Annotated in this window: 118 protein-coding genes, 2 tRNA genes and 1 other RNA gene (2 of these 121 cut by a window edge); 65 read left to right on the forward strand and 56 right to left on the reverse strand. The window is 63.2% G+C overall.

What is annotated here, in order from left to right:
* The 9 genes from WJT74_RS06485 to WJT74_RS06525 all read left to right on the forward strand — a co-directional run.
* Positions 1 to 395, forward strand: the 3' portion of a protein-coding gene (locus tag WJT74_RS06485; protein ID WP_343342933.1) for an NAD(P)-dependent oxidoreductase. It extends 310 nt beyond the left edge of the window; 395 of the gene's 705 nt are visible here — the last part of the coding sequence; the start codon falls outside the window, past its left edge; the stop codon is at positions 393 to 395.
* Between the two features lie 120 nt (positions 396 to 515).
* Complete coding sequence (locus WJT74_RS06490; RefSeq protein WP_343342935.1) at positions 516 to 872, forward strand: hypothetical protein; 357 nt, start codon at positions 516 to 518, stop codon at positions 870 to 872.
* A gap of 116 nt (positions 873 to 988) precedes the next feature.
* Positions 989 to 2,224 (forward strand): TolC family protein, encoded by a 1,236-nt coding sequence (locus WJT74_RS06495; RefSeq protein WP_343342937.1) that lies wholly within the window; start codon positions 989 to 991, stop codon positions 2,222 to 2,224.
* Between the two features lie 8 nt (positions 2,225 to 2,232).
* Positions 2,233 to 3,729 (forward strand): efflux RND transporter periplasmic adaptor subunit, encoded by a 1,497-nt coding sequence (locus WJT74_RS06500; protein ID WP_009824001.1) that lies wholly within the window; start codon positions 2,233 to 2,235, stop codon positions 3,727 to 3,729.
* Positions 3,726 to 6,893, forward strand: a complete 3,168-nt coding sequence (locus WJT74_RS06505; protein ID WP_343342939.1) for an efflux RND transporter permease subunit — start codon at positions 3,726 to 3,728, stop codon at positions 6,891 to 6,893. Before WJT74_RS06500 ends, WJT74_RS06505 begins: the two co-directional genes overlap by 4 nt.
* The gene (locus WJT74_RS06510) at positions 6,890 to 7,258 is read left to right on the forward strand and encodes a copper-binding protein (RefSeq protein WP_054522848.1); all 369 of its coding nucleotides are present in this window, start codon (positions 6,890 to 6,892) and stop codon (positions 7,256 to 7,258) included. The genes WJT74_RS06505 and WJT74_RS06510 overlap by 4 nt, the downstream gene beginning before the upstream one ends.
* Positions 7,259 to 7,316: 58 nt before the next feature.
* Positions 7,317 to 8,858 (forward strand): multicopper oxidase family protein, encoded by a 1,542-nt coding sequence (locus WJT74_RS06515; protein WP_010240406.1) that lies wholly within the window; start codon positions 7,317 to 7,319, stop codon positions 8,856 to 8,858.
* A gap of 13 nt (positions 8,859 to 8,871) precedes the next feature.
* The gene (locus tag WJT74_RS06520) at positions 8,872 to 11,211 is read left to right on the forward strand and encodes a heavy metal translocating P-type ATPase (protein WP_343342944.1); all 2,340 of its coding nucleotides are present in this window, start codon (positions 8,872 to 8,874) and stop codon (positions 11,209 to 11,211) included.
* A 44-nt stretch (positions 11,212 to 11,255) separates the two neighbouring features.
* Positions 11,256 to 11,732 carry a hypothetical protein gene (locus WJT74_RS06525; RefSeq protein WP_082834748.1) on the forward strand — a complete coding sequence of 159 codons (477 nt, stop codon included), beginning with the start codon at positions 11,256 to 11,258 and terminating at the stop codon, positions 11,730 to 11,732.
* A gap of 17 nt (positions 11,733 to 11,749) precedes the next feature.
* Here the strand turns inward: WJT74_RS06525 and WJT74_RS06530 are convergent, their stop codons facing one another.
* From WJT74_RS06530 to WJT74_RS06545, 4 genes are all read right to left on the reverse strand, one after another.
* A complete protein-coding gene (locus WJT74_RS06530; protein WP_343342947.1) occupies positions 11,750 to 13,702 on the reverse strand; it encodes a cytochrome c/FTR1 family iron permease in 1,953 nt (650 codons plus the stop codon).
* A gap of 96 nt (positions 13,703 to 13,798) precedes the next feature.
* Positions 13,799 to 14,416: a cation transporter gene (locus WJT74_RS06535; RefSeq protein ID WP_010240550.1), complete on the reverse strand. Its 618-nt coding sequence runs from the start codon at positions 14,414 to 14,416 to the stop codon at positions 13,799 to 13,801.
* Between the two features lie 45 nt (positions 14,417 to 14,461).
* Positions 14,462 to 14,929: a hypothetical protein gene (locus tag WJT74_RS12225; RefSeq protein WP_054522850.1), complete on the reverse strand. Its 468-nt coding sequence runs from the start codon at positions 14,927 to 14,929 to the stop codon at positions 14,462 to 14,464.
* 98 nt (positions 14,930 to 15,027) lie between these two features.
* A complete protein-coding gene (locus tag WJT74_RS06545) occupies positions 15,028 to 15,180 on the reverse strand; it encodes a hypothetical protein (RefSeq protein WP_343342951.1) in 153 nt (50 codons plus the stop codon).
* Positions 15,181 to 15,824: 644 nt separating this feature from the next.
* On the opposite strand from WJT74_RS06545, the gene WJT74_RS06550 reads away from it, so the two are divergent.
* The 4 genes from WJT74_RS06550 (at position 15,825) to WJT74_RS06565 (ending at position 18,102) form a co-directional block, all read left to right on the forward strand.
* The gene (locus WJT74_RS06550) at positions 15,825 to 16,349 is read left to right on the forward strand and encodes a hypothetical protein (RefSeq protein ID WP_343342953.1); all 525 of its coding nucleotides are present in this window, start codon (positions 15,825 to 15,827) and stop codon (positions 16,347 to 16,349) included.
* A 102-nt stretch (positions 16,350 to 16,451) separates the two neighbouring features.
* The gene (locus tag WJT74_RS06555; protein WP_343342955.1) at positions 16,452 to 16,976 is read left to right on the forward strand and encodes a hypothetical protein; all 525 of its coding nucleotides are present in this window, start codon (positions 16,452 to 16,454) and stop codon (positions 16,974 to 16,976) included.
* A gap of 2 nt (positions 16,977 to 16,978) precedes the next feature.
* Positions 16,979 to 17,602, forward strand: coding sequence for a hypothetical protein (locus WJT74_RS06560; protein ID WP_343342957.1), 624 nt, complete (start codon positions 16,979 to 16,981; stop codon positions 17,600 to 17,602).
* Positions 17,599 to 18,102, forward strand: a complete 504-nt coding sequence (locus tag WJT74_RS06565) for a hypothetical protein (RefSeq protein WP_343342958.1) — start codon at positions 17,599 to 17,601, stop codon at positions 18,100 to 18,102. Before WJT74_RS06560 ends, WJT74_RS06565 begins: the two co-directional genes overlap by 4 nt.
* A gap of 489 nt (positions 18,103 to 18,591) precedes the next feature.
* On the opposite strand, the gene WJT74_RS06570 is transcribed toward WJT74_RS06565, so the two are convergent.
* Genes WJT74_RS06570 through WJT74_RS06580 form a run of 3 tightly spaced genes read right to left on the reverse strand, consistent with a single transcriptional unit; the run spans position 18,592 to position 21,390 of the window.
* Positions 18,592 to 20,448, reverse strand: a complete 1,857-nt coding sequence (locus tag WJT74_RS06570) for a tyrosine-protein kinase family protein (RefSeq protein ID WP_343342960.1) — start codon at positions 20,446 to 20,448, stop codon at positions 18,592 to 18,594.
* A 2-nt stretch (positions 20,449 to 20,450) separates the two neighbouring features.
* The gene (locus WJT74_RS06575) at positions 20,451 to 21,104 is read right to left on the reverse strand and encodes a hypothetical protein (RefSeq protein WP_343342962.1); all 654 of its coding nucleotides are present in this window, start codon (positions 21,102 to 21,104) and stop codon (positions 20,451 to 20,453) included.
* Entirely contained in the window at positions 21,088 to 21,390 is a 303-nt protein-coding gene (locus tag WJT74_RS06580; protein WP_343342964.1) for a hypothetical protein, read from the reverse strand. The genes WJT74_RS06575 and WJT74_RS06580 overlap by 17 nt, the downstream gene beginning before the upstream one ends.
* Positions 21,391 to 21,539: 149 nt before the next feature.
* Here WJT74_RS06580 and WJT74_RS06585 point away from each other — a divergent pair, with 149 nt between their 5' ends.
* The 3 genes from WJT74_RS06585 to WJT74_RS06595 are packed head-to-tail and all read left to right on the forward strand — an operon-like array spanning position 21,540 to position 24,479.
* Entirely contained in the window at positions 21,540 to 22,904 is a 1,365-nt protein-coding gene (locus tag WJT74_RS06585) for a nucleotidyltransferase domain-containing protein (RefSeq protein ID WP_343342966.1), read from the forward strand.
* Entirely contained in the window at positions 22,901 to 23,371 is a 471-nt protein-coding gene (locus WJT74_RS06590) for a hypothetical protein (protein ID WP_343342968.1), read from the forward strand. The genes WJT74_RS06585 and WJT74_RS06590 overlap by 4 nt, the downstream gene beginning before the upstream one ends.
* On the forward strand, positions 23,361 to 24,479 hold the full coding sequence (locus WJT74_RS06595; protein WP_343342970.1) for a CBASS cGAMP-activated phospholipase: 1,119 nt from the start codon (positions 23,361 to 23,363) through the stop codon (positions 24,477 to 24,479). The genes WJT74_RS06590 and WJT74_RS06595 overlap by 11 nt, the downstream gene beginning before the upstream one ends.
* A gap of 126 nt (positions 24,480 to 24,605) precedes the next feature.
* On the opposite strand, the gene rtcR is transcribed toward WJT74_RS06595, so the two are convergent.
* Positions 24,606 to 26,195 (reverse strand): RNA repair transcriptional activator RtcR, encoded by a 1,590-nt coding sequence (gene rtcR, locus WJT74_RS06600; protein ID WP_343342972.1) that lies wholly within the window; start codon positions 26,193 to 26,195, stop codon positions 24,606 to 24,608.
* Between the two features lie 251 nt (positions 26,196 to 26,446).
* Between rtcR and WJT74_RS06605 the strand changes: the two genes are divergently transcribed.
* The 4 genes from WJT74_RS06605 to WJT74_RS06620 all read left to right on the forward strand — a co-directional run bounded on the left by WJT74_RS06605 (position 26,447) and on the right by WJT74_RS06620 (position 30,472).
* Positions 26,447 to 27,676, forward strand: a complete 1,230-nt coding sequence (locus WJT74_RS06605; RefSeq protein ID WP_343342974.1) for an RtcB family protein — start codon at positions 26,447 to 26,449, stop codon at positions 27,674 to 27,676.
* Positions 27,677 to 27,714: 38 nt separating this feature from the next.
* Positions 27,715 to 28,734, forward strand: coding sequence for an RNA 3'-terminal phosphate cyclase (rtcA, locus tag WJT74_RS06610; protein ID WP_343342976.1), 1,020 nt, complete (start codon positions 27,715 to 27,717; stop codon positions 28,732 to 28,734).
* Between the two features lie 354 nt (positions 28,735 to 29,088).
* Positions 29,089 to 29,277 (forward strand): hypothetical protein, encoded by a 189-nt coding sequence (locus WJT74_RS06615; protein ID WP_343342978.1) that lies wholly within the window; start codon positions 29,089 to 29,091, stop codon positions 29,275 to 29,277.
* A 142-nt stretch (positions 29,278 to 29,419) separates the two neighbouring features.
* Positions 29,420 to 30,472, forward strand: a complete 1,053-nt coding sequence (locus tag WJT74_RS06620; RefSeq protein ID WP_343342980.1) for a type I restriction endonuclease — start codon at positions 29,420 to 29,422, stop codon at positions 30,470 to 30,472.
* Positions 30,473 to 30,965: 493 nt separating this feature from the next.
* Here WJT74_RS06620 and WJT74_RS06625 read toward each other — a convergent pair.
* Positions 30,966 to 31,042, reverse strand: a tRNA-Arg gene (locus WJT74_RS06625).
* Positions 31,043 to 31,413: 371 nt separating this feature from the next.
* On the opposite strand from WJT74_RS06625, the gene WJT74_RS06630 reads away from it, so the two are divergent.
* Positions 31,414 to 33,918: a TonB-dependent receptor gene (locus tag WJT74_RS06630; RefSeq protein WP_343342982.1), complete on the forward strand. Its 2,505-nt coding sequence runs from the start codon at positions 31,414 to 31,416 to the stop codon at positions 33,916 to 33,918.
* 154 nt (positions 33,919 to 34,072) lie between these two features.
* On the opposite strand, the gene WJT74_RS06635 is transcribed toward WJT74_RS06630, so the two are convergent.
* The 6 genes from WJT74_RS06635 to paaB are packed head-to-tail and all read right to left on the reverse strand — an operon-like array spanning position 34,073 to position 40,779.
* Entirely contained in the window at positions 34,073 to 35,287 is a 1,215-nt protein-coding gene (locus WJT74_RS06635; protein WP_343342983.1) for a dihydrolipoamide acetyltransferase family protein, read from the reverse strand.
* The gene (locus WJT74_RS06640) at positions 35,287 to 37,344 is read right to left on the reverse strand and encodes an alpha-ketoacid dehydrogenase subunit alpha/beta (protein WP_343342985.1); all 2,058 of its coding nucleotides are present in this window, start codon (positions 37,342 to 37,344) and stop codon (positions 35,287 to 35,289) included. Before WJT74_RS06640 ends, WJT74_RS06635 begins: the two co-directional genes overlap by 1 nt.
* The gene (locus WJT74_RS06645; protein WP_343342987.1) at positions 37,337 to 38,512 is read right to left on the reverse strand and encodes an amino acid aminotransferase; all 1,176 of its coding nucleotides are present in this window, start codon (positions 38,510 to 38,512) and stop codon (positions 37,337 to 37,339) included. The genes WJT74_RS06640 and WJT74_RS06645 overlap by 8 nt, the downstream gene beginning before the upstream one ends.
* 41 nt (positions 38,513 to 38,553) lie before the next feature.
* The gene (locus WJT74_RS06650; RefSeq protein ID WP_343342989.1) at positions 38,554 to 39,633 is read right to left on the reverse strand and encodes a ferredoxin--NADP reductase; all 1,080 of its coding nucleotides are present in this window, start codon (positions 39,631 to 39,633) and stop codon (positions 38,554 to 38,556) included.
* Between the two features lie 10 nt (positions 39,634 to 39,643).
* The gene (gene paaC, locus WJT74_RS06655; RefSeq protein WP_343342991.1) at positions 39,644 to 40,498 is read right to left on the reverse strand and encodes a 1,2-phenylacetyl-CoA epoxidase subunit PaaC; all 855 of its coding nucleotides are present in this window, start codon (positions 40,496 to 40,498) and stop codon (positions 39,644 to 39,646) included.
* The gene (gene paaB / locus WJT74_RS06660) at positions 40,498 to 40,779 is read right to left on the reverse strand and encodes a 1,2-phenylacetyl-CoA epoxidase subunit PaaB (RefSeq protein WP_432215214.1); all 282 of its coding nucleotides are present in this window, start codon (positions 40,777 to 40,779) and stop codon (positions 40,498 to 40,500) included. The genes paaC and paaB overlap by 1 nt, the downstream gene beginning before the upstream one ends.
* Before the next feature lie 85 nt (positions 40,780 to 40,864).
* Between paaB and lysA the strand changes: the two genes are divergently transcribed.
* Positions 40,865 to 42,136, forward strand: coding sequence for a diaminopimelate decarboxylase (gene lysA, locus WJT74_RS06665; protein WP_343342993.1), 1,272 nt, complete (start codon positions 40,865 to 40,867; stop codon positions 42,134 to 42,136).
* Between the two features lie 4 nt (positions 42,137 to 42,140).
* Here the strand turns inward: lysA and paaA are convergent, their stop codons facing one another.
* Positions 42,141 to 43,148, reverse strand: a complete 1,008-nt coding sequence (paaA, locus tag WJT74_RS06670) for a 1,2-phenylacetyl-CoA epoxidase subunit PaaA (protein ID WP_343342995.1) — start codon at positions 43,146 to 43,148, stop codon at positions 42,141 to 42,143.
* A 73-nt stretch (positions 43,149 to 43,221) separates the two neighbouring features.
* Between paaA and WJT74_RS06675 the strand changes: the two genes are divergently transcribed.
* From WJT74_RS06675 to paaG, 4 genes are all read left to right on the forward strand, one after another.
* Positions 43,222 to 44,331 carry a histidine kinase dimerization/phosphoacceptor domain -containing protein gene (locus tag WJT74_RS06675; protein ID WP_343342997.1) on the forward strand — a complete coding sequence of 370 codons (1,110 nt, stop codon included), beginning with the start codon at positions 43,222 to 43,224 and terminating at the stop codon, positions 44,329 to 44,331.
* Complete coding sequence (locus WJT74_RS06680; protein ID WP_343343000.1) at positions 44,331 to 44,537, forward strand: hypothetical protein; 207 nt, start codon at positions 44,331 to 44,333, stop codon at positions 44,535 to 44,537. The genes WJT74_RS06675 and WJT74_RS06680 overlap by 1 nt, the downstream gene beginning before the upstream one ends.
* A 29-nt stretch (positions 44,538 to 44,566) precedes the next feature.
* Entirely contained in the window at positions 44,567 to 44,977 is a 411-nt protein-coding gene (locus WJT74_RS06685) for a hypothetical protein (RefSeq protein WP_343343002.1), read from the forward strand.
* 68 nt (positions 44,978 to 45,045) lie between these two features.
* Positions 45,046 to 45,822, forward strand: a complete 777-nt coding sequence (gene paaG / locus WJT74_RS06690) for a 2-(1,2-epoxy-1,2-dihydrophenyl)acetyl-CoA isomerase PaaG (protein WP_343343004.1) — start codon at positions 45,046 to 45,048, stop codon at positions 45,820 to 45,822.
* 94 nt (positions 45,823 to 45,916) lie between these two features.
* On the opposite strand, the gene WJT74_RS06695 is transcribed toward paaG, so the two are convergent.
* Positions 45,917 to 46,261 (reverse strand): hypothetical protein, encoded by a 345-nt coding sequence (locus WJT74_RS06695; RefSeq protein WP_343343006.1) that lies wholly within the window; start codon positions 46,259 to 46,261, stop codon positions 45,917 to 45,919.
* Positions 46,262 to 46,390: 129 nt separating this feature from the next.
* Between WJT74_RS06695 and paaZ the strand changes: the two genes are divergently transcribed.
* A complete protein-coding gene (paaZ, locus tag WJT74_RS06700) occupies positions 46,391 to 48,412 on the forward strand; it encodes a phenylacetic acid degradation bifunctional protein PaaZ (protein WP_343343008.1) in 2,022 nt (673 codons plus the stop codon).
* Positions 48,413 to 48,493: 81 nt separating this feature from the next.
* A complete protein-coding gene (locus WJT74_RS06705; protein WP_343343010.1) occupies positions 48,494 to 48,925 on the forward strand; it encodes a CBS domain-containing protein in 432 nt (143 codons plus the stop codon).
* 78 nt (positions 48,926 to 49,003) lie between these two features.
* Here WJT74_RS06705 and WJT74_RS06710 read toward each other — a convergent pair whose 3' ends face one another.
* The 5 genes from WJT74_RS06710 to WJT74_RS06730 are packed head-to-tail and all read right to left on the reverse strand — an operon-like array spanning position 49,004 to position 51,475.
* Positions 49,004 to 49,552 (reverse strand): hypothetical protein, encoded by a 549-nt coding sequence (locus WJT74_RS06710; protein WP_343343011.1) that lies wholly within the window; start codon positions 49,550 to 49,552, stop codon positions 49,004 to 49,006.
* Positions 49,545 to 50,039 (reverse strand): ATPase, encoded by a 495-nt coding sequence (locus WJT74_RS06715; protein ID WP_343343013.1) that lies wholly within the window; start codon positions 50,037 to 50,039, stop codon positions 49,545 to 49,547. Before WJT74_RS06715 ends, WJT74_RS06710 begins: the two co-directional genes overlap by 8 nt.
* Before the next feature lie 40 nt (positions 50,040 to 50,079).
* Complete coding sequence (locus WJT74_RS06720; protein ID WP_343343015.1) at positions 50,080 to 50,307, reverse strand: F0F1 ATP synthase subunit C; 228 nt, start codon at positions 50,305 to 50,307, stop codon at positions 50,080 to 50,082.
* Positions 50,308 to 50,336: 29 nt separating this feature from the next.
* Entirely contained in the window at positions 50,337 to 51,092 is a 756-nt protein-coding gene (locus tag WJT74_RS06725) for a F0F1 ATP synthase subunit A (protein ID WP_343348132.1), read from the reverse strand.
* A 38-nt stretch (positions 51,093 to 51,130) separates the two neighbouring features.
* On the reverse strand, positions 51,131 to 51,475 hold the full coding sequence (locus WJT74_RS06730) for an AtpZ/AtpI family protein (protein WP_343343017.1): 345 nt from the start codon (positions 51,473 to 51,475) through the stop codon (positions 51,131 to 51,133).
* Positions 51,476 to 51,637: 162 nt separating this feature from the next.
* Here WJT74_RS06730 and WJT74_RS06735 point away from each other — a divergent pair, with 162 nt between their 5' ends.
* The 5 genes from WJT74_RS06735 (at position 51,638) to WJT74_RS06755 (ending at position 57,773) form a co-directional block, all read left to right on the forward strand.
* Positions 51,638 to 52,450, forward strand: a complete 813-nt coding sequence (locus WJT74_RS06735; RefSeq protein WP_343343018.1) for a PdaC/SigV domain-containing protein — start codon at positions 51,638 to 51,640, stop codon at positions 52,448 to 52,450.
* An 86-nt stretch (positions 52,451 to 52,536) separates the two neighbouring features.
* Positions 52,537 to 53,220, forward strand: a complete 684-nt coding sequence (gene radC, locus WJT74_RS06740) for a RadC family protein (RefSeq protein ID WP_343343020.1) — start codon at positions 52,537 to 52,539, stop codon at positions 53,218 to 53,220.
* Positions 53,221 to 53,293: 73 nt separating this feature from the next.
* Positions 53,294 to 54,613, forward strand: coding sequence for an adenylosuccinate lyase (gene purB / locus WJT74_RS06745; RefSeq protein ID WP_343343022.1), 1,320 nt, complete (start codon positions 53,294 to 53,296; stop codon positions 54,611 to 54,613).
* Positions 54,610 to 55,146 (forward strand): biliverdin-producing heme oxygenase, encoded by a 537-nt coding sequence (locus WJT74_RS06750; RefSeq protein WP_343343024.1) that lies wholly within the window; start codon positions 54,610 to 54,612, stop codon positions 55,144 to 55,146. Before purB ends, WJT74_RS06750 begins: the two co-directional genes overlap by 4 nt.
* The gene (locus tag WJT74_RS06755; RefSeq protein WP_343343026.1) at positions 55,143 to 57,773 is read left to right on the forward strand and encodes an HWE histidine kinase domain-containing protein; all 2,631 of its coding nucleotides are present in this window, start codon (positions 55,143 to 55,145) and stop codon (positions 57,771 to 57,773) included. Before WJT74_RS06750 ends, WJT74_RS06755 begins: the two co-directional genes overlap by 4 nt.
* Positions 57,774 to 57,785: 12 nt before the next feature.
* Here WJT74_RS06755 and WJT74_RS06760 read toward each other — a convergent pair whose 3' ends face one another.
* The 3 genes from WJT74_RS06760 to dnaK all read right to left on the reverse strand — a co-directional run bounded on the left by WJT74_RS06760 (position 57,786) and on the right by dnaK (position 61,930).
* Positions 57,786 to 58,673, reverse strand: coding sequence for an MBL fold metallo-hydrolase (locus WJT74_RS06760; protein ID WP_343343028.1), 888 nt, complete (start codon positions 58,671 to 58,673; stop codon positions 57,786 to 57,788).
* Positions 58,674 to 58,770: 97 nt separating this feature from the next.
* Complete coding sequence (dnaJ, locus tag WJT74_RS06765) at positions 58,771 to 59,901, reverse strand: molecular chaperone DnaJ (RefSeq protein WP_343343030.1); 1,131 nt, start codon at positions 59,899 to 59,901, stop codon at positions 58,771 to 58,773.
* Between the two features lie 82 nt (positions 59,902 to 59,983).
* Positions 59,984 to 61,930, reverse strand: coding sequence for a molecular chaperone DnaK (gene dnaK, locus WJT74_RS06770; RefSeq protein WP_343343032.1), 1,947 nt, complete (start codon positions 61,928 to 61,930; stop codon positions 59,984 to 59,986).
* A 261-nt stretch (positions 61,931 to 62,191) separates the two neighbouring features.
* Here dnaK and WJT74_RS06775 point away from each other — a divergent pair, with 261 nt between their 5' ends.
* On the forward strand, positions 62,192 to 62,476 hold the full coding sequence (locus WJT74_RS06775) for a hypothetical protein (protein ID WP_343343034.1): 285 nt from the start codon (positions 62,192 to 62,194) through the stop codon (positions 62,474 to 62,476).
* Here the strand turns inward: WJT74_RS06775 and fabG are convergent.
* On the reverse strand, positions 62,473 to 63,210 hold the full coding sequence (fabG, locus tag WJT74_RS06780; RefSeq protein ID WP_343343036.1) for a 3-oxoacyl-[acyl-carrier-protein] reductase: 738 nt from the start codon (positions 63,208 to 63,210) through the stop codon (positions 62,473 to 62,475). The genes WJT74_RS06775 and fabG overlap by 4 nt on opposite strands.
* 17 nt (positions 63,211 to 63,227) lie before the next feature.
* Complete coding sequence (gene fabD / locus WJT74_RS06785; protein WP_343343038.1) at positions 63,228 to 64,154, reverse strand: ACP S-malonyltransferase; 927 nt, start codon at positions 64,152 to 64,154, stop codon at positions 63,228 to 63,230.
* 190 nt (positions 64,155 to 64,344) lie between these two features.
* On the opposite strand from fabD, the gene WJT74_RS06790 reads away from it, so the two are divergent.
* Entirely contained in the window at positions 64,345 to 64,950 is a 606-nt protein-coding gene (locus WJT74_RS06790; RefSeq protein ID WP_343343040.1) for a hypothetical protein, read from the forward strand.
* A 99-nt stretch (positions 64,951 to 65,049) separates the two neighbouring features.
* Here the strand turns inward: WJT74_RS06790 and WJT74_RS06795 are convergent, their stop codons facing one another.
* Both WJT74_RS06795 and WJT74_RS06800 read right to left on the reverse strand, forming a co-directional pair.
* Entirely contained in the window at positions 65,050 to 65,817 is a 768-nt protein-coding gene (locus WJT74_RS06795) for an SDR family oxidoreductase (RefSeq protein WP_343343042.1), read from the reverse strand.
* Between the two features lie 76 nt (positions 65,818 to 65,893).
* Positions 65,894 to 66,514 (reverse strand): hypothetical protein, encoded by a 621-nt coding sequence (locus WJT74_RS06800; RefSeq protein WP_343343044.1) that lies wholly within the window; start codon positions 66,512 to 66,514, stop codon positions 65,894 to 65,896.
* A 168-nt stretch (positions 66,515 to 66,682) separates the two neighbouring features.
* On the opposite strand from WJT74_RS06800, the gene rpsF reads away from it, so the two are divergent.
* The 4 genes from rpsF (at position 66,683) to WJT74_RS06820 (ending at position 68,319) form a co-directional block, all read left to right on the forward strand.
* Positions 66,683 to 67,039: a 30S ribosomal protein S6 gene (gene rpsF, locus WJT74_RS06805; protein WP_343343046.1), complete on the forward strand. Its 357-nt coding sequence runs from the start codon at positions 66,683 to 66,685 to the stop codon at positions 67,037 to 67,039.
* Positions 67,039 to 67,263 carry a 30S ribosomal protein S18 gene (rpsR, locus tag WJT74_RS06810; protein ID WP_343343048.1) on the forward strand — a complete coding sequence of 75 codons (225 nt, stop codon included), beginning with the start codon at positions 67,039 to 67,041 and terminating at the stop codon, positions 67,261 to 67,263. The genes rpsF and rpsR overlap by 1 nt, the downstream gene beginning before the upstream one ends.
* Before the next feature lie 11 nt (positions 67,264 to 67,274).
* Positions 67,275 to 68,027: a 50S ribosomal protein L9 gene (gene rplI, locus WJT74_RS06815; RefSeq protein WP_343343050.1), complete on the forward strand. Its 753-nt coding sequence runs from the start codon at positions 67,275 to 67,277 to the stop codon at positions 68,025 to 68,027.
* A gap of 124 nt (positions 68,028 to 68,151) precedes the next feature.
* Positions 68,152 to 68,319 (forward strand): hypothetical protein, encoded by a 168-nt coding sequence (locus WJT74_RS06820; RefSeq protein WP_343343052.1) that lies wholly within the window; start codon positions 68,152 to 68,154, stop codon positions 68,317 to 68,319.
* Between the two features lie 56 nt (positions 68,320 to 68,375).
* On the opposite strand, the gene WJT74_RS06825 is transcribed toward WJT74_RS06820, so the two are convergent.
* The gene (locus WJT74_RS06825) at positions 68,376 to 69,041 is read right to left on the reverse strand and encodes a glutathione S-transferase family protein (RefSeq protein ID WP_343343053.1); all 666 of its coding nucleotides are present in this window, start codon (positions 69,039 to 69,041) and stop codon (positions 68,376 to 68,378) included.
* Positions 69,042 to 69,060: 19 nt separating this feature from the next.
* Entirely contained in the window at positions 69,061 to 69,576 is a 516-nt protein-coding gene (locus WJT74_RS06830; RefSeq protein WP_343343055.1) for a DUF6456 domain-containing protein, read from the reverse strand.
* Between the two features lie 103 nt (positions 69,577 to 69,679).
* On the opposite strand from WJT74_RS06830, the gene WJT74_RS06835 reads away from it, so the two are divergent.
* From WJT74_RS06835 to WJT74_RS06845, 3 genes are read left to right on the forward strand one after another with little or no spacing between them, the layout of a single operon-like run.
* Positions 69,680 to 70,246, forward strand: a complete 567-nt coding sequence (locus tag WJT74_RS06835) for a helix-turn-helix domain-containing protein (protein ID WP_343343057.1) — start codon at positions 69,680 to 69,682, stop codon at positions 70,244 to 70,246.
* Between the two features lie 19 nt (positions 70,247 to 70,265).
* Positions 70,266 to 70,700, forward strand: a complete 435-nt coding sequence (locus tag WJT74_RS06840) for a membrane protease subunit (protein WP_343343059.1) — start codon at positions 70,266 to 70,268, stop codon at positions 70,698 to 70,700.
* Positions 70,701 to 70,722: 22 nt separating this feature from the next.
* The gene (locus WJT74_RS06845; RefSeq protein ID WP_343343061.1) at positions 70,723 to 72,207 is read left to right on the forward strand and encodes a hypothetical protein; all 1,485 of its coding nucleotides are present in this window, start codon (positions 70,723 to 70,725) and stop codon (positions 72,205 to 72,207) included.
* Positions 72,208 to 72,254: 47 nt separating this feature from the next.
* Here WJT74_RS06845 and WJT74_RS06850 read toward each other — a convergent pair.
* Together WJT74_RS06850 and WJT74_RS06855 are read right to left on the reverse strand one after the other, a co-directional pair.
* Positions 72,255 to 72,330 (reverse strand) — tRNA-Val (locus WJT74_RS06850).
* A gap of 45 nt (positions 72,331 to 72,375) precedes the next feature.
* Positions 72,376 to 73,293 carry a MarR family winged helix-turn-helix transcriptional regulator gene (locus tag WJT74_RS06855; RefSeq protein ID WP_343343063.1) on the reverse strand — a complete coding sequence of 306 codons (918 nt, stop codon included), beginning with the start codon at positions 73,291 to 73,293 and terminating at the stop codon, positions 72,376 to 72,378.
* A 152-nt stretch (positions 73,294 to 73,445) separates the two neighbouring features.
* On the opposite strand from WJT74_RS06855, the gene WJT74_RS06860 reads away from it, so the two are divergent.
* Entirely contained in the window at positions 73,446 to 73,775 is a 330-nt protein-coding gene (locus WJT74_RS06860) for a hypothetical protein (RefSeq protein ID WP_343343065.1), read from the forward strand.
* Here WJT74_RS06860 and cysQ read toward each other — a convergent pair.
* Positions 73,748 to 74,560 carry a 3'(2'),5'-bisphosphate nucleotidase CysQ gene (gene cysQ, locus WJT74_RS06865; protein ID WP_343343067.1) on the reverse strand — a complete coding sequence of 271 codons (813 nt, stop codon included), beginning with the start codon at positions 74,558 to 74,560 and terminating at the stop codon, positions 73,748 to 73,750. The two genes, WJT74_RS06860 and cysQ, sit on opposite strands and share 28 nt — an antisense overlap.
* A gap of 11 nt (positions 74,561 to 74,571) precedes the next feature.
* On the reverse strand, positions 74,572 to 75,351 hold the full coding sequence (locus WJT74_RS06870; RefSeq protein ID WP_343343069.1) for an SDR family oxidoreductase: 780 nt from the start codon (positions 75,349 to 75,351) through the stop codon (positions 74,572 to 74,574).
* A 171-nt stretch (positions 75,352 to 75,522) separates the two neighbouring features.
* Between WJT74_RS06870 and WJT74_RS06875 the strand changes: the two genes are divergently transcribed.
* Positions 75,523 to 76,287, forward strand: coding sequence for a hypothetical protein (locus WJT74_RS06875; RefSeq protein ID WP_343343071.1), 765 nt, complete (start codon positions 75,523 to 75,525; stop codon positions 76,285 to 76,287).
* Here WJT74_RS06875 and WJT74_RS06880 read toward each other — a convergent pair whose 3' ends face one another.
* From WJT74_RS06880 to WJT74_RS06905, 6 genes are all read right to left on the reverse strand, one after another.
* A complete protein-coding gene (locus tag WJT74_RS06880; protein WP_343343073.1) occupies positions 76,288 to 78,168 on the reverse strand; it encodes an acetyl/propionyl/methylcrotonyl-CoA carboxylase subunit alpha in 1,881 nt (626 codons plus the stop codon).
* A gap of 75 nt (positions 78,169 to 78,243) precedes the next feature.
* Positions 78,244 to 79,848, reverse strand: a complete 1,605-nt coding sequence (locus WJT74_RS06885; protein WP_343343075.1) for a carboxyl transferase domain-containing protein — start codon at positions 79,846 to 79,848, stop codon at positions 78,244 to 78,246.
* 38 nt (positions 79,849 to 79,886) lie between these two features.
* Complete coding sequence (locus tag WJT74_RS12230) at positions 79,887 to 80,447, reverse strand: c-type cytochrome (protein WP_432215215.1); 561 nt, start codon at positions 80,445 to 80,447, stop codon at positions 79,887 to 79,889.
* Between the two features lie 378 nt (positions 80,448 to 80,825).
* On the reverse strand, positions 80,826 to 81,986 hold the full coding sequence (locus tag WJT74_RS06895) for an isovaleryl-CoA dehydrogenase (protein WP_343343079.1): 1,161 nt from the start codon (positions 81,984 to 81,986) through the stop codon (positions 80,826 to 80,828).
* A gap of 46 nt (positions 81,987 to 82,032) precedes the next feature.
* Positions 82,033 to 82,449: a c-type cytochrome gene (locus tag WJT74_RS06900; RefSeq protein ID WP_343343081.1), complete on the reverse strand. Its 417-nt coding sequence runs from the start codon at positions 82,447 to 82,449 to the stop codon at positions 82,033 to 82,035.
* 5 nt (positions 82,450 to 82,454) lie between these two features.
* A complete protein-coding gene (locus WJT74_RS06905) occupies positions 82,455 to 82,724 on the reverse strand; it encodes a hypothetical protein (protein ID WP_343343083.1) in 270 nt (89 codons plus the stop codon).
* Positions 82,725 to 82,930: 206 nt separating this feature from the next.
* Between WJT74_RS06905 and WJT74_RS06910 the strand changes: the two genes are divergently transcribed.
* From WJT74_RS06910 to WJT74_RS06940, 7 genes are all read left to right on the forward strand, one after another.
* A complete protein-coding gene (locus WJT74_RS06910; protein ID WP_343343085.1) occupies positions 82,931 to 84,109 on the forward strand; it encodes a thiolase family protein in 1,179 nt (392 codons plus the stop codon).
* Positions 84,110 to 84,246: 137 nt separating this feature from the next.
* Positions 84,247 to 84,669, forward strand: a complete 423-nt coding sequence (locus tag WJT74_RS06915; protein ID WP_343343087.1) for a hypothetical protein — start codon at positions 84,247 to 84,249, stop codon at positions 84,667 to 84,669.
* Positions 84,662 to 85,537, forward strand: coding sequence for a hypothetical protein (locus WJT74_RS06920; protein ID WP_343343089.1), 876 nt, complete (start codon positions 84,662 to 84,664; stop codon positions 85,535 to 85,537). The genes WJT74_RS06915 and WJT74_RS06920 overlap by 8 nt, the downstream gene beginning before the upstream one ends.
* Positions 85,538 to 85,543: 6 nt before the next feature.
* On the forward strand, positions 85,544 to 86,302 hold the full coding sequence (locus tag WJT74_RS06925; protein ID WP_343343091.1) for a MauE/DoxX family redox-associated membrane protein: 759 nt from the start codon (positions 85,544 to 85,546) through the stop codon (positions 86,300 to 86,302).
* 37 nt (positions 86,303 to 86,339) lie between these two features.
* Positions 86,340 to 86,831 carry a hypothetical protein gene (locus tag WJT74_RS06930; protein WP_343343093.1) on the forward strand — a complete coding sequence of 164 codons (492 nt, stop codon included), beginning with the start codon at positions 86,340 to 86,342 and terminating at the stop codon, positions 86,829 to 86,831.
* Between the two features lie 126 nt (positions 86,832 to 86,957).
* Positions 86,958 to 87,308, forward strand: a complete 351-nt coding sequence (locus WJT74_RS06935) for a hypothetical protein (RefSeq protein ID WP_343343095.1) — start codon at positions 86,958 to 86,960, stop codon at positions 87,306 to 87,308.
* Between the two features lie 127 nt (positions 87,309 to 87,435).
* Positions 87,436 to 87,849, forward strand: coding sequence for a hypothetical protein (locus WJT74_RS06940; protein ID WP_343343097.1), 414 nt, complete (start codon positions 87,436 to 87,438; stop codon positions 87,847 to 87,849).
* 10 nt (positions 87,850 to 87,859) lie between these two features.
* Here WJT74_RS06940 and WJT74_RS06945 read toward each other — a convergent pair whose 3' ends face one another.
* The 4 genes from WJT74_RS06945 to WJT74_RS06960 form a co-directional block, all read right to left on the reverse strand.
* Positions 87,860 to 88,366 carry an SH3 domain-containing protein gene (locus WJT74_RS06945; protein WP_343343099.1) on the reverse strand — a complete coding sequence of 169 codons (507 nt, stop codon included), beginning with the start codon at positions 88,364 to 88,366 and terminating at the stop codon, positions 87,860 to 87,862.
* Positions 88,366 to 89,772 (reverse strand): NAD(P)H-dependent flavin oxidoreductase, encoded by a 1,407-nt coding sequence (locus WJT74_RS06950; protein WP_343343101.1) that lies wholly within the window; start codon positions 89,770 to 89,772, stop codon positions 88,366 to 88,368. The genes WJT74_RS06945 and WJT74_RS06950 overlap by 1 nt, the downstream gene beginning before the upstream one ends.
* Before the next feature lie 62 nt (positions 89,773 to 89,834).
* Positions 89,835 to 90,689: a carboxylating nicotinate-nucleotide diphosphorylase gene (nadC, locus tag WJT74_RS06955; RefSeq protein WP_343343103.1), complete on the reverse strand. Its 855-nt coding sequence runs from the start codon at positions 90,687 to 90,689 to the stop codon at positions 89,835 to 89,837.
* Positions 90,686 to 91,573 carry a metallophosphoesterase family protein gene (locus tag WJT74_RS06960; protein ID WP_343343105.1) on the reverse strand — a complete coding sequence of 296 codons (888 nt, stop codon included), beginning with the start codon at positions 91,571 to 91,573 and terminating at the stop codon, positions 90,686 to 90,688. The genes nadC and WJT74_RS06960 overlap by 4 nt, the downstream gene beginning before the upstream one ends.
* Before the next feature lie 56 nt (positions 91,574 to 91,629).
* Between WJT74_RS06960 and WJT74_RS06965 the strand changes: the two genes are divergently transcribed.
* A complete protein-coding gene (locus WJT74_RS06965) occupies positions 91,630 to 92,697 on the forward strand; it encodes a phosphotransferase family protein (RefSeq protein ID WP_343343107.1) in 1,068 nt (355 codons plus the stop codon).
* 6 nt (positions 92,698 to 92,703) lie between these two features.
* Here WJT74_RS06965 and WJT74_RS06970 read toward each other — a convergent pair whose 3' ends face one another.
* The 5 genes from WJT74_RS06970 to WJT74_RS06990 all read right to left on the reverse strand — a co-directional run bounded on the left by WJT74_RS06970 (position 92,704) and on the right by WJT74_RS06990 (position 97,721).
* On the reverse strand, positions 92,704 to 94,884 hold the full coding sequence (locus WJT74_RS06970; protein ID WP_343343109.1) for a M3 family metallopeptidase: 2,181 nt from the start codon (positions 94,882 to 94,884) through the stop codon (positions 92,704 to 92,706).
* A 69-nt stretch (positions 94,885 to 94,953) separates the two neighbouring features.
* Entirely contained in the window at positions 94,954 to 95,478 is a 525-nt protein-coding gene (locus WJT74_RS06975; RefSeq protein WP_343343111.1) for an NUDIX hydrolase, read from the reverse strand.
* Positions 95,479 to 96,150 carry a TPM domain-containing protein gene (locus WJT74_RS06980; protein WP_343343113.1) on the reverse strand — a complete coding sequence of 224 codons (672 nt, stop codon included), beginning with the start codon at positions 96,148 to 96,150 and terminating at the stop codon, positions 95,479 to 95,481.
* Entirely contained in the window at positions 96,151 to 97,122 is a 972-nt protein-coding gene (locus WJT74_RS06985) for a TPM domain-containing protein (RefSeq protein WP_343343115.1), read from the reverse strand.
* Positions 97,123 to 97,124: 2 nt separating this feature from the next.
* Complete coding sequence (locus WJT74_RS06990; protein ID WP_343343117.1) at positions 97,125 to 97,721, reverse strand: LemA family protein; 597 nt, start codon at positions 97,719 to 97,721, stop codon at positions 97,125 to 97,127.
* 122 nt (positions 97,722 to 97,843) lie between these two features.
* On the opposite strand from WJT74_RS06990, the gene mscL reads away from it, so the two are divergent.
* On the forward strand, positions 97,844 to 98,305 hold the full coding sequence (gene mscL, locus WJT74_RS06995; protein ID WP_343343119.1) for a large conductance mechanosensitive channel protein MscL: 462 nt from the start codon (positions 97,844 to 97,846) through the stop codon (positions 98,303 to 98,305).
* Positions 98,306 to 98,358: 53 nt separating this feature from the next.
* Here mscL and ssrA read toward each other — a convergent pair.
* Positions 98,359 to 98,704: a transfer-messenger RNA gene (gene ssrA, locus WJT74_RS07000) on the reverse strand.
* Positions 98,705 to 98,813: 109 nt separating this feature from the next.
* Here ssrA and WJT74_RS07005 point away from each other — a divergent pair.
* From WJT74_RS07005 to WJT74_RS07030, 6 genes are all read left to right on the forward strand, one after another.
* On the forward strand, positions 98,814 to 99,098 hold the full coding sequence (locus WJT74_RS07005; protein WP_343343121.1) for a hypothetical protein: 285 nt from the start codon (positions 98,814 to 98,816) through the stop codon (positions 99,096 to 99,098).
* A gap of 205 nt (positions 99,099 to 99,303) precedes the next feature.
* On the forward strand, positions 99,304 to 99,561 hold the full coding sequence (locus WJT74_RS07010; protein ID WP_343343123.1) for a hypothetical protein: 258 nt from the start codon (positions 99,304 to 99,306) through the stop codon (positions 99,559 to 99,561).
* A gap of 41 nt (positions 99,562 to 99,602) precedes the next feature.
* Positions 99,603 to 99,836 (forward strand): DUF5320 domain-containing protein, encoded by a 234-nt coding sequence (locus WJT74_RS07015; protein WP_343343125.1) that lies wholly within the window; start codon positions 99,603 to 99,605, stop codon positions 99,834 to 99,836.
* 52 nt (positions 99,837 to 99,888) lie between these two features.
* Positions 99,889 to 100,164, forward strand: coding sequence for a hypothetical protein (locus tag WJT74_RS07020; protein WP_343343127.1), 276 nt, complete (start codon positions 99,889 to 99,891; stop codon positions 100,162 to 100,164).
* Positions 100,165 to 100,268: 104 nt separating this feature from the next.
* Positions 100,269 to 101,006, forward strand: a complete 738-nt coding sequence (locus WJT74_RS07025) for an NUDIX domain-containing protein (protein WP_343343129.1) — start codon at positions 100,269 to 100,271, stop codon at positions 101,004 to 101,006.
* Positions 100,993 to 101,727, forward strand: a complete 735-nt coding sequence (locus tag WJT74_RS07030) for an extensin-like domain-containing protein (protein WP_343343130.1) — start codon at positions 100,993 to 100,995, stop codon at positions 101,725 to 101,727. Before WJT74_RS07025 ends, WJT74_RS07030 begins: the two co-directional genes overlap by 14 nt.
* Positions 101,728 to 101,820: 93 nt before the next feature.
* On the opposite strand, the gene WJT74_RS07035 is transcribed toward WJT74_RS07030, so the two are convergent.
* Together WJT74_RS07035 and WJT74_RS07040 are read right to left on the reverse strand one after the other, a co-directional pair.
* Positions 101,821 to 102,096: an SWIB/MDM2 domain-containing protein gene (locus WJT74_RS07035; protein ID WP_343343132.1), complete on the reverse strand. Its 276-nt coding sequence runs from the start codon at positions 102,094 to 102,096 to the stop codon at positions 101,821 to 101,823.
* Positions 102,097 to 102,190: 94 nt separating this feature from the next.
* Positions 102,191 to 102,994: an LD-carboxypeptidase gene (locus WJT74_RS07040; protein WP_343343134.1), complete on the reverse strand. Its 804-nt coding sequence runs from the start codon at positions 102,992 to 102,994 to the stop codon at positions 102,191 to 102,193.
* Positions 102,995 to 103,041: 47 nt separating this feature from the next.
* Between WJT74_RS07040 and WJT74_RS07045 the strand changes: the two genes are divergently transcribed.
* The 3 genes from WJT74_RS07045 to WJT74_RS07055 are packed head-to-tail and all read left to right on the forward strand — an operon-like array spanning position 103,042 to position 105,268.
* On the forward strand, positions 103,042 to 104,430 hold the full coding sequence (locus WJT74_RS07045; protein WP_343343136.1) for a UDP-N-acetylmuramate--L-alanine ligase: 1,389 nt from the start codon (positions 103,042 to 103,044) through the stop codon (positions 104,428 to 104,430).
* Positions 104,430 to 104,798, forward strand: coding sequence for a hypothetical protein (locus tag WJT74_RS07050; protein ID WP_343343137.1), 369 nt, complete (start codon positions 104,430 to 104,432; stop codon positions 104,796 to 104,798). The genes WJT74_RS07045 and WJT74_RS07050 overlap by 1 nt, the downstream gene beginning before the upstream one ends.
* Positions 104,795 to 105,268, forward strand: coding sequence for a 5' nucleotidase, NT5C type (locus tag WJT74_RS07055; RefSeq protein ID WP_343343139.1), 474 nt, complete (start codon positions 104,795 to 104,797; stop codon positions 105,266 to 105,268). The genes WJT74_RS07050 and WJT74_RS07055 overlap by 4 nt, the downstream gene beginning before the upstream one ends.
* Here WJT74_RS07055 and WJT74_RS07060 read toward each other — a convergent pair.
* Entirely contained in the window at positions 105,265 to 105,819 is a 555-nt protein-coding gene (locus WJT74_RS07060) for a hypothetical protein (protein ID WP_343343141.1), read from the reverse strand. The two genes, WJT74_RS07055 and WJT74_RS07060, sit on opposite strands and share 4 nt — an antisense overlap.
* A 227-nt stretch (positions 105,820 to 106,046) precedes the next feature.
* Positions 106,047 to 106,250 carry a hypothetical protein gene (locus WJT74_RS07065; RefSeq protein WP_343343143.1) on the reverse strand — a complete coding sequence of 68 codons (204 nt, stop codon included), beginning with the start codon at positions 106,248 to 106,250 and terminating at the stop codon, positions 106,047 to 106,049.
* Between the two features lie 130 nt (positions 106,251 to 106,380).
* Here WJT74_RS07065 and WJT74_RS07070 point away from each other — a divergent pair, with 130 nt between their 5' ends.
* Both WJT74_RS07070 and WJT74_RS07075 read left to right on the forward strand, forming a co-directional pair.
* Positions 106,381 to 107,604, forward strand: a complete 1,224-nt coding sequence (locus WJT74_RS07070) for a sensor histidine kinase (protein WP_343343144.1) — start codon at positions 106,381 to 106,383, stop codon at positions 107,602 to 107,604.
* On the forward strand, positions 107,601 to 108,341 hold the full coding sequence (locus WJT74_RS07075; protein ID WP_343343146.1) for a LytR/AlgR family response regulator transcription factor: 741 nt from the start codon (positions 107,601 to 107,603) through the stop codon (positions 108,339 to 108,341). Before WJT74_RS07070 ends, WJT74_RS07075 begins: the two co-directional genes overlap by 4 nt.
* Before the next feature lie 42 nt (positions 108,342 to 108,383).
* On the opposite strand, the gene WJT74_RS07080 is transcribed toward WJT74_RS07075, so the two are convergent.
* Positions 108,384 to 108,920 (reverse strand): hypothetical protein, encoded by a 537-nt coding sequence (locus tag WJT74_RS07080; RefSeq protein WP_343343148.1) that lies wholly within the window; start codon positions 108,918 to 108,920, stop codon positions 108,384 to 108,386.
* 883 nt (positions 108,921 to 109,803) lie between these two features.
* Between WJT74_RS07080 and WJT74_RS07085 the strand changes: the two genes are divergently transcribed.
* Positions 109,804 to 111,261: the 5' portion of an ATP-dependent helicase gene (locus tag WJT74_RS07085; RefSeq protein ID WP_432215216.1), read on the forward strand. It continues 936 nt past the right edge of the window; the window shows 1,458 of its 2,394 coding nt (coding positions 1-1,458); it begins with the start codon at positions 109,804 to 109,806; the stop codon falls past the right edge of the window.

The following is a 111,261-nucleotide window of genomic DNA, read 5'->3' on the forward strand; positions in this document are numbered from 1 at the left end:
CCGGCATTTCCCGGATCGTCGTGATATCGGCAGCGTTCGTAGAGGCGCAGCCCAGCGTTCCTGCATGGTTCGAGCTCACAGCAAGACCAGCCTTGCACAAAATTCTCGCACAGATGCGCGCAATGGAAGATCTTCTGGAGCGCGCGAAAGGCCTGGAATGGACGGCTGCGCGACCGGGCTGGCTCCTGGACGAACCCTATACCGGTGAAGCCGTCATTTCCGACGAGCGCCTTGCCGAAGGTTGCTTTCGCTGCCGGCACGCGGATCTTGCGGCATCGATGCTCGAATTCGTCTGCGAGAACACCTGGGTCAACGCCAAGCCCGCAATAGCCCGCCCAGAAGAAGACCGCTTCGAAAGCATGACAGCGCTGAAAGCCGAACTGGGAATCGACTGAGGAGGAGGCGGCATGTTCGAGACACGTACGGCGACAATCGGGAGGGGTCACGATAATTTTGAGACTCTCCGCAGGCTGCATGACCTTGTCTTAAAAGCGGCAAAGCTCTAGGTGAGTGTGATGCGAGCCTTGCGTACCCTAGGACTGTTATTGATCGCCTGCGGGCTATTCGTCCAGTCGGCCGCGCATGCTTCTGCTCTTCCTCAGGTCGTCGACGCAGGCGATCCGGCCTGCGCAGAGATGGAAACGATGGCGGGCGCGACTTCCACGGAAGATGACGGCAGCGCACCTTGCAAGAACCTTCGGCTGGATTGTCTGGTGGCGCTCGGGTGCATTGCGCCGCTCGCTCCCGGCGCTGATGCGACCCTTTCCGAAGACTTACCGGCGCAGGCTGCTCAATTCAGCGGTTTGATCTCCAATTCGCTCGCCGCCCTAAGGCTGGGGCCAGAACCGCCACCTCCGCAATTTCCGGCATGACCCGCGTGCAGGCTTAAGCCTGCGCGCTCCTGCCTCTGGATGAACGGCCTGCGCTCGACGCGGGCCGGTGATCCGGAACGCGTGTTTGACGCGCTCCTTTTGCGGAATGAACAATCATGAAACGAGTATGCTGGACCGCGCTTCCGGTCCTGCTGGCCATTGCGCCGGCAAGTAATGCCCAGTCGGTGGGCTATGAAGAAGCTTTGCGAGCAGCGGCTAGCGACCAGCCGCAGGTTCGAACAAGCGAGCTGCGACTGGACGCCCGGCGCGAGATCGCCGACGCTGCCGATGAACTGCCTGACCCGCGCCTTCGCGCGGGCATCCAGAACCTGCCGGTAAGCGGGCCGGCCGCGTTTGATCTGGGTCGCCAGCTTCCCACGCAGATCCAAGTCGGAATCGAACAGGAGATTCCCAATCTCGCAAAGCGCAGGGCCCGGTCTGGAATGGCGGACGCCGACATCGACTTTGCCGCAGCACAGTTGATTCAAACCCGTTACAGGGTGTGCGTCAACGCAGGAAAGGCATGGATCTCGTTGGCTTACGCCCAACGGGCTCTGACCGTGGCCGACGATGCGCTTGCTGAAATCGGGGGGCTCGTGCCACTCGCGCGCAGTTCTGTAGCCGCCGGTTCGGCCAGACCCGCCGAAAGTCTCGAAATACGCCGTGCCGTGCTCGAGGTCGAAGATATGCGGACCAAGATTGAAGCCGACCGAGAGGCCGCGCAAGCCATGCTGTCGCGCTATACCGCTCTGACGAACGCTATCGCGACCGGAACCACGCCTTCGCCCGATCTCGATCCCGAAGGTTTGCGGGCAAGTTTGCAAAGCAATCCGGAACTTGTCGTGGCGCTTGCGCAGGTTCGTCAAGCGGAAGCGCGAAGTGATCTTGCCCGATCGGAAAGGCGTCCGGATTTCGGCGTCAATGTGAGCTATGGAAGGCGCGATCCCGACTTTGGCGATGTCGTCTCGGTGATGGGTTCGATCACGCTCCCGATTTTCGCCGACCGGCGCCAAAACCCGCGTGTAGCCGCCGCCGACGCCGAGGCGGCGGCGGCGCAGTCGGCCAGAGCAGACCGGCTCCGTGAACTCGAAGCCCAGTTCGAGACCGATCTCGCCGCATGGCGCAGCGCTTATCGACAATGGCAGCGCGCGACGGACGAACTGCTCCCTCTTGCCGAAAGCCGCGTGGACCTCGAACGCGCGAGCTTTGCCGCAGGCCGCGCGGATCTGCTCGACATCATCGACGCCATCAAAACGCTCGCCATGCTGCGGGTGGAAATTCTGCAACGCGAAGAGGCGTCCGTCGAGGCCGCCGCGAACCTGCGACTGACTTATGGGGAGTATGGCCGATGAAACCCGCAATGGGAGCCGCGTGGGACAGGCTGTCGCCGCGCCAGAAATCCTGGATGATGGCAGGCACGGTCGCGCTCATCAGTCTTGCCGCCGGCTATGGTCTCTCGCAGCTCGGCGAAGGCCAAGGTGGTGCAAGCGACGCGGGCGGCAGTGCGACCGAATGCGAGGAGGTCCTTTACTGGTACGACCCGATGGTGCCGGGGCAGCACTTCGACGAGCCGGGCAAGTCGCCCTTCATGGATATGCAGCTGGTGCCCAAGTGCGCGGGCGAGGAGGCCACTGCAGGCGTCAGGATAGATCCCGGCCTGGTGCAGAATTTCGGCATCCGCACCACTGAAGCCGAGTACGGCGTCCTCGAGCCGGAAATAACCGTCACAGGCGTTCTGGCCTACAATGAACGCGACGTCGCGATCGTCCAGCCACGTGCCGGAGGCTATGTACAAAGAACCTACGGCCGCGCGCCCGACGATGTCGTTGGACGGGGCGCGCCGCTCGCGGATATCCTGGTTCCCGAATGGGGCGGAGCGCAGCAGGAGTATCTGGCCGTCCTGAACAGCGGTGATGAAGAACTTGCGCAGGCCATGCGCGAACGCATGCGCCTTTTGGGCATGCCTCCAGGCCTGATCTCATCGGTAGGGCGCAATGGACGTCCGCAGTCCACGATCACCGTTACCGCGCCGATTGGAGGTGCCATCACATCGCTCGGCGTGCGTCCGGGAATGACAGTCATGGCCGGACAGACGCTCGCCGAGATAACCGGTTTCTCACCGATCTGGCTCGAAGCCGCGGTGCCTGAAAGGCAGGCGGCGACTGTCCGCGTCGGGCAACCTGTCAGCGCGACGCTGACCGCATTCCCCGAGGAACGCTTCTCCGGGCCCATCATCGCTATCCTGCCGAGCGCGCAGGATGCAAGCCGTACGATCACCGTTCGTGCGCAACTGCCCAATGCATCCGGGCGCCTCAAGCCGGGCATGTTCGCACAGGTCTCGCTGACCCCGGACACACGCCGCGCGCTGCTGGTACCGTCCGAAGCGGTTATCAGGACCGGACGTCGAACCATCGTGATGGTGAAGCAGGACGAGGGCGGTTTCATGCCCGCCGAGGTCCGGATCGGCCGCGAAGCGGGTGGAAGGACCGAAGTGCTGGCCGGTCTGTCGGCAGGCGACCAGGTCGTGACATCGGGTCAGTTCCTGCTCGATTCCGAAGCAAGCCTCACCGGACTGGACGTCCGTCCGATAGATCAGGCAGATGACGCTTCCACCGGCGGCGAGGACGCACCAGCGACCTTCGGTGCCACCGGCACGATCCAGTCGATCGCCAATGGTTCGGTGACGCTGCGGCATGGTCCTGTGCCCCGGCTCGATTGGCCCGCGATGACCATGACCTTCCGCACGAAGAGCGCGGCGCAAATGCGCGGGCTCGAGACGGGAGACAGGGTGCGCTTCACCTTCACCCAGCAGGATGCCGGCCCCCGGATCGAGTCTATCACGAGGGCCGGACAATGATTGCTCGGATAATCGATGCCTCGATCGCCAACCGCCTGTTTATCGTTCTCGCCGCCGTCGCGGTAACGCTGGCCGGTTTCTGGGCGGTGCGCACGACGCCGGTCGACGCGTTGCCCGATCTGACCGATGTGCAGGTTGTGGTCCGGTCAAACTATCCGGGTCAGGCCCCCCGGATCGTCGAGGAACAGGTCACCTATCCCCTGGCAACGACCATGCTCTCGGTGCCGGGGGCGAAAACCGTCCGTGGCTATTCGATGTTCGGTGACAGCTATGTCTATATCATCTTCGAGGACGGTACCGACCTCTACTGGGCACGCTCGCGCGTGCTCGAATATCTCAACCAGGTGCAGAACCGCCTGCCCGATGGCGTCACGAGCACGCTTGGGCCCGATGCAACCGGTGTGGGGTGGATCTACGAATATGCGCTCGTCGACCGGACCGGCGGGCACGACCTTGCCGGACTGCGCAGCCTGCAGGACTGGTTCCTGCGCTACGAGCTCAAGACGATTCCCGGCATTGCCGAGGTCGCCAGCGTCGGCGGAATGGTCAAGCAATACCAGGTCGTGCTGGAACCTTACCGGATGGCATCGCTCGGCGTGACTCACGCCGAGATCGTGAGCGCAATCCAGGCCGCCAACCAGGAAGCGGGCGGCTCGATCGTCGAGATGGGCGAAGCCGAATATATGGTGCGTGCCTCGGGCTATCTCGGCGACCTCGAGGATTTTCGGCAGATTCCACTACGCACTGCGAGCGGCGGCATTCCGGTCACGCTTGGCGACGTAGCGACAATCCAGGTAGGCCCCGAGCTGCGCCGTGGCATCGCCGAGCTCAATGGCGAAGGCGAGGTTGCCGGGGGCATCATCGTTCTGCGCCAGGGCGCGGATGCGCGAAGCGCGATCCAAGCCGTGGAACTCAAACTCGACGACTTGCAGGCAAGCCTTCCCGAAGGCGTCGAGATCGTCACGACCTACGATCGCTCTCAGCTCATCGATGCGTCTATAGAGAACCTCACCACGAAGCTCATCGAAGAGTTTATCGTCGTGGCGCTCGTATGCGCGCTGTTCCTCTGGCACGCGCGTTCGGCACTTGTCGCCATCATCACCCTGCCTTTGGGCGTGCTCGCGGCCTTCATCGTGATGCGCATCCAGGGCGTCAATGCCAACATCATGTCGCTGGGTGGAATAGCCATCGCGGTCGGTGCGATGGTCGATGCCGCCGTCGTCATGATTGAGAACGCGCACAAGCATCTCGAGCGATGGGAACACGAGAATCCCGATACCGCGCTCGCGGTGAAGGAACGCTGGCGGATCATCGCCGATGCATCGAAGGAAGTGGGACCGGCGTTGTTCTTCAGTCTGCTGATCATTACGCTGTCGTTCCTACCGGTCTTCACCCTGCAGGCGCAGGAAGGGCGGTTGTTCGCTCCGCTCGCTTTCACCAAGACCTATGCCATGGCGGCCGCGGCCATTCTGTCGGTAACGCTGGTGCCGGTAATGATGGGATGGCTGATCCGTGGCAAGATCCCTTCGGAGGATTCCAATTTTCTCAACCGCTGGCTGACGAAAATCTATCGTCCGGGGCTCGACTGGGTCATGCGGCGCCCAAAGGCAACGCTGGTGATCGCGGCGCTGATCTTCCTGACCACCGCGATCCCCTTCACCCGGCTTGGCGGCGAGTTCCTCCCGCCGCTCGATGAAGGCGATTTGCTTTATATGCCGAGCGCGCTGCCCGGCCTTTCCCCCGGCGAGGCTTCGGCGCTGCTGCAGCGCACCGATCGCCTGATCAAGTCGGTCCCCGAGGTGGAAACGGTGTTCGGCAAGGCGGGGCGCGCCGATACAGCGACGGATCCGGCTCCCCTGACGATGTTCGAAACGACGATCCGCTTCAAGCCGCGCGAGGAGTGGCGCGAGGGAATGACGCCCGATCTGCTGGTCGAGGAACTTGACCGGGTCGTTCAGGTGCCGGGCCTCGCCAATGTCTGGGTGCCGCCGATCCGCAACCGGATCGACATGCTCGCGACCGGGATCAAGAGCCCGATCGGGGTCAAGGTTTCAGGCGACGATCTCGATCAACTCGAACGCGTTGCACTCGATGTGGAGCGTATCGCCAAGACCGTGCCTGGCGTGAGTTCCGCCCTGGCGGAGCGCCTGTCGGGCGGTCGCTATGTCGATGTCGATATCGACCGGATGGCGGCCGCGCGATACGGGCTCAACATTGCCGACATCCAGCAGATCGTCTCTGGTGCAGTTGGCGGTGCCAATGTCGCACGGACCGTCGAGGGGCTGGCGCGCTATCCGATCAATGTGCGCTATCCCCGCGAAATCAGGGACAGCGTCGAGGAACTCAGGGCCTTGCCGGTTCTGACGCCGTCCGGCCAACAGATCACGCTTGGCACTGTCGCCCGTATCGCCGTCAGCGACGGTCCGCCCATGCTCAAGAGCGAACAGGGCCGACTGACCAGCTACATCTACGTCGACGTCCGGGGCCGCGATCTTACTTCGGTGGTCGCCGATCTGCAGGAGGTCGTCGCCGCGGGTGTCGATCTTCCTGCCGGCGTCAGCCTGTCCTATGCGGGCCAGTTCGAATATCTGACGCGCGCCTATGAGCGACTGAAGGTCGTGGTTCCCGCGACGCTTGCGATCATTTTCCTGCTGCTCTATCTCATTTTCCGGCGCTGGGACGAAGCCTTGCTGATCATGGGCACGCTGCCCTTCGCGCTGACGGGCGGATACTGGTTGCTCTATCTGATGGGCTACAACCAGTCGGTGGCGACTGCGGTCGGTTTCATCGCGCTTGCCGGCGTCTCCGCCGAATTCGGCGTAGTGATGCTGATTTACCTGAAAGCCGCACTGGAGCGGCGACGCGGTGATCTGAGCGCCGAAGAAGTAGACGAGGCCATCCGGGAAGGCGCGCTCCTGCGCGTGCGGCCCAAGGCGATGACCGTCGCAGTCATCCTTGCGGGTCTCTTTCCGATCCTGATCGGCACCGGCGCGGGCTCGGAAGTCATGAGCCGCATCGCCGCGCCGATGGTTGGCGGCATGATCACCGCCCCGCTCCTGTCCATGTTCCTGCTTCCCGCCGCCTATCTGTTGTTGCGGCGCCCCCGTCCGGAAAAACCGGCCAACCCTCAAGGAGAAGAAGAGTGCGTACCCCAACCTACATGATCCTGCTCGCGGCACCGCTGGCGCTTGCAGCCTGCGACGCTGCAGACGACAGCTCAGAGACCATGATGTCAGACGACATGGCGAACTCGGACAGCATGCCCATGTCAGGCGAAATGCCGATGGCGGAGGAGACCGGCGGCGAGCAGAGCGCCAGCGCGGAGGGAACGGTTACAGCCATCGATTCCGAGGCGGGCACGGTGACCATCGAGCATGGTCCGGTCGAAAGTATCGGATGGCCCGCGATGACCATGACCTTCGAAGCCGACGCGCAAATCCTCGAACAGGTCAGTGTCGGTGAGGGAATAGCCTTTGAATTTCGTACTGGAACCGAAGGCAGCGTCGTTACCTCGGTAACGCCGCGATAGGACGGTGGGTGGGAGGCGCTCGGTTGCGCCGGTGCCTCCCACGCAAAAACAGGTGAATATGCCAGGTATCGACAGGCCCGACTTTAAGGATCGCCGCGACTTCATCAAGAGCGCCGGCCTCGCGGCGACGGGTTTCGCCGCGCTGCCGCTGCTGGGTTGCGGTACGCAAAGCAGGATGTCGCTCGATCAGGGAGGCGAAAGCAATCCTCTTGCCATACCTCGGCTACAGGCAGGAACGATCGAACGGGGCGAGCGTGTCTTTCGCCTGTCCCTGACACCGGGCGAGAAAGAATTCGTGCCCGGCACGGCGTCACCGACGATCGGTATCGACGCATCCTATCTCGGCCCGACCCTCGAAATGCGCCGCGGCGAACAGGTTCGCTTTCACATCGACAACAAGCTTGCCGAAGATGCGACCGTTCACTGGCATGGTTTCGAACTTCCCGCCACAGCGGATGGCGGGCCGCACCAGCTCATACGGCCCGGTGAGCGCTGGAGCCCGTCCTTCGAAATACGCCAGCGCGCTTCGTTATACTGGTATCATTCGCATCTGCATCGCCGGGCCGGACCACAGGTCTATGCCGGACTTGCTGCCCCGATCTACGTGCGCGACGAGGAAGAGGATCGCCTCGATCTGCCGAGCCGGTACGGTGTAGATGACATACCGCTCGTCGTGCAGGATCGCGTGATCGACGGCGCGGGTCGCCTTGTTTACCCGCTCGATATGCACTCGCGGATGATGGGGGTGATGGGTGAGCGCATCTATGTGAACGGAACGGCCAATGCCGTTTTCGAGGCCGCCGCCGGTCCGCTGCGCCTGCGGCTTCTCAATGGATCGAATGCGCGGTTCTACACCTTCTCGCTCGAAGGTGATCGTCCGATGCAACTCATCGCAAGCGATGGCGGCCTGCTTGCCGCGCCAAGCGAGGTTCGCAGTCTTACCCTTGCCCCAGGCGAACGCGCACAAGTGATCGTCGATCTTTCCGAAGGGCGCCCGCTCCGGCTGATTGCCAGCAGCCCTGCTAACGCCATGGGCATGATGGGCGGGCAAGGCGGGGGTATGATGGGCGGCGGAATGATGGGAAACCGGGCCGATCGCGAGAGGCAGGGGCGCACGTTTTCGATCCTCGATATGCGCCCCTCAGGCGCGTCAACTCCAGTAATGCTCCCGCCCACTCTGGCCGCGCTTGCTGCGCCAGACCCCTCACTCGCCGTTCGCAGCCGCCGTTTCGTGCTCGATATGGGCATGATGGGCCGGGGCATGTCGATTAACGGCGAAACCATGGACATGGACGTCATCAATCAGCGCGTACCGGTGGGTCAGTGGGAAATATGGGAAATCGCCAACGCATCGATGATGGCCCATCCCTTTCATATTCATAACGTGCAGTTCCGCTTGCTCGACCGGGACGGTCGGCCTCCGCGGGCGGAAGAGGCGGGATTCAAGGACACCGTAATCGTCAACCCGCGTGAACAGGTCAGGCTGCTGTTACGGTTCGAAGAAAATACCGATCCCGACACTCCCTACATGTATCACTGCCATATCCTCGAGCACGAGGACGCAGGCATGATGGGGCAGTTCGTGGTGATGGCCAATTAGGGGAGAACGACAGATGAGCGATGGGCACAATGCAATCGAGGGTATGGCGACCGACCCCGTTTGCGGAATGAGCGTGAAGATGGACGGCGCCCGCTTCGTCGATCGACACGAGGGTGGCGACCATTACTTCTGCTCCTCGCGCTGCCTCGACAAGTTCCGCGCGGATCCGGAGATGTATCTTTCGAAGGCGCACCTCGATGCTGTCGAGGATGTCCCGGAAGGTACGATATACACCTGTCCGATGCATCCGGAGATCCGGCAGCCGGGGCCGGGCTCTTGCCCGATATGCGGGATGGCCCTCGAACCCGAAACGGTCACTCTGAACGAGGGCCCCGATCCCGAACTCGTCGACATGCGGCGAAGGTTCTGGTGGAGCGCGCTCTTCACGCTGCCGCTCTTCGCCTATGCGATGGGCGACATGATCCCGTCGCGACCGTTCGATCAGGTCATCGAACCCGCTATCGCGCAGTGGCTGCAGCTCCTGCTGGCAACTCCGGTGGTGCTTTGGGGCGGCTGGCCCTTCTTCACCCGCGCGCTGCAATCGGTCCGGACCATGAACCTCAACATGTTCACCCTGATTGGCTTCGGCGTCGCCATCGCCTATCTGTTCAGCCTTGTGGCAACCCTCGCCCCGGAAATCTTTCCCGAGGCATTCCGCGATCATGCGGGCCGGGTCGGCGTCTATTACGAGGCCGCAGCGGTTATCACGACCCTCGTGCTGCTCGGGCAGGTGCTCGAGCTCAAGGCGCGCGGATCGACATCGAGCGCCTTGCGAGCGCTTCTCGAACTCGCACCCCCGACCGCGATGAAGATCTTCGGTCGCGGGGACGAGCGCGAAGTACCGCTCGATGAATTGACGTCGGGGGACCTGCTGCGCGTGCGTCCGGGCGACAAGGTCCCCGTCGATGGCACGCTCGAGGATGGAAGCAGTGCCATCGACGAATCCATGATCAGTGGCGAACCCATTCCCGTCAAGAAAAGCGCGGGCGATCCCGTGATCGGGGGCACCGTAAACCAGACCGGCAGCTTCACCATGCGCGCGACGCAGGTCGGCGCGGACACCATGCTCTCGAAGATCGTGCAGATGGTCGCGGAGGCCCAGCGCAGCCGGGCACCGATCCAGCGGCTCGCCGACCAGGTCACCGGATGGTTCGTACCCATCGTCGTCCTTGTCGCTATCGTGAGTTTTGTCGTCTGGGCCATCTGGGGACCGGCACCGGCCCTTGCCTACGCGCTCGTCAACGCGGTCGCCGTTCTGATCATCGCGTGTCCCTGCGCGCTCGGACTGGCGACGCCGATGTCGATCATGACCGGTACCGGCAAGGGCGCGCAGCACGGGATCCTGATCAAGAACGCCGAAGCGCTCGAAACGCTGGAAAAGATCGATACGCTGGTCGTCGACAAGACCGGAACGCTGACCCGGGGCAAGCCTGATCTTGTCGACGTAAAACCGCAGCCAAATTTCGACGAGCAGGAATTGCTGAGCCTTGTCGCTGCCGTTGAGAGAGGAAGCGAGCATCCGCTCGCCCACGCGATCGTGGAAGGGGCTCAAAACAGGGGCGCTGCCATTCTCGACGCTTCCGATATCGAATCCGTGACCGGCGAAGGTATCCAGGCAAATGTCGACAAGCGCCTGGTCGCGATCGGGAATGAAAAGATGATGGAGCGTATAGGGGCGCTCGAAGAAGGCTGGCGGTCAACGGCGGACGAAGGCCGAAGCCTCGGACAGACGGTGATGTTCGTGGCCGTGGACGGGGCACCGGCAGGCCTTATCGCGGTCGCCGATCCGATCAAGGCAACCAGCCGCACCGCTATTGCCGCGTTGCATGAGCGCGGCATCAAGATCGTGATGCTTACCGGCGACAGCGAAGCCACCGCGCGTGCGGTAGCAAGCCAGGTCGGTATCGACGAAGTCGAAGCGAACGTCTCGCCCGAGGACAAACATCGCAAGATCGAGCAGTTGAAGAGCGATGGTCGCCGGGTCGCTATGGCCGGCGACGGCATAAACGACGCACCCGCGCTTGCCGCTTCGCATGTCGGCATCGCGATGGGAACGGGTACCGATGTCGCGATCGAAAGCGCGGGCGTGACATTGGTGCGCGGCGACCTCGTCGGCGTTGTTCAGGCGCTCGTCCTGTCTCGGGCCACTATGCGCAACATCAGGCAGAACCTGTTCTTTGCCTTTGCGTATAATGCGCTCGGAATTCCGGTCGCTGCAGGTGTCCTCTATCCATGGACCGGGTTGCTTTTGAACCCGATGATCGCGGCCGCAGCGATGAGCCTGTCTTCGGTATCGGTGATCGGCAACGCCCTGCGCCTGCGCGGCCTCGCTCTTCCCAAATTCGATACCTGAGCGATGGGGACGGGACGGAGATCGCAGGAGTGACGAATCAGACGATGCAGGATCAGGACCAAATCTCTGAGGAATCGCGCGAATGGCGCGGTGCTCATCCAGCCCTCTGGATCGCGATATTCGGAATTCTCATCGCTTTCGCCTGGGAGATGCTCCAGCTTCCTTTCTACCAGTCGGGAGGTCTGTCGCCTGCCGAGGCAGCACGTCGCTGCGGCCTGGCCTCGTTCGGCGATGCCGGGATCATGGTGGCCGCTTATCTCGGCGCCTCTGTCGGCAGTGGTAAAACGCCGTGGCTCGTAGACTGGCCGATCTCGCGTTTTGTCGTGTTCCTGGGAATCGGCCTGGCCATTACTGCCATGGTCGAAGTGCTGGCTGTCGGTGCCGACTGGGGGTGGTCCTATAGTGCAATCATGCCGCTTGTGCCCGGAACCAAAATCGGTCTCATACCGATCGCGATGTGGGTCGCGGTTCCCACAGCCTCCTTGTGGCTCGCGCGCCGTCTCGGCACCGGACCCCGCTGATCGCAAACCGGGATCACCTATCCCTCGACAGCTGCCGGCTGCGGTCCCGATGGTGATCGACTTATCCGAAATCCGGCAATCAGAGCGAGCAGCGTGAGCAATTGCGCGCCGATCGTCTCGACAGTCGGGAAGAAGCCGAGTTCGGCGAGGCGCGGCAAGCCGGCAATGAAAGTGGCGGAAAGAACTCCGGCCTCCTGGAAAGCGCCCACGCCCTTGCCCGCGAGAATGACCGCAAGGATCGCAATCAGGATAGCACTATAGCGGAAGAACTGGGTGATCGGCAGTTTGCGGCTGTAGCGCAGCATAACCCATGCGATGAACGCTAGCAGCGCGACTGCGGACAAGGCACCTGCCAATATGATGCCGCTGCTCTGCGGGTTCCACAGGGCAGCGTAGAACAGAATAGTCTCGAACGCTTCCCGGTAGACGACCACGAATGCAAGACCAAAGAGAAACCATGCCGATCCGCGCGAAAGCGCCTTGCCCATTTTTTCCTGGATATAGCGCCGCCACTCCTCGGCCTGGGATTTGCCGTGCATCCAGATCCCGACCGATACGAGAATGACAGCCGCAAGCAGCGCGCCGATCCCTTCGGTCATCTCGCGGCTCGCCCCGCTGATGCTTACGAAGTAGGTTGCTACGACCCAGGTGGCGACACCTGCGAAAAGAGCAGCGATCCACCCACCATGGATATAGGGCAATACCTCGGAGCGCTGCGACTTTTTCACAAAGGCGATCATGGCGATCACAACCAGAATTGCTTCGATCCCCTCGCGCAGGAGAATGGTGAACGCCCCGAGAAAGGTCGAGATTTCGCTGGCCGCCTCAGGAGCCAACGCTTCCTCGGCTCTTGCCAGCAGACTATCGATGCGAGCCCTTAGTTGCTGTAGTTCGGATGGATTCGCACCGGACTCTATTCCGGCCCGGAATTGCCCGAGCGCCTGTTCTACCTCCCGCATCAAACCGCCATCGCGCGTTGCCAGGAGGGCCTCCAGGGGTTCAAACCCGTCGAGATAGGCAGACAGGGCAAGCTGCCGCGCTTCCTCTCGGTTGCCAGCCCGATAAGCTGACAGGCTGCGATCGAGCGTATCGCGAACGAAGGCGAGCGAACCTGCGTCATTTGCCTGTCCCACCGCATCGGGATTGGCGCGAAGATAGGCCATGACGGCGAGCGCACGGTCCTCGCCGATCTGCTCGGCCAGACTTTCCGGTGTGAGCGCGGCGAGCGTCTCGAGATCGGGGACAAGCTGGCGTATGCCATCATCTTCCCGCCAAATACGCTCGCCCTTGGCCACATCTTCAAAAGCAATGCTGCCGGCATGGAATGCAAGCGCCCAGCGATCCTCGTCGGACAGCGATGCGAAGCTGGCCATGGACGTTCCTTCCAGCCCTTGCGCGATGACCTGGTAAAGCCCGAACGCACTGCGCTGCCGCGCCCGGTCGATATCGGTGAAGTCGATCGGCGGGGGATCAAGTGCCTGCATTGCGGCCGGTGGCGCACTTCCGGCGGCGCCGTGACACGAGGCGCAGTTCTGCGCGAAGAGAGTGCGGGCGCGGTCAAGGTCGGGCGCTTGCGAAGGGGCAAGCGGAACCGGGTAGGCTGTCAGCAACGAGGCTGCCAGCGCGCGCGCTAAGCGCCCAACTCGCTCGGCGGGTTCCTTATTGGCGATCAGAGCTCGCAGCTGGTCCGATCGGCGGATGAGTGCTCGATTGTCTTTAGTATCCGGCAATGCAGCGATCTGCCGCGCCACGACATCGGAAAACTCCACCATTTCGCGATATTCGAATTCGTCGGCAACACGTCCCTCGGAAACGGCGGAGGCGTAGTCGACCGCGATATAATCGAGCAGACGCCAGGTGGTTCGCACGTCGGGTTCTTCCGCGTTCGCGGTGACGGACAGACACAGCGCAAGCGCCAGCAGAATGAGCCGCAGTGCCGGATGGACGGTGGCGGAGACGATGCGATGCATGAGGGGTCTCTATATCTGTTGCAATTAATTCGCAATAGCAGGGTGTAGACGGAAATGTATTTCCTCCAACCCCCGATTGCGGGGATATTCTGGAGTTTAGGTAGAGCGCAGTTCGCCACGGGCCTGTTTGGAGACTTCGGCACTTCCCCACACCGCCAGTCCTGCCATGATGCTCGCCACAACCAGATCGGGCCACGCACGGCCGGTGCCGAAAACGCCAATCGCTGCCGCCAGCACGGCGATATTACCGATCGCGTCGTTGCGCGAACAGATCCACACCGAGCGCATGTTCGCATCGCCCGAGCGATACCGGAACAGCATCGCGGCGACGGCGAGATTTACCGCCAGAGCAAGAGAACCGATGGCGCCCATCGTTCCCGGGTCGGGCGACGCCCCGACAAAGAAACCCCAGATGGCCGAGCCGAGCACCCACAGGCCGAAAGCCAGCATGGTCGCCGCCTTTACGAGAGCCGCACGCGCGCGCCAGACGAGCGCCATCCCCGCTACACCGAGACTGATAGCATAGTTTGCCGCATCACCGAGAAAGTCGAGCGCGTCGGCCTGCAAGGCGCGCGAATCCGCAGCAATGCCTGCCACGATCTCCACGCCGAACATGATTGCATTAAGGCCCAGTGCGATCCACAGAATGCGCCGCCATGTCGGATCGTTGTTGTTTGCACCGGCCTCATCGGGGCCGCAGCAGGTCTTTCCCATTTACTCGACTCCTTGCGTCGATCCGCCCTATGCACCTTGTAGTAACTACAAGGTCAAGCGGCAGGAGCCTTTGTCATGAGAATTGGTCAACTTGCCCGGATAACCGGCGTCAAATCCGAAACAATCCGCTTCTACGAGCGTGAGGGTATCCTCGCTGCCCCTCCACGCACGCGGGCCAATTATCGCGATTATGGACCAGCAGAGGAAGCGCGCCTTAACTTCATACGGCGCGCGCGTGATCTCGGCTTCTCCATGGCACGCATCAGGGAATTGCTCGATCTCTCCGATGATGCCGACCGGTCCTGCGCGGGCATCGACGCTCTGGCCAGAAGCCATCTCGGCGAGGTCGAGCGCAAGATCGCGAGCCTGGAGGCGTTGCGGACGGAACTTGGGCGTATGATCGCTGCCTGCGAGCAAGACACTGTAGGCGATTGCCGCATCATCGATGCACTTGCGGGTACCGCCGAGCCTTGATGTCCGCGCCTCGTGCGCCAGTTCGGTCAGGCTCGCCAATGCACGGCTTTTGTCGGCCGCCCATAAGAGACTTAACTTCGGGAAAGGCCGACGAGTGCGAAGCTGCCCGTGTCGCCATCCCGGGTCTGTCGAACGGGCTATGATGCCGCCGCAGGCCAGTTCCAGACGGCCATTTTTTCAATGCTCATATCCGCCATAGTGTAGGGGATCCCGCCGACGCCAAGCCCGGAGCGGCGCAGCCCTGCAAAAGGCATCCAGTCCACGCGGAATGCCGTATGGTCGTTCACCATCACAGCCGATCCCGCCAGAGACTGGTTGACCCGTTTTGAGGCTTGGCGCTTCGCCGTCTACCTTGCGACCGGCCTCGTAATAACGGCTTTCGTCGAAATCCTGGCGGTCGGCGCCGATTGGGGATGGACGTACAGCGAGAGCATGCCTCTGCTGCCGGGGACCGACATTGGCCTAGTCCCCATGCTGATGTGGATTGTGGTCCCTTCAGCGACTTTGTGGTTCGCGCGGCGAATGGGAACCGGACCCGCGCGATAGGAAGTTGATCAACTGGTTCAGCAGCAACTAGCCGAGGTGGAGCGCAAAATCTCCGATCTAATGGCTTTACGAGACGAGCTGGGACAGATGTTACGGTCCTGCGAGTCGGACAAGATCGGTGAATGCAAGGTCATCGGATGCCTCGGGCACCATAGCGTTGTGCAAGATCTCAATGGCTGTCCGCTTGTGGATCACCCATGGAAGGAGTGGAACGGCCGAAATGGGGCGCGAAGCGGTCATCAAGAAATGTTGCGGGCTTCACGACATCTCGTCCGCGAAAGGATAGTTGAGTAATGTCATTGGAGGACTGAGTGGCTGACGCCGAAAGGTGAAAATTCCACTGAGGCGCGCAGACTTGCAGCCGGCTGCGCGCCGCCTCGAGACTCCCATGACAAAGAAAGAAACCAAAGGAAGAGCGTCCTACGCTGGCGCTCTCCTTATCTGTCGTAACCTTGCCCAGCTTACTGCCTACGAAATGGTCGGCGACCAGATCATGATGCCGGATAATGGCGGCAGCCAAACCAGCATCTCACAATCGCTGATCCTCATGCCGGGCGTTCGGCTCGCATCTGATGAGATGGCGAGGGGCATCGCGAAGCTCGGAACCACCGCCATCGGCGTCAGGTGCCTTCACTCTCCCGATGCTCAACGAGTTGCCGACTTCACCGTGCTGTTCGTTGCGAACGGCAACGCCGAGCGATTTGCCGCCATGCGCGCGTGGATCGATCAAGATGGCGGCCTTTATCTCATACCCGATGAAGACACCGCCAAGGCCGGCGACACATGCTTCAAGTTCGATCGCGGCCTGCGCAAGGCCACGCGACCCTGGACGGACGACGCCGACCGCCAGCGCGGTCTTGCAGAAGCAATGGTCCTGCTTCTGGCTGAAGGGGCCGACCAGCGGCCTAGCTGATCCCAGAATGAAGAGAAGGCTCGGCGTGTAGGCCGAGTAGATAATGAAACTAGAGGGGAGAGCGAGCTCGGCCAGAGCGACCTCCTCGAAGGATATTTCCCAATGAACATGATTACCCTGAACCGCCCGCTCGAGGGCGAACCCTTGCGGCCGTGGATTACGCACCGGACGCGCAGCCGTTTTGCCTCGCTCGTGACGTCCTGCGGTCTTGCCAGTGTCGAAGCTGCTCGCATCAACGAGAGTATCGCGCGCGGCTTCTTCGCAGACGACGAAGCGGGCGTGGTGCTGACTGCAACCTCCTGTGATCGCCCCCTGTTCTATCCCGAGTGTGAATTGCTGTCGCAATTCCTGAGCCAGGACCTTGTCCTGATGCGCTTCGACCCGCTGAAGGGCGCATCCTTCGATGTCTTGCTGGAAGGTAGCCAGACCTGGCTGTGCAAATACCTTGCCTGGCGCCGCGATGGCGAAGCCCTCTGGCTAGTTCCCGCACATACCGCAGGCCCCTTCTTTCGGTTGAACAAGGAAGGGCTCGATACCTTCGAAGGCGCGCCTTACGAGAACGGGTCTCAGCGCTATGCCGGGATCATCCGGACGGTCGACATGCCCTCTTTCGAAGGGAGGTTCTGATCATGGCAAAAGCAAAAACCAAAGATACCAAGATCGCTCAGATCAAAGCGGTGCCTCCCAAGGTCAAGATGAAGATCTTCGAACACGAGCCGTGTGACGAGCACCCTGACTTTAGCTGGTTCCGTTACTGGTACGAGACCGAATTCGACCGTGCGACCGTGACCGACTGGATCGAGAAGAAGAGCGTCCCCGGCGACGATCCGAAGTTCGGCCGTGCGGCGCGGATCGAGGTCTTGCTTCCGCCCAGCGCGCCGGCTGATTACACAAATATCGAGTTCTTGACCCGGCGGTTCGACGAGACCTTGCCGCCTTTCGAGAAGCACGCGTTGATCCAGGCCAAGATCATGCTCGACGACGATGAAGCCTGGCACATCGGCTATGAGCGGGTACGCAGCTTTGCTCGTTCCCATTTCGCTCACCGGTACGTGGTCATCCTCATCGCGCATATCCCTGGCACGGCCGGCCTCAAGGGTCAGGGCAATCACATTCACTGTGCGGTTCTCTCGAGGACGATCAATATCAATGGCTTTGGCGGAGCATGCACGAACCTGTGCAGCGATCGGGGCTACGAGGCGGCGGTCGCTGCGTGGCAGGAACACAAGAAGACTTGGGACGTGGCGGCATGAGCGCGGAAGAGGACACCAAGCCCTCCGAATTTCTGGCTAACCATTTGGCCCGCAAAGGGCCGGACGAGGTCAAAAAGGTGCAAGCCTCGGTCGACCGCGCTCGCGAGCTTTTAGCAAGCGGCGAGGTCCAGCTATACCGGGAAGGGGAGAACCCTTTCGAGCTGGCTCCGTATCCATGGGAGGTCAGCGAGGTTCCGGCCAATGCTCCCAGACGCATCTTTCTCGGGACGGTGAGCGATTTGGCGACAGGGCAGGGCCACACGGTCTATTTTGCGGCCGCCCTGGCGTGGAATGAAGACGAGTTTCGCCGGAAGATGGCTGCTCACATCGGGCACGCGCTCGCCAACGGTGCCAAGGTAAATCCCGGCGTGGAAGACTTCCACTTCTCAAAGACCTTCATCTCGCCGTCACTCCGGCAGACCTTGGAGAAGTTCGACGAGGGGAAGGATGCGCCGGCAGCGTTCTTTTTTCTCAGCCAGTGGCATGAAAATCGGTCTTGAATTGAAGCAGCTGCCGCTCAGCGCTAGACCATTTAGCGGGAGCGGCAGTTTTGCGCCCTAATGTCGGTCATTCGCGGTTTCTGCCTATTCGCCCCATCTCGGACATCCGACGGCGTGACGAGCCCCTTTTGATTTGGAAGATTGCCACAGTGTGCAAGACTAATTCGCTCGTCTCCTCGACGATCGACTCGTCCAACATCTCTGTTGCTGCATTCAAAAGCGACGATCGTCCGGCATTCAGGATGAGAGCCGACGAGCTATCTTACGCCAGTGTTCGTCCATTTCCATCAACTTGAAAAGAAAAGGCCCGGCGGTTTATCGCCGAGCCTCACTCGTCCTAATATATATTGATGTTAGGAGTCGGCCCCTGAGTCATCTACCATTTCACTGCTCCTACTTTCACCACTAATAGCTCTTATAAGTTAACCGATGATGGATATCGCTCGTTCCATGCCGAGTTAGCGGCCAGTCACACCTTGTGCAAGTGACCTAGTTACGATTGTCAGTACCGAGGAATGGCGGTTTGAGGGGCTCACCACGTTTCATTGCTATCTCCATCTCCGCCAAATCCCGCCGGAAATCTTCAGCCGTGCAATATAGGTACGTCCAGCAGCTGAAGACGAAGAAGCCGAATTCGGATCGAGCGTGCGCTTCGTCGAGTTGCACCAGGGAGTCGTCGACTTGCTTTGCCAATGCACACGCCAGCGCGGCGCATTGGTGCCGATTCGCCTCCGATTTAGATGTCGAGTGCAACACCCCACAGAGAAAGCTCACGTCTTTCTCGTGTACAGCCCTTTCGTTCCCCCATTTTGCCATCAGCAAATTGAAGCGCGATGCCAAATCTTCGGGCCTGTCTTGTAGTACCTTGCGGATCAGATCGATCGCCTCGCTGAAACGCCGTGCACCGATGAGAGCGATCGAGGCTGAATTGATGATGTCCCGCCAGAATTCATCTGAGATGTCGGTATTGTTAAGCTTTTCAATGAAGCCGTCGGCTACGAAATCGAGATTCTCTCGTTTAGTCATCAGATAAGGAGAGAGCTCGATCATAGCTCGAGATTTGGTTTCGGGATTTCCAAAGATTTGCCGTGCGACCGCCTCAGGCTCTTTGGTGACGGAACTCAACAAGCGAGCAGCGGGCATGAAATCGAAGGATGAAGCGTCTTTTGAGGTGAGAACATCGATCAAATCGGTAAGCGCCTCGTCCTTTTTGTTGAGGTTGATCCGCGCCACGGCCCGCAGAAGTCTGTGTCGTACGCCATCCGAGCCATGCTTGATCGCCACCGACAATGAGTGCTCCTCGTCTTCATAAAGCTGGGCTTCGGAAAAGACTTCCGCGGCGAGCGATGCGATCTCTGAATCCTCAGGGTGCCTTCTTTGAATCTGTTTGGCCTTTTCTGGGATCGCAGTGCTTGCCTGACTGCTCTTCACTTTTCGCGCAGCCTCGAAAATCTCGGGCATTCGAGTGAGCGCAACGATCGCTCCGTCGCGGTCTTCGCGGTTTTCCGCCATGATCGCGTGAGCCAGTTTTCGATACTGGCGTGCGAGCTTCGATTTTTCGCGCGACAAGGCGATCACCGGAAGGTCGAGAAGCGCCATATTCGCCCAATGCCCGATGGTGACGACGGGTGGCTCCAGTTGCGTAGGATCGCCATATCGCAATTCTTCGCGAGCGGATTGGAGCGATCGGCCGAGAATGTCGTCCTCGTCAAAAGCTTCAGGCAAGTTGGAAGGGCAGAAAAGCAATTCGATATGCCTGCCTCCGCGCTTGGGTTCAGTGCGGATGAGCTCCACGATCGGCCCTAGGCCGACGATGTTCTGACGCGTGGGGATGAACATTAGGACCACAACGTCCGGGATCTGGCGCGTGCAAATGCCACTGACGTCTGTATTGCCAGTACGACTGTCGACCAAGACATAGTCGAACCCCTTGCCTTCAAATTGCGCCCATTGATTCTTGAGGTCTTCGATTAAGAGGTATCCCTCGCGCTCTTCGTAGAGATGTGCCCAATCGATGGATGAAAAAGCTTGGGAATAATGCGGCGACGTATTGTCTCCGGCCGGCATCACCCAGACCGGGATGTCGGGCGCAATCTCGCACTTGGTGATGTAGCCGGACACCGCCGGTGCTGCATTGGTCTCCAGATAATCGTGGACAAAGTCCACGATGCCGGGTTTGCCGCGCACTTCTTCGAAGGGCCCGTAGCTCGGGATGCCCGGTGCCTCCAGATCGAAGTCGACGATGAGGACGCGGCGCCCCATTTCGCTGAGGATCGCCGCGACATTTGCGAGGGCCATCGTGCGACCCACGCCGCCTTTATAAGAATAGAAGGTGGTGACAAACACGATTAGTGCATCGCTGCAATTGGAGGATGGAGAAAGTCGACTCCCCTCGGTTTCATGCTCTGTACGTCAGTACGAAATGTAGGTCTTCCACCGCGGCGTCTTGGCATCGAAGGTGTCGCAGTACGATATTCACTCCGCGCTGGTACCAGTGCACATTGCTCCTGCGGCAACGCTCTTGACAGTGCTGGAGCCAACTCGGCGTTCATCGCCTCAATCGCCTTGGCCTCATCGACTGCGTCCCGCTCAAGCTTGTCATTATCTGCGAGCCATGACGCTACGTCGCTCCAGTTCCACAAGGGGCGCTGACTTGTCAGGCTGACCACCGGGCTCGGGAAATCTTTCCCCCGGCTCCCATTTGCGTAAAGCGAAATGACTTGCCGGGTGAGACCTGCACGATCGGCGATGTCGCTCGCTGAGACGAGCGGATCCGGTTCTACCCGCAGGACATGTGCGCCCGCTTTCTCGACGCTTTCTTTCGCGCTGCGAAGCGCCTTTGCAAAGCTGGAGGATTCACGGTCGAAGCGAATGACGAATCGTCCGCGCTGGATGGCCACCAACGCATCGTCACAGCCGGCATCGAGAAAGCGATCCTGCCATTCTTCATCGTCTAGCGACAGGCCGTCAGCGACGATTGTGAATTCATAGGTTTTCATCATCAGCCTCCTTTTCGTTTTCACTCTTCGTCTTTTCCGGCGCCCCTTCGCCCGCCGTCGGGCGGTGCGGGCAGGCATCGATGGCCCTTAAGATCTGCTTGGCGTGGTTGGCGGCGCTCTTGGGCGTGCTCCAGATCGACATCCGACAGCCGTCGCGAGACGCCTGGGGGCACTTGACGGCTCCCCAAGGCTTGGCGCGCGGGCCTGCTTTCTCGATCTTCCAACCCATGTCCTCCGCCCGGCGAAGCGCATCCTCGATCTCGGATTTTGAATGCTTCGGCCGAGTCATTTGCCCCTGCTAGGCCCTTCGTTGACGAGCGTCAACAATATGTAGTGAAGTGTTGACAAATGTCAACGCCGGGGGTAAATGAGGCGCAAGGCCGGTGTGGTATCGGTCGTTCCCACCCGGCATTCGCCGACGACAGATAGGCTTTGAACATGGCGACCCTTCCCGATATTTCCCAATCGCCCTTCGGCAATCTCGTGCAGATCGACCCCGTTGAGGCTGCGCTAATGGACTTGGCCCGCGCGCTCCAGTTGACGCCGTCCATGCATCGCGAGGCGACCCGCCGCTATGACGCGCTCGCCGTGCATGTCGATCGCAATGGAAGCCCGCTCGAAGACAGGGTCAGCGAAGTTTATCCCTCAGGAAGCTTTGCCATCCATGCCGCGATCCGCTCGGACATCACGCGCGACCAGCATGACGTCGATGCCGTTCTCGAACTGTGTGTCAGGTCGGAGGCGGACCCCGAGCGTGTGCTCGACGAGCTCTATTCGGCGATCGTTTCGACGGACGACGAAACCTATCGCGGACTGAAGGTGGAACGGAACAGCCGCTGCGTGACGGTGCATTATACGGATGGGGTGACGGTCGATTTGATGCCCGTCGTGCGATTGGCTGGCCAGGAACCCCGGGTTGCGAAGCTGTTCCACTCCAAGCCCGAAACGGGCGAGTGCTATCACAAGGAGGTGAACCCCTGTGGGTTCGCCAAGCATTTCAACAAGACCGTTGAACTAAGCGCGACGTTCCAGATGCGTTTCGACCATCGCCGGACGCTGGTCGAGGGCGCAAGCTTCGCTGACCAGCAGGCCGGCTATAGCGTGATGGAGAAGGCCGACACACAGCCCATGCCTGATCATGTGCCGCTGGACCAGAAGGCGCCGAGGGTGGTTGCCCTGCAGATCCTCAAGCGCTTTCGCGACAAGCGGTATCGCAATTGCGATGACCATAAGGGCTGCCGAAAGCCGCCGTCGATTGTCATGGCCGCTCTTGCGCTGGAGGCACCTCCCTCCTCGTCCAACCTGACCGATGAGGTCATTGCTGTCGCCACGGCAATTCGAAATTCGATCGTGGCGGCCGATCGGGTTGGGCAACTCATCGAAGTGCGCAATCCGTCGCATCATCCCGACCTCTTTACCGATCGCTGGCCGGAGGATCAGTCGGCACAGCGCTTGTGGGCTGCCGACCTCCAGCATTTCATCGGGAGCATTACCGAGTTGCGCCGAAATGGATTCGATCCGGTACGCACCAAAAGGGTGTTTGATGATCTCTTCGGTGAGAAGGTCGGCACGCGGGTCCTTGAGGATCATTTCCGCGTCCAGAACAAGGCGATCGATGAGGGCCGAGCCGGCATGACAAGGGACGGCCGGCCCGTCTCGCCTGCCATGCCTGCTGGAGCGGCCTCTGCCGGCAAGGCAGGGGTGGCTGTGGCGGCGGGCCTCGGAGCGATGGCGAACGATCACGCGCCTTCGATTATCAAGCCGCTTCGCTCGAACACCGGGATGGGTGATCGGCCCCGATGATGATTTCGATAGAGCGCCAGATCGCGGATATGGCCGCGCATCTTCCAGACTGGACCGTCGAACTCCTAGATGCGCGTTCGGCCGTTTGGATAGGATCGCTCCAACCTTACACGACGCGCTATACGATCCGTATCGAGCAGCGCATACCCTACTTGGTCGAAAACCGAACTCTGATCGATGTACAGCCCTTGATTGAAGTGCTTTCTCCGAAGTTGATGCTTCAACCCGGCAACCCGGAAGGGGATTTGCCACACGTATATTGGAGCTTGCCGCAGACCGAGCGCGCAGGTCCCTTCTTGTGCGTGTTCGATGCTGAGGCGCGCGAGTGGACGCTTGATGATCCTTTGTCACACAGCATCGTTCCTTTTACGCTTCATTGGCTCCAGTCCTACGAGGGCTGGTTGGCGTGCGGCGACTGGTTAGGATTCGGCCGTCATACAGGAGGAAAAAGAACCGGTGTCTGCTAGTTCGACAAGCGCCGAGCGCGCTTTAGCGCCGCTTCCAACCCACCTCCGCTCTGATGGGCTCCGACAAGATCGGCGCCAGCAGCTCCCTTGGCAGCAGGAGGAATTCAGGATCCTATCGATTGACGGCGGCGGTATTCGTGGCATTCTCCCGGCGAGCATTCTGACCGAGTGCGAACGTGCTTTTACCGGTGGTACGTCGGCGGGCCGATATTTCGATATGATCGCTGGCACGTCGACAGGCGGCATTATCGCGTTGGGCCTGGGACATGGCTTACCCGCATCTCAGGTTCTCGATCTTTATCTCAAGCACGGCGGCGAGATTTTCCCGTCGAAGCCCAAGCGCACGGGGTGGCGGGAGAAGATGGCCGGATGGATCGCGCTGGCCCGTAATGTACGGAAGGTACGTTATCGACCCGATGTCCTTAATGAGCTGCTGGTGGAGACGTTCGGCACGAGCGTTCTTGGAGAATCAACGCGCCGATTGGTTATTCCGACCTTTGACGGGAATACCAAGGTGAATGTTCTTAAAACGCCGCATCACCCCGATTTCCAACAGGACTGGAAGCAAAGCATGGTCGATGTAGCACTGGCCACGTCTGCCGCGCCGACCTACTTCCCGCCGCACAAGGTGGATGAGAAGGTTTACGCCGATGGGGGCGTCTGGGCGAATAACCCGGTCATGCTGGCCCTCGTCGATGCTCTCACCTGTTATGATTTAGATCGTCACTCGGTCCGCATCCTCTCGCTTGGTTGCAGCTCGGGAAAGTTGAGTATTAACGAGAAGCAGATCAACCGAGGCGGACTATGGGATTGGCGTGAGGTCGTGACCGCGGCTATGGATCTGAGCGGACAGAATGCCGATGGACAGGCTGGCCTGCTGATTGGGCGTGAGCGCCTATTGCGTATCGACCAATGTGATCAGAAAAAATCGATTGCACTTGACGATTATGCCGAGGCTAAGTCCGCGCTCCCGTCGCTGGCGAAAGAATTGTTCAATCGCCATCACGCGAAATTGCAGGAGTTCTTTTCTGTCGCCCGCCCCGAAACCAACGCCTACTATGGGCCCCGGTCCCTTCTTGAGACCAGTGAGCCCAGTCGGTTGGCGTGAGTATATCATGGCGGCAGCCCTTTCTTAACGATACGATCGATCGCAAGACCATATTCGTATGGGACGAAGTCGGTGTCAGTCAGGGCCTCATTTTCACCTGAAACAAGACCGTCCGCTATCGGCCCATTAGCTGATACCGTCCCACGTAAGTCCAAACCGCGCCAGAAACTTGCGCAGACGATCGGCGTCGTTCGTCGATTTGCGCTCACCCCGCGAGACCGCAAACAGTTCTCGCCCCGCAGCCGACAACGACGCACTGCGACGGCAGACCGCGATTACATGTTCCAACTGCGCCTGGTCGAAGGGGTCGATCCGGGCGATGGTATCGGCTGGCAGGACTTCGGCAAGCGCACTGTCACCAGCTCGGTCGCCCTCGCCGTGCCAAAGTCGCCCGAGCCGCGCGATTTCTGAGGTAACCGTAGCCGCGTCGATCCGTCCGTCCTGGCTGAGCGTCGCCATGCGGGTGATGCTGGCCGACAGGTCGCGAAAGTTGCCGTTCCAAGTTGCCTCATTGCTCGTTGCGAAGGCGAGGTAGGCCCTGCGCGCCTCGGCGTTGAAGGTGACGCGCAGGTCTTCCGCCTTGGCGAAGCGTTCCAGTTCATAGTCGAGGTTGGGCTCGATGTCCTCGCGGCGCTCGGCAAGGCCGGGGAGAGCGAAGGTCCATAGGTTGAGCCGGGCGAACAGGTCTTCGCGGAAACGACCTTCTCCGATCTCAGCGACGAGGTCGCGGTTGGTGCCGGCGATTAGCTGGAAATCGCTTGCCACTTCCTTGTCCGATCCCACGGGAAGGAAGCGCTTGTCCTCCACCGCGCGCAAGATCATCGCCTGCTCGTCGAGGCCGAGTTCCCCGATCTCGTCGAGAAACAGCATGCCCTTATCGGCGCTGCGGAGCAGGCCAGCGCGTTCGGCGACCGCGCCGGTGAAGGCGCCCCTAGTGTGGCCGAACAGGGCGGCCATCGCGTTGTCGCCTTTCAAAGTCGCGCAGTTGACCTCGACGAACGGACCGGAGAGGCGGTGGCGCTCGACCTTGAGTTCGTAGATTCGGCGGGCGAGCGCGCTCTTGCCCGCGCCGGTCGGTCCCATCAACAGAAGTGGCGCGGAAGAGCGCGTTGCGACCTGCTCGATTTCGTCGATCATGGTGTTGAAGGCCGCGTTGCGCGTCTCGATCCCGCCCTTGAGAAACGACGTGCTTACCCGGCTGCCTTCGGCAAAGCGCTGCGCGATAGTGTCGTAGCGAGATAGGTCGAGGTCGATCGCGTTCCAAACACCCGAGGGGTCGGGTGCGCCGCGCTTCGGCTGGGTCTGCAACAGCTTGCCAGGAATGAACCGGGCTTCGGTCAGCAAGAACATGCAGATTTGCGCAACGTGGGTGCCTGTAGTGATATGGACGAGGTAGTCCTCGCCCTCGGGATCAAATTCGAAGCTCTGCGCAAAGTCGAGTAGCTCGGTGTAGACCTCCTCAAAATCCCAAGCATCGTCAAAATTCATCACGCGCGGTTCGACACTCGTCTCCGGCGAGACGCCGGCGATGTCGTCGGCGATGAAGCGTGCCAGCCCCTCGTGCTGGCGTCCGTGGAGCAGGATCAGCCGATCAACGCGCAGGTCCGGCTGCATGCACAACCCCACCGTTGGTCGCCACTTGCTCCACCGTGACGCGTCACGCTTGCTCGCGTCGAGTGTCGAGCCGAGGAATCCGATTACCGTCGTGCGCCGCATTATTATCCTTTAGGATAAATCACGATAAAAAACTATAAGAAATACAGTTATAGAGGCACGTACGATCTTAGTGCTGTCTCATCATGAACCCCTGCGATCCCGGATCCCTGCGGGCATTTCCGTCTTCCCGAATGAGTTTGGCACGCTGCCTGCAAAGCTAGGAGCGCCGGGTTTATCGAACGCCCGGTGACGATGACGCCGGGGTGGCCGGAATGGGCCGGCCACCCCTAAGGCTGCCGCAGCAAGGACAAATGATGACTCAGACAGGCTACGAACTTCAGCAGGTAGACGGCGGAGCGCCGATCAAGATGTGGACGCGCGGCGTTCCCGTCGATGACAAGGCGCGCGACCAGCTCTCCCGAGCGGCGAAGATGCCGTTCATCTTCAAACATGTTGCTGCCATGCCCGACGTCCATGTCGGCATCGGGGCGACCGTCGGTTCGGTCATCCCGACCAAAGGCGCGGTGATCCCCGCGGCCGTCGGCGTGGATATTGGCTGCGGCATGATGGCTGCGCGCACTTCGCTTATGGCCAGTGACCTTCCCGACAACCTTGAAGACATCCGCTCGACTATCGAGAAAGCCGTGCCGCATGGCCGTTCCGCGGGCCGCGGCGGACGCGATAAGGGCGCCTGGGGCGATCCGCCGTCGGAGACGGTCGAGGCTTGGGCAACCCTCGTTCATCGGTTCGATCGGATTGTGGTGAAGTATCCCAAGCTGGAGCGCGCCAATCACCTCGTGCATCTCGGCACGCTGGGGACGGGCAACCACTTCATCGAACTGTGCCTCGACGAGGAGCAGCGCGTCTGGGTGATGCTACATTCCGGCAGCCGCGGCGTCGGCAACGCGATCGGGCGTTATTTCATCGAACTGGCGAAGGGAGATATGCGCAAGTGGCATATCAACTTGCCGGACGAGGACCTTGCCTACTTCCCGGAAGGCACCGACCATTTCGACGATTACGTCGAGGCGGTTGAATGGGCGCAGGACTTCGCCAAGCTCAACCGGCACGTGATGATGACGCACACGATCGCGGCGCTTCGCAGCCAGATCGCCAAGCCCTTCACGGCGGAATGCGAGGCGGTGAACTGCCATCACAACTACGTGACGCGCGAAAACCACTTCGGTGAGAACGTTCTTGTCACCCGCAAGGGCGCGGTGCGCGCGGCGAAGGGAACGATGGGTATCATCCCCGGATCGATGGGTGCGAAGAGCTTCATCGTGCGCGGCCTCGGCAACGCGGACAGCTTCGACAGCTGTTCGCACGGCGCTGGCCGGGTGATGAGCCGGACCCAGGCCAAGAAAGAGGTCTCGCTCGAAGAGCATATCGCCGACACGGCTGGGGTCGAATGCCGTAAGGATGCAGGGGTGATTGACGAGACGCCCCGGGCCTACAAGCCGATCGAAAAGGTCATGGCCGCGCAGGCCGATCTGGTCGAAATCGTCCACACGTTGAAGCAGGTGGTGTGCGTGAAGGGATAATCCCTTCACGCCGCCATCCGATTATCCAGGATTACGCCATGATCACTATCGACGGCTCCGAAGGCGAAGGCGGCGGGCAGATGCTGCGCAACGCCTGCGCGCTGTCGCTCGTCACAGGCGAGCCTTTCATCATCGAAAAAATCCGCGCGGGCCGCGATCAGCCCGGGCTTATGCGCCAGCACCTGACCGCGATCGAGGCCGCCTGCGCCATTGGCGGGGCCGATTGCGAGGGATTGCAGCTCGGCTCCAACCGCATCACCTTCAAGCCAGGTTCGGTGACGCCGGGCGATTATCGCTTTGCCGTCGGAACGGCGGGCTCGACCGCGCTCGTCCTCCAGACGATACTCGTGCCGCTCGCGCTGGCCGACAAGCCGTCGCACCTAATTATTGAGGGCGGCACCCATGCCAACATGGCCCCCCCGTTCGACTTCATCGCGAAGTGCTTCCTTCCCATCTTTGAGCGTATGGGGCCGCGCGTCTCAGCCCGCATCAAGCGACACGGTTTCTTCCCGCGCGGGGGCGGCCGGATCGAAATCGACATCGAGCCTTCACCGTTGCGTCGGATCGAATGCATTGAGCGGGGCGAACTCCGCGAGCGGTCGGGCATGATTGTCTCCGCCTCGCTCGGCGACGGCAAGATCCCGCAGCGCATTCGAAAGGCGACACTTAAAGCGCTGACCGAGTGGGACGAAACCATGGTGTCCATTCGGGATTTGCCTGCCGACCAAGGCCCGGGCGTGGCGATGACGTTGGAAGCCGCCTACGAGCATGTGACCGAGGTCGTTTCGGGTTTCGGCAAGCTGGGCGTGTCGGCAGAACGGATTGGAACCACCGCGGGCAGGCGTATGGCCGGTTACCAGGCGTCGAGTGCCTTTGCGGGACCGTACCTGCAGGACCAACTCCTCCTGCCAATGTCGATAGCGGGTGGCGGCACCTTCACTAGCGTGAAGGTCAGCGAGCACACTCGCACTGCGGCAGACGTTATCACCAAATTTACGGGACGCAGCGCGCAATTCGAAGATGCGGACACAAGGGGAACTTTGGTCCGGTTATCCTAGAGACGATTCAAAAGCGGACAGTCCACACACGGCCCCAAAGCTACCGCGCCCAAGCCTAGGCTACGTGTCACTTTTTTCCGTAGGTCCGCCAGCTTCTTCAACGGCTCTCGTTTGGGGATAAAAGCTGGGTAACTATCGAACCCTCTCGACTCTGGCGGGGAGTCGCGGAATCATGTCGGGGTCTGTCCTGAAAAGACGAAAGCCCAGCGGTAGGACGCTGGGCCTTCAGATCAGGAGAGCTTCGCAAAACCGGTCGTAGGGGCGCGAAGCTGAGGTAACCTGACGCGCACTATCTGCGCTGACTGAAAGCCTTCGTCAAGCCTCTGCGTCGTGCCAGACCAAAGAGGTAATACTATGGCACGCAAAGAAGGGCGCAACCGCGCCAAACTAACCGATGAAACGATTCGCGCCATCTGGGATCGTCTTCGCCTAGGCGAGATCCAACACGATATCGCGGCGGACTTTGGCATCAACCAAGGCCGAATTTCTGAGGTCAACACTGGAAAGCGGGGTGGCCATATCACTGGCCTTCGCCCGGTCTAAGCCGGAGAGGGGTGGGTCTCGGCCCGCCCCTCATTCACCGGACAAGCCGCCCGCAGCAGAGTATTGTCAGCCTCAAAGTTCGTTAACCGATTGACGAAGCTACCTCATCTATTAGCTTCCCTCACAAACAGGGGGGGAACTAATGGAAATCGAAGCCAGCATCGCAGAACTGCAAGCAACTTTGCGGAAGCACCGCGAAAAGCTCGCTACCAAAGAAGCCGCTAAGACTACGCTTGTTCTGCCGTTCCTCAGAGCGCTCGGTTACAACATCTTCGACCCAGACGAAGTTGTGCCGGAATTCACTTGCGACGTTGGCACCAAGAAGGGTGAGAAGGTCGACTACGGGATTTGTGTTGGCGGCGAGATCAAGATCCTAGTCGAATGCAAACCTGCCAACGGCGACCTTTCAATTAAACATGCGAGCCAGCTCTATCGGTATTTCGCTGCCACCGATGCGCGACTTGCCCTGCTGACGAATGGCGTCATCTATCGGTTCTTCACGGATGCCGAGAAAACCAACATGATGGACGATCGGCCGTTCTTCACATTCGATCTCGATAACTACAAAGCCTCTGATCTTCGAACACTTGCAACTTTCCAGCGCGCTGACTTCGATCTTGCTCGGATTGTCTCACATGCCGGAGCGCTAAAACTTCAGTCTGAAGTTTTGGCAGAGCTACGCAAGGAGTTCGATGAGCCTTCGGACGATCTTGTCAAAATCATCGCCGGCCGGCTGCATGATGGGATCATCACTAAAGGTGTCAGGGACCGATTTCGGTCTGCTATTACCCAAGCCTACGGTTCGTTGATTAGGGACGGAGTCCACCAGAGACTTGAGAAGGCGATTAGCGGGGGCAGTGACGAACCAGACCATCAAATGGCTGAGGTCGATCAAGGCGCGGTCGAGACTACAGACGTAGAGATTGAGGGTTTCAACATCATCCGGGCCATTTGTGCAGAGAAGGTCGATCCCTCTCGCATGGTGATGCGAGACGCTAAGTCCTACTGCGCGATCCTCCCGGACGATAACAACCGGCGTACGATTGCACGGATGCATTTCAATAGTCCTACCTCGCGCTATCTGGGGCTATTCAGCGGAAAGGATGAAGCCCGGGAAGGCGTTATGGGGCCGGTAGATATCTTCAAGCACAAGCGGGCAATTTTGAAGCGTGTAGCTGAGCTTGAGGAAGAGTGAGGGCTGTTCCTAAAATGTGCCAGCAGACTTATCGCTAGCTGCCCGTCCCCTTAGATAGCGAAATCACGTCGGCAACGTCTGATGACTTTACCACGGAAGGCTGAGAGATCGCCGCTGAGTGGCTGAACCAACAGCGAATCATAGTTCTCCTCCCAATGGGCGCCCGGGATAGCCAACTTCATGGAATTTTCATGGATTAGACGGTCGCACATACGAAGTGCTTGAAAAATGGTGCTGCTGGGGAGGATTGAACTCCCGGCCTCACCCTTACCAAGGCAAGCGTTAGCTTGCGGTCTCGGACGCCAAGCCGATTACGATTAGCGCTCGCGCCAACCGTAGAAGTTTGGACCCTTGCCGAATCAGGCGGCGAAGGGCTCGCGCAACACATGTATCGTGCGCCGCCATCCACATGAGTTCGGGGGCGTCCACCGATAATCGATTACATGCGCATTCCATACAAAATAGAATTAGCATCGCTAAGTCATTGAAAATATGGCGCACCCGACAGGATTCGAACCTGTGACCTCTGCCTTCGGAGGGCAGCGCTCTATCCAGCTGAGCTACGGGTGCCTCGTGTCAAACTGGTCTGCCCGATACCCAATGGGACGGCCCGACACAAATGAAAAAGCCCTCGCCGTCCGCCCTTCGGTCCAGTTGCGATTCGCTACCCGACCACGGGCGAAACGAGTGCAGAGAGCAGCGTGACAAATCTGCATCCCGAACGAACTTTCGACCGGGCTGCATTCTGACGCTTTCGATAAAGCCTTTGTTATTCAATGCGTTGCGAGACCTTGCACGAGATCGGGACATCCTCGGTTCGCGATCCGATACCGTCAGTCTTGCTGTTGCAACAATTGCGCGCTTAAGGGCGCGAGCGTCCGGGCGAACGACATCCGCCTATCTGATCAATGACACACCAACCCTTGGGGGGAATTGGACACATGAATAAGTTTCTGCTCAGCAGCAGCGCGCTCGCTGCCTGCGCGCTCGTTCCGGGCGTTGCGCACGCCCAGTCCACCGGCTCCATCGAGTTCGACGACGATGACGCCATCATCATTACCGGGACGGCCGCGACCGACGCCGAGGGCGTCGAGATCCCCGACGATCCCAAGGCCAAGCAGGTCCTCGGCGAAGAGATCATCCGTCGCCAGCGCCCGGGTCAGACGGTCAACGACATCGTCAACCTCGTTCCCGGCGTCAGCTTCCAGAACAACGACCCCTGGGGTTCCTCGGGCGGTGGCTTCACCATCCGCGGCTTCACCTCGGACCGCATCTCGCAGACCCTCGACGGCCTGCCGCTGAACGATTCGGGCAACTACGCCCTCTACACGAACCAGCAGGTCGATCCCGAAGTCCTCGAGGAAGTGAACGTCAACCTCGGCGTGACCGACGTCGACAGCCCCACGGCCTCGGCCGTCGGCGGCACCATCAACATCCGCACGCGCCTCCCCGCGCGCGATCCGGGCGTCGTTTCGACGCTGACCTACGGTAACGTCGCGGCCGAGGGCAATTCGTTCGACAGCCCCTATTATCGCGCGTTCGGCATGGTCGATTTCGGTGACCTGACCGGAAGCGGCACGACCGCCTTCTTCTCGGCCAGCTATCTCAACTACGACGTGCCCTACAACTCCTACGGCCAGGTCGACAAACAGCAGTACAACGGCCGCGTCTTCCAGGAACTCGACAACGGCAACTTCATCTCGCTGTCGGGCCACTACAACGAAAATCGCAATAACTTCGCGGGTTCGGTCAATTATCAGGAACTGCTCGACGCGTTTGCCGCAGGCGACGGTGCCGCTCGCTTCCGTCTCGACGAAGATGATCTCAATTTCCCCTGCACCGTGGACAGCGTTCCCGGTACGCCGGGCGTCGCCGACGGCGTCAACGGCTGCGGCGCGGAATTCTCGCGTCGCTACAACCCGTCGAACACCGGCAACCTGCGCGTATCCTCGCTCGTCAACCTCACCGACCGGCTGACGCTCACGATTGATCCCAGCTATCAGTATGTGAAGGCCAACGGCGGCGGCAACGAAGAGCTGATCGAGGGCGTCTGCTTCCTCGGCGTCGGCAACCGCTGTAACGGCAACCCCGCCACCGCGCCCCAGCTGACCGGCTTTATCCGCGGCGGCTATTACTACGGTCGCGATCTCAACGGCGACGGCGATACGCTCGACCAGCTCAGCGGTTTCGACCCCAGCCAGACGCGAACCCACCGCGTCGGCGTGATCTCGAACCTGATCTACGACCTCAGCGACGATCACCGCGTGCGCGTCGCGTACACGCTCGATCATGCCAACCACCGTCAGACGGGCCAGACCTCGATCGCCGAAATCGACGGCGAGATCCCCGACGTCTTCCCGGTCAATGATCCGGTCCGCACCCGCGACGGTTTTGAACTGAACAAGCGCGATCGCCAGTCCTACGCGATTCTCAACCAGGTTTCGGCCGAATATCGCGGTCAGTATCTCGATGACGATCTCACGACCGTCGTCGGGCTGCGCGCGCCGTTCTTCGTCCGCGACCTCGACCAGAACTGCTTCACCACCTCGGCTTCGGGCTTCATCGATTGTATCGGCGACCCGCGTCTCGTGGAAATCTATCGCGCGAACAACCCCAACGTGTCGGCGCCGCAGGAGCGTCGCTACACCTACAACGAGCTGCTGCCGAATGTCGGTTTCACCTACGCGTTCGGTGATGCCTCGGTCTTCGGCAACTACGCGCGCGGCCTCTCGGTCCCGGGCACCGACACCCTGTACGACAGCTTCTTCTTCCCCGACACGGACGATGCCCGTCCCGATCCGGAGACGACCGACAGCTTCGACGCCGGCGTTCGCTACCAGAACCGTCAGTGGCAGGCGCAGATCGCGGGCTACTTCACCAAGTACAATAACCGCCTCGCGGTCTCGTACGACCCGCTTCTCGATGAATCGATCACGCGCAACCTCGGCCCGGTCGACAAGTATGGCTTCGATGCCTCGATCGCCTACAGCCCGGCCCCCGCGACCCTGTTCTACGTCTTCGGTGGCGTGAACGAGAGCGAGATCAAGGAAGACGTGATCGACGACGTCGATGCCAACGGCAATCCGATCCTGATCCCGACGGCGGGGAAGAGCGAGAGCGGCGCACCGTTGTGGATGGTCGGCGGCCGCGTTCAGCAGGCCTTCGGTCCGCTCGAACTCGGTGTCCAGGCGAAGTACACCGGCAAGCGGTTTGCCAACGACATCAACACCGAGGAAGTCCCGGGATACATGCTCGTCGATGCGGACGTCCGCTTCGACCTCGGTGAAATCGGTGCGAACAACACCGCGGCATTGCAGTTCAATGTCACGAACGTGTTTGATGAAGCGTACATCGGTTACGTCTCGCCGAGCTTCGATGCCGAGCCGTCCTTCATCCAGATCGGCGCACCCCGTGCGCTCAGCCTCTCGTTCATCCTCGGCTATTAAGCCGTCGACGAGACGATCGTCTTACGAGGGGGGCGGTGCCGAAAGGCGCCGCCCCTTTCGTTTGCGCTATTGGAGGATCGCGATTGATTGAGACGGCCCCGGTCGTGGACGCGCGTCCCCGCATCCATACCGTCGGCACTGCCAGAACTTCAGGTCAGGCCGCCGGCCATGTCTCGAGGCGAGCGACAAAATCGCTCAGCCACGCATTGGTCTGGTGCCCGTCGACGACGCGATGATCGATCGTGAGCGTGACATAGGCCATCGGACGGATGACCATCACGTCCTGTCCATCCAACTCGCGCACCACGACCCGCTTCTCCAGCTTGCCGACGCCGAGGATCGCCGCCTGTCCTTGGTGCAGGATGATCGGGGCAGCCAGCAGGCTGCCCGACACGCCATGGTTGGAAATGGTGAAGCTTCCGCCCGTCACCTCGCTTCGCTGAAGCTTGTTGTCGCGCGCGCGGTTCGTGAGATCGCCGAGCTTCTCGCCGATCTGCTCCAGCGTGAGGGCGCCGGCATCCTTCACGACCGGAACGACAAGACCCTTGTCGCCGAGCGCCGTGCCGACCCCGATATCGATCGTGTCCGAAACCGCGATGCGATCTTCTTCCCATCGCCCGTTGATCGCCGGCACCATCGCCATGGCCTGCGCGGCGGCCTTCACGATGTAGGCGGTGTAGCTGAGCTTGACGCCCCTCGCCTTCATCGCGGCCTTGTGCGCGGCGACGGCGCTGAAATCGGCTTCGAACAGGGCGGTGACATGCGGCGCGTCCGTGACGGCTTTCAGCATGTTGTCCGCGATCGCGCGGCGCATCCGGTCGTGCGGAATATCGTCCGACGCAAAATCCTCGACCACGCGCGGCTGCGCGGTGGTGGGCTTGCCGACATGGGCGACGGTAGCGCTCGCTACCGCCTTGTCGACATCGGCCAGCGTCACGCGCCCGTCGCGGCCCGTTCCTTCGATAATGTCGGGATCGAGATCGTGCTGGATCACCGCCCGTTTGACGGCGGGCGACAGGCGCGTTTCTTTCGCGATCCGTCGCCTTGAATCCGTTGATGGCCGCGGCGCCGCTTCCGGACCCTTCACCTCCACGCTCGCCGTCTCGGTAGCAGCGTCGGTTTCCGCTTCTCCCTCCGGATCGATCCGCGCCAGCAGCGCCCCCGGCTCGGCCTCGGCGTCGCTGTCGAGCAAAATCTCGCGCAACACCCCATCGGCGGGGGCCGGCACTTCCTGCGTCACCTTGTCGGTTTCCAGCTCGACCAGCGGATCGTTGACGCGGACCCGTTCGCCCACCTTGGCCAGCCAGCCGCGCACGACCGCCTTGGTCCCTTCCTGTTCGTCGGGAACGACGACGTCGATCAGGCCCATCAGAAAGCCACCATTTCGTCGATCTTGGCGCGGATATCCTCGACGCTGGGCACCGCCGCCTCCAGCAGTGTAGGATGATGGGGCGAGGGAATGTCGGGCATCGTCACCCGTTCGACCGGCGCGTCGAGATCGAGGAACGCCTCGTCCGCCACAACCGCCGCAATCTCCGCACCGAACCCGCCGGTCCGCAGATCCTCGTGCACGATCAGACAGCGATGCGTTTTCGCAATGCTGTCCAGCACCATCTCGCGGTCCCACGGTTGCAACGTGCGCAGGTCGATGACGTCGGCCTCTCCGTCCTTCGCCGCTTCCTCGCAGCGAGGAACCATCGCCCCCCAGGTCACGATCGTGATCTTGTCGCCCTCACGCGTTTTTTTCGCGCGTCCGAACGGAAGGACATAGCCCTCGCCCGGCCACGGCCGCCGTGCCCAGCTGTCGTCGAGCATCGCCCTGTGTTCGAAGAAGATCGTCGGGTCGTTTCCGCGCAGCGCCATGCGCAGCAGTCCTACCGCATCCTCGGCATTCGACGGCACCGCGACGCGCCAGCCGGGATTGTGGACGAACTGCACCTCGTTCGTCTGGCTGTGCCACGGATCCCCGCACTTGAAGAAGCCGCCGGGCACCCGCAGCACCATCGGCGCGGCGAAGCGATTATCGGTGCGCCAGCGGATCGTGCCGCAATCGTTGATCTGTTCGGTCGCGGGTTCGGCATATTTGCGGAACTGGATTTCGGGTACCGGCAACAATCCCGCCATCGCCATTCCCACCGCGCGCCCGACAATGCCTTCCTCGTTCAGTGAGGTATCGAAGACGCGGTCGTGCCCGAACTTTTCCTGCAACCCCAGCGTGACCGCATGAACCCCGCCCTTGGGACCGACATCCTCGCCGAACACGCTCATTCTCGGGTTGGCGGCCAGTTCCTGGTCCAGCGCCCGCCGGATCGCAGTGACCATGTTGATGCGCTGACCATCGGGCCGCGGGTCTTCGTGCGTTCCATCAAGGCTCAGCCCGGCCTGCCCGCCGACCTGCGCGTGTTCGCCTTCGAAGAACACGTCCTGCGTGATCGTCGCGGGATCGGCCACGCCCCGCGCTTCGGCTCGTTCGCGCGCCTTGTCGACCTCGTGCGCGACGGAGGCTTCGATCCTGTCCCAATCGAGATTGTTGTTCAGCGCCTTCAGCTTGGGCAACGGATCGCGCGCCCATTCGGCCGCGATCTCGTCCTCGCTCTTGTAGGTCTGGGTATCCTGCGCGCTGTGCCCTTCCAACCGCGGCACCGTCAGCCGGCATAGCACCGGACCCTTGCGCGAGCGGACATGCGCCACCGCCTGGCTAATCTGCCGCGCCGCCGACTCGGGCTCGGTCCCGTCTCCGTCGAGGATCGTCAGACCTTCGAAGCTCGCCAGGTTCGCCGCGATGTTCTGACCGGGCGTCTGATAGGTGGAAGGCACCGAAATCCCGTATCCGTTGTCCTCGATGAAGAAGAGCATCGGCAGTTGCTGCGTCGTTGCAATGGTCAGCGCCGACCAGAAGCCGCCCGTCGCACAGCTGGCATCGCCGCCCAGCACGACCGCGATGGCGCCGTCATCCTCCTCGCCCAGGACGCTGGCCTTGTAGGTGATCGACTGCGCCCACCCGGCGGCAGGCGTATATTGCGCGCCGACGCCTCCGCACATTGGCAGGGCGTGGCATCCCCCGGGATTGGGATAGTTGAAAACGACCCCGATATCCTTGCCGTTCGAATAGCCGCCGGCACGGCCCATGCCGGATCCCAGCGCGTCGGCAAGATCGACGCCGAGCGCCAGCAGCATGGGGCGCGAGCGATAATAGCCGCAGGCCGCATCTCCGTCGCGCAGGTGAAGCCCCAGCAGGACTTGCGCCATGTCATGCCCGCGCGCGGAAAACTGGTAGAGGACCTTCTTTGCCGGAACGAGTTCCTCTTCCTCCAGCCGATCCATCTCGCGACTGGTCAGAACGAGGCGCGCGACCTCTTCCCAGCTAAAGGCGGGGTCGTCGCTCGACGCCCCCTCGGTATCGCGGCGTGGATCGGCCTCAGCCATCCATCACCGCCTTCACGGCCTGGCAGAAATGATCGACCTGGTCGTCGCCCATCCCGCAAACATTGAACCGCCCCGAACCCGCCACATAGATGGCGAACTCCTCGCGCAACCGCTCGACCTGCTGAGGGTTGATCGGCAGCATCGAGAACATGCCCTTCTGCGCGCCGATATAATCGAGGCGCGGGTCACAGGCGGCGATCTTGCTGCGCAGCGAATTGATCCGGTCGCGCATCCCATCGAGTTCGGCACGCCAGATGTCGCGCAATTCCTCGTCCTCCAGAACGATGCGCACGCACGCCGCACCATGATCGGGCGGCATCGACCACATCTCGCGGGCGAGCTGCTGCATATGGTCGAGCGCCTTCTCCGCAGCCTCGCCGCTCGCCGCCTTTACGAACAGCGCGCCGACGCGGTCGCGGTACATGCCGAAATTCTTGTCGCAGCTTTGCGCCACGATCGCCTCGTCGACCGCCTCGACGACACTGCGCATCCCTGCCGCATCCTCGTCCAGCCCGTCGCCCAGTCCCTGATAGGCGATGTCGATGAAGGGGATCAGCCCTTTGTCGGCGACGACCGCGCGGACCTTCGCCCACTGCCCGGCGTCGAGGTCAGCGCCCGTGGGGTTGTGACAGCAACCGTGCAGCAGCGCGATGTCGCCTTCGGCGGCATTTTCGAACGCCTCCATCATCGCATCGAAGCGGATGCAGGTCTGCGACTTGGCGTAATAATCGTAGGTCGCGATCTTGAGACCCGCTCCCGACAGGATGGGTTCGTGGTTGGGCCAGGTCGGCGTACCGACATGAACCGTCGCGTTCGGGCGCGCCGTCTTGACGAGCTTCGCGCCCAGCGTGAGCGCACCGCAGCCACCTGGCGTCTGCAATCCGACGATCCGCTCGCCCGTCGCATGTCCGAATACCAGTTCCCCGACGAGTTCGGCGTACCGCTTGTCGCCGCGCATCCCGAGATATTTCTTGCTGTCCTGCGCCTCGTGCAACCGCGCCTCGGCGGTCTTGATCGCCGCCATGACCGGGGTATCGCCGTCGCTCGTCTTGTAGATGCCGACGCCCGCGTCGATCTTGATGTCGCGATGGTCGGCGGCGGCCATCACCATGAGCTGCAACAGCGCATCGGTCTCGATGGCGGGGAGGCCGGAAAAGAGGTCCTGCATGGCGACCCGCTTAGCCCTAAGCCGCGCATTCCGTAAAGGCGTCAGGCATCATAATCGACGCGCACGTCGTCTCCGACCGGCACCGACTGGCAGGTCAGCACGTAACCGGCCTCGATCTCCTCGTCGGTCAGGCCGTACCGTGCGCCCTGCTCCACTTCGCCTTCGGTGACCTTGGCACGGCAGGTCGCGCACACGCCCGCCTTGCAGGCATAAGGCGCCGGCAGTCCCGCCGCCCGCGCGCTGTCGAGGATATTGTCGCCGTCGAATTCGACCTTTCGCGCTCGCCCGTCGAGCGTGACCCAGAAGGTGTGCCCCGCCGCTTCCTGCTTGGCCGCCGCGACCTTCTTCGCCTGCCCCGCGGAGGGTGCGGAAGCGGTGAACCGCTCGATGTGGATCCGGTCCTTGGCAACGTCATGGTCGAGCAGCGCCGCCTCCGCCGCGTCCATCATCGGTCCGGGACCGCAGATGAAATAGGCATCGACCGACTGGGGGTCGTCGAGCAACGTCTCGATCACCCGGTCGCACGTCGTCCGATCGAGCATCCCGTTGAACAGGTCGACGTCGCCTTCCTCGTCGGACAGGAAGTGGAACGGCTGGAAACGCGACAGGTACCGGTCCTTCAGGTCGCTGATACCGTCGAGGAAGATGACGCTCGAGCTGTCGCGATTGCCGTAGAACAACGTGAAACGCGCGTTCGGCTCAATGTTGAGCGCGGTCCGAACGAGGCTCATCACGGGCGTGATACCCGATCCGCCGGCAAACCCGACGTAGTGGCGCGGCGGGGCGGCGGGATCGAACTCGATCGTGAAACTGCCGTGCGGCGGCATCACTTCCATCGTGTCGCCTACCGACAATTCGTCGCCGACCCAGTTGGAAAAGCGACCGCCCGCGATCCGCTTGACGGTCACCTTCAACTGGTCCTCGTGAGGCGCGACGCACAGCGAATAGTTGCGCCGCAATTCCTCGCCGTCGACCTCGGCCTTCAACGTCAGATGCTGGCCGGCCTTGAACGCGAACAGCGGCTTGTGCTCGTCCGGCACGTCGAAGCGGATCGAATTGGCGTCCCGCGTCTCGCGAACGATTTCCGCGACCCGCAACGGGATGAAATGGTCCTTACTCATGCCAGAGCCATCACCATTGGGCGTCGGGATAGGTGCGCGGCAGATACTGCATTACCGCAAGCAGATGGCCGAGGTGCTCCGAATGATGCCCGCGACGCCCGCCCATGATGGGGCGATGGTCTTCGGGCACACCGATGGTGGCCTCCTCGAACGCCGCGCGGATCGCCTCGCGATACTCGTTCTCGAAGCTGCGCGGATCGGCGGCGATCCCCCGCTCGACCAGCGTCTCCAGATCCTCGGTCACCTCGAACAGTTCGGGTACGAATCGCCAGTTCCAGTCGATCCCGGCGACCATCTTTTTCCGGCTCTCCTCTGTCCCGTCGCCCAGCCGAACGAGCCAGTCGCGCGACAGTTCGCGGTGATAGGCGACTTCCTTCACGCTCTTCGCTGCGATGCCGGCGATGGCCTCGTCGCTCGATCCGGCCAGACGCTGCAGCAGCATGTGTTGCCAGGTCGAGAACAGGAATTGCCGCGCCATCGTCTGCGCAAAGTCGCCATTGGGCTGTTCGACCATGAGACAATTCCTGAAATCGAGCACGTCGCGCCGAAAGGCGAGGGCATCGGCATCGGCGACACTGTCGTCGTGCTGCGCTGCGAGGCCGAGCCAGTTGGTGGCCTGCCCGATCAGGTCGAGACCGATATTGGCCAGGCTAAGATCCACTTCGACCGATGCCGCATGCCCGGCCCATTCGCCGAGCCGCTGGCCCAGGATGAGTGCATCGTCGCCGAGCATCGTGACGTAAGCGGTCGTCGCCTCGTCATGCGCGCCCGCCGTCGGTGCGTCGAACTCCCCCTTGGGCGTACCCGCGTCCTTCGCCCGCGCTTTGGCTTCATCCTTTTCGCTGATCGTCGGTAGGCTCGGCATCAGATATGTTTCACCTCGTCGGGAATTTCGTAAAAGGTCGGGTGGCGGTAGATCTTGTCTTCCGCAGGTTCGAACACCTGGCCGCTCTCGTCGGGATCGCTCGCGACGATATGGTCGGATTTCACCACCCACAGGCTCACGCCCTCCATCCGCCGCGTATAGGTGTCGCGCGCATGGTTGAGCGCCATGTCCTTGTCGGGCGCATGGACGCTGCCGACGTGGCGATGCGACAGTCCGCCCTTCGCGCGAACGAACACTTCCCATAGCGGCCAATCGGACATGATACCTCCTGCACTCCCGAACGGATGAGGGGGACATAGGGATGCACGAGGGAACAAGGCAAGCGATGCTGCGGTTGCGAATTGCATGACCGATCAATCCGTCCGCGCCTTCACCCCCCGCGATGGCGTCCTGCACTGCGAAGGCGTGTCGCTCCTTACGATCGCGGAAGCGGTCGGCACGCCCACCTACGTCTATTCCGCCGCCATGCTGCGCGGCGCGGCCCGTTCGATGCAAGCCGCGCTCGCGGGGCTCGACGATCCGGTCATCGCCTATGCCATGAAGGCGAACAGCAATCCCGCCGTTCTCCGCCTTCTGGCCGAAGAGGGCTTGGGCGCCGACATCGTGTCGATCGGCGAATATCGCCGTGCTCGCGCCGCCGGGATCGCGACCGACCGCATCGTCTTTTCGGGGGTCGGCAAGACTGTGGCCGAGATGGAAGAGGCCCTTGCGGGCGGCCTGCTTCAGTTCAACGTCGAGAGCGTGGAGGAATTGCGCGACCTGTCGGCTGTGGCGGCGCGCATGAACCTGACCGCGCCCGTGGGGCTGCGCATCAACCCCGATGTGGCGGCGGGAACGCATGCGAAGATCACGACCGGCACCGCCGATACCAAGTTCGGCATCCCCGCCGCCGACGCGATGGCAGCCTTTCGCGAGGCCCGAACGCTGCCCGGCATCGCCGCCCACGGGATCACCATCCATATCGGCAGCCAACTGACCAGCCTCGATCCGCTTGAGCAGGCGTTCGCGCGCCTCGGCGAACTGATCGTCGATCTCCGCGCCGACGGCAGCGACATCCGCCTCGCCGATCTCGGCGGCGGGCTGGGAGTGGACTACGGCCCCGATCAGCCCAATCCACCCACCCTCGCCGACTATGGCGCGCTGGTCGAGAAGGCCACGCGAGCGTGGAACGTGCGGCTGGCGTTCGAGCCGGGCCGCCTGATCGCGGGCGAGGCCGGAGTGCTGCTGGCGCGGGTGGTGCGGATCAAGCCGGGGGCGAAGGCGCCTTGGCTCATTCTCGATGCGGCCATGAACGACCTGATGCGGCCTACGCTCTACGACGCTTACCATCTGATCGAGGCGGTGCGCCCCGGTGGCAAGCGGGAACGGTACAATGTCGTCGGACCCGTATGCGAGAGCGGAGACACGTTCGCGCGCCGCCGCGAGATGGATCATGTCGAACCGGGCGAACTGGTCGTGTTCCGCACCGTCGGCGCCTACGGGGCGGTCATGGCCAACGGCTACAATTCACGTGCGCTCACACCCGAAGTGATGGTCGATGGCGACCGTTGGGCACTGGTGCGCGAGCGCGTCGATCTCGCCGCCGTGAGCGACGTGAAGGACCCGGCTTGGCGCTGAACGCCTAGGCGACCTGCTTGGCTTCCTGCTTGGCCTGGTAGGCGTCTGCGGCCTCGCGGACCCATGCCTGGCTTTCCCAGGCCTCGCGCCGCGCCTTCAACCGTTCCTTGGCGACCGGACCTTCGCCGCGAACGACGGCGTAGAATTCTTCCCAGTCGATCGCACCGAAATCGTAGCTGCCCTTTTCCTCGTTCCACTCGAGGTCCGCGTCGGGAACCTTGAGTCCGAGGAAATCCGCCTGCGGCACCGTGATATCGACGAATTTCTGGCGCAACTCGTCGTTGGTCTCGCGCTTGATCCTCCAGCGCATCGACCGTTCGGTGTTGGGCGACTTGTCGTCGGGCGGTCCGAACATCATCAGGCTCGGCCACCACCAGCGGTTGAGCGCATCCTGCGCCATGCGCCGCTGCTCTTCGGTTCCGTTGGCGAGCGCGATCATCGCTTCGTAACCCTGCCGCTGGTGGAAGCTCTCTTCCTTGCAGACGCGGACCATCGCGCGGGCGTAGGGGCCATAGCTGGCGCGTTGGAGCGGCACCTGGTTCATGATCGCCGCACCGTCGACCAGCCAGCCGATCGCGGCGATGTCCGCCCACGTCAGCGTCGGATAGTTGAAGATCGTCGAATATTTGGCGCGCCCGTCATGAAGCGCCTCGATCATCTCCTCGCGGCTGGTGCCGAGCGTTTCGGCGGCGCAATAGAGATAGAGACCATGTCCCGCCTCATCCTGCACCTTCGCCAGAAGAATGGCCTTGCGGCGCAGGCTCGGCGCGCGGGAGATCCAATTGCCCTCGGGCAGCATGCCGACGATCTCGCTATGCGCGTGCTGCGAGATCTGCCGCACGAGCGTCTTGCGGTACGCCTCGGGCATCCAGTCCTTGGGTTCGATGAACTCGTCCGCCGCCACCCGCGCCTCGAAGGCGTCGACGAGATGCTGCGGCTCGCCCCCGTCGATCGAGGTGACCTTGGAACCTTTGTCAGGTCCGTTTTGCTTGTCGAGTTCTGTCGTATACATATGCTAGACATAGTGGAGAGACACGCCCGGTTCAATTCGGTCGTTAGATGGTAGGACGCCGGGGACCGATGAAATGAGGGCGAAAACGCATCCGCAACAGGAGGAACGCCTCGCTGCGTTGCGTCGATACGAGATTCTCGACACGCCGAGAGAGAAGGAATTCGACGACGTCGTGAAGTCGGTCGCCGCGATGTGCGGGACGCCCGTTTCGGTCGTGAACTTCATCGACGCCGACCGGCAATGGTTCAAGGCGGAAACCGGGCTGGGCGTTCGCTCCACTCCGCTCGACACCAGCCTGTGTAGCCACGTCATTCTCGAAAATGACTTCGTCGAGATTCCGGATACCCTCGAGGATCCGCGGATGTCGGACAACCCGCTCTGTACCGCCGAAGACGGGTTTCGCTTCTACGCCGGGGCTCTTCTCAAGTCCGCGGACGGCTTCCCCTTGGGAACGTTGTGCGTCCTCGATCGCGTGCCGCGGCGACTTACTGCGGACCAGCGCGATCTGATGAATGTACTCGCCGCCAGGGTTGTCCGAGAGCTGGAATTCCGTCTGGCGCTGCGGACGCAGGAAGTGCTTCGGCGCGAGATCGACCATCGCGTGAAGAACAGCCTGACGATGATGGCGGCCATTCTCCATCTCGAAGGCAAGCGCGCCAAGCACGAGGAGACGCGGCATGCGATCGAGGCGATCAACCACCGGCTGGGATCGCTAGCGTCGCTGCACGAGGAAGTCTATCGACATGCTGACGGCGAGTATATCGACGCGGACAAGCTTCTCGAGCGCAGCGTGGAACATATGCGCGCCTTCGTGCCCGACAATGTCGCGATCGAGACACGAGTCGATCCCGTTCGTGTCTCGACCTCGAACGCCAATCCGATCGTGCTGATCGTCAACGAGTTCGTCAGCAATTCGGGCAAGCACGGCTTCACCGAGGGCAAGGGCGGCACCATCACCATCTCGCTGGACGAGCATGAAGACGGCAGCGCGACCCTCACCTGCCGGGACGACGGTTCGGCGGACGAAGACAGCCTTCGCGCGCTGCAAGGGAGCGATGGCCTCGGGCAGAAGGTCACCGAAACCCTCGCCCGATCACTGGGAACCCACGCCCACTGGTCGCTCGCCCGGCCGGGCCTCGCGCTCAGCGTGGGTCCCTTCCACGGCGGAGCTTCGACGCCGTGATGCGCGAGTGCCCCAAGTGCCAGTCGATGCAGACCGAGGAAGGGTTCATCGTCGACCACGGCTATGGCGAAAAGCACGTCGCCGCCTTCAATCGCGGCGCGCCCGACAAGAAATGGTGGGGGCTGAAGTCGAAGAAGCAGGACCGCCTGGCCATCGCGACCTACCGCTGCACGCGGTGCGGATATCTTGAGAGTTATGCGAAGTGACCGCGAACAGTCCGAGGACCAAAACAACGATGGTCGCCTTGATGCTCGCTGGATGCAGTGCCGAGGTATCGCCCTCCGATAGGCTTACAGGATGTCAGAAAGCTGAATTAGCCGGAGAGCTTCTTGACGGTTCGGTCGAATGTTGGGCCGATCAACCGGTACAAAGATATTCGGGCTTCATAAACTATGAGCAAGAAGCCGTCTTGTTCTTCGAGGCGCTTCCCGATGATAGTCTCTCTTTCGATGAGCTTGTGGAGCATCCGTGGGCGTACCTACCCAGCGATTTTGAACAGCGCGCAAATGGTCGGGGGCTGTATGCTGTGATAGTGCGAGGACGTCGGTCAGTCGAAGAGGGCGCATATGGTCACTTTAATCTTTTCCATCACGCGATCGACATCATTGCCGTTGAAAAGATCGAAAAACTCGAAGCCTACGAATGAGTAGCCCAATCTTTCTCAGCTGATACGGTACTATGGCAAATTCGCGATGAATTCGCTTTAACGAATAAATGACCGACACCATCCTCCTAACCCGCCACGACCACGTCGCAACGATCACCCTCAACCGCCCCGATCGGCTGAACAGCTTCACCGCCGACATGCATCGCGAACTGCAGGCGGCGCTCGACGAAACGGGCGACGCACGGGTGATCGTCCTGACCGGCGCGGGCCGCGGCTTTTGCGCGGGGCAGGATCTCAATGATCGCAAGGTCGCGCCGGGCGAAAAGGTCGACCTCGGCGAAACGGTCGAGGCGAGTTGGAATCCGCTGATCCGTCGCCTCGCGACGATGGACCAGCCGGTTATCTGCGCGGTCAATGGCGTGGCGGCGGGTGCGGGCGCGAATATCGCGTTGGCGTGCGACCTGACCTTCGCGGCGAAGAGCGCCAAGTTCATCCAGAGCTTTTCCGCGCTCGGCCTCATCCCCGACAGCGGCGGAAGCTGGCACCTGCCGCGCCTCGTCGGACAGCAGCGCGCGCTGGGACTTGCCCTGACGGGCGAACCGCTGATGGCGGAGCAGGCGGCCGACTGGGGACTGATCTGGAAAGCAGTCGACGATGATGAGTTGATGGACGAGGTCATGACGACCGCGCAAAAGCTGGCGAGCCTTCCGCCACTCGGTCTTGCGGCGATCAAGAACATCGTTCGCACCACTGGATCGCGGACGCTGGACGAGGAACTCGACCTGCAGCGTGACGAAATGCGTCGCCTGGGGTACACCCACGACTATGCGGAGGGCGTCGCAGCCTTTCTCGAGAAGCGGAAGGCGACGTTCGAAGGCCGCTGAGTGCCGACCTCGCCTTCATGGCGAAAAAATCCGGCAGACGGAGCTCGGTTGCCGCCTGCCGGAAGCCGGATCGTTCAACCCCAGTCCGTGCGCGTCAGACGATCGACAGCAACGCGCGCGCCCCGATCTCCAATGACTGCACGAGCGCGATCGTCGTCACCACGCCCGCGACCGCGATACCGAACCAGAAAAACAGTCCCGAACCACTATCTTCCGGTTCGGATGCGTCCATCGTCGTCGAGGCGCCGGCCCGCTCGATAAAGCGTCGATCCGCTTGCTGACGTGTCAGCAGAGTTCGGTCACGATCGGACGTCTCGCCTTTCGCATCGCGATGCGACCGTTCAGCCTCGTCGGCGTCGATCCGCAGGATCGACCGACTGTTCTCGACGCGGCGGGGGAAGGACCGGTCGTCGGTCATAACAGCGAACTGGTGACGCATTTCCATCCGTGCGGGATAGCGCGAAGCACCGCTCGACGCCCGGCAAAGCCGGTCCGATGCGGAGCGACCCGCCGCCTTGTCGCGCCCCGCCGCGCGTCCTAAGCGCCTCTACCGAAGGAGACGCCCGCGATGAAAACGCTCGAATTGATGAACTATGCTGCCGACCAGTGGGTGCGCGGCGACGGTGAATTACGCTCGATCCCGAGTGCGATCGATGGCGCACAAGTCGCGAAAACGGGGTCGGACGGTCTGGATTTCGCCGCGATGCTGGCGCACGCGCGTGACGTCGGCGGACCTGCACTGCGGGCGATGACTTTTCACGAACGTGCCTGGATGCTGAAGGATCTGGGTCTCGCCATCATGGAGCGGAAAGAGGAGCTGTACGCACTCAATCCTCATTCGGGAGCGACGCGCGGCGACGGGTGGATCGACATCGACGGCGGCGCACTGACGCTGCTGTCCTACAGCTCGACCGGCCGCAAGAAGTTGCCCGACGCCCACGTCATGCTGGAAGGCGAACAGGAAGCGCTCGCCAAGGACCCGGGGTTCGTCGGCCAGCACATCATGACGCCCAAGCAGGGCGCGGCGGTGCACATCAACGCCTTCAACTTCCCCGTGTGGGGCATGCTGGAAAAGGTCGCCCCAACATTACTCGCCGGCATGCCGTGCATCGTGAAACCGGCCACCGCGACCAGCTATCTTGCCGAAGCGGCGTTCCGGATCATGATCGAGACGGGCGTCCTTCCCGAAGGCGCGGTGCAATTGATCGTCGGCGGTGTCGGCGACCTCTTCGACCATCTCGGCGGACAGGACGTGGTCAGCTTTACCGGATCGGCGGCGACGGCTGGCAAGCTCAAGAACCATCCCACGGTATTGCGCGAAAGCGTGACCTTCGTGGCCGAACAGGACAGCCTCAACGCCAGCGTGCTGGGACCCGATGCGGGGCCGGACACGCCGGAATTCGAGCTATTCATCGCCGAAGTCGCTCGCGAAATGACGGTCAAGGCGGGACAGAAATGCACCGCCATCCGCCGCGCGCTGGTGCCTGGGGCGCACTTGGATGCGGTCGAGGCAGCCTTGAAGGACAAGCTGGCGGCGCTGACCATTGGCGATCCGCGCGAGAAGGACACGACGCTCGGCGCGCTGGTCAGCTGTTCGCAGCGCGACGACGTTCGGGAGAAGATCGGCGAACTGGTTTCGGGCGGGGCGCGCATCGTCCACGGCGATCCCGATGCGGAACGCGGCGTCGCGGGCGGAGCCTTCATCGATCCGGTCCTGCTCCGTGCCGACGATCCGTGGAAGGCCGATGCGGTGCACGACGTCGAAGCGTTCGGCCCGGTGGCGACCATCATGCCCTATCGCGACCTCGACGATGCGATCGCGCTGGCGAACCGCGGGATGGGTAGCCTTGCCCTGTCGATGTTCAGCAATGATCCCGACGCCGCGGGCCAGTTCGTTCGCGGCGCGGCGGCCTTTCACGGGCGAATACTGGTCATCAATCGCGACAATGCGAAGCTGTCGACGGGGCACGGCAGCCCCCTCCCCGTCCTCGTTCACGGCGGCCCCGGACGCGCGGGCGGCAGCGAGGAGATGGGCGGGCTTCGCGGTCTGCACCACTACATGCAGCGCACCGCGATCCAGTCGACCCCCGCGATGATCGCGGCGATCAGCCAGCAATATGTCGCGGGCGCGCCGAAGCACGAAAGCGCGGTCCATCCTTTCCGCCTCAAGATGAGCGAGATGGATCTCGGCCAGACCTTCTTCTCCGAGGCGCGCAAGGTCACGGTCGAGGACATCGAGCATTTCGCGGAGTTCACCGGCGACAAATTCTACGCCCACATGGACGAGGAAGCCGCGAAGGCCTCCCCGATCTTCGAAGGCCGCGTGGCGCACGGTTATCTGATCCTGAGCTTCGCCGCGGGTCTGTTCGTCGATCCCGATCCGGGCCCCGTCTTGGCGAACACCGGGCTCGAGGACCTCAAATTCCTCACGCCGCTCTATCCCGGTGACACGATGCGGGTCGAGCTGACGGTCAAGTCCAAGTCGATCAAGTCCGACGAGACCGGGGTCGTGAAGTGGGCCGTCGAGATTTTCAACCAGGACGACGACGCCGTCGCGACCTATACACTGTTGACCGAAAATACGCCCTAGACCCGGAACGACCCGCGGCTTTCTCCCATTGATTCATTGAGATGGCGCCGTTGGTGCCACACAAAAAAGGGAGTTACCATTATGCAGATCGATCAGATCATGACGAAGAACATCAAGACCGTTGCGCCGAGCGCGACGGCCAAGGACGCGGCGAGCTTCATGCTGTCGGAAGATACGGGTTTCGTGCCGGTATGCGATGGACAGAAACTGGTCGGGACCATCACTGATCGCGACATCGCCGTTCGTGGCGTCGCGTCGGGCAAGGGTGCCGACTGCAGCGTGTCCGAACTGATGAGCGACAGCCCCGTCTTCCTGTCGGTGTCCGACAGCGTCGAGGAAGCCGCCAAGAAGATGAAGGAATATCAGGTACGCCGCTTGCCGGTGATTGGTGAAAACCAGGAACTCGTCGGCGTCGTTAGCCTCGGCGACATCGCCCGCGAGACCGGACAGAGCTTCGACGAGATGGCGCTTGAAGGCGTCAGTGCGAAGGGTTCGCTCAACCAGCAGGGCTAACCCCCCCCACCACACAAACGAAAGGGCCCGGGAGCATGACGCTTCCGGGCCCTTTTTCGTCTCCACAACGTGGAGCGATCAGCCGAGCCGGGTGATCGCCTCGTCGATCAACTTCGCATCGGTATCGCTGTCGGCCTTCGCAGCGATGATCTGCGCGGCGGCAGCCTTCGCAGCCATCGCGGTTTTCGCCTTCAGTTCCGCGACAGCGGCGCGCTGTTCCGAAGCGATCTTCGCCTCGGCCATCGCTTTCTTCCGCGCGACCATGTCCGTCGCGTCGGTCTCTGCCTTGGCGATGATCTGCGCGGCTTCCTCGTCGGCACGGGCGCGGATCGCGGCGGCGTCCTTTTCGGCGGCCTTAGCCTTGCCTTCATATTCGGTGCGCAGCTTCTCGGCCTCTTCGCGCAGCTGCCGGGCTTCGTCCAGTTGTTCGCGGATCGCCGCGATCTTGGCATCGAGGCTTTTGCCGATCGCGCCCGGGACCCGCTTCCAGACCATCAGCAGGATGACGAGCGTCATGGCGATGGCGACCCACACTGCGCCGTCGGCGAAGTAGCTGGGATAGCCTTCCTCGTGCGTGGTGATCGGCAGTTCGGCGATCGGTTCGCCGGGCGGGTTCTGGCTAGCCATCGGCCAGCTCCTTCTTCACCGCGCTGGTGGCGGTACGCTTGTCGACGGTGAGGCCCGAGACCTTGGCGACCATCGCCTGCGTGGCTTCGGCGGCCAGGCTCTCCAGCTCGGCCAATGCGGCCTCGCGCTGGGTCGCCAGGTCGGCGGCGGCGGCGTCGAGCTTCTTGTCGATATTGCTGTCGGCGCGCTGCATCTTGGCGGCGGTTTTCTTGGCAGCCTCGGCCTTCGCGTCGGCATTGGCCTTGGCCGCCTCGCTGCGGGCAGCATCGAGGGAGGCGCGATAGTCCTCCTCGAGCTTGTCCGCATTGGCTTGCGCCTGTTCGGCTTCCTTGAGGTCGGCCGCGATCTGGTCGTCGCGCCGATCCACCGTCTGCTGGATCTTGGGCACCATGCCATAGCCGATGAAGACCAAGATGGCGCCGAAGAAGACCGTCAGCCAGAAGATCTGCGAGGCGTAGATTTCCGCGATTTGCGCGATTTGCGGCATGAACCGACCTCAAGAAGCCTTTTGGGGTACGCTTCGACGCTTAGGCGACGAAGAGCAGGATGATCGCGACGACGAACGCGAGCAGACCGAGAAGTTCGGCGGCGGCGAAGCCGATGAACAGGCGGCCCTGCTGGCTGTCGGCCGCGGCCGGGTTGCGCAGCGCGCTTTCGAGGAACGAGCCGAACACGTTACCCACGCCGATGGCGGCCATGCCGGCACCGATGGCGGCGAGACCCGCACCGATCAATTTTGCAGCTTCTGCGTCCATGATAAGACTCCCAGTTGAAATATGCGTGATTAGTGAAGGTTGATCGCGTCGTTGAGGTACAGCGACGTGAGCAGGGCGAAAACATAGGCCTGGATACCGGCGACCAGGATCTCGAGCATCGAGACGCCGACCATCAGCAGCATCGAGGGAAGGCTGACGACCGCCAGCGTGGCGATCCCGCCCGCCGACCCGTTGATGACGAACCCCGCGAGCACCTTGAGAAGGATATGCCCAGCGGTCATGGCCACGAACAGTCGCAGGCCGAGGCTGATCGGGCGGAACAGGAAGCTGAACAGCTCGATCAGGAAGATGAGCGGGATCATCGGCTTGGGCGTGCCGTGCGGAATGAACAGGCTGAAGAAATGCAGCCCGTGCTTCGCGAACCCGACGATCAGCACCAGCGCGAAACTCACCACGGCGAGCACGCCGGTGATCGTCAGGTGGCTGGTCACGGTGAAGGCATGGACGCCGAACAGGGCCGTCGGGAACAGCCCCAGCAGGTTGGCAAACAGGATGAACATGAACAGCGAAAAGACATAGGGCACGAAGGCGCGGCCGTTCTTGCCGATGTTGGTATCGATCATGTCGGTGATGAAGCCGGTGAAGCCCTCTACCGCCATCTGCCAGCGACCCGGGATCAGCTCGCGCTTCAACCCGCCCAGCATGAACACGAACAGGACGACGAGCGTCGCTGCCATCCAGGCGGCGGAATTGGTAAAGGGGATTTCGTAGCCGGCGATCTGCCAGCCTTCGCCGAACATGGGATGCACCTCGAACTGGTACATCGGGTCGATCTTGCCGCCTTCTGCCTCGGTCGCCACTGTCAGTCGTTCCCGTCTCTACCGAGCCCGCTCTGCGTGCTCGAAAATCTCACGATGCTCCAGAAGCCGCCGACGATCCCGAGGACGAGACCGACGACCAGAGCGATGCCTCCGGTGTCGAACAGGCGATCCACCGCCCACCCCACGAAGGCGCCACCAAGCACGCCGCCGAGAAGGTAGGACAGGACCCGACTGCCGGCCGCCTCGTTCTTGTCGGGCGGCGGGCGATTGGCCCCGGTCCGTTCCGCTTCCTTTGCCTGCGCTCGTCGGAGCCGCTCTTCGAGCGAATCGATTCGCGCATCCTCGGGAAGGTTCGACGCCTGCTTGTCGGGTCTGTCGTCGGCCACCGTATCTCCCTTACATCAAGTGCCAGCGTTTCGGGGGAAAGCTGGCACCGGGAGCCGGGGCGTTCAGGCAAGCCCGCCAAGGCAGCGCCCCTTTATGAAGCGGGGGGATGGGTGTCAACCGTTGGCGGCGGAACCGCAGCGCCGTTCGCTCGCTCCCTTTCCATGACAAACCCTGCCCCTTTCCCGGTCGGCGTCGCGTTCCTGTTGTGCGCCTGCGCGCCGCAGGACGACGGCGCTCTCGGCCAGCCCGAGACGACGCCCGAGCCTCCCGTCGCCATGTCCGATCCGCCCGCGCCCCAGGCACAGCCCAGCGCAGTCCGCATCGTCGAACAGAACGCCCTCATTGATTTTACCGCATCATGGCCCGCGGAAGCCGCTGCGGTCGAGGCGATCGACGCGCGCTTTCGCGAGCAGGCCGCCACCAGCAAGGCCGAACTGATCCGAATGGCGGAGGAGGAAGGCTCGCTCAGCACGCAGCAGCAGCGCGAATTCAATGGGCTGTCCACCTCGACCGAATGGACCACCGCGGGTGAGAGCGAGTTGCTCCTCAGCCTGAGTGCGGCCGTTTCCAGCTATACCGGCGGAGCGCATCCCAATTACGGGACCGCCACCCTCCTCTGGGATCGCGCGGCAAACGAGGAGCGCCGGGTCTCCGCCCTGTTCGGTGGAGCCGGCTCGATGACGCAGACGCTCGGCACCCGCTTTTGCGACCGTCTCGATGCCGAGCGTGACGATCGCCGCGGCGGCATCGCGGTCGACGGTATGTTCGGCGAATGCCCGCCTCTGAGCGATATTTCCGTCATTCCGACCGACAGCGACCGCAACGGACTGTTCGACCAGTTCGTCCTCGTCGCCGACCCCTATGTCGCCGGACCGTATGCAGAGGGGGAATATCGGATCACCCTGCCGGTCGATGCCGCCATCGCCGCGGCGCTCGACGCACGTTACGCCGGCGAATTCGAGACCGTTCGCTGAACCTTGGCGCGGCGCACACGCGTCGCTAGGCTGCGGCACGCTCGGGCTCCGGGAGGCATCGCCTTCTCGATCGAGGACACGTGCCTATGAGCGAAGCCGATCCTGCCTCTCCCGCCGGTCATCGGCAGCGGTTGCGCGAGCGATTTCTGGAAAGCGGCGAGCAGGCTTTGCTCGATCACGAGCTGGTCGAATATCTGCTGACCGTCACGCTCCGGCGGGGCGACACCAAGGCGATGGCGAAGCGTCTACTGGCACAGTTCGGCGGATATGCCGAATTGCTCGATGCCGATGTCGGTACCCTCCGGGCCGAAGGAGTCACCGAGGCACAGATCGGCGCGCTGAAGATCGCGGCCGCCACCGCCCGCCGCCTTCTCGAGCAACGCGCCCGCAAGGACGATGTCCTATCGAACTGGCAGGCCGTGCTCGACTATCTCCAGGCCAAAATGGCATGGCGTGGGACGGAGGAGGTGCGCGCACTGTTTCTCGACACCAAGAACCGGCTGATCGCCAATGAGCGCTTGTGGGAGGGCACGGTCGATGAAAGCGCGGTCCATGTCCGCGAGGTACTGAAGCGCGCGCTCCAGCTGGAGGCGGCGGCGCTGATCCTCGTGCATAACCACCCATCGGGCGACCCCACCCCCAGCCGCGCTGACAAGCAGATCACGCGCGAGATCGTCGAGGCGGGTCGGCCGCTGCGGATCACCGTCCACGACCATCTCGTCATCGGCGGCGCCACGCCGTTTAGTTTCCGCCAGCAGGGCCTGCTCTAACATCGGATGGCGGACGGTTGTGAGGGCAGATCGGTGCTGCTAATCGGCGCTCTCCTTCCTTCCGGAGCTCTCCATGGTCCCCCGCTACGCCCGCCCCGAGATGACCGCCATCTGGTCGACGGAAAACCGCTACCGCATCTGGTGGGCGATCGAAGTCTTCGCCGCCGAAGCGATGGGCGACATCGGGATGATTCCCACCGAAGACGCGCAGAAGATCCGCAAGGCCTACGACGAGGATGTCCTCGGCGAGATCGACGTGCCCGCCATCGACGCGATCGAAGCGGTCACCAAGCATGACGTCATCGCCTTTCTGACCTGGGCCGGCGAAAAGCTCGGACCTGAGCGACGGTTCCTGCACCAGGGCATGACGTCGAGCGACGTGCTCGATACCAGCCTCGCGGTCCAGCTGACCCAGTCCGCCGATCTCCTGATCGAGGGCATGAAAACGCTGCTCGAGGTCATCGAGCGCCGCGCGCACGAACACAAGCACACCCCGACGATGGGTCGCAGCCACGGCATCCATGCCGAACCGACCAGTTTCGGTCTGAAGCTGGCGGGCGCCTATGCCGAATTCGACCGCGGTTTGGCGCGGCTCCGGTCGGCGCGCGAGGAAATCGCGACCTGCGCCATTTCCGGCGCGGTCGGCACCTTCGCGAACATCGATCCCGCGATCGAGGAACATGTCGCCAAGGAATTGGGCCTGACGCCCGAACCCATCTCGACGCAGGTCATTCCCCGCGACCGCCACGCCGAATTCTTTTCGACCCTCGCGGTCATCGCCAGTTCGATCGAACGCGTCGCGGTCGAAGTGCGCCACCTGCAACGCACCGAGGTTCTGGAGGCAGAGGAATATTTCTCGCCCGGCCAGAAGGGCTCGAGCGCGATGCCGCACAAGCGTAATCCCGTCCTCACCGAAAACCTCACCGGCCTCGCCCGCATGGTGCGCGCCTACGCCCTGCCGGCGCTGGAGAATGTCGCGCTGTGGCACGAGCGGGACATCTCCCATTCGTCCGTCGAGCGGTTCATCGGACCGGATGCGTGCATCACTCTCGATTTCGCTCTCGCGCGGCTGACGGGCGTCGTCGACAAGCTGCTCGTTTATCCCGAACGGATGCAGGCCAACCTCGACCGGATGGGCGGCCTCATCCATTCGCAGCGCGTCCTGCTGGCGCTGACGCAGAAGGGCCTCACGCGCGAGGAAAGCTACGCCATCGTCCAGCGCAACGCGATGAAGGTCTGGGACAGCGACGGGCGACTGAAACTGCTCGACCTCCTGAAGGACGACGACGAGGTATCGGAGCGCATGGACGAGGACGAGCTGGAAGCGCTCTTCGACCTCGACCACCATCTCGCCCGCGTCGACACGATCTTCGAGCGCGTCTTCGGGTCTTGAGCGTTCGTTTCGCCCTTCGCGACGGCACGCACGACAAGCATCAGGCACTCGATGCCCGCTTCGCCGCGCTCGACCTGTCCAACCGTGCCGATTATGTGCATTTCCTGAAGGCGCAGGCCGCCGCGCTGCTGCCGCTCGAGGCGACCCTCGACCATGCCGGCGCCGCGCAGCTTCTCGACGATTGGCCGGGGCATCGGCGGGGCGCCGCGCTGGTTGCCGACCTCGACGCCTTGGGCGAACGGATCCCGACCCCCGTTCGCGTCCCTTCGTTTCTGGGTCCGCCCGACATTCTCGGCGCGCTCTACGTACTCGAAGGCTCGCGGCTGGGCGGCAAGATGCTCGTCAAACAGGTTCCCGACGCCCTGCCGACGGCATTTCTTTCGCATCGTCCGCCACTTGCGTGGCGAGACTTTGTTGCGCTTCTTGAACAAAATCTCGCCAGCCCCGTTGACCGTGCGGTAGCATTACGTGCAGCAGAGGCCGCATTCGACGTCTTTTCCGACGCAGCGTCTCGTATCGCGGGGAATGAATGAATAAGGCCGAAGAGTTCGACGGTCCGGTCGACCTGACAAATTGCGATCGTGAACCAATCCATCAGCTGGGCGCTATCCAGCCGATCGGATTCCTTCTCGTATTGTCCACCGACTGGCAGGTGATGCGCCACTCGGCGAACGTGCGCGACTTCCTTCCGGACCTCCCGGAGGACCTTAATGGCACGCGCGCGCAGGATTTCCTGTCGGGCGAGGCCATTCACACGCTCCGTAACCGCATGGCGCTGCTGCGCGGCCCGGATGCGCAGGAACGCGCCTTCAACATCGAATTGAGCGAGACCGTCGACCGCAAGTTCGATGTCGCGATTCACATGATCGACGGACAGGTCATCCTTGAGGCGGAACCGGCCTCGGAAAAGAACCAGGGCGATGCGACCGGCACCGTGCGCTCGATGGTCAGCCGTCTCGACGGCGCGCCCGACATGGAACGCTTCTTCAACGAAGGCGCGCGTCAGGTTCGCGCGCTGACCGGTTTCGACCGTGTCATGATCTACCGCTTCGACGACGACGGTTCGGGCGAGGTGGTGGCGGAATCGGCGCGCGGCGGCATCGGTAGTTTTCTCGGCCTCAACTATCCCTCGACCGACATCCCCAAGCAGGCGCGCGAACTCTACACCCGCTCGCTTCTCCGGGTCATCACCGATGTCGACAGCAAGCCAGTTCCGATCGTCCCCGAACTCAATGCCGAGAAGCAGCCGCTCGATCTGTCGCTCTCCGTCCTTCGTGCGGTGAGCCCCATCCACATCGAATATCTCAAGAACATGGGGGTCGCCGCCTCCATGTCGATCTCGCTGATCGTCGAGGGCAAGCTGTGGGGCCTCGTCGCCTGCCACCATTATTCCCCCCGCTGTCCCAGCTTCGAGCGGCGCTCGGTCGCCGAACTGTTCAGCCAGCTGTTCTCGATGCGGATCGAAAGCCGCGAGCGCGAGGAGGTGATGGAGCTGGAGCGTCAGGCGCGCGACATGTCCGATCAACTGCTCGGAGCCATCGCCACCGACGATACGCTCCTGCGCGACCCCAGCTGGTTCGCCGATATCGTCACCGGGGTCATTCCCGCGGACGGTGTCGCGGTCTGGATCAACGGCAATTACGCGTTCGCGGGCCAGACCCCCGCGACCGAGGATTTCGCTCGCATCGTACGCGCCCTCAATTCCACCGCGGCGGGCAAGGTCTACAGCACCGATCACATCGCCGATCTGGTCGAGGGTGCAGAGAAATATGCCGGCAAGGCGGCCGGCCTTCTCGCCATTCCCATCAGTCGAACCCCACGCGACTATGTCGTCCTGTTCCGCGAAGAGCGGATCCGTTCGGTCCGCTGGGCGGGCAACCCGCAGAAGCCCGCCAGCTACGGCCCCAACGGCATGCGTCTCCATCCGCGGCAGAGCTTCGAGGAATGGAAGGAGGTCGTACAGCACCGGTCCAAGCCGTTCGTCCAGGTCGAACGCCGGATCGCGGAAACCCTGCGCGCAACCCTCATCGAGGTCGTGCTGCGCCTGTCGGACGAAGCCAGTGCCGAGCGAAAGGCCGCCAACGACCGGCAGGAACTGCTGATCGCCGAGCTCAATCACCGCGTCCGCAACATTCTCTCGCTCATTCGCGGCCTCATTCGCCAGTCGAAGCCCAGCGCCGACGTCAGCATCGAGGAATTCGTCCAGCTGATCGACGGGCGCATCCACGCGCTCGCCCGCGCCCACAACCAGATCACCGAGGATCATTGGGGGCCCGCCCAGTTCCAGCAGCTCATCGACGCCGAAGTCGCCGCCTTCCTCGTCAACAAGGCGAACCGAGTGCGTACCAAGGGTCCCGCCGTGCTGCTCAATCCCCAGGCCTATTCGACGATGGCGCTCGTGATCCACGAACTGGTCACCAACTCCGCCAAATATGGAAGCTTGTCGGATTCGGGCAGCGTCGACATCAAATGGGAAGTCGATGAAACCGGCCATCTCCAAATCCGCTGGAGCGAAACCGGCGGCCCGCTGGTGGAAGAACCCACGCGACAGGGGTTCGGCACGACCATCATCGAACGCTCCATCCCCTACGATCTCGGGGGGAAGGCGACGATGGACTTCCGCCCCGACGGGCTGCACGCGACCTTCCTGATCCCGCCCCGTCATCTGACCCGTCACACGGGCGATGAAGGCAAGCACGCCGTGACCGCTCGCGACCCGCGACCGGACCGACGTTCCGCGAAGGAAGTCAGCGAGAAGGAAAGCCAGAACATCAACGCCCGCCTGTTGGAGGATCGGAAGATCCTGCTGGTCGAAGACAGCCTCATCATCGCGCTCGATGCCGAGGATATTCTGATGCGGCTCGGCGCGGCGGACGTCATTACCGAGGCGACCCCCGATGGCGCCATTGCGGCGATCGGCAACAACGCGTTCGATTTCGCGCTGCTCGACATCAATCTGGGCGACAGCAACAGCTTCCAGATCGCTGACCAATTGGCCGCGAACGACATCGATTTCGTCTTTGCCACCGGATACGGGGAACAGGCCGACATTCCGCCGCAGCATCGGAAGCGGATGGTATTCCAGAAGCCCTATACGATCGCGACCGTGTCCCGTCGCCTCAGCGAATATTTCGACGAGAAGGACGCGGCGTCAGCCTGACCGTCCGTAACGTCAGCGCGGCGAATAATCAGTGCTGCCCGTGAGGCTTTTGTAGACCGCTTCGATGAACTTGGGTTTGGTGATGAAGCCTTCGCCCACATCGACGTCGTCCATGATTCCGGCCCTCTGCACGGTATCGAGATCCTCGCCCGCATCGACCCGCATCTTCACCGCGTCGCGCACCATGACCAGCATGTCGTGATAGGCCATCAATTCCGCATGGCCCGCGATGGGGCCGTGGCCCGGAACGATCGTCCAGCTTTCGTCGACGCGATCGAGGACCGTTTTTGCTGAGGCGATCATGCCGTCGATCCCCCCGCCCGCACCGAGGTCGATGAAGGGCAAGGTGACCTGATGGAAGAAGGTGTCGCCCATGTGCACGACCTTCGAACCCATGAAATAGACGTGTGCATCGCCATCGGTATGCGCATGATGGACATGGTCGATCCCGATGATCTCGCCGTTCCACTCCAGATCGATTCCGCTCTCGAACGTCAGCACCGGCAGCGCCGCATGGCCCATCTCCTGCCCCACGCGCTCGGCGATCCGCGCGCGGACATTGTCGTGCGCCATGATAAGCGCGCGGGTTGCCGCAAGGTTCTCGTTCCCGCCCGTATGATCGCCGTGAAAATGCGTATTCACGACGAAGGCGACCTCGCCGTCCGCCACTGCATTGGCGGCCGCGAGGATCTTGTCGGTCAGCGGCGCATATTGATCGTCGACGAGGATTTTGCCGTCGGGACCGTGTTGCAGCGCGATATTTCCGCCTTGGCCGAACAGGACGCACACCCGCTCGCTCACGCATTCTGTCCTGATCTCGACCTCGCTCATGTCCTGCGCGGACGCCGGCGCGGCGAAGAAAGCGGTGGTAGCAAGTACGCTAAGAATCGCCGTTTTCATGGATCTGTCCCCTGTCGTTCGCGACGAGGATGGTGGGACGGATCGACGACGTCAACGATGCGCTAAGGTCCGTAGGCGGCGGAGCGGGCACGTCCGATCAGGCGGTGAACGCACCCTTCACCCGCGCGAAGAACCCCTTGGTTGCAGGACATTCGTCACCCGTTTCCGTTTCGCGGAATTCCCGCAGCAATTCCTTCTGCCGCTTCGACATGCGCACGGGCGTCTCGACATGGACGCGCGCGATCATGTCGCCCCGGCCCGCCGAATTGACGAGGCTCATCCCCGCACCGCGCTTCTGCAGCGTCTCGCCCGACTGGGTGCCGGGGGAAATCCTGAAGCCGACCTTGTCGCCATCGACGCCCGGCACTTCGATATCGCCGCCGAGCGCTGCCGTGGTGAAGCTCACCGGCACGTCGGCGACCAGCGTCGATCCCTCGCGCACGAACAGCGGGTGTCGTTTCATGTGCACGAACAGGTAGAGGTCGCCCGCCGGCGCGCCGCGCACCCCCGCCTCGCCTTCGCGGGCGACGCGGATGCGGGTCCCTTCGTCGACGCCCGCCGGAATATCAACCGACAGCTTGCGCTTCTTGAGCATCCGGCCGTCGCCGTTGCAGTGGTTGCACGGATCGGCGACGACCTGACCCGTTCCCATGCAGGCCGCACAGCCCCGCTCCACGACGAAGAACCCCTGCTGCGCCCGGACCTTGCCCATCCCGCCGCAGGTTTCGCAGCGAACGGGCTTGCTGGTTCCCGCCGACCCGTTGCCCTCGCACGGTTCGCAATCGGCCATCGCCTCGATGGTGATGGTCTTCTTCACGCCCGCGAAGGCCTCTTCCAGTGTCAGGTCGAGATCGTAGCGCAGGTCCGACCCGCGCCCCGGCGCAGGCTGACGGCCGCCGCGCCCGCGACCCGCCATCTCCCCGAAGATCGAGGAGAAGATGTCGTTGAAGTCCGCGGCGCCGCCGCCTCCCCCGAAGGGACCGCCCGATCCGCCGCCGCCATTCTCGAACGCCGCCTTGCCGAACCGATCGTAGGCGGCCCGCTTCTGCGGATCCTTCAGAACGTCATAGGCTTCGTTGACAGCCTTGAAGCGCGCCTCCTGGTCGGCGCAGCCCTGATGCCGGTCGGGATGGCATTCCATCGCCGCCTTGCGATAGGCGCTCTTGATCGACGCCGCGTCGGCGCGCTTGTCAATGCCCAGCAGGTCGTAATAGTCGGTATCGGTCACGAGAACACTCCGCGTCCGGCAGGAACAGCGCAGCGGGCGGAGAGCCTAATGCCCCCCGCCCGCACGAGGATCCGCACGGACATCAGTCCGCTTTTTCGTTCTGGTTCTCGTCTTCGTCGACCTCGGAGAATTCCGCATCGACGACATCGTCCTCGGCGGCTTCCTCGGTCGCATCGGCCGTGTCGGCCTGCGCCTCGGCACCCGCCGACTGCTCGGCCTGGTAGATCGCCTGGCCCAGCTTCATGGCTTCCTGCGCCAGCGCTTCGGACTTCGATTTCACCGTTTCGGCATCATCGCCTTCCAGCGCTTCCTTGGTCTCGCGCAGCTTTTCCTCGATCGCCGACTTGGTATCGGCATCGACCTTGTCGCCATGCTCCTCGAGCTGCTTTTCGGTCGTGTGGACGAGGCTTTCGGCCTGGTTGCGGACCTCGGCCATTTCCTTGCGCTTCTTGTCCTCGTCGGCATACTGCTCGGCTTCCGACACCATCTTCTCGATGTCCTCGTCCGACAGACCGCCGCTGGCCTGGATGCGGATCTGCTGTTCCTTGCCGGTGCCCTTGTCCTTCGCACTGACGTTCACGATCCCGTTGGCATCGATGTCGAACGTCACCTCGATCTGCGGCACGCCGCGCGGAGCGGCGGGAATGCCGACCAGGTCGAACTGGCCGAGCATCTTGTTGTCGCTCGCCATCTCGCGTTCGCCCTGGAACACCCGGATTGTCACCGCATTCTGATTGTCGTCCGCGGTCGAGAAGGTCTGCGATTTCTTGGTCGGGATGGTCGTATTGCGATCGATCATCCGCGTGAAGACCCCGCCCAGCGTCTCGATACCGAGAGACAACGGCGTCACGTCTAGCAGCAGCACGTCCTTGACGTCGCCCTGCAGCACGCCTGCCTGGATCGCCGCGCCGATGGCGACGACTTCGTCGGGATTAACGCCCGTGTGGGGCTTCTTGCCGAAGAATTCCTCGACCGTTTCGCGCACCTTCGGCATGCGGGTCATCCCGCCCACCAGCACGACTTCGTCGATCTCGTTCTTCTCGACGCCCGCGTCCTTCAAGGCCTTCTTGCACGGCTCGAGCGTCCGCTTGATCAGCTCGCCGACCAGCTTCTCGAGGTCCGAACGGCTGATCGTCTCGACAAGGTGCAGCGGGGTGGACGAGCCACCTTCCATGCGCGCGGTGATGAAGGGCTGGTTGACCTCGGTCGTCGAGGTGCTCGACAGCTCGATCTTCGCCTTTTCGGCCGCTTCCTTCAGGCGCTGCAGCGCGAGGCGGTCCTTCTTGAGATCGATGTTTTCCTTCTTCTGGAACTGCGCAGCCAGATATTCCACGATCGCGGCGTCGAAATCCTCACCGCCGAGGAAGGTATCGCCATTGGTCGACTTCACCTCGAACACGCCGTCGCCCAGTTCGAGCACGGAGATATCGAAGGTCCCGCCACCAAGGTCGTAGACCGCGATGGTCTTGTTGCCTTCCTGCTTGTCGATCCCGTAGCCGAGTGCCGCGGCAGTCGGCTCGTTGATGATGCGCAGCACTTCCAGACCCGCGATCTGGCCGGCGTCCTTGGTCGCCTGGCGCTGCGCGTCGTTGAAGTAGGCAGGGACGGTAATGACCGCCTGCGTCACCGTTTCGCCAAGATAAGCCTCGGCGGTTTCCTTCATCTTCTGAAGGATGAACGCACTGATCTGGCTGGGCGAGAAATCCTTGTCGCCCGCCTTGACCCATGCATCGCCGTTCGATCCCTTAACGATCTCGTAGGGCACCAGCTCGGTGTCCTTCTTCGTCACGGGGTCGTCGAAGCGGCGCCCGATCAGGCGCTTCACCGCGAAAACGGTATTGTCGGGGTTGGTGACCGCCTGGCGCTTGGCCGGCTGACCGACGAGGCGTTCCCCGTCCTTGGTGAAGGCGACGATCGACGGCGTCGTCCGCGCGCCTTCGGAATTTTCGATGACCTTGGGTTTTCCGCCTTCCATGACGGCCACACAGCTGTTGGTCGTTCCCAGGTCGATGCCGATAACTTTGGACATATACTTCCCTCTCTTCTCGGGTCCCCTGATGAGCCCGCACTCGATGCGGCCCCGAAATTGAACTTCGAGGGCGATATAGGTGTGGCTTTGTCGCCATCAAGGGCGCGACTATGTCAGCCTCCGACCGCCGTCGGGGACGGCTGGGACGATTGCGATTGAGATTAATCTGTGTTAACTGTTTTGGGTCAGCTAGATGCTGTTCCACCGAAGTATGATGACAAATCTAGCCGACTGCCTTGCAACGCTAAGGGAGACGGCACCATGCCCGAATACGGAATGATTACCTGCTACAATCACGACCACCATGCCGGCATCATCGAGGCCGAGGAGGACGGCGCGCAGATCGCTGTCGATCAGCATGACCTCGATCGGTCCGACACAGACGACCTTAAGCGGCACTATCGGGTCGCATTCGATCGGGTGGAGCGGGAGGACGGCCATCTGCATGCCCGTAACGTTCAGATGCTGCAGCCGATCGGGACTTGGCGGACGCACCGCCATATCGGCGACCGGCGCTTTCGCGGCCAGTCGCGCAACCCGTTCTAGGGCATCGCCATGCCGCCATTCACGTGGAGTGTCTGGCCGGTGATGTAGGCGGCCTCGTCGCTGGCGAGATAGGCGACCGCCGCGCCGATATCGGCGCCCTCGCCCATGCTGCCCATCGGGATGCGCGAGAGGATCGCCTCACGCTGCTTGTCGTCCAGCGCATCGGTCATCGCGCTCGCCATGAAGCCCGGCGCGACGCAATTGACCGTGATGTTTCGGCTGGCGACTTCCTGCGCCAGCGCCTTGGACATTCCGACCAGCCCCGCCTTGGCGGCGACATAGTTCATCTGTCCCGGATTGCCCGTCTCGCCGACCACGGACGAAATATTGACGATCCGCCCGCCCCGGGCGCGCATCATCGGCTTGACCGCCGCGCGCATCAGCCGGAACGCGGCCTCGAGGTTGACCTTGATGACTTGGTCCCATTCCTCGTCCTTCATCCGCATCGCGAGATTGTCGCGTGTGATGCCGGCATTGTTGACGAGAATGTCGAGTTTTCCGAGCGCCTCGACCGCAGCCGGAACGAGCCCGTCGACGCTGTCACCGTCCGATAGGTCCGCGACCAGCGTCACGTGATCGCCGCCCAGTTCGGCCGCGAATGCCTTCAGCTTCTCGTCGTTAGATCCCGACAGCGCCAGCCGAGCGCCCTGCGCCGCCAATGCCTTTGAGATCTCGCTGCCGAGCCCGCCGCTGGCGCCCGTGACGAGCGCGGTTTTTCCTTCGAGTGAAAACATCGTCTATCCCCTGTTCCTCAGGCGTCCTTCGCGAACGCCTCGATATCCTCGAGCGTGACGAGGCTGACCGTCTCCGCATCGGGCAAAGTCTTGCGGACCATGCCCGCCAGGACCTTGCCGCCGACTTCCACGAAGCGGGTGACCCCCGCATCGCCCATCGCCAGCACGCATTCACGCCAGCGAACGCGGCCCGTAACCTGCTCGATCAGCCGCCGTTCGATATCCGCCGGATCGCGGCTCGCGCTCGCCGACACGTTCTGCATGAGCGGCACTGTCGGCGTCGCGATGGTGACGTCGCCGAACGCCTTCGCCATCCTGTCCTGCGCAGGCATCATCAGCCCGCAGTGGAAAGGCGCCGATACCGGCAGCGGGATGGCCCGCTTGGCACCCATGTCCTTGGCCATGCCGACCAGTCGGTCGATCGCGCTCCGGTGACCCGACACGACCACTTGTCCCGGATCATTGTCGTTGGCGACCGAACAGACTTCGTCCCCCTCGATCGCGGCTTCGGCGATTTCGTTGGCGCGCATCACGTCGACGCCCAGCAGCGCCGCCATGCCGCCTTCGCCGACCGGCACCGCATCCTGCATGGCATTGCCGCGCAGCCGCAACAGCTTGGCGGTGGTCGTCAGATCGAGCCCGCGCGCCGCACACAGCGCGGAATATTCGCCGAGGCTGTGCCCCGCCACGAAACCCGCCTTGTCGGCCAGATCGACGCCCATGACGCGCAGCACGGCGATCGAATGCGCCATGATCGCGGGCTGGGCATTGGCGGTCAGCGTCAACTCGTCCTCGGGTCCCTCGCGCATGAGGCGAAACAGATCCTCGCCCAGCGCGTCGTTGACCTCTTCGAACGTCTGTCGTGCCCGCGGTTCGGCGTCGGCCAGTTCGGCGCCCATGCCGACCTTCTGGCTCCCCTGTCCGGGAAAAATATATGCGTCCATCACTGGCTCCCTTTTGTCGGCGGCGGGCTAGACCGACCCGACTTCGGAGGCAAGCACCCCCTCGGCTCGTCGTAAATATCGTTAACCTTTTGGAACCGATGGTCGAGCGGACGATTGAGCAGCGACCACAGGCCGGTGGGCGGACGTGCCGCCCTAGAGTTAACGGCCCTTTCATCAGGACTAACTTATTATGATTAAACAGTTTCTGTTTGCCGGTGGCGCCGCTCTGGCGCTCACCGCCAGCCCCGCTTTTGCCCAGGAAGCTCCTGCCAGCGAAACCGAAATCTATGTCGGCGGCCAGGTCGGCTACCACAGCATCGACGAGATCGACTTCAACGAGATCGGCGTGGACGCGTCGACCGACATCGACGGCCTCACCTACGGCGGTTTTGCCGGCGTCATCCTTCCCTCGCGTAGCGACCTGCTGCTCGGCGCCGAAGCCAATTACATGGTCGGCACCGATGCGATCGATCGCGAGTATGGCGTCGCCGGGCTCGTCGGCACCCGCTTCGGCTCGAACAGCCGCGTCTTCCTCAAGGCCGGCTACCAGTGGGTCGACTTCGACGTCGCCGACATTGCCGGCCAAAGCGCCGACGACCTCGGCCTGTCCGGCCCGGCGCGTGACGCCTTCATCGACGACGTCGCCTTCGTGGTCGACGGCGACGACGTCGGTAGCGGCTTCCTGATCGGCGCGGGCGTCGACGTGGGCGTCGGCCCCGGCTTCCTGCGTCTCGGCGCGGACACGGTCGAATTCGACACCGTGCGCGCGACCGCGGGCTTCGGCATCAACTTCTAGTGCCAGCCCGTTCCCGCTTCGGCGGGAACAAATGAAAAAGGGGCCGGTCGGCAACTCGCCGCCCGGCCCCTTTTCTTGTTTCGATGGAAGGACGTGCGTCTAACGCATGATCATCCCGCCATCGACGACATATTCGCTGCCGTTCACGTAGGACGCATCGTCCGACAGCAGGAAGGTTGTGACCGCCGCCACTTCCTCCGGATTGCCGAAGCGACCGAGCGCGACCTGCTTCTTGATCCGTTCGGCCATCTCTTTCTGGTCGTCTTCGTCCATTCCGCCCGATTCCTCGGCAAACTTCGCCATGAAGCCGGTGTCGATCGGTCCCGGCGCCACCGAATTGACCCGGATGTTTCGGCTGCCGAGCTCGTTCGCCCAGCTGCGCGCCAACGCCGACACGCTCGCCTTGGTCGCGCCATAGACCGCCCCGCCCGGCATGCCCGAATGGCTCGCTACGCTCCCGGTCAGCAGCACCGCGCCGCCGTCCTTCACGCTGTCGGCCAGTCCGGCCATCTGCAGGATCGGGCCGCGGACGTTGGTGTTCATCATGCGGTCGAACGCCTCCTGCTCGGTCCCGCCCGCGGGGGTGCGCCCGCCATAGCCGGCATTGAGATACAGGCCGTCGATCTGTCCCATCTGGTCCTTGACCTTCTGCGCCAGGTCCTTCGCGGCTTCGGGATCGGATGCATCGTTGCGCAGCACCAGGCTGGCATCGGGAAGCTCGCGCCCCGCCTGGTCCAGATGGTCCTGGCTGTGCCCGGTCACGGCGACCTCGCCGCCCTCCTCGACAATCCGCTTGGCGGTCGCCAGACCGATGCCGTTGGTCCCGCCGGTGATCAGGACACGCTTTCCTTCGAAACGATTGCTCATGGGAATTCTCCGTTGATGATGGGTTCGTAAAGGCAACGGAGTGTCGTTCGGCCACGTTCCGCCGACTGCCGGTCGATCAGGCAGGCCGTTCGAAACCCGCGTGGACGGCGGAGGGTCGAACCCGGATCAGTCGAGCGCGAGTGGAACGCTGGAGAAGCATCGGCAGCAGGTTCACGACCATATTGCCGAGCATGAGACCGATCGCCCACGCCGGCCATCCTCCCGCCCACGCGGCCAGCGACGATCCCGTGCCGAACCACCAGAAGCCGTGATGCGCCCGTTCGGACCGGAAACTGCGCCGCGACGCGGCCTCGAGAGCGTCGGGACCGACATGGACACGATAGCCCGGGAAGCGGGCTCGGACCTTGCGATTGATGCGATCGCCGTCGGTGATGATCGCGCGCAGCCGGTCGAACCCCAGGCGGCGGTAGAGGCGACGCTCCAGGGCCAGCGAGGACGACGCGTACCAACCGCGCGGTAGCAGCGCGACCGCGAAGCCCATCGCGATGGCAAGGGCGAGCCACGGTGTGACATCCTGCTCGAACGGCGGCGCCTCCGGCGAACGCATCCCATAGGCGCGAAGCCAGAACAGAACGAGGATTCCCAGCCATGCGCCGAACAGGCCGTGCGGCAACGCGTTCAGCTTGCCCGCGTAGGTTTCTGCCTCCGCGCGATCGTGCCGGGAAGTGTCGCTCACCTGATGCCGCCCCCTCCTGTCCAGGCCTTGCCATCGCGGTCCTTTTCGGGCAAGTGCGCGTTCGACCGGACGGGCCTGCCCGCTTCCGGCGATAACGTTTGACGACAGCCGGAGGGGTGGTGCGCATGGTGCGGCCATCAGCGATCGGCCAAAATGAGAGAAGACGATATGGCTCTTTACGAGCATATCTTCCTCGCGCGTCAGGACCTTGCGCAAGCGCAGGTCGACACGCTGACCGAGGAAGCATCCAAGATCATCACCGACAACGACGGCAAGGTGGTCGAGACCGAAGCCTGGGGCGTGAAGTCCCTCGCCTACAAGATCCAGAAGAACCGCAAGGCGCACTTCGTCATGATGCGGCTCGACACGCCCCCCGCCGCGATCGCGGAGCTGGAGCGTCAGACCCGCATCAACGAGGACGTGGTCCGCTACATGACCATCCGCGTCGACGAGCATGAAGAAGGCCCGTCCGCGATGATGCGCAAGAACGAGCGCAGCGAACGCAAGAAGAGGGAGCGCAACTAATGGCTCGTCCGTTTTTCCGCCGCCGCAAGTCCTGCCCCTTCTCGGGCAACGACGCGCCCGTCATCGACTACAAGGACGTCCGTCTGCTGCAGGGCTTCGTGTCCGAGCGTGGCAAGATCGTCCCCAGCCGTATCACCGCCGTCAGTGCCAAGAAGCAGCGCGAGCTCGCCAAGGCGATCAAGCGCGCGCGTCACATCGGCCTGATGCCGTACGTCGTTAAGTAAGGAGAACAGACATGGACGTGATCCTGCTTGAACGCGTCGAGAAGCTCGGCGCCATCGGCGACGTGGTTTCCGTCAAGAACGGTTATGCGCGCAACTATCTGCTTCCCAACAAGAAGGCCCTCCGCGCCAATGCCGCGAACAAGGCCGTCTTCGAAGCGAACCGCGAGCGCATCGAGAAGGAAAATGCCGAGAAGCGCGACGTTGCCGCTGAAGAAGGCAAGAAGATGGACGGCACCGAACTGGTGATGATCCGTCAGGCCTCGAACACCGGCCAGCTCTACGGCTCGGTCGCCACCCGCGACGTGGTCGCCGGCATGGAGGAAAAGGGCTTCCAGATCGAGAAGAGCCAGGTCCAGCTGGTCCGCCCGATCAAGGCCATCGGCATGCACGACGTCAACGTCGTCCTGCACCCCGAGGTGACTATCGTCGTGAAGGCGAACGTCGCCCGCTCGACCGAGGAAGCCGAACTGCAGGCGCAGGGCGTCGACATCATCCAGCAGATGTACGAGGAAGAACAGGCCGAACTTCGCGAAACCGCCATCGAAGCGGGCGTCGATGAAGAAGCCGTCCTCGAGCCGGGCGAAGTCGTCAACGAAGACGGCGAGATCGAAGTCGCCGAGGGCGTCGAGGAGCACCCGCTCAAGGGAACCGCCGACGAAACCCCGAGCGAGGCCGAAGTCGAAGCCGCGACCGACGACACGTCGAGCGACGGCGACGATACCGACGCCGAAACGGCCGACGAAGACAAGAGCGAGGAAGAGTAAGGCTCTTTCCACCGCTGTCGTCTTCACGACGAACAAGGAGCCGCTCGGGAAACCGGGCGGCTCTTTTCGTCTCGCCGGAACGCCCCCCGTCCCTTCCCGTTGGTACGGCGAAGGAGACAATCACATGAGTGACGACAACAAGAACGACCGCCTCGAAAAGGACCCGAAGCCGAAGAACTATTCGGACAAGGCCCGCATCGACGCGATGGACGCCGAGAAGTTCGACACCGTCGACTATCAGAAGGATGCGCAGGGCGAACCGCGCAAGGCCACGACTGACGAAGAAGAATAGGCCCTCTGTTCTGCCGGAAAACCGGGCGTCGATCCTCTACGGGATCGGCGCCCGTTTCATATCCGGCGCGCCACCTCGTGACCGATCTTGGCGAAATAGGCCTGCTCGCGCTGGACCGAACCGGCCAGCGACGGGCGCGCCAGCATGCGCTTCGTCCATTCGTCGAGCTTGGGATAGCGTGACCAGTCGACCTTCGCCCCCGCATGGTCGAGGTTGGCGAACGGGCTGGCCAGCGCCAGGTCGGCGATGCTGAGCGTGTCGCCCACCAGATGCTCGCCCCCGGGCATCTCGCTCTCGAGATAGTCGAGCAACAGGGGCAGTTCCTCCGCCTCCGCACGGTCCGCCATCTCCAGATCGCCTTCCTTGCCCTCGAACCGCGGCGCCACCACGCGGTGGAAGAACAACTTGGCGATACAGCCGAACAGAATCGTATCGGCGAACTCCTCCCACCAGACCGCCCGCCCCCGTTCGCGCGCGTCGGCGGGATACAACGCGGGATCGGGATGCTTGGCCTCCAGATAGTGCGCGATCGCCGAGGAATCGGACAGGAGATAGTCTCCATCGCGCAGCGCCGGCATCTTGCCCAGCGGACTGGCCTCGCGGAACTCGGGGTCCCGGTCGCCCCGTCCGACGGTCTTGATCTTGAAGTCGACGTCCTTCTCGATCGCCACCGCGATCACCTTGCGGACATAGGGCGACATGCTCGCGCCGTAGATGATCATCGTGCGCTTTCTCCTGGCTTCATCGGATCCGGTAGTAATCCGCCACCCGGTCGAGCGCTAGGGTCAGCACCAGCTTGCCCGACCGCGCGGGCCAGCCCAGCGCCCCCTCCGCCTCGCGCATCCCCTCACCGGCGCAGACGATCCGCCACAAGATATCCGACAGCCCCGTTCCCGCGTGAGTGAGCGCTTCGTCGAACCGCGCCTTCGCATCGATCTGCGCCCCGCTCAGGTCGGGGGCCGAGCCGCTTCCGCCCCGCGACCGCGCGACGGGCGCCGCATCCCACGCCATCGTCGTGCGCTGCGCCAGTTGCGCGCGCTCCCAGTCGGCGCGGAGACGCTCGCCCGCCTCGTACTGCCGCTCGCTGACATGACCGCGCGACCGCAACCAGCCGAGCGGGCTTTCATGCCGGTGGACGGTGACGCTCCGCCGAACGGGTCGTCCCCCGACGATGTCGCCTTCGATCCCCCGCTCCTCCAGGATCCGCGGATCGCTCCATACGCCCGTTTCCGCGCGCTCCTTCCTCGTGTCTTCCATGCCATCTCCTCAGGTCGTCCTGCGAATCGTCGTCGCGAATGGCCTTGCCATGACGGCACATCTGTAGGACAGTGAAAAACCGATCTGGTTACAGGAACGCATCATGCAATCACGAATCCGAGATGTTCGCCGCGCCAAGGGCCTGACGTTGGCCGAGGTGGCGGAACGCTGCGACCCGCCCACCACGGCGCAGACGATCGGACGCCTCGAGACTGGCACCCGCACCCTGTCGATCGACTGGGTCAACCGCATCGCCGCCGCGCTCGACGTCGACAGCGCCGATCTCCTCGCCCATGCCGACGCGGACGAGGCGGGGGTCGATGCGCTGCTGGCAGCCGACGGTCATGCCCGTGCCCCGACGAAGCGGCTCATCGCGCTGCCCCCCGCGAGCCGCGCCGACACCGTTATCGTGCGGGTTACCGGCGGCGTCGGCGACTATCGCAGCGGCGATGAGATCTGGTGCCGTCGCCTCGACGCCGACCAGTTCGGCCAGGCCCTCAACCGCGACGTGCTCGTTCCCCGACCCGCCGGCCGTTATGCCTTTGGTCGAATGATCGACCGGTCGGACGGACAATTGTTGATCCTTCCGCCCGGCCCGGGCAACCGTCAGAGCGTCGTGCGGGACCCGGGGTGGATCGCGGTCGCCGAACGGCTGGTGCGGACGCTTTGAACGCGTTTGAGGGGGAACGATGATGAACAAGAATACGCAAGGCTGCATCGGACTGGGCGCGATCGGGTTGGTCCTGCTGGTCGTGATCGGGATCGTCATGGCCGTCTGGCCGCAATACCGCGTCTATCAGCAGGAACTGGCGGGCAAGGCCCGCTATGCCGAGGCCGAGAGCAGCCGCCGCATCGCCATCCTCGAAGCGCAGGCCGCCAAGGAGAGCGCCACGCAGTTCGCGGAGGCCGAGGTCATCCGCGCCCAGGGCGCTGCCGATGCCAACCGGATCCTCCAGGACAGCCTCGGCGGTCCCGAAGGCTATCTGCGCTACCTCCAGATTCAGGCGATCGACGAAAAGAACGCCTCGCTCATCTATATTCCGACCGAAAGCGGCCTTCCCATCACCGAAGCCGGGCGCCTGCCCGCCCCCGCCGCTTCCAGCATCGCTGCATCGGAGGAATAGCATCGGGATCGGGGGACGAACGGTGCGACCGAAACCCGCGCTGGAAGGGCGCGAGCGGGCTCTTCTGTGGACCGGTGCGCTGCTCGTCGCTGCCGCCTTCGTCGCCCGTCCCGTTCTCGAAGCGACCTATTTCCACCAGAGCTGGTGGATCAACTGGAGCTGGCTCGACCAGTTCGCTCGGCAGTTCCTCGCGGGCGATCTCTATCCGCAATGGCTCGAACAATCGCACGGCGGCCTCGGCGCACCCAGTTTCTATTTCTATCCGCCGCTAACCTTCTACGCGGGCATTCCCTTCATCGCGCTCGGCTTCTCCACCGATCAGGCGCTGGTTGCCGTCAACGCGCTGATCGTCGTCATCAGCGCCCTTACCGCCCACGCATGGTTCCGCGCCGGCGGCCGACGCGCGCTCGTTCCCGCTCTTCTTTATGCCTCCGCGCCCTTCTTCCTGTTCGACCTGCTCTATCGCGGCGCGATCGCCGAACAGATGGCCTATGCATGGCTGCCGCTCATGGGCCTCGGAATATTGCGGGCGCACCAGCGCCGCGGCGGGCACGTCGCCGCAATTGCGGTCGCGTTGGTGCTTCTCAGCCACCTTCTGATCGCCATGGTCGCGCTGATCCTGCTCGCCATACCCTACGCGCTGTCGCTCTCGCGGCGGCCTGGCGACTGGTGGCGCATGGGATGGCCGTTCGCCGTCGGCCTCCTCATCTCGGCCGTCTTCGTCCTTCCCGCCATCGCGCTCGAACCCTATCGCAGCAGCGAGGTCTTGTGGGGCCGCGACTATTTCAAACCCGCTTACTGGAACCTGCTTCTCCGCCGGTGGGACGATTTCATCGCGCCGTTGGTCGCAATCCTCGCCTTGGGCGCGATCGGTGCCGCGTGGATGTGGGTTCGCACGAAACACTGGGCCGCCGCGCTGGCGTTCGGTTGCGCCCTCGTTTCGCTCGGCGCGGTTCCGCTGTTCGACCTTCCGCTCCTGTCGCGCATCCAGTTCCCGTTCCGCGCCAGCGGCTTCGTGACCTTGTGGACCGCCTTCGCGCTCGCGAGCGTCGCCAAGTCCGACCGAACTCTATGGGCGGCGGCAGCGCTCGCGCACCTGATGCTACCGGTGATGGCCTTCACCGACGTTCGCGAACCCTCGCTCGACCCAGACTTCATCCGCGCCAACCACGCCGACGTCGTCGAAATGCTGCCGCCCGGAACGATCAAGGACGACTGGACGGGCAACGGCCGCGAAGACGCCGTCGCGGTCCGCCGCTTCGCCAAAGCCGATCCCCTCGTCGTACCCCGCTTCTATTTCCCGATATGGGTCGCCGAATGCGGTGGGCGTCGAATGGATGTAACACAGGATACGAGTGGCCTGATCAGGCTTCCGGAGGCGGGATGTTCGATCGGACGGCGCACGCTACCGGTCGAATGGTGGGCACGGGGCTTGAGCCTTCTGGGACTCGCCCTGCTGGCCCTGATCGTCACACGGGCGAGGAGGCGATCGCCGGTCAGGCGCTAGAACCGGCCTCTCCTGCAGAATTGCCCGCACATCGAAAACAATGGGAATGGTGGGCGGTGACGGGCTCGAACCGCCGACCCTCTCGGTGTAAACGAGATGCTCTACCAACTGAGCTAACCGCCCGACGCCACGCGCTGTATCGCGGCAGGAAGCGCCTCGCAAGCGGCCTCACACCGCCGGGATCGACCCTACCTTCGCGAAATAGGCTCGCAGAGCGCGGCTGGACTGTTCCGACAGCTCGACGAACACGCGGCGCCCGTCGTGGGGATCGCTGCGGCGAACGAACAATTTCTTGTCGACCATCGTCTTCATCCAGCGCAGCGCGGTCGTCGGCGGCACCGCGGCCGCCATGCACAGCGACGAGACCGGAACGCGGTGTTGCGCGATCTCGGCGGCCAGCAGGTCCAGCATCATGTCCCACGCCGGATCATGGAACAGCGACTTGTCGAAGAACTGCTCGCGCATCCGCCGCGCGCGGATCAGCGCGCGAACGGTGTCGGCGGACAGGTCGCTGTCGGGCGCGTCCAACGCCGCTTCGGGGTTCACCGCGGGCGGGCTGGCATCGTAGCTCTCGTCGCTCAATTGCGCGAGCGCGGCGGCGATCCGCTGCACTTCTTCCGACAGCTTGCGCAACGCCTCGGGGTCGCTCGAACCGGCCTCGGCCACCCCGTCGATGTCGCGCGATCCCCGCGCGGCCAGCATCGAGATCGCCGCCGCGCGCGTCCCCTCGTCCGGCGCGACGAGCAGTTCGACCTGGTCGCCGACCACTGCCTCGACCGCGTCGAGAAGGTCGGCGGACAAGGCGATCGCACTCGGCACCTCGCCGCTGTCGGAACGGGCATCGAACGCCATGAGCCAATGGTCGAGCGCCGTGCCCGGATCTGTGTCGAGTTCGATCCACACCGGTCGATCCCCCAGCCGGTCGACCGTCGTGTCCTGCCACAGAAAGCGTTCGACCACCTCGATGCCGAGCCGCTCGACGAAACGAGCGATCTGATCGAGCCGTTCGTGATCGTCCGCGACCACATCGATGGCGGGGGGCAGGATCGCCTCGCGGCTGTTCCCGAAGTCCGTTTCACGATTCACTGGAATGCACGTCCCTGTTGCAACGCGATCCGTCGCCGCAAACTGGGCGACCGGGATCGAGTGGGTCCGAGCGCCGCCGATGCTAGCGACTTGAGCCACGGCGCGCCAGCCTCTTCTCGTTCCGGTCCGATCCGGAGATGTTGGCAAGGCAAATGCAACCCCTGCTGCCGCAGACGGTCTTCGTGAACGACCAGTCCCCACCCCTGACCCAGCGTACCGCCAAGCGCGCCCGCCGCCTCGCCGAGCTGGAAGATGTTCTGACCGACTGCGCCCGGCTGCTCGACGCCATCGCGCCCGGTTGTCCCGAGGCGCGCTTGATCGAACAGCGGATCGAACGTGCCCAGCGCGAGATCGACCGGCTACGCAGCCACGGCAACGTCGCCCCCGCCCGCGCGGATCAGCAGCGCGACCTGCTCGACCAGCTGTCCTACTGGAGCGGCAATGTCCTCGATCTCTATCCCGCGGCGTCGTCGAAGCGCTGAAGCGCCCCGATCGCGGGGGGCTGCCACCCCGACGTCGCCACGAAGCCGGGATTGAAGAAACGCGGCTTTCCATAGGCGAGCGGTGCCCCGTCCGGCCCGTCGATCCGCCCCCCCGCGGCCAGCAGGATCGCGTGACCCGCGGCCGTGTCCCATTCCATCGTCGGCGACAGCCGCGGATAGATGTCCGCCCGCCCCTCGGCCAGCAGACAGAATTTGAGGCTCGATCCGATCGCCAGTCGCTCGTGGCCCTCGGGACAGGCCCGCTCGACATAGCGCAGCGTCTCGTCCGTCAGATGAGATTTCGACGTCAGCGCCATCGCTTTTGCCGATCGCTCGCGCACCGCGATCGCGCGCCGCTCGCCCGCCCGTTCGACCCATGCCCCCGCGCCCAGAACGCCCGCATAGGTGGCGCCCGACACGGGAACGTGGATGACACCGAATGTCGGCACGCCATCCTCGATCAGTCCGATGTTGACGGTATAATCCTCGCCGCCGCGGACGAATTCCTTGGTGCCGTCCAGCGGATCGACCAGGAAGTAGCGGTCGCCGTGCGCGGGTATATGGCCCGCCTCGACCTGTTCTTCCGCGACGACCGGAACGTCGGGGGCGAGGTCGCGCAGCGCCGCCAGGATCACCGCTTCCGCCGCGCGATCGGCGCGCGTGACGGGACTGTCGTCGGCCTTGTGCTCGACCGCGAACCCTTCCTCGACCACCCGGAGGATCGCCGCCCCCGCCGCCCGCACCGTGGCGGCCAGCGGGTCGACGAGGGCGCGCCGGTCGATCACGCCCTTCCGTCCTAGCGCGGCGCCATGCGGATACCGCCGTCCAGCCGGATGCTTTCGGCATTCAGGTAGGTCGTCTGCGCGATGAAGGCCGCCAATTCGGCATATTCCTCGGCCTGGCCCAGCCGCTTGGGAAACGGCACCTGCTCGCCCAGCGCGGTCTGCACCTTCTCGGGCATCATCGCGACCATCGGCGTCTTGAACACGCCCGGAAGGATCGTGTTCACGCGAATGCCGTCGCCCATGAGGTCGCGCGCGATCGGCAGCGCCATCGCAAGCACGCCGCCCTTCGATGCGGAATAGGCGGCCTGCCCGATCTGCCCGTCCTCGGCAGCCACCGAAGCGGTGTTGATGATGCAGCCGCGCTCGCCGTCGTCGAGCGGGTCGAGGCCGACCATCCCGTGCGCCGAATGGGCGATACAGCGGAACGAGCCGATCAGGTTGATGTTGATGGCCAGTTCGAACTGGATCATCGGATAGAGCAGCCGCTCCTCGGTTTCCTTGTTCTTGCCGACCGTCTTGGCGGCGTTGGCGACGCCCGCGCAATTGACCAGAATGCGCTCCTGCCCGTTGGCCTCGCGCGCCTTTTCGAACCCCGCCTTCACCGCATCGTCGCTGGTGACGTCCACGTCGCAGAAGGTGCCGCCGATGTCGCTCGCGACCTTCTCGCCCGCATCGCCGTTCCGGTCAAAGATGGCGACCTTCGCCCCCATGCTCGCCAGCTTGCGCGCGGTGGCTTCGCCCAGACCCGATGCGCCGCCCGTGACGACCGCTGCTACTCCATCGACCTTCATGCTCGTTCTCCCGTTGAATGTTGGGTAGCCGACAAAGCGGCTTTTTTCTGCTATACGGCTCGTGGGCTAACGGGATGCGGGCCGAACAATCAACCCGAAACCCGAGCCGTATTGCGTTCGCTTGAGGCCTTTTTTGGATCGCCTCGCACCAATCGAAGAGGGGACAAGACGATGACACATCTTCTGACGACAGCCGCGGCGATGGCATTGCTCGCCCAGCCCGCGATCGCGCAGGATCGCGACGGGTTCGAAGGCAGCGGCCCGTCCATGAGCCGCGACAATCCGGACGGCGCCACGCAGCGCTCGGCCGCGGCCTATATCAAGATCGGCGACATCAAGGGCGAAAGCACGGACCGTCGAACCGGCGGCAATGGCGGCGGATTGATGGCCCAGGACGACTGGGTCGAGGCGACCCGGCTGGCTTGGGGCGATGCGGGATCGATGATGGAGGGCCAGGACTTGCGCCTCGTCCCGGCCGCGGACATCCGCGTCAATCGCTGGGAAACCGCCGCGCGGGCGTCCGACGATGCCGGGACCGGGCTTGCCACCGGCAAGCGACAGCACCGTGCGGTGACGGCCGGCGGAATTGACGAGGATTGCAACGACAGTTGCGAGGCGCCCCGGCCGGGTGTTCGCGTGAGGCCCCTCGATAAGGCCAGTCCCTACATCATGCATCGCGACATCGACAAATCGACCCCGCTCCTGATGACGGCGCTTCGCTCCAGCGAATGTCCGGCGGGCGTACAGATGGCCAGCATGGACGTTCGCGAGGGCGACCAGACCATCCGGCTCAGCGACGTCACGGTCGAAGGCTGTCAGGCTTCGAGCGGGCCCCAGCAGCCCGGTCAGCCGATCTATGACGCGATCGTCTTTTCCTACGGCGAGCGCCAGGCCGGGGACGATCTCACGCTGCGCAAGCGCCCGGGTCGCCGCTAACTAGTCCGCTTTTTCCACGACGGCCAGCAGCGCATCGACCGCGACCTGCTGGCCGGCGCTGGCATTCAATTCCGCGACCGTCCCGTCGAACGGCGCGGTCAGCGCGTGCTCCATTTTCATCGCCTCGAGCGTCAGCAGTCGATCGCCCGCGCTCACCTTCTGCCCCGCCTCGACCGCGACGCTCGTGACCTTGCCTGGCATGGGCGCGACGATCGCGCCGTCGCCGACCGCCGCTCCGGCGCCGGGGCGTGTGGTCAGCGCGAATTCGTGCGTCTCTCCACCCGAGAACAGGACCACCCGTTCGTCATCGCGAAAGCCCGACGCCTCCAGCGTTTCGCCTCCTTCGGCAAGGTCGATCGTCCGCGTCTCGCCCTTGAACCTGAGCGCGATCGCCGCGCGCGGCGGCGCGTTGAGGCGAAATCCCGCGAGCGGGTCGGGCGTTTCCTCGGCCATCCCGATCATCGCGGCGGTACGCCATTGATCCTCGCTCGGCATGCCGTCGGAGATCAACGTTTCTTCATGCGCGGCGATGAACCCGGTATCGAGCCTGGCCGCCACGAAATCCTCGTGCGTCAATGCGCGCAGCAAAAAGCCCGCGTTGGTCCGCACCGGCCAGATCTCGACCCCGCCGATCAGCCGCGCCAGCGTCTCGATCGCGGCGTCGCGATCCTCGCCCTTCGCTACCAGCTTCGCGATCATGGGATCGTAATGCGGGCTGATCTCGTCGCCTTCCTCGACCCCCGTCTCGATCCGCTTGCGACGTTTGCCCCGCCACTGGTTGCGACCGAGATCGAAATGATCGAGCGTTCCCGTCGACGGCAGGAAACCCGTCGCGGGATCCTCGGCATAGAGGCGCGCCTCGATCGCGTGACCGTCGATCCGCAATTCCTCCTGCGTCATCGGAAGCTTCTCGCCCGCCGCCACGCGTAGCTGCCACTCGACCAGATCGACGCCGGTGATCTCCTCGGTCACCGGATGTTCGACCTGCAGCCGGGTATTCATTTCCATGAAGTAGATGCGATCCGCGTCGAGGCCGTCGCGCGCATCGGCGATGAACTCGACCGTCCCCGCGCCCTCGTAGTCCACCGCCTGCCCCGCCCTGACCGCGGCGGCGCACACCTTGGCGCGCGTCGCCTCGTCCATGCCGGGCGCAGGCGCTTCCTCGATCACTTTCTGATGACGCCGTTGCAGCGAACAGTCGCGCTCGAACAGGTGCAGCACCGTCCCGTGCGTATCGCCGAACAGCTGCACCTCGATATGGCGCGGACTTTCGATCCATTTCTCCAGAATGACGACATCGTTGCCGAAACTCGCCGTCGCCTCGCGTTTGACACTGTCGAGCGCCTGTAGGAATTCTCCTTCGCGCTCGACCTTGCGCATCCCCTTCCCACCACCTCCGGCGACCGCCTTGATCAGCACGGGATAGCCGATTTCCTTGGCTTCTTCAGCTAACCGTTGCGGTGTCTGGTCCTCGCCGAGATAGCCTGGCGTCACCGGCACGCCCGCGTCCGCCATCAGCGTCTTGGCCGCATCCTTCAATCCCATCGCGCGGATGCTGTCGGGTTTGGGTCCGACCCAGATCAGTCCGGCGTCGATCACCGCTTGAGCGAATCCGGCATTCTCCGACAGGAAGCCGTATCCTGGGTGGATCGCCTCGGCGCCCGTTTCCCTCGCGGCCACGATGATCGCGTCGCCTTTCAGATAGCTTTCGCTGCTCGGTGCGGGGCCGATGCGGATGGCCTCGTCGGCACTGCGGACGTGGAGCGCGTCGGCGTCGGCATCGGAATAGACCGCGACGGTGGCGACCCCCATCTTGCGCGCGGTGCGCATGATGCGGCAGGCGATCTCGCCCCGGTTGGCGATGAGCAGCTTGGAAAACATGGCTCCCCGCTTATCGGTGCGGGCGATGCGGGTCCAGAGCCGCAGTCGAAACCAGGGGCCCATTCGTGCGGCTGGCTACATCCTAAAGACGCCGAATTTCGGCTGGTCGTCGATAGGAGCGTTGAGACAGGCTTCGAAGGCGAGGCCCAGCACGTCTCGGGTCTGGGCAGGATCGATGATGCCGTCGTCCCACAGCCGCGCCGTGGCGTACCATGGGTTGCCCTCGTCCTCGTATTTCTGGCGGATCGGCGCCTTGAAGTCTTCGGCCTCCTCTTCGCTCCAGCTGTCCGCGTCGCGGTGGACGGTGGCCAGGACGGATGCTGCCTGCTCTCCGCCCATCACGCTGATGCGGCTGTTCGGCCAGGTGAAAAGAAAATCGGGACTATAGGCCCGCCCTGCCATGCCATAATTGCCCGCGCCGAAGCTGCCGCCGATCAGCACGGTGATCTTGGGTACCTGCGCGGTGGCGACCGCGGTGACGAGCTTGGCGCCGTGCTTGGCGATGCCCTCCGCCTCATACTTGCCGCCGACCATGAAGCCCGACACGTTCTGGAGGAAGAGGAGCGGGATCTTTCGCTCGGCGGCCAGCTCGATGAAGTGCGCGCCCTTCACGGCAGACTCGGAGAAGATTACCCCATTGTTGGCAAGGATCGCGACCGGCATTCCGTGGATATGCGCGAAGCCGCAGACGAGTGTGTTGCCATAGAGCGGCTTGAATTCGTGGAACTCGGACGCGTCGACGATCCGCGCGATGACCTCGTGCACGTCGTAGGGCGCGCGCACATCGTCGGGGATGATCGAGTAAAGCTCTTCCGCGTCGAATTTCGGCGCTCGCGGTTCGCGATAGTTGAGATCGGCATTCACCTCCGGCTGCGGCAACGTCGAGACGATGTCGCGCACGATGGTCAGCGCATGTTCGTCATTCTCGGCGAGGTGATCGACCACGCCCGATGTCTTGGCATGCAGTGCGCCGCCACCGAGATCCTCGGCGCTGATCTCCTCGCCCGTTGCAGCTTTCACCAGCGGCGGGCCGGCAAGAAAGATGGTGCCCTGATCCTTCACGATGACGCTTTCATCGCTCATCGCGGGGACATAGGCGCCGCCCGCGGTGCAGCTTCCCATCACGCAGGCGATCTGGGGGATGCCCTTCGCGCTCATGTTCGCCTGGTTGAAGAAGATGCGCCCGAAATGGTCGCGGTCGGGAAAGACCTCTGCCTGGTGCGGAAGGTTCGCACCGCCGGAATCGACGAGATAAATGCAGGGCAGCCGGAGTTTCTGCGCGATCTCCTGCGCGCGCAGATGCTTCTTCACCGTCATCGGATAATAGGTGCCGCCCTTCACGGTGGCATCGTTGCAGACGATCATTACCTGCCGCCCGTCGACCCGCCCGATCCCGGCGATCATCCCCGCGCCGGGAATGTCGTCCTTGTACATGTCGTGCGCGGCAAGCTGCCCGATCTCAAGAAAGGGCGCACCCGGATCGAGCAGCCGCTCGACGCGGTCGCGCGGCAACAGCTTTCCGCGCCCGACGTGCCGCTCGCGAGAACCTTCGCTGCCGCCCAATGCCGCCTTGGCGACATCGTCGCGCAGTCGTTTCACGAGGCCGCGGTTATGCTCCGCGCGGGCTTTCGCTTCGGTGCTGTCGAGGTCGGACTGGCTGGTCAGGGTCGGTGCGCTCATGGCGCCGAGGCCTAACGCCCCTCCCCGACTTTGCAAGACTATCGCTCGGGATTCGCCGCGCCGAGCGCCTGCGCATAGTCGACCACCGCCTTGCGTTCTTTTGAAGTCAGATAGCCGAAATGCTCGCGGCCGACTAAGCCCATCAGCCCAAGTTCACGTCCCTCCAGTCCTTCCCCGGTCGTCAGCAATTTCGTGAACGCGGCATCATCGTACATCGGCGCGACGTCGGCGATTGCCGGCGTGAAGTCGGGAACGCCTTCGAGCTCGGCGCCGTGGCATTCGGCACAACTGGTGGTCGCGATCTGACGCCCCAGCGCGTGACGCGGACCAAGATTCTTTGGCAGTGATTCCCGATGGTCGCCCATCTGTTTGGAAACCGGAAGTTGAACGCCCTGCTCGACCATCGCCAGAAAGGCGGGCGTCGGCGCAGGCAGTGGGCTGGCGTCACCCATCGGTTTGACCGTCCGAAGATGCGCCATCAGCGCATCCACGTCCGCGCCGGAGAGATGCTGAAAGATCGCGCTTGGCATCATCCACATGTCGTCGCGGGTCGGATGCTTGCCCTCGGTTAGAAGCGCCTTCAATTGCGCATCGGTCATGTCGGGAATCACCCGGGTGATGTTCGAGGCCCAGATCCCGCTCTGCGGAAACCCTTCATCGACGGGCGGAAAGGGCATGCCTGTGAGATCGCCGGTATGACAGCCCCGACAACCCAGAACATGGCTCAACCGCTCGCCATGCGCGAGCATCGCCGTTCGGTCATCGCCATAATCCGCGCCATCATAACTGATCGCTGCCGCAATCCTCTTGGCGCCTTCGCTCGACTCCGCGGCTCTATCTTCGCTGTCCGCAACAGCGCACGCAAACAGGCCGGCACTTGCCAGCAGCAACACGAACGTACGCATCCTGCTTCTCCCCCTGAATGTTGAGGGAGAGAGTAAACTAGATCAATAAAACATGAAAGCTTATTGGCGGTGCTAACCGCCGGCCCCCACCAGCTCGCGCCCGATCAGCATCCGCCGGATCTCGTTCGTCCCCGCGCCGATGTCGAGCAGCTTGGCATCGCGCAGATAGCGTTCGACAGGCCAGTCCTTGGTATAGCCCGCGCCGCCCAAGGCCTGCACCGCCTCGCCCGCAACCTTGAAGGCGCTTTCCGACGCAAGCAGGATCGCGCCCGCCGCATCGAAGCGCGTCGTCTTGTCGGCGTCGCAGTTCTTGGCGACCGTGTAGACGTAGGCCCGGGCAGAATTGAGCGCGACATACATGTCGGCGATCTTCGCCTGCATCAGCTGGAACGAACCGATCGGTGTTCCGAACTGCTTGCGCTCGCGCACGTAGGGAAGCACCGTGTCGAGACAGGCCTGCATGATGCCCAGCTGAATCCCCGCCAGCACGGTGCGCTCATAGTCGAGGCCGCTCATCAACACCGCGACACCGCCATTCTCCGGACCCATGATCCGCTCTTCGGGAACGAAGCAGTCGTTGAACACCAGCTCGCTGGTCGGCGAACCGCGCATCCCCATCTTGTCCAGCTTCTGGCCGATCGAGAAACCCTCGTCGCCCTTTTCGATCAGGAAGGTGGTGATGCCCCGCGAACCCTCGCCGGTCTTCGCATAGACGACCAGCGTCTCGGCGTGGGCGCCATTGGTGATCCAGAACTTGGTGCCGTTGAGAACGTAGCCCCCATCCTTCTTCTCGGCCTTCAGCTTCATACTCACGACGTCGCTGCCCGCGTTCGCTTCGCTCATCGCCAGTGCGCCGACATGCTCGCCCGAAATCAGCCCCGGGAGATACTTCTCCTTCTGAGCGTCCGACCCCCATTTGGCGATCTGGTTGATGCACAGGTTCGTATGCGCGCCGTAGGACAGCCCCACGCTGGCCGACGCCCGCGCAATCTCTTCCTGCGCGACCACATGTTCAAGATAGCCGAGGCCGAGCCCGCCATCGGCCTCCGGCACGGTGATGCCGTGCAGGCCCAGCTCGCCCATCTGCGGCCACAGTTCGATGGGGAAACGGTCCTCGCGGTCGATCTCCTCGGCCAGCGGCGCGATCTTCTCGCGCGCGAAGCGTTCGGTGGTCTCGCGGATCTGGTCGGCCATGTCGCCGAGCATGAAATCGAGGGCGGGCTCGTTGGTCATTCGTGTCTCCTGTTCGGCTGCGCGCGTAGCAGGAGAGACGAATTGCTTACAAGGCGGGCTTTCGCGGCGGGTTCAGCTCGCCCTGATGGCAGGTGGCGCAATTCACCCGGTTGCGGTCCATGTCGGTCCAGCTCGCGAACGGTTCGCCTGGCAGCTTCTCGCTCGAATTGATCATGTGCGTCAGTTCGAGCATCATTCGCGCCTGCTGCTTCGCGGGCTTTGCGTCGCTCGCGAAATCGTAGGTGGAAAGCGGCGCACCTTCTTCTCCGACGTGGCAGTACGAACACTGCACGCCCAGCGACTGCGAGAAATGCTGCATCAGCGCCATGACCTCGTCGGGTGGCGTGGCGGGATCGAGTACCTTGGCGTTCGCCATCGTCTCGGCATGTTCGGGGTGCGCGTGGGCGGCTGCAACGAACAGACAGGCCGACAGCGCCAAAAGCGTGGGCGCGGCGCGCGTCACCTCGTTCAGCTACCGAAGGGCGACGGGGCGGTCCCGATGCGGCAGTTGGTGCTGAACCAGCTGCGGCGACAGGTTTCGCCTTTCTTCTCGCGACGTTCGGCTTTCGGCTGCGGCTTCTTTTCGCGAGCGCGCTCTTCGGTCTCTTCCTCTTCCTCGCGGGGCCCGGCAGCGCGCATCGACTGGTCGGTGGTCCCACCTGCAAGGCTCGAGACGAGAACCGGCGGTAGCGCCGGTGCCGCGTTCGCCATCGTCAGTGCAAACCATCCGATCGTCATGTGACTATCCTTCTCTCGGCCCTCATTGCCTCGCGAGGCGTGCATCCTGTCGCAGCGAGATGAACGGGCGATTGATAGCCCGCGACACCGTGACTATGTGCGCTTTAACGCAAAACCAACGGCGATGCGAGCGGCGCTCGAAGGAAGTTCGAACCGAGGCCCCCGGGCCACACCGCTCGCGTCCGCCACATGAGGAGATTCGATCCATGAGCCAGACCGTCATCCTTTCTTACGCCCGTACCCCGATGGGATCGATGCAGGGCGCGCTTTCCGGCGCCAGCGCCACCGAACTTGGTGCCACCGCGGTCAAGGCGGCGGTCGAGCGCGCCGGCGTCGACGGCGAAGCGATCGACCGTATCTACATGGGCTGCGTCCTGCCCGCAGGCCTCGGCCAGGCGCCCGCGCGACAGGCGGCCCTGACGGCGGGCCTTCCCAAGAGCGTGCAGGCAACCACCGTCAACAAAGTCTGCGGTTCGGGGATGCAGACGGTCATCCAGGCGGACGAAGCGATCCGTGCGGGCAACGCGACTACCATCGTGGCGGGCGGCATGGAGAGCATGACCAATGCGCCCTACCTGCTGAAAAAGCATCGTGGCGGCGCGCGGCTCGGCCATGATGCCGCCTACGACCATATGTTTCTCGACGGGCTCGAGGATGCCTACGAGGAAGGCCGCGCGATGGGCACTTTCGCGCAGGACACCGCGGACGATTACCAGCTGACCCGCGAAAGCATGGACGATTATTCGATCGAAAGCCTCGCCCGCGCCAATCGCGCCATCGAGGAAGGCGACTTCGACGACGAAGTCGTTGCCGTCACCATCACCGACCGCAAGGGCGAAACTGTCGTCGACAAGGACGAAGCCCCCTCGCGCGGCACTCCCGACAAAATCCCCACGCTTCGGCCCGCCTTCAAGAAGGACGGGACCATCACGGCGGCGACCTCCAGCTCGATCTCCGACGGCGCGGCCGCCGTCGTGGTTACCAGCAAGGAAGCTGCCGAGGCCGCGGGCCAGACACCCGTCGCTCATATCGTCGCCACCGCCGCCCACGCGCAGTTGCCCAAGGAATTCACCATCGCGCCGATTGGTGCGATCGAGAAGGTTCTCGACAAGGCCGGGTGGAAGGTGGACGACGTCGATCTGTGGGAAGTGAACGAGGCTTTCGCCTGCGTCGCGATGTTCGCGATGAAGGACCTCGGCATTCCGCATGACAAGATCAACGTCAACGGCGGCGGCACCGCACTCGGCCACCCCATCGGGGCGAGTGGCACGCGTATCCTCGTCACCCTGCTCGCCGCCCTGAAGAAGCGCGGCCTCAAGAAGGGCGTCGCGAGCCTTTGCATCGGTGGTGGCGAAGCCACCGCCATCGCAGTGGAGATGGCCTGAACTCCGATTCGATTAAACGCCAGAGTGCCCATCCTCCCTCCCGGCTGAGAAGGGGATGGGCACGCTGTACAAGCGCTTGAAAAAGGACCGTTTCCCTTTAGGGTCCAACCCGACGACACCAGGCCGGGGGGCCCGACGTGAAATTTTGGATCATTGCCGGGCTCGCTTGCCTCGCCGCCTGCCGGGACGATGCCGCCGAACCGCAGTCGGCCGAGCAATTGCCATCGAGCGATGAAGAGGCCGAGGCTCCCGTCACATATCCGGAGCCGGAAGTGGCCGGCCGCGCCTTTCGCATCGAGGGTATCCCGACCATCGACCGCACCGTCTTCGGAACGAAGCGCCGCTATCGCAACGAGCTGAACGGCGAGACCGTCCAGACCGGCTATTATGCCGTGACACCCGATAACCAGCTTTGCTTTCACTTCGACGATGTCGCAGGCAATCCCTGCTTCTCGCTGCACCCCGACCCCGACGAAGACGGCGCCTATATCCTGGCCCGCGTCGGGAGGCCGGCGGAGGCGCGGCTGATCGAGGATGGACCGAGCGACCTCGATGGCTGAACCCGAAACCCCTCCCCCGCCCGAGCCTCCAGAGCCGCCCGCGCACCGACGCGCGCCTCGAATGCTGCGCGGCTGGTTCGGTAAACTGCGCCGCCGCCGCTGGCTCAAGCTGTTCGCGTTCGAATTCACTGTCGTGTTGCTGGGCGTTCTCGCCGCGACGGGTCTCAACCATATCTTTTCCGAACGCGCCGCAGAGGCGCGCGCCGAAGACGCGCTGGACAGCCTGCGGGTCGAACTCGCCATGCTCGATCTGGGTGTCGAACGCCGATTGCGCACCTACCCCTGCACCATCTGGCGGCTCGAACAGATCGAGAAACGCATCAAGGACGAGCCTGCGGCGATCGAGCACCAGATGTATCATCCGCCGATGCAGGCGCTGGTCACCTTTCCGGGTTGGGGTTCGGAAACGATCGCCGAATATCGCCGCTATCTGAACGAGGAACAGATCGAGAGCATCACCAAGATCGGCGAGTTCGCCGATCAGCTCGAGAAGAATCAGGCGATCGAGGACGAGGCGTGGAACGACATCCATCGCATCTCCGAGGATCTGGGCGAGGCGACCGACGCCGATCTTTCGGAGGCGAAGGGCGGGCTGGTCACCGCCAAGCTGATCATCGTCGACATCTGGGGGATCGCGGGCTTCCTGCGCGAGGAACTCGAAACCCTCGATGTGAAGGGCGATTATTCGAGTCTCGACCAAATGCGGCAGCTGCCGTTCGTCTGCGACAAGATGCTCGGCTATTCGGTCGAGGACCAGATGGAAGAGCTTAGCGAGAGCGGCCGTCTCGTTACCGGCCAGCTTATCGAAAGCTGGTACCCCAACACGCGCGAGGGTCGCGCGGAGCAGGAAGCGGCGGCCGCGCGTTAGACATTCATGCTCGACAAGACGACTCGGACCGCCCGCCTCTACCGCATGAAGATGGACAAGCATGTCTGTCCCTTCGGTCTCCAGGCCAAGCACCTTCTCAAATCCAAGGGCTACACGGTCGAGGATCACCCCCTCACCAGCCGCGCCGAAACCGATGCGTTCAAGGCCGAACACGACGTCGACACGACGCCGCAGATCTTCATCGGCGACGAACGGATCGGAGGATACGAGGATCTGCGCCGCCATCTCGGCCTGAAGGTTCGCGATCCCGACGCCAAGACCTATCGGCCCGTCATCGCCCTGTTCGGCATGGCCGCCGCGATGGCGCTCGTCATCATGCTCGGCCTGCGCGTATCCGGCACCGACGCCGGCTTTGGCGGCTGGCTCGAACTGTTCGTCCCCATCTCGATGTGTCTGCTCGCTCTCCAGAAGCTGCAGGACGTGCGCTCCTTCGCCACCATGTTCCTGAACTACGATCTGCTGGCGCGACGCTGGGTGCCCTACGGTCGCATCTATCCGTGGCTCGAAGGATTAGCGGGCGTCCTGATGCTCGGGCAGATCCTGTTGCCGCTCGCGATCCCGGTCGCGCTGTTCATCGGCATCATCGGTGCAATCAGCGTTTTCAAGGCCGTCTACATCGACCGACGCGAGCTCAAGTGCGCTTGCGTGGGGGGCGGAAACAATGTGCCGCTCGGCTTCATCAGCCTGACGGAAAACCTGATGATGATCGGCATGGCGATCTGGATGGCACTGCGCTTCGTCTAGTTCGTTGGTAACCCGAACCGAACTGGGGAGAATAAGTGTGAACAAGCTCATCCTGATTGCAGCCGCCGCGCCGCTGTCGCTCGCCCTGTCCGCGTGCGGGGGCAATGACGTCGACGCGCCCGACAGCGAGAACGTCGATCTGACCGTCGGAGAGGACGGCGCAGTCGTCGACAACGAGGTCGCGCTCGGGAACCAGACCAACACGGTCGAGGGGACGCCCTATGCCGACACGGCCTGGGAATATACCGGCGCCGACGGCACCGTCATCACCAGCTCGCTCCGCAGCGACGGCTCCTATCAGGACGTCGGCGGCGACGAGGTGCGGGACCAGGGAACCTGGAGCTACGACGAACAGAACCGCATCTGCTTCGACAGCAGTATGGAAAACGACAACGACCAGTGTTGGGACGGCCCGCCGCAACCCGTGGGGAACGGACAGTCCTACGTCGCGAATTCGGATACGGGCATGAGCATGGAGCTGACGCGCACCACCTATCGGCCCGCGGCACGCGAAGCGCCTGGCAGCTGACGGGGGCGCCAAGCCGCCTCGATGAAGCAATTCCGTAACAAATTAGCGGCCTCTTTCGCATAGCCCTTTGATTCGACGAACGAAACGTTAGGTTCGACGAACACTTTTGCCGAAGGAGTGATTCGAATGTCCGTAATCCTGTCCCTCACCCTCGCTGCCCTGATCCAGGATGCGCCGCAGACCGTGGTCTCGGCGGGTCCGGAATATGAGGAAAAGCAGGGAATCTATGACATCAGCTTTCGCAACCAGCCGGTTGCCGTCGCCGTCCTCGGCGCAGATGGGAGCTATATCCAGGTCGATCCCAAGGGCGAGCGGGTTACCGGCACCTACGAACTGAAAGGCAAGGATCTTTGCTATCAGCCCGACGAGGGCGAGCAGACCTGCTGGTTCCAGACCAGCCGCGAGAACGACGGATGGCGCAAGCTCGTCAATCGCAAGAACGACGTCGAAGTCTGGATGAAGCGCCGCGAGAACTAGGTCGCCGTCGACCGTCGGCGCTCGGACGCCGACGGTCCACGATCGCTTCGATTTCCCTGCCCGATCTTAAGGTGCCGGTGAGACTTTGTGCCTAATCCTCGGTTCATGGGAAATCCGGGGAATACGCATGAAGAAGATTGTCTGGCTGCCGTTCCTTTTGTGCGCGGGCTGCTCGTCCGAGCCGCAGGGCGACAGAACGACCGAGTTTTCTCGACCACCGTTCATGGCGACATCGGTGGCGATGGCTCCGTCCTGGACCCCGGCTCGTGCCGACCGTTCCGCGAGCGAAGCCATACTTCCACCATCCGGAAACTATGAATTTCGCGCTGGCGACGGCCAATCCGTCCCTCTCCGTATCGACGGCGGACGCCTCGCCGTCCGCAAGGAGGGGCGAACGATGGAAGGTCGACTGAAGATCGTGGGCGATCAGCTATGCCTGTCCGCGGGTGACGGCCGGCCGGACTGCATGCGCCGCAGTGCGGACGGAGACTGGTCGGACGACCGGGTCCGCCGCGGCGGAATTCGCCTCCTGCCGCGCTAGTCCTGCCGCGCTAGTTGATTTCTTCGTTCTCGTCGGCGCCCCAGACGTCGTCCTGCGACACCCACCCTTCGCGCTCGCCGAAGCGAACGAGACAGGCGTTTCCGTTACATTCCTCGACCCGTCCCACCACACCGGGTTCGGCGCGGTAGCGGGTCGGACTGTTCGCGCTGTCGCTCGCCCGAACGGCGATCGGCGCCTCGGCGGTGACCAGCACGGTCCGGCGGTCCGACAGCAACGCGACGGCCATCCAGCCCGTCGTGCCGTCGGGATCCTCGATCTTGCGCCAGTTGTCGTAACGCTGGACCACCTTCACCGGCAGATCGCGTCGCTGGTAAAGCCAGATACCGGGAAAATTCCGACCCGGGCCGGTGCGCATCATCGCCTGCCCCGACGAGATGCTGGCCCAATAGGGCACGGCGCGGTCTTCCTGCGCCGACGCGGAGGTGGACAGCATCACGGCCGCCATCGCGGCGGTAGGGAGCATCCACCGCCCCGCTGCCGTCCGCCAATCGACCATCACGCGCCCTCCAGAATACGGTCGACCAACTGCCCGACGGTCGGCACGAACCCGTTGGAGTAGAAGGGGTCCTGCTTGAACCGGTAGGCGGCGTGGCCCGCGAACATCAGATTTTCGTCGATCGGGCCGCCATGCGCGATGTCCTGCAGCGTTTTTTGAATGCAGAAGCTGCGCGGATCGGCCAGCCGGCCGGTCGTGTTCTTCTCGTTGTCGGCCCAGCTGGAAAAGCTGCATTGCGACAGGCAGCCCATGCAGTCCGCCTGATCCTTGCGGATCATGTCGCGCTCTTCCTCACTCGCGAAGACGAGCGTGTCGGCGGGTGTCTTCATCGCTTCGGTATGCCCCGCCGCATGCCATTCGCGCGCCTTCTGAAGATCGGCCTTGGTCACCCAATATTGCTTGCGGCCCTTGATCCCGACGTCGAGCGCGAACTGGTGGTCGCCCTCCTGTTCCTTGGTAAACGGAATCTGCCGTTCCGACCGCGCCTCCAGGCTTTTCAGAAAGGGGTTTCGGACCGCACTGGAATAGAAGCCGGTGGGAGAGAATTTGTGCAACAGCACGTCGCCCTCCTCCAGCTCCATCAACCGCGCCTTCCATTCGGGCGGGATCGGGCTTTCCTGCGTCAGCAGCGGGCGCGTTCCGAACTGGAAGGCGATCGGCCCCAGTTCTTCATTCTCGATCCAGTCGTTCCATTCGTCGAGCCGCCACACGCCGCCCGCCATTACGATCGGGACTTCGGGCGCATCGTTCTCGCGCATCATCTTCCGCAACTCGGCAACGCGCGGGTAGGGATCCTGCGGTTCGCGCGGATTCTCGGCATTGGACAAGCCATTGTGTCCGCCCGCCAGCCACGGATCCTCGTACACCACGGCGCCGAGACCGTCGGGATGCTTCGAATAAGCGCGTTTCCAGAGTGCGCGGAACGCCCGTCCCGACGAGATGATCGGAAGATATTTCACGCCATGTTCGCGCGCGATCTCGCTCAACCGGTAGGGCATGCCCGCGCCGCAGGTGACGCCGTCGACTATGTCCGCGCAATTGTCGAGCAGGCCCTCGAGTACCCGTTCCGCACCGCCCATTTCCCACAGCACGTTGACGTTGATCGCGCCTTCGCCGTTCGCCAGTTCGTGCGCCTTGGTGACCTGCGCGGTTGCACCATCGATCGCATACTGGACCAGTTCCTCGTGCCGCCCGCGACGGGTCATTTCCTCGTAGACCTGCGGAATGATCCGGCCCTCGGGGTCGTAGCTGTCGGCATTGACCGCACTGACCGTGCCGATGCCGCCCGCAGCCGCCCACGCGCCCGACGAAGCATGATTGGTCGCGCTGACCCCCTTGCCGCCTTCGATCAGCGGCCAGACGGACTTTCCATTATACTCGATCTTCTTGAGGCCTTTGAACGCCACACGTCTCTCCTGACACTGGTGTTAGGCGCTATAGCAGCCGTATCGGCCGCTACAATGGCGGCTTAATCGCTGAGCGCGAAATCCAGCCCGATATCGACCGCCGGCGCGCCCATCGTGATCTTGCTGGTCGAGATGAAATCGACCCCCGTTTCCGCAACCGCCCGGATCGTGGACAGATCGATACCGCCGGAGGCTTCCAGCGGGACGCGCCCTCCGACCAGCGCCACCGCTTCGCGAAGGACATCGGGCGGCATGTTGTCGAGCAGCAAGCGGTTCGCTCCTGCGGCCAAGGCGGGCTCGATTTGATCGATCCGGTCGACCTCGACCTGGACGTCCAGTCCGTGATCGGCACCTGCAGCCGCCGCCACGGTGGCCGCGATATCGCCGTTATTCACCGCGATATGATTGTCCTTGATCAACAGCCCGTCGTCCATCCGCAGGCGGTGGTTCGACGCCCCTCCCATCGCGCTGGCATACTTCGACAGCGCGCGCAGCCCGGGAATGGTCTTGCGCGTATCGAGCACGACGGCCTCGGTCCCGTCGACCGCATCGGCAAACCGCCGGGCCATCGTGGCCATCCCGCACATCACCTGAAGCGTGTTCAGCGCCGAGCGTTCCGCCGCCAGCATGGCGCGCGCGTTGCCGTGGAGCGTCATCAGGTCGCGCCCCGCTTCGACCCGCTCGCCATCCTCGACCAGCAATTCGATCTCGACGTCCGGGTCGAGGTGGCGGAAGAAAGCGGCGGCGACGTCCAACCCCGCGACCACGATTTCCTCGCGCGTGTCCATCACCGCCTCGAACATCGCCCCTTCGGGCAGCGTCGAAGCGGAGGTGACGTCACCGCCCGAGCCGAGATCTTCCTGCAGGACGGTGTCCACGAATTTGTCGATGTCGAAATCCTCGAGCGGGTCGCTCATGCCTTCTTCCCCTCCCCAGCGCGCGCGACTTCCGCGACGAGACCCATCGCGTTCGCGCTCGTCGGCTGCCAGTGCGCATCGTCGGCATTGCGCGCATAATGATGCTGGCGCCGCTCGACGAACTCGTCGCCGTCCCAGCCGATCACCGTAACGACGCAGTTGAACCGGTTCGCCTCGATCAGGTTGAAGCTTGCCGGTTCGATCTTGATGCGTGTGGAAAATGCCGTGCCCGCCTGGATCGCCAGCGCCGACCCGTCGCCCTTCGGCAGGTCGAGCGAGCGGTGCACGCTCGAGGTATGGTTGTGCCCGGTAAGGATGAGGTCGATCCCGCAATCGTCGGTCGCGTTCACGGCCGCGACCTGGTTCTGCACCGCATCGCCCAGCTTTTCCCCGCGCGGAAGTTTCCACAACGGGTGGTGGCACGTCAGGATGCGCAGCGCATCGAGCGAGGCAGCCTCGAACTTCTCGCGCATCATCGCGATCTGATCGTCGGAAATCTTGCCGTTCTTGATGACGAGTCCGCGCGCCGTGTTGAGCCCCAGGATGGCGATGCCATCCTGTTCCACCCACGGATTGAGGTCATCGCCCCATTTTCCCATATGCTTGACGTAGTCCGCCGTCGGCCGGGTGAAACGCTTGACGAGATCGAAGCTCGGCACGTCATGGTTGCCGGGCACGACGATCAGCTTGTGACCCCGGTCCTCGATCTTCTGCAGCCACGCGCGCGCCAGCTCGTATTCGCCGGGATCGTTCCATTGGGTGAGATCGCCTGCGACGATGACGTAGTCGGCGTGCGTGTCGCCGATGAACTGCTCGCAGGCAGCGACCAGATGTTCCTCGTGAATTCCGAAATGGACGTCGGACAGGTGCAGGATACGATGCATGGAGAAGTGAATGCCCCGCTCTTTCGATTAGTTCAGAGGGACGCTAGGCAGGCCTTATGGATCGCACAACCGCCAACACCGGCACCAAAGCGGTCAGCGACCGGCTGGCCTTCGACGAGAACGCGCTGCTGGCGTGGATGGAAGCGGGGGTCGCCGGATTCGAAGGCCCGCTGACCGTCGAACAGTTCAAGGGCGGCCAGTCTAATCCCACCTACAGACTGTCGAGCCCGTCGGGCGACTATGTTCTTCGCCGCAAACCGCCTGGGAAGCTCCTGAAGGGCGCCCATGCGGTCGAGCGAGAGTATCGCGTCATGTCGGCCCTGGGCGAACAGGGGTTCGCCGTTCCGGCGACGCACGGGCTGGAAGAGGACGAAAGCGTCATCGGGACACCCTTTTTCGTCATGAACATGGTCCCAGGGCGAATCGTCTGGGAGGCGCATTTTCCCGGGATCGAGGACAAGGCCGCCCACTTCGACGCCATGAACGCGACCATCGCGCGGCTGCACGGCTACGATCCGGAGGCGATCGGGCTCGGCGACTACGGCAGGGGCGAGGCGTTCGTGGAACGTCAGGTCAAACGCTGGTCGGACCAGTATCGCAAGGATACCGACGCCGGCCGGGTCGCGGCGATGGACGAACTTGTCGACTGGCTGGAAGACCATGCGCCCGATCGCTCGGACGAGCCCGTGCGGGTCATTCACGGCGACTTTCGCTGCGACAACATGATCTTCGCGCCGGACGCGCCGCGGGTCGATGCGGTGCTCGACTGGGAACTGTCGACGCTCGGCGATCCCGGGGCCGACTTCGCCTATCATCTGCTGATGTATCGCATGCCGTCGGCGGGGAGTTTCACGGGCCTCCTGGGCCGCGATCTCGACGACCTCGGCATCCCGAGCGAAGACGAATATGTCGCCGCCTATTGCGAGCGAACGGGGCGCGACGGGCTAGCCGACCTCGACTATCTCATCGTCTACAACATGTTCCGGCTGTGCGGAATCGTCCACGGTATCAAGGGACGCATCGCGCGCGGAAACGCATCGAGCGCCCATGCGGTCGAAACCGCAAAGGCGCTCGAACCGCTGGCAGAGCTCGCCCTCGCCAACGCGAAAGCGGCCCGGCTCTAGGCTGCCCTACTCGTCGCCCCCGTCGACCGGGAAACCGCGACGGCGAAGCAGCGCATCGACGTCCGGATCGCGACCGCGGAACTCGCGGTAGGCCTCGGCGCGGTCGGTGGCGTTGCCGGTCATCAGGATATTCTCGGCAAAGCGGCGCGCCACTTCGGAATCGTACGGATTACCCGTCTCGGCAAAGGCCTCCCACGTGTCCGCGTCCATCGTCTCCGACCAGAGATAGCTGTAGTAGCCCGCCGAATAGGCGTCGGACGAAAACAGGTGGTTGAAGTGCGGAAGGCGGTGACGCATCACCGTCTCGACCGGCATCCCGATATTGGCGAGCGCGGTCTTCTCGAATTCGTCGACATCCACGTCCCCGTCGGGATCGCGATGCAGCGCCATGTCGACGAGCGCGCTCGACAGATATTGGACCGTCGAGAACCCCTCGTTGAAGGTCGAGCTGGCCTCGATCTTGTCGAGCAGTTCCTGCGGCATCGGTTCGCCCGTCTCGTAATGCTTCGCGAAGCGGCTCAGGACCGGCTCGGTCAGCAGCCAATTCTCATTCACCTGGCTCGGATACTCGACGAAATCGCGCTGATTGCCCGCGAGGCTCGGGTAGTCGACGTCGACCAGCATGTAGTGGATCGCGTGACCGAACTCGTGCCAGAGCGTCTGCGCATCATCGAGGCTGATGAGCACCGGTTCGCCCGGTTGCGGCTTGTTGAAATTGTTGTTGTTGGTGAACAGCCCCGGCTCGTCCCCGGTCAGCTCGGTGCCGATGCGGAAGCTGTTCATCCACGCACCCGACCGCTTGCCGTCGCGCGCGTAGGTGTCGAAATAGAACAGGCCGATATTCTCGCCGGTCCGGCTGTTGTTCACCTCGAACGTGCGGATGTCGGGGTGATAGACCGGCACCTCGCCCGTATTCTCGGTCATGGTGATGCCGTACAACTGCTGCGCCGACCAGATCATCCCGTCGACCATGTTGTTGAGTTCGAAGTAGGGCTTCAACTCGTCCTGGCTGAGGTCGTAGCGATCCTTGCGCACCATCTCCTGATAGTAGCGGTAATCCCACGGCTGGATCTCGCTCACGCCGTCGCGGCGCGCGAAAACCAGCATGTCCTCGACTTCCTGGTCGACCCGCGCGACTGCGGCGGGCCAGACCTTCATCATCAGTTCCATTGCATTGTCGGGGGTGCCGGCCATCGTGTCCTGCATGCGCCAATGGGCGTGGCTCTCATATCCCAACAGGTCGGCGCGCTGGGCACGGACCTTCACGATGTCGGCGATCACCTGGTTGGTGTCGTTCGCATCGCCATTGTCGCCGCGGTTGACGAACTTGTTCCAGATCGTCTCGCGGAACGCGCGATCGGTCGCGAAGCTCAACACGGGATCGACCATCGAGCGGGTGTTCTTGATCGCGTAGGCGCCCATCGACTGGCTCTCGCCCGCCGCCCGGGCAGCGCTCACCACGTCGGACGGCACGCCCGCAAGCTGAGCCTCAGTCGCGGCAGTATAGACATTCTCGTCAGCCAGAACCTTGGCCGAAAAATCGCTGAACAGCTCGGCCAGACGGGCATTGTAGGCCGACAGTTGCTCCTTGCCCGCTGCGTCCAGCTCGGCTCCGTTGCGGACGTAGCTTTCGTAGCGACGCTCGAGCACGCGCATCTGCTGGCTCGTCAGGTCGAGGTTCTGGCGATTGTCGTACAGCGTCTTGATTCGCTGGAAGAGCGCTTCGTTGAGCGTCACTTCATCGTAGGCGGCCGCCAGCTTGGGGCTCCATTCGCGGTCGATCGCCTGCACTTCGGGCGTCGAGATGTTGCTCGAATAGACGCCGAAGATCGACTGGACGCGGTCCAGCCGCTCGCCCGATGTCTCGAGCGCATCGATCGTGTTGGCAAACGTCGGCGCGGCGGCGTTCGACGCGATCGCGTCGACCTCGGCCAGATATTCGTCGACGGCAACCGTATAGGCCTGGTCGAACATCGAGACGTCATATTCGTCCCACTGTGGGACGCCGCCATAGGGACCTTCCCATTCCTGCAGCACCGGGTTGAACGCCACCGCGTCGGCCCCCCGGTTATCGGCGGCCTGGGTGGCCATGGCGGCGGCGGTCGCGATCGCGGCGTCCTCGCCGACCGTGCCGCACGCAGCGAGCGAAAGGCTCGCGCAACCCGCGAGCAGAAGAGTCTTGGTCATGTTGGATTGGTCCTTCGGGAAATAACATTGCCATGGGTCTAGCATAGCCAAGCTGAACCTGACCGTAAGCTAGCTTTTCGCATCGTCCGCGTGGGCCAGATACGCCATCAGCCGCACGTCCACCGCAATGCCTTCGTCGCGCTTCGCGGCCACGAAGGACCCGATGTCGCGGAGCGGCACCTCATGCACTGTGATGTCCTCGCCATCGGTCCCTCCGCCCGCACCGACCTTCACGCACTCGTGCGCCCGAACGGCGGTGAAGCTTTCCGCTACGAGGCCGGGAGAGGAATAGAATTCGCCGATCACTTCGATCCGTCCGGGCCGATAACCGGTTTCTTCCTCCAGCTCGCGCTGCGCGGCCGATGCGACTGTGTCATCCTTGCCGCCGTCATCGTCGCCGATCAGTCCGGCAGGCAGTTCGAGGCATCGTTTTCCGATCGGAATCCGGTGCTGTTCGACAATCAGGAGGCGGCCTTCGATCAGGGCCTCGATCACCACCGCGCGGATCCCGCGGGCACGTCGGACATATTCCCAACGCCCATCCTTCACCGCGACGATGAAGTCGCCTTCGTATTTGATCTCGGGATCGCTCAACTACAGCTCGATAAGCTTATCGGGGATTTCGTTGGTATCCTCGCTCGACTTGGGGAAATGCTCTTCCAGCACCAGTCCGATCTCGTGAATCGCCGCGCAGATCCCGTCGGTAACGCGGCCCTCCTTCACCGGCCCCAGAAGCGCTGCCATGGCTTCCGCCCAAACTTCGGGCTCGACCGCTTCGGTAATTGCGTCGTCGTGCACGATCTCGGCGCGATGCTCTCCCATCGAAAGGTAGATGAGGATGCCCGTACGCCCGATCGTTCGCCGCTCCGCACCGGCCTTGTAGATGTCGATGGCGCGTCGCCGGACCCGCCGCGTCTTTGTCGCGGTCGGAGTGAGCGCCAGCCGCAACGGCATCCAGCGGAGCGCCAGCCACAACAGCACGAAGATCAGGAGCGAACCGAACAGCAGCATCGTCAGCAATGCCTGGACCGTGGGTTCTGCCCAGCCGCCGAACAGAGCGACTTCGACCCGTTCGAGGACACCCGGAAACGTCGCTGCCAATGCCAGCAGGATGAAGGTCGCGAGGATCGGCCATTGCAATCCCACGTCATGATACTTGTCGGACAGCTTGGCCGTCACCGCGATGATCTCGCCGTCCGATCGCTGTTCGGCCTTGGCGATCGCGTCCGAAACGCGCTGATGGTCCGCTGCGGTCAGTTCGATCATCTACCAGCCCCCCGATGCGCCGCCGCCGCCGAAGCCGCCGCCGCCGAAGCCGCCGCCGAACCCGCCACCGCCGAAACCACCACCGCCGCCGAAGCCGCCGCCCCCGCCCCAGCCGCCACGACTGCCCCGCGAGATCGCGTCCAAGCCCCACAGCATGATGGCGAGGTCGCCCGAATCCATGCCCCGCCGACGACGTCGCCGCCGCTTCTTCCCGCCCTTGCGGTCGTCATCGTCATCATCTTCGTCGTCATCGTCGCGCCCGCGATAGGCGCTGCCCATCCGGCTCATCCCGCGGAGAAAGCTCAACGCCACGAAAGCCATGACGAGGAGGATGAACGCCCCCGAAAAACCGCCGACCGAACCACTGCGCTGCTCTTCCTCGGCAGCGAGCGCGTCCGCGCGGGCGCGTGCCTCCGCCGGGCTGAGCGCCAGGCTCTCGAACATCTGCGTCAGCCCCGCCTCGATGCCACCCGCGAAATCGCCCGCCTTGAAGGCCGGGCTGATGGTGTTGCGAATGATCCGCCCCGCCACGATGTCCGGAAGGAAGACGCGGGCGCCATATCCCGTCTCGATGCGCACTTCGCGTTCCTCGCGCGCGACCAGAAGGATGACGCCGTCATCCTCTTCGGCATCGCCGACGCCCCATGTCCGCCCCAGCTGATACCCGTAATTCTCGATCGTCTGACCGCCCAGATCGTTGAGCGTGACGACGTAGATCGGCCGCCCGGTCGCATCGAAATTGTCCTGAAGCTTGCGATTGAGCGCCAGTTCCTCGGCATCGCTCAGGAAGGCACCCTGATCGAGAAACCAGCTATTTTCCGGCCGCGGAGGAAAGTCGATGTCCTGCGCCCGCGCGGGCAGCGCCCACGCCATCGCCATCGCAAGCAGCGCCAAGGACGCGGCGATCCAGCCGAAACCGGACCGCGCCGTGGACGCTTTTGGCGACTGGAAACGGTTGGTGAGCGCGTTCACCCCTAATTGTCGAATTCGACCTCGGGCGCGACGTCGGCGCCCGCGGCGGCTTCGAAGGGAACCTTGGGTTCCGCGCCGTGGATCACCTTCGCGCCGATCGCGTCGGGGAAAGTGCGGATCGTGGTGTTATAGTTGCGCACCGCCTCGTTATAGTCGCGGCGAGCGACAAGGATGGAGTTCTCCGTCCCTTCCAGTTGCACCATCAGGTCCGCGAAGCGTCCCTGCGACTGAAGCTCGGGATATCGTTCCATGATGACCGTGCCCAACAGGCTGCGAGCGCCCGACAGCTGCGCCTGCGCATCGCCATAGGCGCGCACGGCATCGGCATCGTCGAGCTGTTCGGGCGAAAGCTGGGTCGACGTCGCACGCGCACGTGCTTCGGTGATCTGCGTCAGCGTCGTCTCTTCCCGATCGGCAGCGGCCTCGACCGTTTCGACGAGATTGCCGATGAGATCGTTGCGACGCTGATATTCGGCCTGAAGATTGCCGAACTGGGCGTTCACCTGCTCCTCTGCCGTCGGCACGCTGTTGATCCCGCATCCCGCCAGGCCCAAGGCCGCCAGCGGGACCAGAAGCCCGGTTTTGCGCACGATGCTCATATCCCTAATCTCCCCGAAAACCACGTGTATTAGCCACATAGGACGGCTCGATGCCGTTTTCAATCGCGCCGCGATGGCATAGGGCGGTCGCGGAGACAATCATTCACGGGAGAACGCGACCCATGTGGAAAGACTTCAAGGCCTTCATCGCCAAAGGAAACGTCATCGACCTGGCGGTGGCAGTGATTATCGGGGGTGCATTCGCGCTCATCACCGCGGCGCTGACCGAAGACGTCATCATGCCGCTCGTCGGCGCCATTTTCGGCGGTCTCGACTTCTCCAACTATTTCGTTCTGCTCGGCGATATTCCCGAGGGATACGAAGGTTCGACGACCAACTATGCGGAATTGAAGGAAGCGGGCGCGCCCGTGCTGGGCTACGGCGCATTCGTCACCACCGTGATCAATTTTCTCATCCTCGGCTTCATCATCTTCCTGATGGTCCGCTGGGTGAAGTCGGTGATCGAACGCGAACAGGCGGCCGAACCCGAAAAGCCTGCCGAGCCGACCGAAGTCGAACTCCTCAAGGAAATTCGCGACGAACTGAAGGCTCAGCGGCCCACAACAACGCCGCCTTCGGCCTGATCCTGAAAGGGAAATGGGGGGTTTTCTGTTGCCCGGTAACCCCCCGAACCGCTGGAATCCCCTTCTGTTGCCCGGTGGGGTCCGACCGCGCTTATGGCTTTGTAACGTTCGCCCGTGAGGGCTACTGGTTACGCGGCAATAGCGAGTGCTTCGTTATCGTTAGCACTTGTGATGTTGAGCCGTTGCGGTGGACTCAAACCGGTCGGCAACCGGACCTTTACCACGCTCGTCGATCCTATTTCGCCCCCATCAGCAAGGGTGAATTTATCACCGTTGGTGGTGGAGGCGCCGGGGTACTGCCCCCCGGGTCCGATGCGCTTATTCCGTCCGATACTCTACCGACATAGCCGGTTGCCCGGCACACCCTAGATAGGACAGCTCGCCCCGCTCGACAAGTCGCGGGGAACCGTTCGCTTCCGGAACGATTCGACGGTCGTCCCGTTGTCCCCATGGAAAACTGGCCCGATAGAAGGCCGGAAAATCGCACATAACGAGGGAAACCCACATCATGAAAAAGATCACTTTTGCTATGACCGCTGCTGCCGCCGTCGCCTTGTCGGCGTGCAACCCGTCCGAAGACGCTGCCGGCGACGCCGTGGCCGAAGCGGGCGAAGAACGCACCGAGGCTCTCGAGGAAGCGGCCGATAACGCCGACACCGAAGCCGAAGAGGAACGTCTCGAAGCGGCCGCGGAAGAATCGAACATCCGAGCCGAGGCGCGCGAGGAAGTTGCCGAAGGCGACATGGAAGATGCACGCGAAATCGCTGACGAGCTGGACGAAGTCGAGCAATAGGGCAATTGGCCGAACGCGGCCAAAAACGATCACGCTACGCGGGTCGGCTCCCCATCGGGGGGCCGGCCCGTATGCATTTGATAGATTGACAAGTCGTCTCGGTGGCGGAACCATTATACCGGGATCGCCGTTGAGCGATTCAATGGTGTCACGTCCTCAATGGACGGACGCTGTGGAGACCATACTACTCAAGGGAATTACCACTATGAAGAAGCTCGTTATCGCCGTTGCCGGCGCCGCCGCCCTTTCGCTCGCCGCCTGCAGCGCGGAACAGGACCAGGAAGACATGGTCGAAGAGCAGAATGACGCCGAAGTCGAAGCCATGGAAGACCAGGCCGACATGATGGAAGACCAGGGCATGGAAGCGGAAGCTGACGCCATGGAAGACCAGGCCGACGCCATGGAAGAGCAGGGCGAAGTCATGGAAGAGCAGGCTGAAGACGCCGACGGCGACGTCCTCTAAGGACCCATCCGTTACCGTTCATTCAGTCTGAAGACCTTTCGATGAACCGGATCGTGTTTGCGTTTGCCGTACCGGCGGCGCTGACGCTCGCTTCCTGCGGAGTTGCGGAGGATGACGCCGAAGGCGTGATCGCTGCGGAAGAGCAGGAAGCTGAGAGAACCGACGACCCGGCCATCGATGCCGAAGCCGAGGCGCTTGAGCGTCAGGCCGAAGCACTCGAAGAACAGGTCGAAGCCGAAGAACAACGCGCCGAGGCGAACGCCGAAGCGATGTAAAACGGCAGCGGGCCGTCCCTCGGGGCGGCCCGCCATCGATAGGAAAACAGTCATGAAGAAAATCGCTTTTACGCTTCTCGCCGCTTCTGCCTTCACGCTGGCCGCTTGTGCCGGTGAGTCCGAAGAGGACGTGGCCGCCGACGACACCATCGTCGACGAAAGCTACGATGAGAATGCCGACAGCCTCGACGACACGATGGCGGACATGCCCGAAATCGACGAGCCGGTCGTTTCCGACCCGACGCCCCCCGCGACGCCCGAACCCGAAATGGATGAGAACGACGTGATGGCGGAGGATCCGGAAACCGAAGAAGTGCTGGGAATGTAATTCCTCACGACTTCGGTCGCGCTAAGCGATACGAATCACGAATGGGGCCGGAAAAGCGAGCGCTTTTCCGGCCCTTTTTTCGGTCCGATACGTTCAACCCCCATATGACCTTGTCTAAGGCCATTCCGGCCGCCACCCTCATCATGGTCCGCGACGGCACCGATGGTCGGCCCGAAACGCTGATGGTTCGCCGCACGCAGCGCATGGCGTTTGCCGCCGGTGCCTGGGTCTGGCCCGGCGGACGCATCGACGAAGCAGACGCCGCGCTCGAATGGCGCCCCGAATATGTCGCCGCGGTTCGAGAAATGCTCGAGGAAGTGGGGCTTCCGGTCGCACTCGACCCGCTCCCCGATGCCGGACTAGCCGCCTCGCTTCAGCGCAAACTGCTCGGCGGGGCCACCCTGCCCGCCTTGATCGAACGGCATGGCCTCCGTTTGGAAGGTGAGCTGCTGACGCCCTACGCGCGTTGGGCCCCTGAGCTCGAACTCAAACGGCGGTTCGATACCTGGTTTATTCTCGTCCGCGCGCCGGGATCGCTCCCGCCGATCATTCCGCAGGAAAGCGAAGTTGCCGAAGCCCGATGGGTGGCCCCCGCACGAATGCTCGAGGAAATTGCCGCGGGCGAAGCACATGCGATCTTTCCCACGATGCGTACCCTCGAACGTCTCGCCACGTGCGAGCGGATCGACGATCTGTTCGCGGATGCCGAGCGATTTCCCGCGCAAAAGATTGTGCCGTGGGTCGAGGATCGCGACGGCGAGGAAATGATCTGCATTCCCGACACGATGGGCTTTCCCGTGACCGCCGTTCCCACGCGCGAGGCGTTTCGTGGAGAGCGTTAAGGCGGCCCGCATCGCGCTTCGCTTTACCATTCTTGCCATTGTCGCGGTCGCACTCTGGCTCGCGTGGACCGAATACCAACGCTACGTCGCCGAGTTTCCGGAAAAGTTTCCCTGGACCGAACTCGATCTGGCCGATCCTGTCGGACCGTTCACCGCCCGGAAGCTGGCGGCACTGGAAGACGACCCCGACCGATGCCTCGCCCTCGTCCGGGCAGTCGGACTGGCCGAGGACTTCGCCCCTTCGCGGGACCCCGGCAATCCCGAATGCGGCTACGCCGACGGGATCGCAGTGAACGATCTCGGCGTCCCACCCCGTCCCGCCGCCCTGGTCACTTCCTGCCCCGCCGCCGCCGCGCTCTACCTCTGGCAGCGCGATACGCTGCCCGCCGCCGCGCAGACACACCTGGGAACCGACATCGCTTCGTTCAGCCATGCCGGTAGTTACAGCTGTCGCCGCCTCTACGGCCGCCCCGACGGCCCCTGGTCGCGCCATGCCACCGCCGACGCGGTCGACGTCACGGGCTTCACGCTCGTTGATGGGCGAACCGTCTCGTTGATCGCCGACTGGAACGGCGATGCCGATGACGCCGCCTTTCTACGCGCGGCGCGGGACGGTGCCTGCGACCTGTTCGGATCGGTTCTCTCGCCCGACTACAACGCCGCACACGCCGACCACTTCCATCTCGCCATGCGGCCCGGCGATTGGTCCGCCTGCCGCTGACCGTCGTCCCCGCCCAAACGAAAAGGGCCGCGAGAACAAGTCCTCGCGGCCCCTTTTTCGTCTGTTCGGCCCGTCACGGGCCGGCACACCGTCCTACGACAGGTGCTTGGACAGATGCTTGTTCATCTCGAACATCGTGCAGCGATCCTTGCCGAAGATCGGACGCAGCTTGTCGTCGGCGATGATCTCGCGCTTGTTTTCCGGATTTTGCAGGTTGTTCGAACGAATGTGATCCCACACCTTCGAGACGACCTGGCTGCGCGGCAGCGGCTCCGAACCGACGATTTCTGCCAGCTCGGGGGACGGTTTCACGGGCCGTGCGAGCCCTCCGCCCGCTTTACGCCCCGAACCGCTCTTTTTCTCTGCCATGATAATTGGCCCTCCTGTTGAAACTACAAGGTTCAGTAGAGCGCGGTTGTGAGGGTCCTGCAAGGGGAATAGCGAAAAATTGCGCCCGAAACGATCAGCGTGACGAAAAGGGCACGACCTTGTTGGCGGCATCGTGGCCGATATCGGCGCGCCCGCGATAGTCTATCCCGGCCCGCTCGCACCACCGCGCGACGATCGCCTCGGCTTCCTCGCCGAAATCGGGGTCGTTGTGCGGCACGTCGCTGACCCTGCCAAGACGCAGGCTTGCCGGCCGTTCGCTCTGCCCGGTCAGCATGAACATCGCCCGATCGATCGCATAGAGGTGTTCCGCCACTTCCTCGATCAGCAATTCCGCGCCCGCCAGTCGTGGCGCGATCGGGGTCCCCAGCATGCTGACGAGCACCTCGAGATTGAACGCGAGCGTCGGGCGGTCGGACGTCAGGTCGGCTTCGAGCGCAGATCGCTCTTGCCGCGCGAGCCACGCGATCGCGCGGTCGATCGCCTCGATGCCCCCGATCCGTAGCGCGTCCTGCGCCATCGGGCCGTGCGCGACCCCCACCCCTTCGCGGTGCAGCGCAGATAGAAGGAAACCCGCATCGGAAAAGCCCATGACGGCCTTGTCACGCGCACCCGCTGGCAGCTGTGCGGCCACCGCTTCGGCGATGCGGTTCGATCCGTAGCCGCCACGCGCGCACCAGACGGCATCGACAGCATCGTTCGCCATGAGCTCGAGAATGGCTGCAAGCCGCTCCGCATCGCTGCCGGCGAAATGGCCCGCACGCGAGAAGCATTGCGGATGCACGTCCACCGCGACCCCCGCCGCGGCCGCCCGCGCCGCGATCATCGGGACGGCTGCCGGATCGAGCGGGCAACTCGGCGCGACTATGGCAATCCTCATGGGTCCTCCGATTGCGGTTCGCTTCGGGATGGCATAGCGAGACGCGAATGACCAACAGCTACTTTTTCTGCGGCATCGGCGGATCGGGCATGCTGCCGCTGGCCGCCATCATGCGGGCGCGCGGCCACCAGGTCTCGGGCAGCGACCGCTCGCTCGACGCAGGCCGCATGGCCGCCAAGTTCGACTATCTGCGCAGCCTCGACATCGACCTGTTCGATCAGGACGGCTCGGGCCTTCGCGAAGGGCAAGTCCTCGTCGCATCGGCGGCGGTCGAGGATCAGGTGCCCGACGTCGTGCGGGCCAGGGAATTGGGCCTCACCCGTAAGGCCCGCCCTGAATTGCTCGCGGAGTTTCTCAACGCCGCGAAGACCAGCATCGCCATCGGCGGCACATCGGGCAAATCGACCGTCACCGGAATGGTGGGCTGGATCCTGCACGAAGCCGCGCGTCGCCCCACCGTGATGAACGGTGCCGTGATGAAGAATTTCGCGGGCCCCCATGCGCCGTTCGCTTCCGCTCTGGTCGGCAACCCCGACCTGTTCGCCGCCGAAGTGGACGAGAGCGACGGGTCGATCGTTCTCTATCGGCCGACCGTGGCGCTGGTGAACAACATCAGTCTCGATCATCAGACGATGGAGGAATTGCGCCAACTGTTCGGCGATTTCCTGCGCGCGGGGGACCAAGCGCTCTACAACGCCGACGATGTAGAGAGTCGCGGGATCGCCCCCGATGGCGCGCTCGGCTTCGGGTTCGACCCGGCGCAATCGCCCGCCTACCGGGGACTCGATCTCGAGCTGCATGACGAGGAAGTGCGCTTCACGCTGCTGCACGATGGCGAGGCGCATGCAGTCCACCTTCCCATGCCGGGACGACACAACGCCATGAACGCGCTCGCCGCGCTGGCCGCCTGTCACGCTGCCGGCGTGCCGCTGTCCGACGGTGCGGCGGCGCTGGCACGGTTCGCCGGACTGAAACGTCGACTGGAGCGCGTCGGGGAAGCGCGCGGCATCACGGTCTACGACGATTTCGGGCACAATCCCGACAAGATCGCCGCGACGCTCAAGACGATGCGCGCCCGCGATCGCCGACTAATCGTGATGTTCCAGCCGCACGGCTATGGCCCGCTGCGCCAGATGGGCGAGGAATTGAGCGCGACCTTTGCTCAGTATCTCCGACCCGACGATCGGCTCTATTTGCCCGATCCCGTCTATCAGGGCGGAACGACCGACAAGTCGCGCGGCAGCGCCTGGCTTTCGCAGGCCGTCACCGCGGCCGGGGCGCACGCGACCCATATCGCCGATCGCGACGATATCGCGCGGACGATTGTGGAGGCGGCACGACCGGGCGACATCGTCCTCGTCATGGGCGCGCGCGACGACAGTCTAATCGCCTACGCCCGCGACCTCCTGGACGGCCTTGCAGGGGAGCGCGACTGATGGGCGGACCGGTCGGCTGGATCCTCGACGAGCGGGACCGCGAACGTCTTCTCGAGCGGTTCGTCCCGCGCTTCGAGCGGGTGATCGCCCATCACGTGACGCAATGGGGCCACCGCCGCCGCGCGCCGGTTCCAGCCCCCGCCATGCTCGCGATCGTGGGGCACGTCGCCGACGCATCGATCGAAGCGCTCCTCGTCACTGTCGATGGCAGGATCGAACGCCCCGACGGCAGTCGCTACCATTGTACCTGGAGCCTCGACCCCGCTTCCGGGCGCGTGCCGAAGGACGCGAATGCCATGATCGCGGAAACCGATTGGACGTCGGTGGACCCCCTGCCGGTGTCCGCGGCTCCGGGATATGTCGCGTGAGCGCGCGACTGTTCCTCGACTGCGACGGCGTCCTCGCGGATTTCGACGGCGGGGTGCGCCGCCTTTCGGGGCTCGATCCCGACGCGTTGACGGAGCGTCATGGACGAGGCGGCTTCTGGAAACGGCTCGCCCGCGCCGACGGCTTCTACGAACATCTGGACCCGTTGCCGGGCGCGGACGCGATGGTCGATCGGGTGAGACACCTCGACCCCACCATCCTGACCGGTCTGCCAATGGGAAAATGGGCAGAACCGCAGAAACGGGCTTGGGCGAAGAAACACTTTCCCGACCTCGACGTAATCACCTGCATGGCACGCGACAAATGGACGTTTGCGCGCCCCGGCGACGTGCTCGTCGACGATCGCGAACATGCGCGCGAGCCCTGGGTGGAAAAAGGAAAGGGCCGCTTCGTGCTGCATACCAGCCCCGAAGCGACCCTCGCCGAACTCGCAGAAATCTTCGACCTTTAGGCAGCAGCCTCCGCGTCGACCTTCTCGACCCATTCAGGCCAGAATACCGGCTCCCGCCCGGACCAGCCCGCCGCCGTCGCCGCGGTTTCGCTGATCGACTGGAGAAGGATCCGGCGCCGGTCCGGGTGCAGGACGGGTAGGCTTGCCGCCGCGCAGAAGGCGCTCGGCAGCCACGGCCGTACCGCAGCGCCCAACAGGCGCTCGTAGAGGAAGCGATAGGCGGCAAAACTGCCGATACGATCCTCGCCGAGGTCGAAGGCGCTGATCGTCGTCAGGAGACCGACGAACGGTTCGAGCATGTCGAGCGCGTGGTCGTCGGGAATCTCGCTGCGCACCATATCGAGCCGCGCATAGTAATGCTTCTGCTCGAGGATCGACTTCGCCTCGGCCTCGCTGCGCGCCCAGGTATCGACCGGATCCTTGCGACCGAACGCCGTGTCGAGCGAACGGCGGATGTATCGCTGCGTGGCCTTCGGGAAGGATGCGAATTCCTTCATCTCGCCAATCAGCAACTTGCCTGTTTTCGGACCCCCGCCCGTCCAACCCTTCATCCGTTCGTCTCCTTCAGCACCTTGAAATGCGACGATAGCCGATGGTCCTTTATCAAAACTTAACCATACGGGCGCTCGTCCCTCCCCGATGCGATTGAGGCGTGTGCGAGCGCTTTTCGCAAGCGCGAACAGGCCCGGCCCATCGATGGAGCCGAGCCTGTCGCTATTAGGTCACTGTGGATAACTGGGCGTTGCGGCGACGCAACAATCCCCGAAAAGCCAGCGGCTTATTCCTCCTCGTCGCTCTTGGGAGCGTTGGAATTGGGATGCGGGCTATCGTCTGCATGCTGCGCGGCCGAAATCGGATCGGACGCATCCATCGACTCATCGGAACCGACATCGACCTGCAGGTCCTTGTCGTCGGGATCCTTCTTCAGCTTCTCCTGAAGGGTCTTGCTCGGCTCGTCCTTGGGGGGGTTCTTGTGGCTCATCACGGGTTCCTTCAATCGCTATGCCCGAACAACGAGCGCACCTGTCGGCGCGTTCCTTCGATCAACCGCGTGTTCGGTTCTGCAAAGACCGGCACGCCGACTGGAAATGCGGCGCGATTGCCGATAGTCGATGGAAATGCGTCACGCGCCCGTCCAGAAAAGCTCCGCGAAGCCCCTGTTCGCCGATTGGAAGATCGCCGCGTCGAGCATCGCCGCCTTCTGGGTGATCTATGCCTTCATGGTGGTCGGGCGCGCGCTTCTGTCCGACAGTCCCGGTAGCGTCATCCTCCAGCGACTGCCTATGATCGGCACCGGCATGGTGCTGACCTGCTGCATCTATTTCGCCATCCAGGCGGTCGACGAAGGCACCCGCATCCGCGTGCGCGCCGCCATTGCCGCGCTGGCTTCGATCGTCGCCGCGATCGCGCAGGCGCTTTTGATCATCACGATGGCCCCGCTACAGAACGATCAGGGGGAGGAATATCGGATCGAGGCACGTGAGGGCGCGATCATCACGCAGCGCGGCAACGAGGTGACCATCCAGCGTCATTCGGGCGAACAGCCGATGATCTTCACGCTTCCCAAGCTTGACGAGCTCGACGAGTTCGAGCAACTGCGCATCGCTGCCGACGCAGCGGTCATCTGGCTGTTCTTCTTCGCTGCATGGAGCGCGGTCTATCTCGCCGCGGTCAGCGCCAATCAGGTCGCCGATACCCGCCGCCGCCTCGCCGCCGCGAAGGCCGAGGCGCAGGCCGCTCAGGTCCGCGCCCTTCGTTACCAGGTCAATCCGCACTTCCTGTTCAACACGCTCAACAGCCTGTCCTCGCTGGTGATGACCAATCGCAACGAACAGGCCGAGAGCATGCTGATCGCCCTCTCTACCTTTTTCCGCACTTCGCTCTCGCTCGATCCCAATGCGGCGGTCACGCTCGAGCAAGAGATCGACCTCCAGCGGCTCTATCTCGATATCGAACAGCGCCGTTTCCCCGAAAGACTTCGCGTCGACATCGATCTCCCCGCCGAGCTGGAAGACTTGAGCGTGCCTGCGCTGATCCTTCAGCCGCTGGTCGAGAATGCCATCAAGTACGGTGTCAGCCGCACCCGCCAACCGGTTACGATCGAGATCGGCGGCGCCATGCGGCCCGACGGGCGCGCCGCGATCCACGTTTTCAATTCCGCACCGTCCGGCGTTGCCGTCGACCGTCCCGCGCCGGCCGGAACCGGGACCGGACTGACCAACGTCTGCGAACGACTGGCCGCGCAATATGGCGGGAAAGCGGAATGCCGTTTCGGACCGGTCGAAGACGGTTATCGCGTCGACCTGATCATTCCGCGCGAGGAGATGAACGCTTGAGCGAAAAGACCCGCATCCTGATCGCCGACGACGAGCCGCTGGCCGCCGAACGTCTGGAAACGCTGCTCGGCCGCCGCGACGACGTCGAACATGTCGGTAGCGCTTCCGACGGCGAGGAAGCCGTTCAGCTCGCCAACGAAACGATGCCCGACGTGGTGCTTCTCGACATTGCCATGCCGGGCCTCGACGGGATCGAGGTCGCCCGCGCATTGTCCAAGCTTACGCCCCGGCCTGCCATCGTCTTCGTCACGGCATTCGACCAGTTTGCGGTCGCTGCCTTCGATGTCGCGGCGGTCGATTATGTCATGAAACCGGTCGAGGCCGCACGGCTCGACAAGGCCATCGACCGTGCCCGGGATAGGATTGCCGAGGGACCTTCCGATCAGGGCAGCGATCACGAAAGCGATTATCTCGAAGAATTCTGGGCGTCGGACCTCTCGGGCCTCGTCCGCATCGCCGCCGACGACATCGACCGCGTGTCTGCCGAGCGGGACTACATGCGGCTCCATGTCGGTCAGCGGAGTTGGCTTATCCACCATTCGATGACGGCGCTGGAGCAGGGCCTGGATCCTGCCAAATTCGCGCGCCTGCACCGTTCCGCGATCGTCCGCCGCGACTTCATCACGGGATTCTCGCGCAATCCGTCGGGTCGCTGGGTCGCACGGCTTGGCGACGGCAGCGAACAACCGGTCGGAAGGCTCTATTCGGAAAAGGTCAAGGAAATCTCCGGTCGCTGACCGGCCACGCCCCTTTTTGGTCCGAAGTTGCCTTAACTTTCGTCAAATTCGCGGAAACTCCGATGCGGGGAGGATGTTTATCACCCTGACGGGGGCGTTTTGAATACGATCGTTCGCGCACCCGACGAGGTTCTCGAACCGGAAAGAGGTGCGGTGTCTATTCAGGATGACACAGGAATATTGACGCAAATGCGGGTCTGGGCGGTCCAGACCGAGCGTTTCTATCGCGATGTCGCGGCGCATATCGAGAACCGTCAGCTGACCCAGCTGCTCGTCAATTGCGCCGATGACCGCGCCGCCATCATCGAACGGCTCGACGAGGTCGTCGCGGAAATGGGCGGAACGGTCGAAGCGGCCGACCACGACGACGTCTGTGGTCCCGACCCGACGCGCTCGGTGCCCAGCGACGATTTCGAAACCCTGCTCGAACGACTTGCCGCGTGCGATATGGCTGTCCACGACCGCCTTGCGGCGCTCCTCGATGGGTCGGAAGTCAAAGCATCGACCCACCTGATCGCCGACGAAGCCCTGCTCCTGCTCCGCCACACCGCCAAGAAACTTCGCCGCATCGTTGTTCAAGCCCGCAACGCCAGTGTCGCAGCCGCAATGGACGGTAAATAGCCAAGGCGTTCGAGCATCGACATCGCCGGAAGGTTAGGCGCGCGCCGCCGCATCGCCGCGCCAGGCTTTCCAGACTTTTTTCAGCCCCCCAACGAGAATGGGGACCAGAAGCTAGGCTTCTGATCCCCACATGCGCCGAGCGACTTTGCCGGTGTTAGTCCGGTTTACCACTTCCGCCCGAAGGCTTCTGTGGCCACCTCGACCATCCTTGCGCGCCCGCTCAGGCGTCGCTCGTCACCATCCGGTCTGCCCACATGATGGGCTCTCCCGTCGGACCCTTCCGGATCCACTGTTGAGAGCTTGCACTCACGACAGCTTTTCCTTCCGGCTCCGTCGACAGCCGCACCGTCAAGCGATGCGCCTCCCGATGGCTCGTCGCGGCCCTTCTTGGGCCGGGCTCCGTGTCGCGCCCTTCGCTGCTACTGGTCCGAAGACCTGCTGCAGCGCGGCTGCGTTCGGCACTCCCGGCTCTTCCGGCGCCTCTCAAACCGGCTGGTCCGAGATGGTGGCGGTCCGGGTTCGACACCCTTTCGGTCCGAAGACCGTCCGGGCTCCCCCGGTCGCCGCATCTCATCGCCTGCCGGCGGAGATCGGAACTTGCGATCCCTTCCTTCCGAAGAAGGCCGGGCGCTTCGTCCCGATCACCCATTCTTTATGGGCGATGCCGGGCGCGTTTCCCAGCGCGCAAAAGCTGTTTCTGCCTGTGGATAACGGGGATATCGTGCGTAAGACGCGGATTTCGCGGACACGATCCCAATTTCGGAGGCCGGATAGCTGCGCGCAATGCGATTCGCAAGATCGTTTCGCCCCTTCCCCGCCGACTCGGTCGCGGGTTGCCCGAATGTTCTCCCCCACCTACCTAGGGCCGGTGACCGAATCCTCTCCGCCCGACACCGCCCCGCCCGCCTATCTCGCGCGCCTCAACCCCGCGCAGCGCGAGGCGGCCGAAACGCTCGACGGCCCCGTCCTCATTCTCGCGGGCGCGGGCACGGGAAAGACCGCGACCCTCACCGCTCGCCTCGCGCATCTCATCGCCACCCGCCGCGCCTGGCCGAGCCAGATCCTCGCGGTCACCTTCACCAACAAGGCCGCGCGCGAGATGAAGGAGCGGGTCGCCGACATCACCAACGGTGCGGTCGACAACATGCCTTGGCTCGGCACCTTCCACAGCGTCTGCGCCCGAATGCTCCGGCGCCATGCCGAGCTGGTTGGGCTGCAAAGCAACTTTACGATCATCGACACCGACGACCAGCTGCGGCTGCTGAAACAACTCGTCGAGGCCGCGCGGATCGATCCCAAGCGCTGGCCCCCGCGCGCGCTCGCGGGCCTGATCGACCAGTGGAAGAACAAGGGCCAGACTCCATCGCAACTCTCCGCCGCCGACGCGCAGGCCTGGGGCGATGGCAAGGCCGGCGATCTCTACCGGGAATATCAGGACCGGCTGAAAGCCGTGAACGCCGCCGATTTCGGCGACCTGCTGCTCCACATGCTCACCATCTTCAAGGCGCATCCCGACGTGCTGCAAGAATGGCGGAAGCGGTTCAAATATCTGCTCGTCGACGAATATCAGGACACCAACGCCAGCCAGTACGAATGGCTGAGGCTCCTCGCCGCGCCCGATAATAACATCGCCTGCGTCGGCGACGACGATCAGTCGATCTATTCGTGGCGCGGCGCCGACGTTTCGAACATCCTGCGCTTCGAACGCGATTTTCCCGGCGCGAAGATCGTTCGACTGGAACAGAATTACCGGTCGACCGGCCACATTCTCGCCGCCGCCAGCGGCGTCATCGCGCACAATAGCGGTCGTCTCGGCAAGCAGCTCTGGACCGAGGCTGGCAAGGGCGAGAAGGTGCGCGTCATCGGGGTCTGGGACGGGCCCGAGGAGGCTCGCCGTGTCGGCGAAGAAATCGAGAACCAGGTCTCAAAGGGGCGAGGTCTGAACGACGTCGCCATCCTCGTGCGCGCACAGCACCAGACCCGCGAGTTCGAAGAACGCTTCATCGCCATCGGCATGGACTACCAGATCATCGGCGGGTTCCGCTTCTACGAACGTGCCGAGATTCGCGACGCCATCGCCTACCTGCGCCTCATCCACCAGCCGCAGGACGACCTCGCCTTCGACCGGATCGTCAACACGCCCAAGCGCGGGCTGGGCGACAAGGCGGTCGCCACCATCCATCAATATGCGCGCAGCCAGGGTCTGCCCCTGCTGCTCGCCGCCGCGCAGATCCTCGACACGGACGAACTCACCGCCCGTGCCCGCGGATCGCTGGGTCGCTTCGTCGGCGACATTGCT

It is taken from the genome of Sphingomicrobium sp. XHP0239 (genome assembly GCF_039555325.1).
In the GTDB taxonomy this organism is placed as follows: domain Bacteria; phylum Pseudomonadota; class Alphaproteobacteria; order Sphingomonadales; family Sphingomonadaceae; genus Sphingomicrobium; species Sphingomicrobium maritimum.

Coding starts and splice junctions, on each gene's coding strand:
- WJT74_RS06490 (WP_343342935.1), top strand. CDS start 516: ATGCGAGCCTTGCGTACCCTAGGACTGTTATTGATCGCCTGCGGGCTA.
- WJT74_RS06495 (WP_343342937.1), top strand. CDS start 989: ATGAAACGAGTATGCTGGACCGCGCTTCCGGTCCTGCTGGCCATTGCG.
- WJT74_RS06500 (WP_009824001.1), top strand. CDS start 2,233: ATGGGAGCCGCGTGGGACAGGCTGTCGCCGCGCCAGAAATCCTGGATG.
- WJT74_RS06505 (WP_343342939.1), top strand. CDS start 3,726: ATGATTGCTCGGATAATCGATGCCTCGATCGCCAACCGCCTGTTTATC.
- WJT74_RS06510 (WP_054522848.1), top strand. CDS start 6,890: ATGATCCTGCTCGCGGCACCGCTGGCGCTTGCAGCCTGCGACGCTGCA.
- WJT74_RS06515 (WP_010240406.1), top strand. CDS start 7,317: ATGCCAGGTATCGACAGGCCCGACTTTAAGGATCGCCGCGACTTCATC.
- WJT74_RS06520 (WP_343342944.1), top strand. CDS start 8,872: ATGAGCGATGGGCACAATGCAATCGAGGGTATGGCGACCGACCCCGTT.
- WJT74_RS06525 (WP_082834748.1), top strand. CDS start 11,256: ATGCAGGATCAGGACCAAATCTCTGAGGAATCGCGCGAATGGCGCGGT.
- WJT74_RS06530 (WP_343342947.1), bottom strand. CDS start 13,702: ATGCATCGCATCGTCTCCGCCACCGTCCATCCGGCACTGCGGCTCATT.
- WJT74_RS06535 (WP_010240550.1), bottom strand. CDS start 14,416: ATGGGAAAGACCTGCTGCGGCCCCGATGAGGCCGGTGCAAACAACAAC.
- WJT74_RS06545 (WP_343342951.1), bottom strand. CDS start 15,180: ATGGTGAACGACCATACGGCATTCCGCGTGGACTGGATGCCTTTTGCA.
- WJT74_RS06550 (WP_343342953.1), top strand. CDS start 15,825: ATGACAAAGAAAGAAACCAAAGGAAGAGCGTCCTACGCTGGCGCTCTC.
- WJT74_RS06555 (WP_343342955.1), top strand. CDS start 16,452: ATGAACATGATTACCCTGAACCGCCCGCTCGAGGGCGAACCCTTGCGG.
- WJT74_RS06560 (WP_343342957.1), top strand. CDS start 16,979: ATGGCAAAAGCAAAAACCAAAGATACCAAGATCGCTCAGATCAAAGCG.
- WJT74_RS06565 (WP_343342958.1), top strand. CDS start 17,599: ATGAGCGCGGAAGAGGACACCAAGCCCTCCGAATTTCTGGCTAACCAT.
- WJT74_RS06575 (WP_343342962.1), bottom strand. CDS start 21,104: ATGATGAAAACCTATGAATTCACAATCGTCGCTGACGGCCTGTCGCTA.
- WJT74_RS06580 (WP_343342964.1), bottom strand. CDS start 21,390: ATGACTCGGCCGAAGCATTCAAAATCCGAGATCGAGGATGCGCTTCGC.
- WJT74_RS06585 (WP_343342966.1), top strand. CDS start 21,540: ATGGCGACCCTTCCCGATATTTCCCAATCGCCCTTCGGCAATCTCGTG.
- WJT74_RS06590 (WP_343342968.1), top strand. CDS start 22,901: ATGATGATTTCGATAGAGCGCCAGATCGCGGATATGGCCGCGCATCTT.
- rtcR (WP_343342972.1), bottom strand. CDS start 26,195: ATGCGGCGCACGACGGTAATCGGATTCCTCGGCTCGACACTCGACGCG.
- WJT74_RS06605 (WP_343342974.1), top strand. CDS start 26,447: ATGATGACTCAGACAGGCTACGAACTTCAGCAGGTAGACGGCGGAGCG.
- rtcA (WP_343342976.1), top strand. CDS start 27,715: ATGATCACTATCGACGGCTCCGAAGGCGAAGGCGGCGGGCAGATGCTG.
- WJT74_RS06615 (WP_343342978.1), top strand. CDS start 29,089: ATGGCACGCAAAGAAGGGCGCAACCGCGCCAAACTAACCGATGAAACG.
- WJT74_RS06620 (WP_343342980.1), top strand. CDS start 29,420: ATGGAAATCGAAGCCAGCATCGCAGAACTGCAAGCAACTTTGCGGAAG.
- WJT74_RS06630 (WP_343342982.1), top strand. CDS start 31,414: ATGAATAAGTTTCTGCTCAGCAGCAGCGCGCTCGCTGCCTGCGCGCTC.
- WJT74_RS06635 (WP_343342983.1), bottom strand. CDS start 35,287: ATGGGCCTGATCGACGTCGTCGTTCCCGACGAACAGGAAGGGACCAAG.
- WJT74_RS06640 (WP_343342985.1), bottom strand. CDS start 37,344: ATGGCTGAGGCCGATCCACGCCGCGATACCGAGGGGGCGTCGAGCGAC.
- WJT74_RS06645 (WP_343342987.1), bottom strand. CDS start 38,512: ATGCAGGACCTCTTTTCCGGCCTCCCCGCCATCGAGACCGATGCGCTG.
- WJT74_RS06650 (WP_343342989.1), bottom strand. CDS start 39,633: ATGAGTAAGGACCATTTCATCCCGTTGCGGGTCGCGGAAATCGTTCGC.
- paaC (WP_343342991.1), bottom strand. CDS start 40,498: ATGCCGAGCCTACCGACGATCAGCGAAAAGGATGAAGCCAAAGCGCGG.
- paaB (WP_432215214.1), bottom strand. CDS start 40,779: ATGTCCGATTGGCCGCTATGGGAAGTGTTCGTTCGCGCGAAGGGCGGA.
- lysA (WP_343342993.1), top strand. CDS start 40,865: ATGACCGATCAATCCGTCCGCGCCTTCACCCCCCGCGATGGCGTCCTG.
- paaA (WP_343342995.1), bottom strand. CDS start 43,148: ATGTATACGACAGAACTCGACAAGCAAAACGGACCTGACAAAGGTTCC.
- WJT74_RS06675 (WP_343342997.1), top strand. CDS start 43,222: ATGAGGGCGAAAACGCATCCGCAACAGGAGGAACGCCTCGCTGCGTTG.
- WJT74_RS06680 (WP_343343000.1), top strand. CDS start 44,331: ATGCGCGAGTGCCCCAAGTGCCAGTCGATGCAGACCGAGGAAGGGTTC.
- WJT74_RS06685 (WP_343343002.1), top strand. CDS start 44,567: ATGGTCGCCTTGATGCTCGCTGGATGCAGTGCCGAGGTATCGCCCTCC.
- paaG (WP_343343004.1), top strand. CDS start 45,046: ATGACCGACACCATCCTCCTAACCCGCCACGACCACGTCGCAACGATC.
- WJT74_RS06695 (WP_343343006.1), bottom strand. CDS start 46,261: ATGCGTCACCAGTTCGCTGTTATGACCGACGACCGGTCCTTCCCCCGC.
- paaZ (WP_343343008.1), top strand. CDS start 46,391: ATGAAAACGCTCGAATTGATGAACTATGCTGCCGACCAGTGGGTGCGC.
- WJT74_RS06705 (WP_343343010.1), top strand. CDS start 48,494: ATGCAGATCGATCAGATCATGACGAAGAACATCAAGACCGTTGCGCCG.
- WJT74_RS06710 (WP_343343011.1), bottom strand. CDS start 49,552: ATGGCTAGCCAGAACCCGCCCGGCGAACCGATCGCCGAACTGCCGATC.
- WJT74_RS06715 (WP_343343013.1), bottom strand. CDS start 50,039: ATGCCGCAAATCGCGCAAATCGCGGAAATCTACGCCTCGCAGATCTTC.
- WJT74_RS06720 (WP_343343015.1), bottom strand. CDS start 50,307: ATGGACGCAGAAGCTGCAAAATTGATCGGTGCGGGTCTCGCCGCCATC.
- WJT74_RS06725 (WP_343348132.1), bottom strand. CDS start 51,092: ATGTACCAGTTCGAGGTGCATCCCATGTTCGGCGAAGGCTGGCAGATC.
- WJT74_RS06735 (WP_343343018.1), top strand. CDS start 51,638: ATGACAAACCCTGCCCCTTTCCCGGTCGGCGTCGCGTTCCTGTTGTGC.
- radC (WP_343343020.1), top strand. CDS start 52,537: ATGAGCGAAGCCGATCCTGCCTCTCCCGCCGGTCATCGGCAGCGGTTG.
- purB (WP_343343022.1), top strand. CDS start 53,294: ATGGTCCCCCGCTACGCCCGCCCCGAGATGACCGCCATCTGGTCGACG.
- WJT74_RS06755 (WP_343343026.1), top strand. CDS start 55,143: ATGAATAAGGCCGAAGAGTTCGACGGTCCGGTCGACCTGACAAATTGC.
- WJT74_RS06760 (WP_343343028.1), bottom strand. CDS start 58,673: ATGAAAACGGCGATTCTTAGCGTACTTGCTACCACCGCTTTCTTCGCC.
- dnaK (WP_343343032.1), bottom strand. CDS start 61,930: ATGTCCAAAGTTATCGGCATCGACCTGGGAACGACCAACAGCTGTGTG.
- WJT74_RS06775 (WP_343343034.1), top strand. CDS start 62,192: ATGCCCGAATACGGAATGATTACCTGCTACAATCACGACCACCATGCC.
- fabG (WP_343343036.1), bottom strand. CDS start 63,210: ATGTTTTCACTCGAAGGAAAAACCGCGCTCGTCACGGGCGCCAGCGGC.
- fabD (WP_343343038.1), bottom strand. CDS start 64,154: ATGGACGCATATATTTTTCCCGGACAGGGGAGCCAGAAGGTCGGCATG.
- WJT74_RS06790 (WP_343343040.1), top strand. CDS start 64,345: ATGATTAAACAGTTTCTGTTTGCCGGTGGCGCCGCTCTGGCGCTCACC.
- WJT74_RS06795 (WP_343343042.1), bottom strand. CDS start 65,817: ATGAGCAATCGTTTCGAAGGAAAGCGTGTCCTGATCACCGGCGGGACC.
- rpsF (WP_343343046.1), top strand. CDS start 66,683: ATGGCTCTTTACGAGCATATCTTCCTCGCGCGTCAGGACCTTGCGCAA.
- rpsR (WP_343343048.1), top strand. CDS start 67,039: ATGGCTCGTCCGTTTTTCCGCCGCCGCAAGTCCTGCCCCTTCTCGGGC.
- rplI (WP_343343050.1), top strand. CDS start 67,275: ATGGACGTGATCCTGCTTGAACGCGTCGAGAAGCTCGGCGCCATCGGC.
- WJT74_RS06820 (WP_343343052.1), top strand. CDS start 68,152: ATGAGTGACGACAACAAGAACGACCGCCTCGAAAAGGACCCGAAGCCG.
- WJT74_RS06825 (WP_343343053.1), bottom strand. CDS start 69,041: ATGATCATCTACGGCGCGAGCATGTCGCCCTATGTCCGCAAGGTGATC.
- WJT74_RS06830 (WP_343343055.1), bottom strand. CDS start 69,576: ATGGAAGACACGAGGAAGGAGCGCGCGGAAACGGGCGTATGGAGCGAT.
- WJT74_RS06835 (WP_343343057.1), top strand. CDS start 69,680: ATGCAATCACGAATCCGAGATGTTCGCCGCGCCAAGGGCCTGACGTTG.
- WJT74_RS06840 (WP_343343059.1), top strand. CDS start 70,266: ATGATGAACAAGAATACGCAAGGCTGCATCGGACTGGGCGCGATCGGG.
- WJT74_RS06860 (WP_343343065.1), top strand. CDS start 73,446: ATGCAACCCCTGCTGCCGCAGACGGTCTTCGTGAACGACCAGTCCCCA.
- WJT74_RS06870 (WP_343343069.1), bottom strand. CDS start 75,351: ATGAAGGTCGATGGAGTAGCAGCGGTCGTCACGGGCGGCGCATCGGGT.
- WJT74_RS06875 (WP_343343071.1), top strand. CDS start 75,523: ATGACACATCTTCTGACGACAGCCGCGGCGATGGCATTGCTCGCCCAG.
- WJT74_RS06880 (WP_343343073.1), bottom strand. CDS start 78,168: ATGTTTTCCAAGCTGCTCATCGCCAACCGGGGCGAGATCGCCTGCCGC.
- WJT74_RS06885 (WP_343343075.1), bottom strand. CDS start 79,848: ATGAGCGCACCGACCCTGACCAGCCAGTCCGACCTCGACAGCACCGAA.
- WJT74_RS12230 (WP_432215215.1), bottom strand. CDS start 80,447: ATGACCGATGCGCAATTGAAGGCGCTTCTAACCGAGGGCAAGCATCCG.
- WJT74_RS06895 (WP_343343079.1), bottom strand. CDS start 81,986: ATGACCAACGAGCCCGCCCTCGATTTCATGCTCGGCGACATGGCCGAC.
- WJT74_RS06905 (WP_343343083.1), bottom strand. CDS start 82,724: ATGACGATCGGATGGTTTGCACTGACGATGGCGAACGCGGCACCGGCG.
- WJT74_RS06910 (WP_343343085.1), top strand. CDS start 82,931: ATGAGCCAGACCGTCATCCTTTCTTACGCCCGTACCCCGATGGGATCG.
- WJT74_RS06920 (WP_343343089.1), top strand. CDS start 84,662: ATGGCTGAACCCGAAACCCCTCCCCCGCCCGAGCCTCCAGAGCCGCCC.
- WJT74_RS06925 (WP_343343091.1), top strand. CDS start 85,544: ATGCTCGACAAGACGACTCGGACCGCCCGCCTCTACCGCATGAAGATG.
- WJT74_RS06935 (WP_343343095.1), top strand. CDS start 86,958: ATGTCCGTAATCCTGTCCCTCACCCTCGCTGCCCTGATCCAGGATGCG.
- WJT74_RS06940 (WP_343343097.1), top strand. CDS start 87,436: ATGAAGAAGATTGTCTGGCTGCCGTTCCTTTTGTGCGCGGGCTGCTCG.
- WJT74_RS06945 (WP_343343099.1), bottom strand. CDS start 88,366: ATGGTCGATTGGCGGACGGCAGCGGGGCGGTGGATGCTCCCTACCGCC.
- nadC (WP_343343103.1), bottom strand. CDS start 90,689: ATGAGCGACCCGCTCGAGGATTTCGACATCGACAAATTCGTGGACACC.
- WJT74_RS06960 (WP_343343105.1), bottom strand. CDS start 91,573: ATGCATCGTATCCTGCACCTGTCCGACGTCCATTTCGGAATTCACGAG.
- WJT74_RS06965 (WP_343343107.1), top strand. CDS start 91,630: ATGGATCGCACAACCGCCAACACCGGCACCAAAGCGGTCAGCGACCGG.
- WJT74_RS06970 (WP_343343109.1), bottom strand. CDS start 94,884: ATGACCAAGACTCTTCTGCTCGCGGGTTGCGCGAGCCTTTCGCTCGCT.
- WJT74_RS06980 (WP_343343113.1), bottom strand. CDS start 96,150: ATGATCGAACTGACCGCAGCGGACCATCAGCGCGTTTCGGACGCGATC.
- WJT74_RS06990 (WP_343343117.1), bottom strand. CDS start 97,721: ATGAGCATCGTGCGCAAAACCGGGCTTCTGGTCCCGCTGGCGGCCTTG.
- mscL (WP_343343119.1), top strand. CDS start 97,844: ATGTGGAAAGACTTCAAGGCCTTCATCGCCAAAGGAAACGTCATCGAC.
- WJT74_RS07005 (WP_343343121.1), top strand. CDS start 98,814: ATGAAAAAGATCACTTTTGCTATGACCGCTGCTGCCGCCGTCGCCTTG.
- WJT74_RS07010 (WP_343343123.1), top strand. CDS start 99,304: ATGAAGAAGCTCGTTATCGCCGTTGCCGGCGCCGCCGCCCTTTCGCTC.
- WJT74_RS07015 (WP_343343125.1), top strand. CDS start 99,603: ATGAACCGGATCGTGTTTGCGTTTGCCGTACCGGCGGCGCTGACGCTC.
- WJT74_RS07020 (WP_343343127.1), top strand. CDS start 99,889: ATGAAGAAAATCGCTTTTACGCTTCTCGCCGCTTCTGCCTTCACGCTG.
- WJT74_RS07025 (WP_343343129.1), top strand. CDS start 100,269: ATGACCTTGTCTAAGGCCATTCCGGCCGCCACCCTCATCATGGTCCGC.
- WJT74_RS07035 (WP_343343132.1), bottom strand. CDS start 102,096: ATGGCAGAGAAAAAGAGCGGTTCGGGGCGTAAAGCGGGCGGAGGGCTC.
- WJT74_RS07040 (WP_343343134.1), bottom strand. CDS start 102,994: ATGAGGATTGCCATAGTCGCGCCGAGTTGCCCGCTCGATCCGGCAGCC.
- WJT74_RS07045 (WP_343343136.1), top strand. CDS start 103,042: ATGACCAACAGCTACTTTTTCTGCGGCATCGGCGGATCGGGCATGCTG.
- WJT74_RS07050 (WP_343343137.1), top strand. CDS start 104,430: ATGGGCGGACCGGTCGGCTGGATCCTCGACGAGCGGGACCGCGAACGT.
- WJT74_RS07060 (WP_343343141.1), bottom strand. CDS start 105,819: ATGAAGGGTTGGACGGGCGGGGGTCCGAAAACAGGCAAGTTGCTGATT.
- WJT74_RS07065 (WP_343343143.1), bottom strand. CDS start 106,250: ATGAGCCACAAGAACCCCCCCAAGGACGAGCCGAGCAAGACCCTTCAG.
- WJT74_RS07070 (WP_343343144.1), top strand. CDS start 106,381: ATGGAAATGCGTCACGCGCCCGTCCAGAAAAGCTCCGCGAAGCCCCTG.